Here is a 112076-nt window from a genome sequence, read left to right on the forward strand (position 1 = left end):
GCGCGCGCAACGTGGTGCCGGCAGCGCTGGGCCCCTTTCCGAAGCTGAACCCGGAGTTCGTCGTGCGCGCCGACCCGGACGTGATCCTGGTCAGCAGCCGCGCCGCCGAGGCGCTGGCGCAGCGGCCCGGCTGGGCGCGGCTGCGCGCGGTGCGGCAGGGGCGGGTGTGCGCGTTCGACGCCGCGCAGTCGGACGTGCTGGTGCGCCCGGGGCCGCGCATGGCCGAGGCGGCGCGGCTGATGGCCGATTGCCTGGCGCGCGCCGCCGCCCCGGCGCGCCCGGCGGCAGGCGCGACCTCTGCGGCGGGAGGACGCCCGTGAACGCGCGCCGCGCCGCCGGGGTGTTGCTCGCGCTGCTCGCGGCGGCGGCGGGGCTGCTGGCGCTGGCGGTCAGCGTCGGCAGCCAGGGGCTGGAGCCGGTGTGGACGTTGCTCGCATCGCCGCCGAACGAGGGGCAGGCGGCGCTGGCCGCGCAGATCGTGTGGGAGATTCGGCTGCCGCGCGCGCTGGGCGCCTGGGCCGCCGGGGCGCTGCTCGGGGTGGCGGGCGCGGTGGCGCAGGGGCTGTTCCGCAACCCGCTGGCCGACCCGTTCCTGCTCGGCAGCGCGGCGGGGGCGTCGCTGGCAGTGGCACTCGCCTTGGTGGCCTTGGGCGGTTCGGCCGGCATGCTTGGAGGGGCGGGCGCCCCTGGCTGGAGCGTGCTGTCGTCGAGCCTGTGGGTGCGGCTGGGCCTGACCGGGGCGGCGTTCGTCGGGGCGCTGGCGGCGGTGCTGCTGACGCTGGCGCTGGCGCGCGGCGTGCAGCACACGCTGCGGCTGCTGCTGGCGGGGGTGGTGGTCGGCGTGGTGCTGGGGGCCGGCACGCAGGCCGTGCTGCTGCTGGCGCCGGATGCGCTGCAGGCGATGCAGGCGTTTCTGCTCGGCTCCACGGCGTTCGTCGGCTGGCCCTCGGCGGGGCTGATGCTGGCGGCCGCCGCGCTGTGCACCGCGGCGGCGACGCTGCTGGCGCGCGCACTGGACGCGCTGGCGCTCGGCGAGGCCACCGCCGCGAGCCTCGGCATGCCGCTGGCGACGCTGCGTCTGGCGCTGGTGGCGGTGCTGGCGCTGGCCACCGCCAGCGCCGTGGCGCAGACCGGGCTGATCGCCTTCGTGGGACTCGCGGCGCCGCACCTGGTGCGCGCGCTGGTGCCGACGACGCACGGCTGGCTGATGGCGCTGGCCGCCGCGATGGGCGGCGCGCTGCTGCTGGCGGCCGACACGCTGGCGCGTGGATGGCTGGCGCCGCAGGAGCTGCCGGTGGGCGTGCTGACCGCGGTGCTGGGCGGCGGCTACCTGCTGTGGCTGATGCACCGCGGGCGGCTGCGGGGGCAGGGGGCATGAGGGGCGACGTGGTCAATCCATCCCACCCCGTGGCGCTGGCTGCGCAGGGGGTCAGCGTCCGGCTGGGCCGCCACCCCGTGTTGCACGGCGTGACGGCGGCGCTGCCGCGCGGGCGCTGGACCTGCCTCGTGGGCCCCAACGGCGCCGGCAAGTCCACGCTGCTGAAGGCGCTGGCGGGCCTGCTGCCGCTGCACGGTGGGCGCGTCGAGCTGCTGGGGCGGGCGCTGCAGGACTGGCCGCGCCGGGCGCGCGCCCGCACGGTGGCGTGGCTCGGGCAGGCCGAGCCGGGCGGCGACGACCTGACCGCCTGGGACGTGGCGATGCTGGGCCGCCTGCCGCACCAGCCGTGGCTGGCCGCCGCGAGCGCGGCCGACCGCGCGGCGGTGGAGCAGGCGCTGCGCCAGACGCAGGCGTGGGACTGGCGCGCGCGGCCCTTGGCGCAGCTTTCCGGCGGGCAGCGCCAGCGCGTGCTGCTGGCGCGGCTGCTGGCGGTGCAGGCGCCGATCCTGCTGATGGACGAGCCGCTGGCGCACCTGGATCCGCCGCACCAGGCCGACTGGCTGGCGCTGGTGCGCGCGCTCACGCGCCAGGGGCAGACGGTGGTGACCGTGTTGCATGAGCTCAACATGGCGCTGCACGCCGACGAGCTGCTGATCCTGGACGCCGGCCGCGTGCGCCATCAAGGGCCGGCGGACGATCCGGCCACGCACCGCGCGCTGGAGCAGGTGTTCGGGCAGCGCATCGCGGTGCGGCCGCTGGACGCCGGCGCCGCCGGCGCGGATGGCGTGTCGGCGCGTTGGGTGGTGCTGCCCAAGGAGCCCGTTTTTGCCGAAGGCGGTGAGGTCGCCTCGGCCCCCCGCGCCCGCCCGGGCGCATTCATCTGTGAGGAGGTCTGTCATGCACATCGAACCCGGAGTTGTTGAAGGCAGCAAAGCGTTACTCGGTTACGCCACCGGCACCGCTGCGGTGGCTTGGGCTGGCAAGCTGGCTTGGGACATGCTGCGACAGGAGGGGGCGCAGGCTTTGCTGCTGCGCTCGCTGTTGACCACCGCCCTGGTGTTTTGCTTTTTCGAGGTGCTGCCGCGCCATCCGGTCGGCGTCTCGGAGGTGCACCTGATCCTGGGCACCACGTTGCTGCTGCTGTTCGGGGTGGCGCCAGCTGCCTTGGGGCTGGCCGGCGGGCTGCTGATTCAAGGGCTGTTTTTTGCGCCGGCGGATTTGCCGCAATACGGGATGAACGTCACCACGCTGTTGGTGCCGCTGTATGCCACCGCGGCGCTGGCGCAGCGGGTCATCCCGCAGCAGGTGGCCTACGTCGATCTGCGCTACGCGCAGGCGCTCAAGCTGTCCGTGGCCTATCAGGGCGGCATCGTGGCTTGGGTGGCGTTCTGGGCGCTGTATGGTCATGGCCTCGAGGCGGACAACCTGGCCAACATCGGCGCGTTTGGCGCGGCGTATGTGGCGGTGATCGTGGCGGAGCCGCTGATCGACCTGGCGGTGCTGGCGGCAGCCAAAGGCCTGCACGCGTTGAAGCACAGCGCGGCGGTGCAGCGCCGGCTCTACCATGCTGCTTGAGGCTGCGGTGCCGATGGCACCGGGGTGGGTGTCGATCGTCGGCGCCGGCCCCGGGCCATTGGATTTGCTGACCCTGCGTGCCCTGGATCGGCTGCGGCGCGCCGAAGTGGTCATCCACGACCGCCTGATCGGCGCCGACATCCTGGCCGAAATCCCGGCGCGGGCGCTGCGCTACGACGTCGGCAAGGCGCGCGGCCGGCACACGCTGCCGCAGTCCGACATCCACGCGCTGATGGTGGCGCACGCCCGCGCAGGCCGCCGCGTCGTGCGGTTAAAGGGCGGCGATCCGTTCATTTTTGGTCGCGGCGGCGAGGAGATGCAGGCGCTGTGCGCCGCGGCGGTGCCGTTTGAGATCGTGCCTGGGGTCAGCGCGGCGCAGGGCTGCGGGGCCGCCGCGGGTATCCCGCTGACGCAGCGAGGGCTGGCCAGCCTGTGCGTCTTCTTGCCGGGGCACGGTGACAGCGGCGACGTCGGCTATGACTGGGCGGCGCTGGCTCGTCCCGCCCAGACTTTGGTGTTTTACATGGGAGTGGCGCGGCTGGCGCGCATCGCCGAGCGCCTCATGGCGCATGGACTGCCGCCGGATACGCCAGCGGCACTGGTGCTGGACGGCACGCGTCCGACCCAAACCGTGCTGGCTTGTCCGCTGCAGGTGTTGGCCAGCCAGGCCCCGCCATATGGGCCGCGGCCTGGGCTGTTGATCATCGGCCCGACGGTGGCCTTGAGCCCGCACTACCGGGCGCAGGCAGCAGCCCCGTGGGAGGAGCTGGCGCGATGAGCGAACTTGATGCGGGCCAAAACCGAGAGGCGCTGCGCCGCGGCTGGTGCCCGGGAGCCTGGCGTCCGATGCCATCGGGCGATGGTTGGATCCTGCGCATCCGCGTGCCGATGGGGCGGCTGTCGCGGCGGCAGGCCGAGGGGCTGGCGGCCCTGATGCAGGCGCAGCGGCTCGATGTCATCGAGTTGACCCAGCGCTCCCATTTGCAATGGCGCGGCGTGCAGCCGGCTCAGCACACTGCGCTGCTGAGTGGCCTGCGGGCGCTGGGCCTGCTTGACGGGGACGCCATGCAAGAAGCGCGGCGCAACGTGCTGGTGCAGCCGTGCTGGCAACCGGGCGATGCCACGCACCGGGTGGCGCGGGGGTTGCTCAAGCGGCTGCGCCAGCCCGATGCCCCGCGGCTGCCAGCCAAGTTCGGCTTTGCCGTCGATCTGGGCAAGCGCCCCTACCTGCGCGCCGCCAGCGCCGACGTGCGCATCGAGCCCCTGCAAGACGGCTGGGCGCTCGTGCGACCCGACGGCAGCCCGTATGGCATGGCGGTGCCGCTGGAGCGTGCGGCCGAGGAAGCCATGGCGCTGGCGACATGGTTTGCCCAGCGCGCTCAGGGTCCTGGTGCTCCGCGTCGCATGGCCGCTTGGATGGCGCAGCGGCGCCGGCCCGCGAGTGAGCCTCTGTCTCCAGCCCCGATCAATGCCAACTCACAAGCGCTTGAGCCTTGGTGGGCCACGCTGCCGCCGGGTATGGCCTGGGTGGCTGCGCCGTTTGGGCGACTCAGCGCCGCGGCGTGGGCGCGGCTGGCGCAGCTGGCACCGTTGCGGCTGACGCCGTGGCGCGCCGTGTTGCTGGAACGCCACGCCCTGGCCCCGCCGGACGAAGCGTGGATCACCGATGCGACAGACCCGCGTCTGCGCGTGGCCGCTTGCGTCGGCGCCCCCGGCTGCGTGCAGGCTTCGGGTGGCACGCTGCCGTTGGCCGGGCTGTTGGCCGCGTACTTGCCAAACGAGGGCTGGTTACACGTCAGCGGTTGCGCCAAAGGTTGCGCGCATCCCTATCCAGCGCCCACGGTACGCGTGCGTCCCGACGGCTGGGATTGGATCGGATGGGGGCGGGCCGATGCCGCGGCCGATGCGCACTGGGGTGCACTTGCGCCGCTTATCGACGCGGTGCGCCGAAGCGCCGGGCGGCATGTCGGTCATGGGCAGGCAGAAGGGTGGCTTGTACGATGACACAAGAGCTGTTTGACGATTACGAACGCGATGGCGCGGCGATCTACCGACGCTCGTTTGCCATCATCCGCACGGAGGCCGACCTGGCCCGCTTCGATGCCCGGCAAGAGCCGGTGGTGGTGCGCATGATCCACGCCTGCGGCCTGGTGGAGCTGGCCAAGGACGTGGCTTTCACGCCCGATCTGGTGCCGGCGGCCCGCGCCGCGCTGTGCAGCGGTGCGCCGATTCTGTGCGACGCGCAGATGGTGGCCGCCGGCATCACGCGCCGCCGTCTGCCAGCTGACAACCCGGTGCTGTGCACGCTGCACGATCCGCAGGTCGGTACCCTGGCGCAGCGGCTGGGCACCACGCGCAGCGCGGCGGCGCTGGAGCTGTGGCGGCCCCATCTGGCCGGCGCGGTGGTGGTTATCGGCAACGCGCCTACGGCCCTGTTTCGGCTGCTGGAAATGCTGCGCGAGCCCGACTGCCCGCGCCCCGCGGCCATTTTGGGCTGTCCGGTGGGGTTCGTCGGGGCGGCAGAATCCAAAGCGGCGTTGATGGCGCAGCCGCCCGCACCGGCGCTGACGGTGCACGGGCGTCTGGGCGGCTCGGCCATTGTCGCGGCGGCGATCAATGCACTGGCCAGCGAGGAGGAGCACTGATGGGGCGCATCGTTGGCGTCGGTTTGGGGCCGGGCGACCCGCAGTTGGTGACGGTGCGTGCCCAGCGTTGGCTCTCCCAGGCTCGTCAGGTGGCCTATTTCCGCAAGTCTGGCCGCCCCGGACGCGCGCGGCGCATCGCCCTGACCTGGCTGGCGCCGCAGGCGGTGGAGCATGCGATGGAGTACCCCGTCACCACCGAGCTGCCGTTCGACAGCCCGGCCTACATCGATCTGCTGGCCCGCTTTTATGGCCACTGGGTTGAGCGTCTGGAGGCGCTGGCCGCGCAGAACGACGTGGTGGTGCTGTGCGAGGGCGATCCGTTTTTCTACGGCTCATTCATGCACCTCTATGAGCGACTGCGCCGCCGTGGCCACGTGCCGGTGGAGGTGGTGCCGGGGTTGCCGGGTATGGTCGGTTGCTGGTCGGTCTGCGGCCAGCCGATGACCTGGGGCGATGACGTGTTGACCATCCTGATGGGCACGCTGCCCGAGGATGATTTGGTGCGGCACATGCAGCAGGCCGACGCGCTGGTGGTGATGAAAGTGGGCCGGCATCTCGGGCGGGTGCGGCGGGCGCTGCAGCGCGCGGGTCTGCTGGCACGAGCTTGGCTGGTGCAGGAAGGCACGATGAACGGGCAGCAGGTGCAGCCGCTGGCCAGCGTGGATGAGCAAGCGTCTTGCCCCTATTTCGCCCTGGTGCTGGTGCCGGGTCAGGGCCGCCGGCCGGAGGTGGAAGGATGAGCGGCGGTTGGCTGTGCGTGGCTGGCCTCGGGCCGGGGGATGCGGCGCTGGTCACCCCTCAGGTGCAGCAGGCGTTGCAGGAAGCCACCGACGTGCTGGGGTATGGCCCTTACTTGGCGCGTGTGCCGCGGCGTGCGGATCAAGCGTATCACGCCAGCGACAACCGCGAGGAGCTCGAACGCGCGCGCCACGGGTTGCGGCTCGCGCAGGCGGGGCGGCGGGCGGTGATCGTCTCCTCTGGCGATCCGGGGGTGTTTGCCATGGCTGCGGCTGTGTTCGAAGTCATGGAGTCTGAGCCGGCTTGGCAGCAGCTGGATGTGCGCGTGCTGCCCGGGGTGACGGCGATGCTGGCGGCAGCTGCCAGGCTGGGCGCGCCACTCGGGCATGACTTTTGCGCCATCAATTTAAGCGACAACCTCAAGCCGTGGTCGGTGATCGAGCGGCGGCTCGTGCTGGCGGTGCAAGCCGACCTGGTGCTGGCCCTCTACAATCCGCGTTCGCGCGGCCGGCCTGAAGGTTTTGCCCGCGCCTTGGCGGTGCTGCGCCAGCACTGCGAGCCGCAGCGCTGGGTGGGGTTGGCGCGCGCGGTCTTCACACCACAGGAATCGATTCGGCACCTGCCGCTGGCGCACGTGCAGCCGGACATGGCCGACATGCGCACGCTGGTCATCGTTGGCAACCGCGCCACGCGCACGGTGGGGCGCTACATCTACACCCCGCGGAGGGGCGGCTGATGGCGCCGGGCCGGGGGCGTCAGCCGTCGCATCGGCGCGGCTCAGGCTGCAGGGGCATGGGCGGACGGTCCTGTGTTGAGGTTGGCGTGACCCTCTTGTGCCGGCAGCCCAAGCCATTGCAACGCTTCGGCGACGGTCTCTACAAGGGGGCGCGGCGGCAGCGTCGGACGCTCGATCAGCAGCACCGGCAGGCCCAGGACGCGTGCGGCTTCGAGCTTGGCTTGGCCCCCTTCGCCGCCCGAGTTTTTGGCCACTATCCACTCGATGCGATGGGCGCGCAGGAGCGCCAGATCGTCCTCAAGCGTGTAAGGGCCGCGCTGCACCACTACCGTGCCGCGTTGCGGCGCCACCTCAAGCCCCGGCTCCACGACGCGCAGCAAATACCAGTGCGGCGTGTGCTGCAAGAAAGGCTGCACCTGCTGGCGCCCAATGGCCAAAAAGACGCGGCTTGGCGCAGTCGGCAGGGCACGCACCGCGGCGTCGAAATCGGGCACGCTGTGCCAGCGGTCGCCGGGGCCGGGACGCCAAGGCGGGCGCTGCAACGCCAGCAGCGGCACGCCAAGCCGAGCGCAAGCCTCAATGGCGTGGCGGCTCATCTGTGCGGCAAAAGGGTGCGTGGCATCGATCACGTGCGTGATGCGCTGCTGGCGCAAGAAGGCCGCCAGCCCATCGGGGCCGCCGAAGCCGCCCACGCGAGTTGGCAGCGGCTGCGCAATAGGCTGCGCAGTGCGCCCGGCGTAGGAAAAAGTCGCGGGCACGCCAGCGCGGGCGAGTGCCTGCGCCAGCTGCGAGGCTTCGGTGGTGCCCCCGAGCAGGAGGACATGCATGGCGGCTGAAGCGTGGTTGTCGATTATCGGCATCGGCGAAGACGGTTTAGAGGATTGCAGCGAGTCTACCCGCCGTTTGTTGGCGCAAGCGCGGCGCGTGTTTGGCGGGCCGCGCCATCTGGCACTGGCGGGCATCGAGCCCGAGCGCGCCGAGCCGTGGCCGGTGCCGTTCGACATTGGCCCGCTGCTGGCCTGGCGCGGCCAGCCGGTAGTCGCTCTGGTCTCGGGCGATCCGTTTTGGTTTGGCGCCGGCAGCGTGCTGGCGCGCGCGTTGCCACGCCAGGAGTGGCAAGCTATCCCCGCGCCCTCAACATTTGCGTGGGCCGCTAGCGCCTTGGGCTGGCCTTTGGAGGAGGTGCGCTGCCTTGGGTTGCACGCGCAACCGCTGCGCGCGCTTTGGCCGCACCTGGGGCGGGGGCGGCGTCTGCTGTGCCTGCTGCGCGACGAGGCGGCGTTGCAGGCAGCGGTGGTGCTGCTGCGCGAAGAAGGCTTTGGCGCCAGCACCGCCTGGGCATTGCAACGGCTGGGCGGGCCGCGGCAGCGCATCGAGCGTTTCTCGATCCGGGACGGCGCGCCAGCTGGCCTGCAAGCGCCGCTGGCGCTGGCGCTGGACTTGCACGATGGCCCGGAAGGCTTGCCCGCCTGCGTCGGTTTGCCCGATGCGCTGTTCGAGCACGACGGCCAGCTCACCAAAGCGCCGATGCGGGCGTTGACGCTGCAGGCGCTGGCGCCGCGCCCTGGGCAGCGGTTGTGGGACTTGGGTGCCGGCAGCGGCTCAATCAGCATCGAGTGGTGCCTGGCTGGCGGTGTGGCCGAGGCGGTGGAGCGCGACGCGGTGCGTGCCGAGCGCGTGCAGCGCAACGCCGAGCGCTTCGGCCTAACCCCACGCCTGCGCGTCTGGTCGAGCGAGACCTTGGCGACGCTGGCGCAGCTGCCCGAGCCGCAGGCGGTGTTCATCGGCGGCGGCATGGACGCAGCACTGTGGCATGCACTGCGGCCTCGGCTGCCTGCGGGCTGCCGGGTGGTTGTCAACGCCGTGACCACCGCCACCCAAGCCTTGTTGGCGCAGTTGCATGAGCGCCACGGTGGCCAGCTGCGCCAGATCGTCCTGGCCGAGGCGCAACCCCTTGGGGCGCAACAGGGCTGGGTGCCGTGGCGGCCACAGTGGCAGTGGGCGTGGCAGGCATCAGCTGTCGAACTTGGAGGAGATGTGACATGACCGTGCATTTCATCGGTGCCGGGCCGGGCGCGCCCGATCTGCTGACGCTGCGCGCGCGCGAGTTGATCGCCCGCTGTCCGGTGTGCCTGTATGCCGGCTCGTTGGTGCCGCCGCAGGTACTGGCGTACTGCCCGCCGCAGGCGCGCTTGATCGACACCGCGCCGCTGTCGCTGGAGCAAATCCTGGAGGAAATCCGCGCCTCCCATGCCTGCGGGCAGGACGTGGCTCGGTTGCACTCGGGCGACTTGTCGGTGTGGTCGGCGATGGCAGAGCAGTTGCGCGCGCTGCGGGCCGAAGGCATTCCGTACACGATCACGCCTGGAGTGCCGTCCTTTGCTGCCGCGGCGGCGGCCTTGGGCTGCGAGTTGACCTTGCCCGGCGGCAGCCAAACGGTCGTGCTGACCCGCGCCCACGGGCGCGCCACCCCGGTGCCAGATGGCGAGCGTTTGGAGGTCTTGGCCGCCACCGGGGCCACGCTGGCGATCCACCTGAGCATCCACGTGCTGGAGCCAGTGGTGCAGACACTGCTGCCGCACTACGGCGGCGACTGCCCGGCAGCAGTGGTCTGGCGCGCCAGTTGGCCGGATGAGCGGATCGTGCGCGCGCCGCTGGGCGAGCTGGTGCAGGCCGCGCAGGGTGGGCTGGAGCGCACCGCGCTGATCCTGGTCGGGCGCAATCTGGCCCAAGACGGCTTTGGCCGCAGCCGCCTGTATGCGCCGGATTACGAGCGCCGCTATCGCCGGGCCACGTCCGCTGAGGATGCTGCATGAGTCCGCGCTGGCGGTTGAGCCTCATTGGCATGGGCATGGGTAGCCCTGCGCACCTGACGCTCCAGGGCGAGCAGGCGCTGCGCCGCGTCGATCTGTTGTTGCTGCCGGACAAAGGCGAAGATAAGGCCGAGCTGGCCGCGGCGCGGCTGCGCCTGCTGCAGACGGTGCGCCCCGACTTCGACGCCGAGGCGGGTGGCGGTCCGCGCGTGGCGCGCTACGCCGTGCCCTCGCGTGAAGGCGCCGATGCCGCCGACACACCGCGCTATCTCGACGCTGTGCGGCGCTGGCACGACGCACTGGCCCGAGCCTGGACGCAAGCGCTGCGTGAGCACCTGCCTCAAGGCGGGCAAGCAGGTGTGCTGATCTGGGGCGATCCGGCCTTATTCGACAGCTCGATGCGCATCGCCCAGCGTGTGGCGCGCGAGCTGCCGCTTGAATGGGAGGTGGTGCCCGGCATCAGCGCCCTGCAGGCGCTTGCCGCCGCGCATGCCGTGCCGCTCAATGAGCTGGCTAGCCCGGTGTTGATCACTTCAGGACGGTGGCTGCGCCAGCACGGCTGCCCTGCGGACGTGCCGGCGCTGGCCGTCATGCTTGATGGCGGCACGGCTTTTGAGGCGCTGCCCGACCCGTACGCATGGCACATCTGGTGGGGCGCTTACCTCGGGCTGCCGCAGCAAACCTTGGACAGCGGCCCGCTGCCGCAAGCCGGTCCGCGCATCGCGCGCGCCCGCGCGGCCTTGCGGCAGGCGCACGGCTGGATGCTGGATATCTACCTGCTCAAGCGTCGTGGCGCCGACGACTGCTGACCTCCGCAACCTCTGGAGATGGAACCGATGGAACTGCAGACCCCCCCGCTGCTGCGCACCACCCCCAAGCCGCAAGGTCCGCGCCGCGGCCTCATCATCGTGCACACCGGCCATGGCAAAGGCAAAAGCACCGCGGCCTTCGGCCTGGCGCTGCGTGCGCACGGACGCGGCAAGGCCGTCAAGATTTTTCAATTCATGAAAGTGCCCAGCGCCCGCTTCGGTGAGCACCGCGTTTTCGAGCAACTCGGCATTCCGATCGAAGGGCTGGGGGATGGATTTAGCTGGAAAAGCCGTGACCTTGAGCACTCCGCCGAGCTGGCGCGCCAAGGATGGGCGCGCGCCGAGGCGGTGATCCGCGCAGGCGCGCATTTCATGGTGGTGCTCGACGAAATCATGTACCCGCTGCGCTACGGCTGGATCCCACTGGAGGCGGTACTGGACGCGCTGCGTCAGCGCCCGACCGAGATGACGGTGGTGCTCACTGGGCGCCACGCGCCCCAGGAGCTCATCGACTTGGCCGACACCGTCACCGAAATGGTCAAGCACAAGCACCACTTCGATGCCGGCGTGCCAGCGCAGCGTGGCATTGAAGATTGACCTCTTTGGCATTTTTCTTTACGACATTTCAAGTCATGAATCTTGACAAAACCCCTGCCACCATCATCACCGGCTTTCTTGGCGCCGGCAAGACCACGCTGCTGCGCCATCTGCTGACCCACGCGCAGGGGCGGCGCATCGCCGTCATCGTCAACGAGTTTGGCGAGCTCGGCATCGACGGTGAATTGCTCAAAGGCTGTGGCATCGGCTGCGACGAGACCGGCGCGGAAAACGGCCAGGTCATCGAGCTGGCCAACGGCTGCCTGTGTTGCACGGTGCAAGAAGAATTTGCTCCGGTGATGGAACTGCTCGCCCAGCGCCGCGACCTGATTGATCACGTGGTGATTGAAACCTCCGGCCTGGCGCTGCCCAAACCGCTGGTGCAGGCGTTTCAGTGGCCCACTATCCGGCACGCTTTCACCGTCGATGCGGTGGTCACCGTGGTTGATGTGCCGGCGGTGGCGCAGGGTTGTTTTGCGTCTGACCCACAGGCGGTCGAAGCGCAGCGTCGCGCCGACCCGGAGCTTGACCACGACACGCCGTTGGCCGAGCTCTTTGAGGATCAGCTGGCCACCGCCGACCTAGTCGTGCTCAACAAAGTCGAACGGGTCGATGCCGATACCCTGCAGCGCGTGCGCGCGATGGTGGCGGCGCGCTCGCCGGCGGCGGTGCAGACCGTGGTGGCGCGGCACGGCCAAGTGCCGCCCGAGGTGCTGCTGGGCTTGGGCCGCGCTGTGGAAGAAGTGATCGAAAGCCGCCTCACCCACCACGACGATGAGGACGACGACCACGACCACGACGCCTTTCAATCCGTGGTGCTGGCGCTGGACGTGCGCGACAGGCAACACCTGCTGCAGACGCTTTCGACGCTGGTGGCGCGTCACGGCCTGCTGCGCATTAAGGGGTTCGTGGCGCTGCCGCAGGCGGCGCTGCGGCTGGTGGTGCAGGGTGTGGGTCCGCGGCTGGACAGCCACTTCGACCGCCCGTGGCGCGTGGGCGAGCCGCGCTGCAGCGTCCTGGTTTGCATCGGGCTAGGGCTCGACGAGGCCGCGCTGCGCGCCGATCTGCGCCAGGCTGGGTTGCTGGCGGAGTCATCCACGTCGGCCGGAGTGTGACCCATGCACTTGTTGGCCACCCGTGCCGGCGGCTTTATCGACGACACCAGCGGCGCGGTCGTGCGGCTGGCGCAAACCCCTGCGCCCGTGGTGGTGCTCAGCGCCGCCGATACCACGCTGTCGCTGCTGGCTTCGGTGCTGCCGAAAGACTACCCCGAAGTGCGGCTGGCCAATCTGATGGCGCTGCGCCAGCCGGCGACGGTGGATCTCTACGTGGAGGACGTGCTGCAGCACGCGCGCGCGGTGATCATCGATCACCTGGGGGCTTACCACGACTGGGCTTATCTGGTGGAGCGCTGCGCGGCGCTGGCGCGTCAGCGCGGGCAGTGGCTAGCGGTGTTTTCCGGCGACGGACAGGACGATCCGCAGCTGCTGGCGCAAGGTACCGTGGACTGGGATGACGCGCGCACGCTTTGGCGCGCGCTGCGCTACGGTGGACAAGCCAACGCCGCGCGCTTTTGGGCCCTGATCGGACAGCGCGCCCTAGGGTTGAAGGAACAACCCTACACGCCGCCGCAGCCGCTGCCGTCTATCGTGGAGCACCAAGTCGCGGACTTGCCGCCGGTGGCTCCCGACGCGCCGCAGGCGCTGCTGCTGTTTTACCGCGCCCATGTCCAGGCCAGCAACACAGGGCCTTTCGATGCCTTGCTGCGTGCGCTGCACGCGCGGGGGCTGCGTGCGCGCGCTTGGGCCGTGGACAGCCTGAAAAACCCCCAGGTGCGCCAACGCCTGCATGACCTGGCGGAGGGTGGCGGTGTGGATTTGGTGCTAAACGCCACGGCTTTCGCCCTTGGTTTGGAGGATGGCCAGACACTGGCGGGCGACGCTCCGGTGCTGCAGCTTATCACCGCGGGCGTGACGCGCCAGCACTGGAACGACGACCCGCACGGTCTGCCGCCGCGCGACATGGCCATGCAAGTGGTGCTGCCAGAGCTCGACGGTCGCATCGCCACCCGCGCCATCAGCTTCAAAGCGGTGCAGTGCCACGACCCACGCACCCAGATCGATTTGATCCGCTATGCCGCCGACACTGAGGCCATCGATTGGGTCGCCGAGCTAGCTTGGCGCTGGTGTCGGCTGCGCCGATTAGAGCGCTCCCAGGTGCGGCTGGCCGTGGTGCTGACTGACTACCCGAGCGACGACGCCCGCATCGGCATGGCGCTGGGGCTGGACGTACCGGCCTCGGTCGTGCGCATGTTGCAGGCGTTGCACCGCAATGGCTATGACCTGGGCGATGGTCCCGCGTTGCCGCGTGACGGTGACGAGCTGATGCGCTGGCTGCGCAGCGGCGTCACGCACGCTATCGACGACAACGATGCACGCCCGGCTTGGCAAAGCCTGGCGCTGACCGACTACAGGCGAATGCTGGAGGCGTGGCCGGCACCGCTGGTCGAAGCGCTACAGCAGCGGTGGGGGGCACCCGAGCGCGATCCGATGGCGCGCGCTGGCCGGCTGATGATTCCCGGTATTCGGTTGGGTCAGGTGTTCATCGGCCTGCAGCCCCCACGCGACCCGAGGCAGCGTCGCGCTGCCTACCATGATGCCGAGCAGGTGCCGCCGCACGCCCACGTGGGGTTTTACCTCTGGTTGCGCGAGGTTTGGCAAGTGGATGCCGTCGTGCAAGTCGGCACGCACGGCAACCTGGAGTGGCTGCCGGGCAAAAGCGTGGCACTGGGTCCGATGTGCTGGCCGCAGCGGCTGCTGGGACCGCTGCCGCACCTCTACCTTTACATCGTGAACGATCCGGGCGAAGGTGTGCAGGCCAAGCGGCGCACGCAGGCGGTGATCATCGACCACCTGATGCCGCCGCTGGCCGACGCGCAGGACAGCGGCACCCTGCTCCCGCTGGAGCGCATGGTGGAGGAGTATTACGATGCGCTGACGATGGATCCCCCACGCGCGCGGCGGCTGCGTCAAGCGATCGTGGACGAAACGTTGCGGCTGGGCGTGCACGAGGAGCTGGGTTTGCAGGGCGATCCGCGGGATGCGGCGGTGCTGGCGCAGTGGCTGCAACGTCTAGATGCCTACCTCTGCGAAATCAAGGAAAGCCAACTTCGTGCTGGCTTGCACGTATGGGGCACTTCGCCCCAAGGCTTGACGCGTGCGCAAACCCTGCTGGCCTTCCTGCGCCAGCCGCGCGGCAACCGCGCGCAGGACGACAGCCTGCTGCGTGCCATGGCGCAAGATTTGGGGCTGGACGGCTTCGACCCGCTGCAAGCAGACCCCGCCGAGCCCTGGCGCGGGCCGCGCCCGGCGCTGCTGCGGGCCATCGACCCCGGCGGACCATGGCGCCACGCCGGCCACACGCGCCAGCGGCTGCACCAGCTGGCGCTGGCGTGGCTGCAAGATCCAGCGCTGGCCGAGCGGCAGGCCGGCCCGCGCGCTCAGCAGGTGCTGCGCTGGGTCTGGCAGTATCTCGCGCCGCGGCTGGATGCTTGCGGATCCAATGAGACAACACAACTGCTACGCGGACTGCATGGCCGGTTTGTGCCGCCAGGCCCCAGCGGGGCGCCGTCACGCGGACGCATCGATGCGCTTCCCACAGGGCGCAATTTTTATGCTAGCGACCCGCGCAGCCTACCAACCCCAGCGGCGTGGGACAGCGGTCAGCGCATCGCGGCGCGACTCATTGAGCGCTACGCCCAAGATCACGGAGTGTTTCCCAGCGCCATCGGCTTGTCGCTGTGGGGCACCACCACCTTGCGCACAGGCGGCGAGGACGTGGCCACGGCGCTGGCCCTGTTGGGTGTGCGGCCACGCTGGGATGAAGGCAGTGGCCGCGTGATCGAGGTGGAGGTTCTGCCGGCGTCGCTGCGGCCCTATCCGCGGGTGGACGTGACGCTGCGGGTCTCCGGCTTGTTCCGCGACGCGTTTGCGCACCTGATCGATTTGCTCGACACCGCCGTGCAGGCGGTGGCCGCCATCGATCCAGCGGACGAGCCAGACGAACTCAACCCCGTGCGCGTGCACGTGCAGCGGGAGGCACAAGCGCTGCTCGCGCAAGGCCTGGACCCCGCGCAAGCGCAGCGCCAGGCCAGCTGGCGCTTGTTTGGTCCGCGCCCGGGCTCGTATGGCGCCGGCATCGGCGAGGTGGCGCAAACAGACGCGGCGTTTGACCGGAACGCGCTGGTTCGCGCCTACCTGGGCAGCGGTGCTTACGCCTACGGCCGGGGAGCCCATGGGGTGGCGGCGCCGGCGGCGTGGGAGCGGCGGTTGGCGCGCCTGGATCTGGCCGCGCACATCCAGGACCACCGTGAGCACGATGCGCTGGACATCGATGGCTTTGTCGAATACCTTGGCGGCATGGCTGCCGCCGCGCAAGTCCTGCGCGGGCAAGCGCCCGCGGTCTATCACGCCGACAGCAGTACGACCGCGGTGCGGGTGCGCCCGTTGCGGGAAGAGCTGGCGCGCATCGTGCGCGCGCGCGTGACGCACCCGCGCTGGCTGCAAGCCATGCAGGCGCACGGCTACGCGGGCGCAGCCGAGATGGCCGCCACGCTGGAACATCTGCTGGGTTGGGCGGCGCTTGGTCAGGGGGTGTCGGCGCACCAGCTTGATCTGGTTGCGGAGACGCTGCTGTTCAACGAGTCCAACCAGAGCTTTTTACGGCAGCACAACCTGCCGGCCTTGCGCCGTATGGCGCAGCGCTTATGGCAAGCCATCGAACAGGGGCTTTGGACGCCTCCGGTGGCGCTGCAGCAGCGCCTGCGGCAATTACAGCTGGAGCTGGAAGAGTCATGGGAACATCCGTCAATCTGACCACCACGGACGCGTGCTCAACGACGGCTGCGCCACCTGATACGACGCCAGAGACACCGCGCTATCCCTTTGCAGCGCTGGTGGGGGTACCGGATTTGCAGCTGGCGCTGTTGTTGGTGGCCATCGACCCTACGCTCGGTGGGGTACTTATCCGCGGCCCACGCGGCACGGCCAAGTCGACCGCGGCGCGCGCGCTGGCCGACTTGCTACCGGGCGCCCCGTTTGTGCAGTTACCACTGGGGGCTACGCTGGAGCAGATCGTCGGCACGCTGGAACTTCAAGATGCGCTGCGCCATGGACGCATTACATGGCGGCCCGGGCTGCTGGCGCGCGCACACGGCGGGGTGCTTTACGTGGACGAGGTCAACCTGTTGCCCGATGCGCTGGCCGATGTGCTGTTGGATGCCGCCGCCAGCGGCGTGCACACCGTGGAACGCGACGGCATTTCGCAGCGCCACGCCGCGCGCTTTGCGCTGATCGGCACGATGAACCCGGAGGAGGGGGAGTTGCGCCCGCAGCTTCTGGATCGCTTTGGCCTGTGCGTCGAGCTGAGCAATCCGGACGCTGCGGCGGTGCGCGCCGCTATCGTGCGAGCGCGGCTGGCGTTCGAAGCCGACCCGGCGGCCTTCGTCGCCTGCCACCATTTGCAGCAGCAGACCTTGCAGCAGCGCTTGCAGCGCGCGCGGCAGGCGCTGGGCACGCTGACCTGGTCGGACGAACTCATTGTGCAAGCCTGTGCGCAGGCGCTCCAAAGCGGCGCTGACGGTTTGCGCGGTGACTTAACGCTGCTGAAAGCGGCACGCGCCCACGCGGCCTGGCACGGCAAGACCGCCATTGACCTGGCCGACTTGCGGGCGGTGGCCCCGTGGGTGTTGGCGCACCGGCGCAGTGGCACGGCGGCAGCCGCTGCCGAGGGAGCAGCCAGCGCCATCACACCCCCTTGGCAGTCAGCGGCGCCGCAGCGCACGTCTGCCGCGCCGTACGATGGGTCTGCGCCGCAAGACGGCAAGCTGCAGGGAGAGAGTCCCCCGCGCCACGCAGCGGCGGGCGAGGCTGACTGGGGTGCGTTGCCGCCGCAACCGGTCGGCATGGCGCCGCCGCTGGCCCAGATGCCCGGAGGCTGGCCTGTCCCAAAGCCTTAGGCCCCGCCGGCGCGCGTAAGCCGCCTGCCGGGATGGGGCTGCGATCGCCTGACCATGCCGCCGCGTCCGCCCGGCGCGACGGCGCCACGCCGGTGATGTTGGACTGGCCTGCCACCCTCGCGCGCAAAGGGCCCCGTCCGCTCAGGCCCGCCGACCTGGTCTGGCGCGCGGTCCCGCCCGAGCCGGCGTGCCTGCACGTGATCGTGCTGGACGCATCCGGCTCGATGCTGCGCCGCGGGCGTCTGGCGCGCGCCAAGACCGTGGCGCTGCTGCTGGTTCAGCGCGCCGCGCGCCGCGACCAGCATGTCGCGCTACTGCTGGCCAGCGGTTACGGCGCGCAGGTGCTGCAGCCGCCCGCGCCGGCGCGGCGCGCCTTGGGGGTGACCGTGCGCGCGGTGAGGGGGGGCGGCGGCACGCCGCTGACGGTAGCCCTGCAGCGCGCCGAGACGCTGGCGCAGGCGTGGACTCGGCGCTTCGGCGGGCGCGCGCGGCGGGTCCTGTGGCTGCTCACCGACGGGCAGGTGCGACAGGAGCCGCCGCGCCCCGCTTTTGAGGTTTGTGTGGTGGTGGACGCCGACGACGACCAACCCGCGCTCGGCCAAGCTCGCCAGTGGGCGCACCATTGGCAGGCCCATCATGTGGCGTTGAACGATTGGAACTGAAGCTCGCCATGTCTCTTCTCTCATCCCGTTCGCAACCCGAGACCGCTGCGCACGCGTTCGACCCCGCCTCGCGCGCTGCGGTCTATCGCGCCATCGAACTGCGGCGCGACATGCGTCACTTTGCCGGTGGTCACGTGCAGCCCGAAGTGCTGGTGCGGCTGCTGCGCGCTGCGCACTGGGCACCCAGCGTCGGCTTCATGCAGCCGTGGCGTTGGATCCGCATCACGCACCCTGTGCAACGTCAACGCTTGCATGAGCTGGTGCAGCAGGAGCGGGTACGCACGGCCCAGGCGCTCGGTGAGCGCGGTGAGGCGTTTGCGCGTCTGAAGGTGGAAGGCATTCTGGAGTCCGCAGAGCTGTGGGCCGTGGTGCTGATGCCCGAGCGTGAACGGCATGTCTTTGGCCGGCGCACCTTGCCTGAGATGGATGTAGCCTCCGCTGCCTGTGCCATCCAAAATCTGTGGCTCGCCGCGCGCGCCGAGGGGCTCGGCGTGGGGTGGGTGTCGATCTTCGACCCGCAGCAGGTTGCCGATCTGCTGGGCTGTCCGCCAGGGTCGCGTCCGCTGGCGCTGCTGTGCTTAGGCCCGGTGTACTTGTTCTATGATGAGCCGATGTTGCAGCGCGAGCGCTGGGCGAAGCGCCTGTCGCTGCGCGATGTGGTGTTTGAAAATCGCTGGGAGCAGCCCAGCACGTTGCCGCTGCGTGACGATGCGCCCGCCGCATGAGCGTGGGACGCAGCGGTGGCTCAAGGTCGCCGCCGCATCGAACGGATGCGGGTCGGTGGCGTTTGCATGAAGGAGTTCAAAGGCATGACTGAGGCACAACCGGCTGCGTCGATTGAGGCTTGCGAATCCGCCTCCAGACCTGCACGCGTTGCCCCATCGCCAGCGTCGGAGCGCTGGACGGTGGCCGACGTGCAGGCACTGCTGGAGCTGCCGCTGCCCGAGCTGATCTTTCGCGCGCAGCAGGTGCACCGTCAGCACCACGATCCGGCGGAAATCGAACTGGCCACGCTGCTGTCGGTCAAGACCGGCGGCTGCCCCGAAGACTGCGCCTACTGCCCGCAGTCGGTTCACCACGAAACCGGCGTGAAGGCCACCAAGCTGATGTCGCCCGAGGACGTGCGGGCCGCCGTGCGTGCGGCCCGGCAGGCCGGGTCGCAGCGTTTCTGCATGGGGGCGGCGTGGCGCGCGCCGACTGACCGCGATCTGGACAAGGTCGCCGAGCTGGTGCGCGTCGTCAAGGAAGAAGGCCTGGAGGCGTGCTGCACGCTGGGCATGCTCACCGCCGAGCAGGCCCAGACGCTGAGGGAGGCGGGCCTGGACTACTACAACCACAACCTCGACACGGCGCCGGAGTTCTACGGTGCCATCATCCACACGCGCGACTATGAGGATCGGCTGCGCACGCTCGAGCACGTGCGCCAGGCCGGCATCCGCGTCTGCTGCGGCGGCATCGTCGGCATGGGCGAGTCGCGGCTGCAGCGTGCCGGTTTGATCGCGCAGTTGGCCAACCTCGACCCCTACCCGGAGTCGGTGCCGATCAACCATCTGGTCAAGGTGGCCGGCACGCCGCTGGCGGACCAGCCCGACCTCGACCCGCTGGAGTTCGTTCGCACGGTGGCCGTGGCGCGCATCACGATGCCGCGGGCCAAGGTGCGGCTGTCGGCCGGCCGGCGCGACATGGACGAATCGACGCAGGTGCTGTGCTTCCTGGCCGGGGCCAACTCGATCTTCTACGGCGACAAGCTGCTGGTCACCGGCAATCCCGACGTGGAGGCCGACCGCGCGCTGCTGGCGCGGCTGGGCCTGCACACGCGAGCAGTGCCGGTGACAGGTTGAGAGGCACTCCCGGCGATGGAGCAGGCAGCGCTCGCATGGCCGCCGGCGGGCGCGCTGGCGTTGGCGGTTGCGGTCGCCCTGGCGTGGGACGCGCGCTTCGGCGAGCCGCCGGCGCGGCTGCACCCGGTCGTCGGCATGGGCTGGGTGCTGGAGAGGCTGGGGCGACGCGTGGCGCCGATGCCGGGCGCGCCGGTGCCGCCGGCGCGCGTGTTTGCCGCCGGGATGCTGGCGTGGACGCTCGGGGCTGCTGGGGTGGTGGCGCTGGCGTGGGTGCCGCAGGCGTTGCTGAGCCATGCGCCGTGGTGGGTGCAGGGGCTGGCGCTTGGGCTGCTGCTCAAACCGCTGCTGGCCTGGCGCATGCTCCGCGAGGAGGTGGCCGCGGTCGAAGCGGCGCTGGCGCGGGGGCTCCAGGCCGGTCGCACGCAGGTGGCGCGGCTGGTCAGCCGTGACGTGCAGGCGCTGGACGAGGCCGGCGTGCGGCAGGCGGCGCTGTCCACCCTGGCGGAAAACCTCAACGACTCGGTGGTGGCGCCGCTGTTCTGGTTCGCGCTCGCGGGCCTGCCCGGCGCGGCGCTGTACCGCTGGGCCAACACCGCCGATGCGATGTGGGGATACCGCGGCGTGCGCGGCGGGCGCGACTGGACCTTTGCCGGGCGCTGGGCCGCGCGGGCCGACGATGCGCTGTCGTGGCTGCCGGCACGGCTGACCGCTGTGCTGCTGCTGGCCGCCTCCGGCCGAAGCGTGCCGTGGCGCGCGCTGCGCGCGCAGGCGCGGCGCACGCCGTCGCCCAACGGCGGCTGGCCGATGGGCGCGCTGGCGCTGCGGCTGGGGGTGCGGCTCACCAAGCCCGGGGTGTATGCACTCAACGAAGCCGGGCGGCTGCCGCAGCCTGCGGACACCGCGCGTGCCTTGGCATGGTGCGACCGCGCGGTGGCCGGGTGGGGCGCGCTGCTGGTGGCGGGTCTGGCGGGCGTGGCGATGCTCGGGAGGCCGTCATGAAAGAGCGGCTGGAACACTTGGCCGCCGAAGCCGGCGTGACCGAACCGGCTCCGGGGACGACGCAGTCGCCTGCGGGGCCGCCGCCGCGCACGCACGGCGGCCCCGACGCCGACGGCGTGCCGCCGTGGGACTTCTCCGCCAACGCCAACGCCTGCGGGCCGTGCCCGCAGGCGTTGGCGCGCGTGCAGGCGGCGGCGCGGCGCCACTATCCTGACCCCGCGTACGCGGAGCTGCGCCGTCGGCTGGCGGACGGGCACGGCGTGGCGCCGCACCGAGTGCTGCTGGCCGCCAGCGGCAGCGAGTGGATCCTGCGCTTCGCCGCCTGGTGCGCGCGGCGTGGGTACGGTCCCCTCTGGTGGCCGGTGCCCGGCTACGGCGACTACGCGCACGCCGCCCGGGTCTGGGGTCTGGCGCACGCGTCTGGCCCGGCGCTGGCGTGCGCCGGCTGGCTGTGCGACCCCGGCAGCCCGCTCGGCCAGCCGGAGGATGCCGCCGCGGCCCAGGCCCTGCTGGCCGCCGGGGCGCCGGTGACGCTGGATCTGGCCTACGCACCGCTGCGGCTGCAGGGCGAGCCGGCGCTGACCGAGCGGCAGCGCGCGCGCTGCTGGCAGCTTTACAGCCCCAACAAGGCGCTGGGCCTGACCGGCGTGCGCGCGGCCTACGTGATCGCGCCGGAGGACGCCGGGCCGGGCGAGCTCGCCGAGCTGCAGGCGCTGGCGCCGTCGTGGCCGATCGGGGCGGACGGCGTGGCGCTGCTGGCCGCCTGGATCGAGCCTTCGACGCAGCGCTGGTTGCAGGCGACCCTGGGGACGCTGGCGCAGTGGAAGGCGGCGCTCGTGCAGACGCTGCAGGCGCGCGGCTGGGAAGTCGCTGCAAGTGTCACGCCCTTCGCCTGCGCCCGCCCGCCGCAGCCGCTCGACGCGGCGGCGCTGCGCGCGCGCGGCGTCAAGCTGCGCGATGCGGCCTCGTTCGGCCTGCCGGGCTGGTGGCGCCTGTCGGCGCAGCCACCGCAGGCGCTGCAGGCGCTCGCGGAAGCGCTGGACGCGCTCGCAGCGAACGCCCCCACGGCCACCCGGCGGAGGCCGCCGCGATGACCGCGCGCTGCCTGATGGTCTGGGGCACCAGCAGCGGCGCCGGCAAGAGCTGGCTCGTCACCGCGCTGTGCCGCTGGTATGCGCGCCAGGGCCTGCGCGTGGCGCCGTTCAAGGCGCAAAACATGAGCAACAATGCCCGCGTGGTGGCCGGGGGCGAGATGGGGGCGGCGCAGTATTTTCAAGCGCTGGCGGCGGGGGTCGAGCCCGACGTGCGCATGAACCCGGTGCTGCTCAAGCCCGAGGCCGACACGCGCAGCCAGGTGGTGGTGTGGGGCCAGGTCGATGCCGCGCTGAGCGCCATGCCATGGCGGCAGCGCAGCGCTGCCCTATGGCCGCGGGTGCAGGCGGCGCTGGATGAGCTGCGCGCGCGCCATCAGGTCGTCGTCATCGAAGGCGCAGGGTCCCCGGCCGAGATCAACCTGCAGCCCAGCGACATCGTCAACCTGCGGGTGGCCGCGCATGCCGATGCGCGTTGCCTCTTGGTCAGCGACATCGACCGTGGCGGTGCTTTCGCCCACTTGTACGGCACCTGGGCCTTGCTGCCGCCGGATCAGCGCGCGCGCTTGCGTGGGTTCGTGCTCAACAAATTTCGCGGCGACCCCGCGCTGCTGGCCCCGGCGCCCGAGCAACTGCACGCACTGACCGGGGTGCCTACGCTGGGGGTGCTGCCGTTGTGGCGCGACCACGGCCTGCCGGAAGAGGACGGCGTTTTCGACGACCGCGCGCGGGGCGACGGGTCGGCACGGCAGACGGTCGCCATCGTGGCCTACCCGCGCATCAGCAACCTGGATGAGTTTCAGCCCCTGACCCGCGTGCCGGGCCTGCGCGTGGTGTGGGCGCGCACGCCCGCCGACTGCACCGGTGCGGACTGGATCATTCTGCCGGGTTCCAAGGCCACGGCGGCCGACCTGGCTTGGCTGCGCGCGCAGGGGCTCGATCACGCCGTCGTCGCGCACGCACGCGCGGGACGCGCGGTGTTGGGCATCTGCGGCGGTCTGCAGATGCTGGGTGAGGCGCTCATCGACCCGCATGGCATCGACGGCAACGCGGCCGGGCTGGGGCTGCTGCCGCTGGTGACCGTCTTTGCCCTGGACAAGACGGTGCAGCGCGCCGAGGTCACTTTCGGCACGTTGGGCGCGCCGTGGTCGGCGCTGTCGGGTGTGGCCGTGCGCGGTTATGAAATCCACCACGGTCAGACCGCGATCCACCCCGCCCTGGCAGGGCAGGGTCGCGAGGTGCTGCCCGGGCTGGTCTGGCAGAGCGCCGACGGGTGCGTGCTCGGTTGCTACCTGCACGGCCTGTTCGAAAATGACACCGTCCTGCGCGCCCTGTGGGGCACCGGGGTGCCGTCGCTGGCATCGGTTTTCGACGCGTTGGCCGACACGGTGCAAGCGCACCTCGGCGCCGACACGCTGGATCGTTTGTTGACTTGAAGGAAAGCCCATGAGCCTGTCATTGCCCACCATCGACGACATCGACGACACGGCCCTTGCGGCGCGCCTGCAGCGCGCGCTGGACGACAAGACCAAGCCCCAGGGGTCGCTGGGACGGTTGGAGGCGCTGGCCCTGCGCATCGGACTGATTTTGGGCACCGGCGCACCCACGCTGCAGGCGCCGCAGTTGGTGGTATGCGCCGCCGATCACGGGCTGGCGGCGCACGGCGTGTCGGCCTATCCCAGCGATGTGACGTGGCAGATGGTGGAAAACTTTCTGGCCGGGGGCGCGGCGGTGAGCGTGCTGGCGCGCCAACACGGGTTGGCGCTGACCGTCGTGGACTGCGGCGTGCGGCACGACTTCGCGCTGCGGCCGGGATTGCGGCACGCCAAGATCGCCCCTGGCAGCGCCGACGCGCTGCACGGCCCGGCCATGAGCATGGCCCAGTGCGAGGCGGCGCTTGCCAACGGCATGGCGCTGGTGCGTGATTTGCCCGGCAATGTGGTACTGCTGGGCGAGATGGGCATCGGCAACACCTCGGCGGCCTCACTGTTGATGAGCCGCTTGACGGGGCTCGACATCGCCGACTGCACCGGCGCGGGCACGGGCCTGGACGCAGCGGGGGTGCAGCGCAAGATCGCGCTGCTGCGCCAGGTGCTGGCGCGCCACGCGACGGCGCACGAGCCGCTGGCAGCGCTGGCGGCCCTGGGGGGCTTCGAGATCGCGACCCTGGTGGGGGTGGTGTTGCAGGCTGCGGCCGAGCGGCGCGTGATCGTGGTCGATGGTTTCATCACCACTGCGGCGGTGCTGGTGGCCGCGCGACTGGCCCCCGCGGTGCTGCAGCGCTGCGTCTTTGCGCACCGCTCGGGCGAGCGCGGGCACGCGCTGCTGCTGGCGCACCTGAAGGCCGAACCGCTGCTCGACCTCGGGCTGCGCCTGGGTGAGGGGTCTGGGGCGGCGCTGGCCTGGCCGCTGTTGGTGTCGGCGTGCGCGATCCTGCGCGAGATGGCCAGCTTCGATGCGGCCGGTGTGGCGCGCCGTGCCGACACGGCCCCCGCGCACTGAGAGGGACGGCCGATGCTCGCGCGCGCCGTGCGGCACTGGTTGTTGGCGCTGCAGTTCTTCACCCGCATTCCGGTGACGGGGCGATTGGCGCAGTGGGTGGGCTACTCGCCCGCCATGCTGCGCGCGAGCGCGGCCCATTTCCCGGGCGTGGGCTGGGTGGTGGGCGCGTGGTGCGCGCTGGTGTTGGTGATTTCCGCGTGGGCGTTGCCAGCGCAGCCCGCGTCGGCCTGGGTGGCGGCGGCCCTGAGTACGGCGGCCGGCGTGTGGCTGACAGGGGCGTTTCACGAAGATGGGCTGGCCGACACCGCCGATGCGCTGGGTGGGATGGTCGAGCGTGAGCGCGCCCTGGTCATCATGAAGGATTCGCGCATCGGCAGTTACGGGGCGGTGGCGCTGGTGCTGGCGCTGCTGACCAAAGTGGGGCTGCTCGCGCTGCTGGAGCAGTCGGGCCTGGTCTGGGCGGCGGCGGGCGTGCTGGGGGCGCATGTCACCTCGCGTTGGGCACCGCTGTGGATCATCCACGCCCTGCCTTACGTCGGCGATGCCGACGGCTCCAAATCCAAGCCGCTGGCGGACGCGCTGGACGCGGGCGCGCTGTGGGTGGGGACGGGTTGGTGGCTGGCGGCCATCGGCGTGACCCTGGCGCTGCAACCGTCGTGGCGCTGGCTGGGTCCGGTGCTGGCCGCACTGCTCGCGCTGGCGCTGATGCGGCGCTGGTTGGCTCGGCGGCTGCAGGGCTTCACCGGCGACACCCTCGGCGCCACCCAGCAGGTGACCGAGTTGGCGTTCTACCTGGGATTGGCGGTCGCGCTGGGCGTGTCCGTCACTGTCGGGGGGTGAGGACATGCGCCTGTGGCTCGTTCGGCACGCGCGCACCGGACTGGCCTCCGACGTCTGCTGTGGCCGCACGGATGCGCCGGCCGACCCGGAAGCGACGGCGCAGGCCGCCCAGCGGCTGCATGCGGTGCTGCCGCCAGCGTTCGTGTGGTGGGTGTCCCCGCTGATCCGGGCACGGCAGCTCGCGCAAGCCCTGCATGCCCTGCGCCCCGCGCTGCCCGCGCCGCTGGCGGATGCGCGCTTGGCCGAGTTCGATTTCGGTGCATGGGAGGGGCGCCGTTGGGACGACGTGCCGCGAGCCGAGCTCGATGCCTGGGCGGGCGATTTTGCGCACGCGTGCCCGGGTGGGGGCGAGTCGGTGGCGGCGCTGCTGGCGCGCGTGCGGCAGGCGCTGCATCGAGTGATGGCGACGCGCGCCAGCGATGGTGTCTGGATCACCCATGCCGGGGTGATCCGCGCCGTGCGCTACACCCTGTGTGCAGGCGAGCAGGCGCTGCCGTGCAGCGCGCACGAATGGCCCGTTGATGCGCCCGCCTGTGGCGAGTGGACCTGCGTCACGCTGCCAGAAGGCACGCACAGCCCAGCTCGACCCTAGGACTTTCCCTAGGTTTGGGCGATGGCGGGCGGTTTTTCAGTTCGCCGTAAGGCTGGCTCAGGATAGTCCGCCAGGAAACATTGCGAATGTCCAGCGATGTTCCGGCCGGCGGTCCGTACCGCCGATTCGAAACGTGTATCCGAGGAGAACGTACCCATGTCCAACGACAGCAACGCGCGGGCTTATTGGTCTGCGACGCTGGGACTGCTGACCAAAGTGCTGGTCATCTGGTTCCTGGTGTCCTACGGCGCTGGCATTTTGTTTGCCGATGCGCTCAACGCCATCAAACTGGGTGGCTATCCGCTCGGTTTCTGGTTTGCCCAGCAGGGCTCGATTTATGTCTTCATCGCTTTGATCTTCTGGTACGCGGCGCAGATGCGCAAGATCGATCAGAAGTTCGGCATGTCCGAAGACTGATGCGGAGGCACCGAACATGAGTCTGCAACTTTGGACCTATCTCGTCGTCGGCGCCACGTTTGCGCTCTACATCGGCATTGCCGTGTGGTCGCGCGCTGGCAGCACGTCCGACTTCTACGTGGCTGGCGGCGGCGTGCACCCCGTCACCAACGGCATGGCAACTGCCGCCGACTGGATGTCGGCGGCGTCGTTCATCTCGATGGCTGGCTTGATTTCCAACATGGGCTACGGCGGTGCCGTGTTCCTCATGGGTTGGACCGGCGGCTACGTGCTGCTGGCGTGCCTGCTCGCGCCGTATCTGCGCAAGTTTGGCAAGTTCACCGTGCCCGAGTTCATCGGTGATCGCTACTACTCGAAGACCGCGCGCAACGTGGGCGTGATCTGCCTGTTGGTGGCCTCCATCACCTACATCATCGGCCAGATGACCGGGGTCGGCGTGACCTTCTCGCGCTTCCTGGGCGTGTCCAGCGACATGGGCATCTACATCGGCATGGCGATCGTGTTTGCCTACGCGGTGTTCGGCGGCATGAAGGGCATCACCTACACCCAGGTGGCCCAGTACATCGTGCTGATCGTGGCCTACCTGGTGCCGGCGTTCTTCATCTCGCTGGCACTGACCGGCAACGTGCTGCCGCAACTGGGGCTGGGTTCGGATCTCAAGGGCACCGATGTGTCGCTGTTGGCCAAACTGGACCAAGTGGTCAAGGACCTGGGCTTCGGCGAGTACACCACGAGTGTGGCGGGCAGCAAGCTCAACATGTTCTTCTACACCGTGTCGTTGATGATCGGTACGGCCGGCCTGCCGCACGTGATCGTGCGTTTCTTCACGGTGCCGAAGGTGGCCGACGCGCGCGCGTCGGCGGGTTGGGCGCTGGTCTTCATTGCGCTGCTGTACACGACCGCGCCGGCGGTGGGTGCCATGGCGCGCTTGAACCTGATCGGCACCGTCAACACCGCGGTGGGCGTGGAGCCCGACCCGGCGGGTGGCATCCGCGTCAATCCGGAGAAGGTCAAGGCTCAGGCCGATCTGCTCGCCCCGGAAGCTGCGCTGCCCTACGAGCAACGTCCGGACTGGTTCAAGCGCTGGGAAAAGACCGGTCTGCTCAAGTTCGAGGACAAGAACGGTGACGGCCGCATCCAGTTCTACAACGACAAGACCAAGAGCGAGGCCGTCAAGGCCAAGGCCGAAGCGGCCGGCCTCAAGGGCAACGAGCTGACCGTCAACGCCGACATCATCGTGCTGGCCAACCCCGAGATCGCGCTGCTGCCGAACTGGGTGATCGCGCTGGTCGCCGCCGGTGGTCTGGCCGCGGCCCTGTCCACTGCGGCGGGTCTGCTGATGGCGATTTCGTCGGCCATCTCGCACGACCTGATCAAGGGCGCCATCAACCCCAACATCAGCGAGAAGAACGAGCTGCTGGCCGGCAAGATCGCCATGGCGGGCGCGATCATCGTGTCCGGCTACCTGGGCCTGAATCCGCCGGGCTTCGCCGCGGGCACCGTGGCGTTGGCCTTCGGTATCGCCGCCTCGACGATCTTCCCGGCGCTGATGATGGGCATCTTCAGCAAGAAGGTGACCGGCTCCGGCGCCGTGGCGGGCATGCTCGCCGGCCTGTTCGTGACGCTGTTCTATGTGTTCGCGCACAAGGGCATCTTCTTCGTCAAGGGCACCGAGTACCTGGACCTGATCGGCGGCGCCAACAGCTTCTTCGGCATCACGCCGGAAGCCTTCGGTACCGTCGGTGCGATCGTCAACTTCGTGGTGGCGTTCGCGGTCAGCGCGGTGTCCAAGCCGGTGCCGGCGCACATTCAGGACCTGGTCGAGTCGGTCCGCGTGCCCAAGGGCGCGGGTTCCGCGGTGGCTCACTAAACGGGTCGTATCTGGGTTGCCAGCGGCGGCCCAGACCCGCGACAATCAGCCCCGTCGGCGCCGCCGGCGGGGCTTTTTTCTGGTGACACCATGGTGAGCATCTACCCAATCAAAATTTTGTTTTTTCTGGCGCTCTTTCCCGTGGCATTCTTTTGGCTGCGGCGGGCGTGGCGCATCGCGTTTCGGCGCGACTTTTCGGAAGTCGCGCTCAAGAAAGGGGAGCCGCCAGCGGATGCCGAGCGCTGGGCCCCCTACGAGCTGGCGATCAACTTGGTGGGGGGGGCGGTGCTCGTGGGCGTGATTCTGTCGGTCCTGATGGGCTGGCTGGAGTATCAGACTTGGGTGGCCATTGCCGGGACGACGCTGTGGATGAAGATTTTTCTGTCGTTTGCCCTCGGGCGGCACGCGCACGGGATCGGTCAGCCGCGCTCGCGCGTGCGCTGAGGCGCGTCGCACTGGCGCTCGGGTTGCTGTCATCGGCTGTGGCGTTCGCGTCCGCGTTGCCGACATCGCCGCCAGCGTGGACCGATGAGCCGCCCCAACTGTCGCGCTGGATCGAAGCGGGCTGGCAGTCCGAGCAAGCGCACGACCCGGCCTTGGCGGCCGCGTGGTACTGCCGCGCCGCCCGCCATGGCAGCGCGCAGGCATACCACCGGCTCGGCATGCTGTTGGGGGCATTCTCGCTCGACGAGGTGGGGCAGGCCGCGGGCGTGGCGTCGCTGCGTCAGGCGGCCCAACTCGGATACGCCGACGCGCTGGCCGATCTGGAGCGCGCCCTGGCGCAGCGGCCCGATGCCCGCGGTGGCGATCCGGGTGACCTGCCCGAGTGCCTGCGCGGGGGGGAGCCACCGTCCCTGACCATCGCCACGGCGGCGCCCGCGGTGGCGGTGCCGTCGGTGGTGCCGCACGAGGTGGTGGCACACTACGTGGCCAATTTGCCGGCCGACAAACGGCGCCACGCCCTGATGATCCAGCGCCTGGCCCCGCAGTTTTCCGTCGATGGGCGCTTGGCGCTGGCTATCGCGCGTGCCGAGTCCAATTTCGAGCCGCGCGCCGTCTCACCGCGCAATGCGCAGGGCCTGATGCAACTGATTCCCAGCACGGCCGAGCGCTTTGGCGTGCGCAATGCGTTCGACCCCGAGCAAAACGTGCGTGGGGGACTGTCGTACCTGCGCTGGTTGCTCGAGCGCTTCGACGGTGACGTGGCGCTGGTGTCGGCGGCGTACAACGCCGGTGAAGGGGTGGTCGACCGCTTTGGCGGTGTGCCGCCTTACGCCGAGACGCGAGCCTACGTGCAGCGCATCCTGAATTTTTATCGCGCCAGCCGCCACGCCGCGCCCGGGCGCGACTGATACGGGCTCGGGCGCCGGTTCAGTGTGCCTCGCGCTCCTCCAGGCTTTGGCGGATGAGGGTGGCGATCTCCTCGATCGACTTGTGCGTGGTCGACAGCACCGGAATCCCCGCGCGGCGCATCAGCGCTTCGGCCTCGCGCACCTCGTAGCGGCAGTTCTCCAGGCTCGCGTAACGGGAGTGGGGCCGGCGTTCGTGCCGAATCTCGCTCAGCCGCTGGGGGTCGATGGTCAGGCCGAACAGTTTTTTCTTGTGTGGCAGCAGCGCCGGCGGCAGTTGGCGGCGCTCGAAATCCTCGGGGATCAAGGGGTAGTTCGACGCCTTGAGCCCGAACTGCATCGCCAGGTATAACGAGGTTGGCGTCTTGCCGCTGCGGCTCACTCCCACCAGGATGACGTCGGACTTTTCCAGGTTGGCGTTGGTTTGGCCATCGTCGTGCTCCAAGGTGAAATTGATGGCCTCGATGCGGTCGTGGTACTCCTGACTCCTGGCCACGTCCGAGAAGCGCCCGACGCGGTGGTTGGACTTCATGCCCAGCTCGTGCTCCAGCGGGGCGATGAAGGTACCAAACATGTCGATCAACATACCCTGGCAGTGACGCTGCAGCACGTCGAGCACTTCCATGTTGACCACGGTGGTGAACACCAGCGGGCGCTTGCCATCGACGGCGGCGGCGTGGTTGATCTGGCGCACGGCCTGATGCGCCTTGTCCGCGTCGTCCACGAAAGGCAGGCGCACCATCTTGGGCGATATCTCGAATTGTTTGAGTATGGCGCGCGCGAACGTCTCGGCCGTGATGCCGGTGCCGTCGGAGACGAAGAAGGCGGTGCGGTTGGGCATGGTGGTGGTGGGAAATTACAATCGGCGCATTATCGCGGCCTGGGGCAGGCGCCTCCAACGATGCGCCTGTCCGGCTTGCCGCCCGCGGCCCAGAATGACAACGACATGGCCGCCCGTGCGGACCGCGGACCGGTTTTTCAACATCGTGGAGTCTTCAACCATGTCCGATCGCTTCCCCCCTGACGCGCTGGTGGTGCCGTTCGAGCAACTGCGCATGGCCGACGTCGAGATCGTCGGCGGCAAGAATGCCAGCCTGGGCGAGATGATCTCGCAACTGCCGCAGGGCGTGCGCGTACCCACCGGCTTTGCCACGACGGCACATGCGTACCGCTTGTTCCTGCGCCATGACGGGCTCGACGAGCGCATCCAGGCCAAACTGGCCGCGCTCGACGCCGATGACGTCAAGGCGCTGGCTGCCACCGGTGCCGAAATCCGCGCCATGGTCGAGGCGCAGCCGTTCCCGCCTGAGCTGGAAGCGGCCATCCGTGCCGCGTTCGAGCGCCTCGACGGCGGCGCTAACGCCAGCTATGCGGTGCGCTCCTCGGCCACGGCCGAGGATTTGCCCGATGCGTCGTTCGCCGGGCAGCAGGAGACGTTTCTCAACGTCTCGGGTATCGACGACATCCTGCACAAAATCAAAGAGGTGTTCGCGTCGCTCTACAACGACCGCGCGATCAGCTACCGCGTGCACAAGGGCTTTGCGCACAGCGACGTGGCGCTGTCCGCGGGCGTGCAGCGCATGGTGCGCTCGGACCTGGGCGCCAGCGGCGTGATGTTTACCATCGACACCGAAAGCGGCTTCGAGGACGTGGTGTTCATCACCGCCAGCTATGGGCTGGGCGAGACGGTGGTGCAAGGTGCCGTCAACCCGGACGAGTTCTATGTGCACAAGCCCATGTTGCGCGCGGGCAAACACGCCATCATCCGGCGCAACCTGGGCAGCAAACTCATCCAGATGGTGTTTGCCACACCCGAGGAAAAGGCCGCCGGGGGGCGGCTGGTCAAGACGGTGGACGTGCCGGTGGAGCAGCGCAACCGCTACGCCTTGAGCGATGCGGACGTGCTGGAGCTGGCGCAGTACGCCCTGGTCATCGAGCAGCACTACGGCCGGCCGATGGACATCGAATGGGGCAAGGACGGGGTGGACGGCCAGATCTACATCCTGCAGGCCCGGCCCGAGACGGTCAAAAGCCAGGCCGCCGGCCAGGTCGAGTTGCGCTATCAGCTCAAGGCCAAGGGGCCCGTGCTGGCGCAGGGGCGCGCCATCGGCCAGAAGATCGGCACGGGCAAGGTGCGCATCGTGCACTCGATCGCCGAGATGGACAAGGTGCAGCCTGGCGACGTGCTGGTCACCGACATGACCGACCCCAACTGGGAGCCGATCATGAAGCGCGCCAGTGCCATCGTCACCAACCGTGGCGGGCGCACCTGCCACGCGGCCATCATCGCGCGCGAGTTGGGCATTCCCGCCGTGGTGGGCTGCGGCAACGCCACCGAAACGCTCAAGGATGGCCAGCTCGTCACCGTCAGCTGCGCCGAGGGTGATACCGGCCACATCTACGAAGGGCTGCTCGAGACCGAGGTCACCGAGGTCAAGCGCGGCGCCATGCCCGAGCTGCCGGTCAAGATCATGATGAACGTGGGCAACCCGCAGCTGGCGTTCGACTTCGCCCAGATCCCCAACGCGGGGGTGGGGCTGGCGCGGCTGGAGTTCATCATCAACAACAACATCGGCGTGCACCCGAAGGCGATTCTGGACTACCCCAATATCGACACCGATCTCAAGCGTGCCGTGGAGTCGGCCGCGCGCGGCCATGCGAGCCCGCGTGCCTTCTACGTGGACAAGGTGGCCGAGGGGGTGGCCACGATCGCGGCGGCGTTCTGGCCCAAGCCCGTGATCGTGCGCCTGTCGGACTTCAAGAGCAACGAATACCGCAAGCTGGTCGGTGGCAGCCGCTACGAGCCCGACGAGGAAAACCCGATGCTGGGCTTCCGTGGCGCGGCGCGCTACATCAGCGACGATTTCGCCGAGGCGTTCGCGATGGAGGTCGAGGCCATCAAGCGCGTGCGCTCGGAGATGGGCCTGACGAACGTGCAGGTGATGGTGCCGTTCGTGCGCACGCTGGCGCAGGCCCGGCGCGTCACCGAGCTGCTAGCGGCCATGGGGCTCAAGCGCGGTGAGCACGATCTCAAGCTCATCATGATGTGCGAGATCCCCAGCAACGCGCTGCTGGCCGAGCAGTTTCTCGAGTATTTCGACGGCTTTTCGATCGGCTCCAACGACCTGACCCAACTGACGCTGGGGCTGGACCGCGATTCGGGCCTGGAGCTGCTCGCGCACGACTTCGACGAACGCGACCCGGCCGTGCTGGCCCTGATCGAGCGCGCCATCACAGCCTGTCGCGCGCAGGGCAAGTACATCGGCATTTGTGGCCAGGGGCCCAGCGACCACCCGGACTTTGCCCACTGGCTGATGGAGCGCGGCATCAGCTCCATCTCGCTCAACCCGGATACCGTGGTCGACACCTGGCACCGCCTGGCTGGCGGAGCTTGACCGGCGGCAGCACGACGCGGCACTCCAGCCATGCGGCATTGGCAGGCATCCCGGGAAGCGCCACGACTGTGGGCGCTGTTCGTCGCGGGGGTGTTGGCGCTCAATTTTCCGCTGTTGGGCGTGTGGGCATACTGGAGTGAGCGCCTAGGTGGCTGGGGGGCGCCGCTGGCGGTGGCGGCCTTCGTCGCCTGGGGTACGCTCATCGGCGTGCTCGCGTGGTTCATGGAGCGCGCGCCGGACTGACGGCGAGGCGGAGGTGATCCGTGGCGCCCACACTGGTCATCGCCGCTGCGTTCGCATATCTGGGGCTGCTGTTCGCCTTGGCGCACTGGGCGGACCGTCGCGGGCGGCAGGGGCGCCCGGTCATCGACAGTGCCTGGGTGTATGCACTGTCGATGGCGGTGTACTGCACCGCGTGGACGTATTTCGGCAGCGTCGGGCGTGCCGCCAGCACAGGGCTGTGGTTTTTGCCCATCTATCTGGGGCCGACGCTGGCCATGGTGCTGGGTTGGGTGGTGTTGCGCAAGATGGTGCGCATCGCCCACACCCATCGCATCACCACCATCGCCGACTTCATCGGCAGTCGGTACGGTAAAAGTCCGGTGCTGGCCGGGTTGGTCACCGTCATCACGGTGGTGGGCATCGTGCCCTACATCGCGCTGCAGCTCAAGGGCATTGCGGTGGCGTACGCGGTGGTCGTGGACGGCAGCGTCTCCTCCGCGGCCGATACACCGTGGTGGCGTGAGAGTACGTTTTATCTCGCGCTGGGGCTGGCGGTGTTCACCATCGTCTTTGGCGTGCGGCACTGGGACAGCACCGAGCGGCACGAGGGCATGGTGGCGGCGGTGGCGTTCGAGTCATTGGTCAAACTGGTCGCGTTCATGGCCGTCGGGGTCTACGTGACGTGGGGGATGTTCGATGGCTGGGGCGACATCGTGGCGCGGGCGCAGGCCGACCCGTCCCTGTCGCGACTGTTGACGATGGGGGACATGGGGGCGTTCGCCTGGTCGAGCTGGCTCACGCTGACGGTGCTGGCCGGGCTGTCGGTGCTGCTGTTGCCACGCCAGTTTCAAGTCATGGTGGTGGAGGCGGTCGACGAGCGCCACATCCGGCGCGCCGCGTGGGTCTTTCCGCTGTACCTGTGGCTGATCAACCTGTTCGTGCTGCCGATCGCACTGGCGGGCCTGCTGTGGTTGGGGCCAGATGCGGCGGCGCAAGCCGAGATCTTCGTGCTGCGCCTGCCCCAGGCCGCGGGGGCCGATGCGTTGCTGCTGCTGGCGTTCATCGGAGGGTTGTCGGCCGCCACCGGCATGGTGATCGTGGAGACGATTGCGGTGTCCACCATGGTCTGCAACGACTTGGTGCTGCCGTGGTGGCTGCGGCGCGCGTCGGGGCAGCGGGCGTCTCGCGATCTGACGCGCTCGATCCTGCGCATCCGGCGCGGGGCGATTCTGCTGCTGCTGTTGTTGGGCTTCGGGTACTACCGGGTTGCGGGGGATGCGTATGCGCTGGTCAGCATCGGCCTGATCAGTTTCGCCGCCGTGGCGCAGTTCGCCCCGGCGTTGCTGGGCGGCATGTTCTGGAAAGGGGCCAGTCACGCGGGGGCGATGGCCGGTCTGCTGGGTGGCTTTGGCGTCTGGGCCTACACGCTGATGCTGCCATCGCTGGCCAAGTCGGGCTGGCTGCCGGCCTCGTTCGTCACCCATGGGCCGGGAGGCATCGACTGGCTGCGGCCCGAGGCGCTGCTCGGCTTGCACGGGTTCGACCCCCTGACGCACGCGATGTTCTGGAGCTTGTTGGTCAACCTCGGGTTGTATGTGGGGGTATCGCTCGCGCGTCCGCCCGGGGTGGGAGAGACGGGCCAGGCGGTGCTGTTCGTGGATGTGTTCGAGCGCTCGGCGTCCGACCAGCGCCCGGTCTTTTGGCGCGGCCAAGCCTCGGTGCCGGCGCTGCAGGCGCTGCTGGCGCGCGTGCTGGGGCCCGAGCGCGCCCAGGAGCTGTTGGCGCAACAGGCGCGCGCGCGCGGCGTCGCGCTGCCGGCGTTGCCGGCCGACGCCGCGCTGGTGCAATGGGTGGAGACGCAACTGGCGGGTACCGTGGGCACCGCCTCGGCGCGGCGTCTGGTGGCGTCGGTGGTCGAGGAGCAGCCCATGCGGATCGAAGATGTGCTGGACATGCTGCGCGAGACCGGGCGCCTGCGGGCGCTGTCGCAAGCGTTGGAGGAGAAGTCGCGCTCGCTGGAGCAAGCGACGCGGGAGCTACGCGCCGCCAATGAACGGCTGCAGGAGCTCGATCGCCTCAAGGATGACTTCGTGTCGTCGGTGACGCACGAATTGCGCACGCCTTTGACCTCGATCAGGGCGCTGGCGGAGATCATGCGCGACGATCTTCAGATGGATGCCGCACAGCGCGCGCAGTTTCTGGACATCGTCGTCGCCGAAACCGAGCGGCTGACGCGCTTGGTCAACCAGGTGCTCGATCTGGCCAAGATCGAGTCGGGCCATGCGACCTGGAGCGACACCGACGTCGACGTGGTGGCCGTGGCACGCCAGGCCGCGCGCGCGGCCGAGCCCGTGTTGCGCGAGCGCGGCGCGCGGCTGGACGTCGAGCTGCCCGACGCGCCGCTATGGGTGCGGGCCGACGCTGACCGCCTGCAACAGGTGTTGATGAATTTGCTGTCCAACGCGGCCAAGTTCGTGCCGGCCGAAAGGGGTCGGGTGGTGCTGCGCGTCGTGACCCACGTCGGCAGCGGCGGCGAGCCGCTGGTCACGGTCGAAGTGCAGGACAATGGCCCAGGGGTGCCGCTGGAGCAGCAGTCGGTCATTTTCGAGAAATTTCGCCAGGGGGGCGACGCGCTCGAGCGGCCGCCCGGCACGGGGCTGGGGTTGCCGATCAGTCGTCGCATCATCGAGCATTTCGGTGGCCGGTTGTGGTTACGATCGGCACCGGGCCAGGGTGCGTGTTTCGGTTTCGACTTGCCGCGACGCCGCCACGCCCCCACCGAGGCGCCCGATCCGCCCCACCCACCCGCACAGGAGACCCACCCGTGAGCAAGCGTGTGCTGATCGTCGACGATGAGCCCAACATCCTGATCTCGCTGGAATTTCTGATGAAGCGCGAGGGCTACGAGGTACAGGTGGCGCGCGATGGCGAGGCAGGATGGGAGGCGGCGTGCACCTGGCGCCCGGATCTGGTGTTGCTCGACGTGATGATGCCGCGCAAGAGCGGCTTCGACGTCTGCCAGGCCATCCGTGCCGACGAGCGGCTGGCGGGCATGCGCATCGTCATGCTGACCGCCAAGGGCCGTGACACCGATGTGGCCAAGGGGCTGGCGCTGGGGGCAGATGCGTACCTGACCAAGCCGTTTTCCACGCACGAGCTGGTGCAGCGCGTGCGTGAGTTGCTGGAGGACGCGCGGTGAGGCGCCGCATCGACCCGCGCTTGTGGTGGCTGTTGGCGGGGGCGGCGGGCGTATCGCTCGCCTGGCTGGGGGTGACGATCGGCTTGATCGCCGTCACGCTCGAGCCCGAGGCACGCGCCCGCATGCTCGACTTGCTGGGCGATCGTTGGGGCTTCGTGGGGCTGATGTGGCTGCTCGGCATGATGGCGGTCGCCTGGGGGCTGCAGCGCGCGTTCGACGTCGGGGTGGTCCCGTGGCGGCGCCTGGCCGAGGAGGCGCGGGTGCTGCTCACGGCCCAGGGGGCGCCGGCGTTGCGCGAGCGTGGGCCGGCCGAGGTGCGGCAGGTGGCACGCCTGTTCAATCAACTCGTCCAGCAGCGCGAGGCGCTGCGGGCACAGGTGGACGAGCGCGTGCGCGAAGCGGCGCGCGGCATCGAGCAGGAAAAATCCCGCTTGGCCGCGCTGATGTCGGAGCTGACTCAGAGCGTGGTGGTGTGCAACCTGGACGGACGTATCCTGCTTTACAACAACCGGGCGCGGCTGCAGTTTCGGGCGCTGTCGCAGGCCCCGATGTTGGCCGGCGGGGCCGAGTTGATCGGCCTGGGGCGCTCGATCTACACCGTGTTCGAGCCGGCGTTGATCGCGCACGCGCTTGAGCGCATTCGGCAGCGGATGCGCCGCGGTGCGGCGCATCCGAGCGCCCAGTTCGTCACCGCGACGCGCGGGGGGCAGTTGTTGCGCGTGCAGGTCGCGCCGGTGCGTCAAGGCGAAGGCTCGGCCAACGGTGCCGACGAGCTGGCGGGCTTCGTGCTCGTGCTCGACAACATTACCCGCGAGCACGAGCAGGCCGCGGCGCGCGAGCGGCTGTGGCTGGACTTGACCGAGGGCAGCCGTCGCTCGCTGGCCAATGTGCAGGCCGCGCTGGAGGTGCTGGAGCTGCCGGACGCCGACCCGGCGCTGCGTGAGCGGTTGTCGCAGGTGGTGCGCGAAGAAGTGCAGGCACTGGGCGAGCGCGTGCAGCGTTTGGTCGCCGAGGGGGTCAACACCTGGGGTAGCCAGTGGCCGATGGAGGACATGTTGGCCGCGGACTGGGTCGCGGCGATCGCGCGCCGGCTGGCCGATGTGCCTGGGCTGCAGGTGACGGTCGGGGCGGTCGATGGCGACGCGTGGCTGCGCATCGAGAGCTACTCGCTGATCCAGGCCGTGGTGTATTTGGCGCGGCGGCTGCACACCGAGGCGGGCGTGACGGCGCTCATGCTGCGGCTGCAGCGGGCACCGTCGGCAGGCCAGCGGCCAGGCCCTCAGGTACATCTGGACTTGGTCTGGCGGCCGTCGGGCGACGCCGCCGTCACTGGCTTGCTGGGGTGGGAGATCGATCCCATGCGCGTGGGCGACGGGGGGGGTACGGCCAGCGTGCGCGACGTCATGGAGCGGCACAGCGGCGCGTTGTGGGTCGAGACCGACACGGCGGCCGGCGAGGCGTTTTTTCGCCTGTTGCTGCCCGCGATCGAGTCTGCGGACAGCGCCGACGCGGCTGCGCTCGTGCGCACCGAGAGCCGGCCCGAGTACTACGATTTCGACCTGTTTCGCTCGTCCGCGGCAACGCAGGCGCTCGACGACGTGCCGCTGAGCGCCTTGGCGTACACGGTGTTCGACACCGAGACCACCGGGCTCAACCCCACCGAAGGGGACGAAATCATCCAGATCGGCGCCACCCGCATCGTCAACGGCAAGCTGCTGCGGCACGAGAGCTTCGAGCAATTGGTCAACCCGCGCCGCTCGATCCCGCGCGAAGGCATTCCCATCCACGGCATCACGCCCGAGATGGTGGCCGATCAGCCCGACATCACTCAGGTGCTGCCGGCCTTTCATGCCTTTGCCCGCGACACGGTGCTCGTCGCGCACAACGCGGCGTTCGATATGCGATTTTTGCAGCTCAAGGAGCGGGCCACGGGCGTGGTGTTCGACCATCCCGTGCTGGACACGCTGCTGCTGTCGGCGGTGGTGCACCCGGCCCAGCCCTCGCACCGGCTGGAGGAAATCGCTGCCCGCTTCGGTATCCCCGTCATTGGGCGCCATACCGCGCTGGGCGATGCACTGGTCACGGCCGAGGTGTTCTTGCGCCTCATCCCCCTGCTGGCCGAGCAGGGCATTCACACGCTGGGGCAAGCGCGCCGCGCGTCCGAACGCACCTACTACGCGCGGCTGACGTATTGAGGCGCGCGCAGTGCCGTCGGCTCCGGCATCCCGTCAGAAGCGGCCGGCCAGGTAGCGCTTCTCCAACACGCCCTGCAGGTCTTTGACGACGCCGAAGGCGTCCTTGAGGTGACGGCGTTCCAACTCGGAGAGCTCGTCGAGCCGCAGGTAGTTGTCCGCCGGCTGGCCAGCGGCCATCAGACGCGCCTGGTGCTGGATGCGCAGGCCGCTCAAGAAGTCCAGGGCGTCGATCAAATCGCGCGTGCGCTCGGCCGTGATTTCGCCGCTACTGGCAGCGGCCTGCAGGCGCTCGCGGGTGCTGACGGCGGTGATGCCGCCTGCGAGCGCGTAGATGCGCGCCAGGTCGATGATGGGCACGATGCCGCTGTGTTTGAGGTCGATCGTGCCCTCATGTTCACCGTGGCGAATGGTGTGGATGCCGCCCAGCCAGCCCAGCGGGGGTTGGTGCGTGAGGGCGTTGCCCACCATGTGCGCCAGGAAGATGCGCTGGCCTGGCGTGCGCTGCAACACCTCGGCCCTCAGGGTATCGAGTAGCTCGCGCGCGCCGTGCACGAAGCGCTGGTCGAAAAAGACGCAGGTCAGCATCAGCGCCTTGGGCTCTGGTCGCTCGATCCAGGTGTGGAAGTACTCGCGCCAGCGCGCCAGCGGCTGCCGCCAGGTGGCGGTCATGGCCATCATCTCGCCGGGGCAATAGACATAGCCACAGGCGTCGAGCCCGTCGCACACGAAGCGCGCCAGTGCCTCGAAGTACGCGCCATGCTGGGTGGCGTCGACGTCATCGGCCAGGATCAGACAGTTGTCTTGGTCGGACTTGGCGGTTTGCTCGTTGCGCCCCTGCGAACCCGCCGCCACCCAGGCATAGCGGACGGGGGCAGGGCCCAGCCGCGCCTCGGCCAGTTGCAGCAGCCGCGAGGTCAGCGCATCCGTCATGGCCGACACCATGCGTCCGATGGCGTGCGCACTGACGTTGGCAGCCACCAGCTGGCGTTGCAGCTGCCCGATGCGCGCGGCCGTCTCCACCAACCCCTCGACGCTGTCCTGCCGGTAGATGGCGCCGGCCAGGTTGACCGCCGAGTTGCTTTGCTGCTGCTGCAAGTCGGTACTGGAGATGAGCCCGACCACGGTGCGGCCATCCATCACGGGCACGTGGTGGATGTTCAGGCGCGCCATGAGCAGCAGCGCGTCGAAGGCGGGCGCGCCGATGTCGATGGTCTGCGGGTCGAGCGTCGCGATCTCGATCACGGGTCGATCGGGGGATAGCCCGACGGCCAGCACGCGGTTGCGCAAGTCGCGGTCGGTGACGATGCCGAGCAGCTCGCCGTCGCGCACGACGAGTACCGAGGAGGCGTGCCGCTCGCGCATCGAGGCGGCGGCGGCGTGGATCGTCGTCTCGGGGGGCACCGTCAGCGGCGGCTGGCGCAACAAGTTGCGCACGGGTACCGAGGCCAGGTGGATCGAGTCGTCGGGGGCGCGTGGCGCAAGGGCGGTGTCCATGGGGCAGGGCCGAGTCGCGATCATGGGATACTACACCCGCCGAGGCCGAGTCCCCAGGGCGTCGGTGCCAGTCGCCTTGCGCTGTGTCAAGCCACCCGCAGGTGCTTTCATGATGTCCACGCTGCCGCCCGACCCCCAGTTCCGCCGCACGCTCGATCGGCTCTACGGTCGCTTCACGCTTGGATTCGTGGGTTTCGTGCTCGTGCTCGGCTGGCTGGAGTATCTGGGCTGGTCGCGCACGGCGATCGGTCTGACGTTTTTGCTGGCCACGCTGGCGGTCTACGCCACCATCGGCTTTCTGACGCGCACCATCGACCCCGTCGAGTACTATGTGGCGGGGCGGCGCGTGCCGGCGTTCTACAACGGCATGGCGATCGCCGCCGACTGGCTGTCGGCGGCCTCGTTTTTGGGGCTGGCTGGCACGCTGTACTTGCAGGGCTTTGGCGGGCTGGCCTTCGTGCTGGGCTGGACCGGTGGCTTCGTGTTGGTGGCGCTGCTGCTGGCGCCGTACCTGCGGCGCTTCGGGCAGTTCACGATTCCCGACTTTCTGGCCGAGCGCTACGGCGGCCGTGTGCCGCGGCTGTTGGGCGTGGTGGCGCTGCTGCTGTGCTCATTCATCTATGTCGTGGCCCAGATCTATGGCGTGGGGCTGATCACATCGCGCCTGACCGGGTTGGCGTTCGAGGTGGGGGTTTTCCTGGGTTTGGGCGGCATCCTGGTGTGTTCGTTTCTAGGCGGCATGCGTGCCATCACCTGGACGCAGGTGGCGCAGTACATCGTGCTGCTCATCGCCTTTTTCGTCCCGGTGGTGTGGCTGTCGGCCAAGCAAACCGGTTGGCCGTTGCCGCCCATGATCACCGGCCAACAGTTGCAGAAGGTGACCGAGCGGGAGCAGGCATTGGCCGTCGACCCCCAGGAAGCGCACGTGCGGCGTATCTGGGAGCATCAGGTCCATGTGTTGACGGATCGTCTGCGCGATCCGGCGGCGGCGCTCGAGCGTGAGCGCACCCTCTTGGTCAATCATATCGAGGCGTTGCGGCGCTTAGGTGCCGAGCCCGCTGAGATCACGGAAGCCGAGCGTGTGCTGTCGCGCTTGCCGCGTGACGAGGACACGGCGCGGGCGCTGTGGACACGGCAGCTCCAGCAGGCCCAGGCCAAGGTCGCCGCGCTGGGAGGAATGCCGCCACATGCCGAGCCCTTCGTCGGACTGGACGGCAGCGGTCCAGACGCGGTCGAGCGCTCGCGCCGCAATTTTCTGGCGCTGGTGTTTTGCTTGACCGTGGGCACTGCAGCGCTGCCGCACCTGCTGGTGCGCTTCTACACCGTCCCCACCGTACGGCAGGCGCGCGAGTCCGTGGCGTGGGCGGTGGGCTTCATCGCGCTGCTGTACCTGACCGCGCCCGCGTTGGCGGTCTTGGTCAAGGTCGAGGTGCTCGACGGCCTGGTCGGCACCTCGTTCGAGGCGCTGCCTTCGTGGGTGCAGGCGTGGAGTCGGGTCGATCCGGGCTTGTTGTCGGTGCGCGACGTCAACCGCGATGGCGTGCTGCAGCTGGGGGAGATTACGATCGGGGGCGATATCATCGTGCTGGCCTCGGCCGAGATCGCCGGACTGCCCTATGTGGTGGCGGGGCTGGTCGCGGCGGGTGGACTGGCCGCGGCCTTGTCGACGGCCGATGGGCTGCTGCTCGTCATCACCAGCGCGCTCAGCCATGATCTGTATTACAAGACCCTCGATCCCAATGCCGACACGGCGCGGCGGGTGACGCTGTCGAAAGTGCTGTTGTTGATCGTCGCGCTGCTGGCCGCCTATATCGCGGCCCAGCGGCCAGCCGACATTTTGTTTTTGGTCTCGGCCGCGTTTTCGCTGGCGGCCGCGGCGTTCTTTCCGGCGCTGGTCATGGGAATCTTCTGGTCACGCGCCAATGGGCCGGGCGCGGTGGCGGGGATGATCGCCGGCCTTGGGGTGACGGGGTATTACATGGCGACGCGCCAGCCGTGGCTGCGCTCGGTGCTGGGGCTGCAGGGGGAGGCACCCTTGTGGTGGGACATCCAGCCGATCGCTGCCGGGGTGTTCGGCGTGCCGGTCGGCCTGGCCGTGCTGGTGCTGGTCAGCTTGCTCACCCCGGGGCCGTCGGCACAACGGCGCGCTTGGGTGCGGCGTTTGCGCGCGCCTTTTTGACAGCTATAATTGCAGGTTTCCTTGCCACACCTTCAGTCGACGCGGGGGGTGGCAGTCGTTCCATAAGGAGAGTCCATGCGTCACTACGAAATCGTCATGCTGATCCACCCGGATCAGAGCGAGCAGGTGCCAGCCATGCTGGAGCGGTACAAAGGCATGATCACGGCCGGCGGTGGGATCATTCACCGTGTCGAGGACTGGGGTCGTCGCCAACTCGCGTACCAGATCAACAAGCTGTCCAAGGCCCACTACCTGTGTCTCAACATCGAGGCCGGGCAGGACGTCATGAACGAGCTCGAGCATGCCTTCCGCTTCAACGACGCCGTGCTGCGCCACTTGGTGGTCCAGAAGAAGAAGGCCGAGACCGGCCCGTCGGCCATGATGAAGGCCGTCGAGCGCGAGGAGGCCCGCAAGGCGCAACAGGAAGCCGCTGCTTGATCCCAGCAGCGGCGACCGCGTCTCCCGTCAACCGCCTGGAGCTGGTGGCCACGCTCGCCGAAGCCGCGGGCATGCGCTACACACCCGCCGGTATCGCTGCATTGGACGTGTTGCTGGAGCATGCGTCCACGCAAGTCGAAGCCGGTCAGCCCAGACACGTGGCGCTGCGGCTGAAGGCGGTGGCGTTCGGTGACGATGCCGAACGCTTGGCCCGCCAGACGCTGGGGTCCACGCTGTGGTGTGCCGGGTTTTTGACCAGTGCGCGCCGCGGCAACGGGGTCGTGTTTCACATTCAAGCATTCAAGCCGATTTAGGACGAATCATCATGGCTGCACCGCAACGCAATCAGGGCAACAACCGCCCCAAGCGCGCCAGCAACAACCTGCTGTTCAAGCGCAAGAAGTTCTGCCGCTTCACCGTCACCGGCGTGGAAGAGGTCGACTACAAAGACATCGACACGCTCAAGGATTTCATTGCCGAAAACGGCAAGATCATCCCGGCCCGTTTGACCGGCACCCGCGCGATCTTCCAGCGCCAGGTGGCCACCGCGATCAAGCGTGCCCGTTTCCTGGCGCTGCTGCCGTACACCGACCAGCACCGCGTCTGAAGGAGCCCGATACCATGCAAGTGATCCTGCTCGACAAGGTCGTCAACCTGGGCAACCTCGGCGACATCGTCAAGGTCAAAGACGGCTACGCCCGCAACTACCTCATCCCGACCGGCCGTGCCCGCCGGGCCACCCAGGCCGCCATCGACGAATTCAATGCTCGTCGCGCCGAACTCGAGCGCGTGGCCGCTGCCAAGTTGGCCGAAGCGAAGGCCCTGGGCGAGAAGCTCCATGGCACCACGCTCAAGATTTCGCAGAAGGCGGGGGTCGATGGTCGCCTGTTCGGTTCCGTGACCAACCACGATATCGCGACCGAATTGACCAAGGCCGGTTTCCCGGTCGCCAAGGCCCAGGTCCGCATGCCCAACGGCGTGCTGAAGATGGTGGGCGACTACACCGTCCAGGTCGCGCTGCACACCGACGTGGTCGTGGACGTCAACGTCCAGGTGCTGGGCGAGACGGTCTGACCGAGGTGACCCCAGCAAACGAAGGCCGCCTCTCGGGGCGGCCTTCGCGTTCATGGGTGACTGGGGCAACGACGGACGGGGCCGCTGGCGTTCACCACAGTTTCCACCACGGGCCGCTGTCGCGGCGCAGGCCGTGGGTGAGCAAGGCACTGTTGGGGAAGTTGGCCTCCAACACGCGGCGCGCGTCGCGGGCTTGCTCGTCCATCCCGAGCGCCTCGTAGGACTTCATCAGCAGGTACAGGGCCTCTTCGGCGGCGGGCACGTTCTGGTAGTCGCGCAGCGCGGTCTGGGCCCGGTTGATCGCTGCCACGTAGGCGCCGCGCCGGTAGTAGTAGCGCGCGACGTGTACCTCGTACTGCGCCAAGGCGTTGACGATGTACGTCATGCGCTGGCGCGCGTCCGGTGCGTAGCGTGAGTCAGGGAAGCGCTCCACGAGCTCCTTGAACGCCTCGAACGAGTCCTTGGCGGCCTTCTGGTCGCGCTCGGACAGGTCTTGCTGCGAAATGAAGCCGAACAGCCCGAGGTTATCGTTGAAGTTGACCAGGCCCTTGAGGTAGAGCGCGTAGTCCAGCGCGGGGCTGGCGGGGTGCAGCTTGATGAATCGATCCAGCGTCGCCAACGCTTGCGCCGGTTCGCCGTTTTTGTAGTGGGCGTAGGCTTTTTCGAGCTGGGCCTGCTGCGCCAGCGGGGTGCCGGCGGCGCGACCTTCGAGTTTTTCGAACAGCTGGATCGCACGCTCGTAGTTACCCGAATTGCGCTCGTCCATCGCCTCGGCGTAGAGCTTGTTGGGGCTCCAGCCGGCGGTGACGTCTTTGTCGGGCTGGCTGGCGCAGCCCGCCAGCAGGGCGACGCTCAAGGCGACGGTGGACAGGATGGGCGCGCGCAGATGATCGACGGATAATCGTTGGGTTTTCATGGAGCGCCCCTCAGGCGCGCTGCCGCAGCAGCAAACAGGATGTCAAAAATTATAGAGGTCCAGGGCGACGTCGCGGCGCCGCCCGATGTCATCGATGACGGCGCGGACGAGGTCGGCGCCGAATCCGAGTGGCGCCGCTTCGTCGTCGACCGCGAGGGCCACGGCGAGCGGCTCGACCGTTGGCTGGCGGCGCGCGTGCCCGAGGTCTCGCGCAGCTACCTGCAGCAGCTCATCGCCGACGGCGCCGTCCGTGTGGGTGCCGAGCCGCTGACCAAGGCGGCGCGGCGGCTGCGTGTGGGCGAGTCGGTATCCGTCGAGCTGCGCGCGACGGCGCAAGCGCAGGCGTTCGTGCCGCAGCCGATGGCGCTGGCCGTGGTGTACGAGGACGAACACCTGCTGGTCATCGACAAGCCGGCGGGGCTGGTGGTGCACCCGGCGGCGGGGCATTGGTCGGGTACGCTGCTCAATGGGTTGCTCGCGCACCACGCGGGTGCGGCGCAGTTGCCGCGCGCAGGCATTGTGCACCGCCTGGATAAAGATACCAGTGGCCTGATGGTCGTGGCCAAGACGTCCCGCGCGTTCGATGCACTGGTGGCGATGATCGCGCAGCGCGCCGTCCAGCGCATTTATGTGGCGCTGGCAGCAGGGCCGTGGCGCCACGCGGACGAGCTAACCATCGACCAGCCCATCGGCCGCGATCCGCGGCAGCGGCTGCGCATGGCGGTGCACCCCACGGCCAGCACCAGCGCCAAGCCAGCGCGCACGGACGTACGCCGCCTGGCGGGCGGCTCTGGGGGCGATGCCCGCTGGGTGTTGGTGGGGTGTAAGCTGCACACGGGGCGCACGCACCAGATTCGCGTGCACCTGGCGTGGTTGGGGCACCCGTTGGTGGGCGACACGCTCTATGGCGGGGCGTCCGTGCTGGGTCTGGAGCGCCAAGCGCTGCACGCAGTGCGGCTGGGTTTGGCGCACCCCGTGCACGGGCATTGGCTGGCGTTCGAGCGCGCGCTGCCGCCCGATCTCGCCGCGGCGCTGGTCCAGGCGGGGCTGCACTACAATCCCGCCCTCTTGTGGCCCGTGCAGCCCACTGGCCCGGCCGAGGCAGCCCAACGCCAAATATGAACACCCACGACGCGCGCCGTATCTTGGAAGCTGCGTTGCTGTGTGCGACGCAGCCGCTGTCCCTGCGCGAGCTGGGCGCGTTGTTCGATGGCGCCGTGGCTCCCGACACGCTGCGCCGTCTGCTGGGCGAGCTGCAGCGCGCCTGGGCCGATCGCGGGCTGGAACTGGTCTGCGTGGCCAGTGGCTGGCGTTTCCAGAGCCGTCCCGAGGTGCGCCCGTTCCTGGAACGGCTGCACCCCGAAAAGCCGCCGCGTTACAGTCGGGCGGTGCTGGAGACGCTGGCCATCATTGCCTACCGGCAGCCCGTCACCCGGGGTGACATGGAGGCCATCCGCGGCGTGACGATCGGCAGCCAGATCCTCAAGCAGCTCGAAGACCGCGGCTGGATCGAAGTCATCGGCCATCGCGAGACGGTGGGCCGTCCCGCGCTGTACGCCACCACGCGCCAGTTTTTGGATGACCTGGGGCTGCGCGCGCTCGATGAGTTGCCGCCACTCGAGCCGCACGAGTCGCCATCGGCCAGCCAACTGGGCCTCGAGACCGGGCCCGATTCCGACGGGCAGCGTGAGCTGCCCATTCCATCCCCCGAAGCGGCATCGCTGGCCGCGCAACCCGAAGGACGATCATGAAACCCTCCCGTTCCGACCCTCACACCGGCGAGCGCCCGCGGCGCAAGGCGACGCCTTCGGGCGGCAGCGCGTCGGCGGCAGCCAGCCCCGATGCCTCGGTCAAGTTGCACAAAGTGCTGGCGCAGGCCGGCTTGGGCTCGCGCGCCGACATGGAGCAGGCCATCGCCGCCGGGCGCGTCACGGTCAACGGCGCGCCGGCGCACGTCGGCCAGCGCATCGCGGCCGGGGATGTGGTCAAACTCGACGGCCGGCTGGTGCGCTGGAGCGCCACACCCACCCGCTTGCCGCGCGTGCTGGCCTACCACAAGCCGACAGGGGAGGTGGTGACCCTGGACGACCCGGAAAACCGGCCGACGGTCTTTCGGCAGCTGCCACGCCTGCGCAGCGGCAAATGGATGGCGGTCGGGCGGCTCGATATCAATACCGAAGGGTTGCTGCTGTTCACCGATTCGGGGGAGTTGGCCAACCGCCTGATGCACCCGCGCTTCGGGCTCGAGCGCGAATACGCGGTGCGGGTATTGGGCGCGCTGTCGCAGGAAGAGCGCCAACGGCTGCTCGACGGTGTGGTGCTCGAGGATGGGCCCGCGCGCTTTTTGTCGCTGGAGGACGGCGGCGGTGACGGTGCCAACCGCTGGTACCGCGTGACCATCGCCGAGGGGCGCAACCGCGAGGTGCGGCGGCTGTTCGAGGCCGTGGGTCACGCGGTCAGTCGCCTGATTCGCGTGCGCTACGGGGCGATCGCGCTGCCGCGCGGGCTGCGCCGTGGCGCGTTCATGGAACTGGAGCCACGGGTCGTCGAGCAGTTGATGCAAGTCGCCGGCGTGCCGCTGCCGCAGCGGGCCACGGCACCTCGGCGCCGATCGGGCCCGCCTCGCGGCGCGGGGCCCCGCCCCAGCCGCCCCGCCGCGCCGCCGTCGCCGGAGCGCGCACGGCGGTCCGCGCTTCCTGCTGGCGCGGCGCAGCGGCGCAACGGGTAAAATCACAGGTTTCTTTTCATATCCTCACTAACCTCGACCAACATCATGGCCATCGAACGCACCCTCTCCATCATCAAACCCGACGCCGTCGCCAAGAACGTGATCGGCCAGATCTACAGCCGCTTCGAGGCCGCGGGTCTCAAGATCGTCGCGGCCAAGATGGTGCATCTGTCGCGCCGCGAGGCCGAGCAGTTCTACGCGGTGCACAAAGAGCGCCCGTTCTTCAAGGATCTGGTGGACTTCATGGTCTCCGGGCCGGTGATGGTGCAAGTGCTCGAAGGCGAAAACGGCATCGCCAAGAACCGCGAGCTGATGGGTGCGACCGACCCCAAGAAGGCCGCGCCGGGCACCATCCGCGCCGACTTTGCCGACAGCATCGACGCCAACGCGGTGCACGGCTCCGACGCGCCCGAGACCGCCGCCGTCGAGGTCGCGTTCTTCTTCCCGGGCATGGCCATTTACTCGCGCTGATCATGCCATGACGGCCAATTTGCTCGATTTCGACCTCGAGGGGTTGGCCGCTTTTTGCGAGCGGCTCGGACACCAGCGTTTCCGAGCCGTGCAGCTCTTTCGGTGGATCCACCAACGAGGGGTGGCGCGCTTCGAGGAGATGACCGACCTCGCGCGCGACTTGCGCGAGCGGCTGCCCTCGGTGGCGCGGGTGCAGGGCTTGCCCGTGCTGGCCGAGCAGGCATCGGCCGACGGCACCATCAAGTGGCTCTTCGACGTCGGCGATGGCAACGCGGTGGAGGCGGTCTATATCCCCGAAGACGACCGCGCGACGCTGTGTATATCCAGCCAAGCGGGCTGCGCGGTGGGGTGTCGCTTCTGCTCCACCGGACACCAAGGATTCAGCCGCAATCTGACGACGGGCGAGATCCTGGCGCAATTGTGGTACGCCGAGCACGAGTTGCGTCGGCGCTTGCAGACCCGCGAGCGCGTCATCTCCAACGTGGTGATGATGGGCATGGGCGAGCCGCTGCAAAACTATGCTGCGCTCATCCCGGCGCTGCGCGTGATGCTCGACGACCATGGCTACGGCCTGTCGCGGCGGCGCGTGACGGTCTCGACCTCGGGCGTGGTGCCGATGATGGAGCGCCTGGCGCAAGACTGCCCGGTGGCGCTGGCGGTGTCGCTGCACGCGCCCGACGACGCGCTGCGCGACCGCTTGGTGCCGCTCAATCGCAAATACCCGCTGCACGAGCTGATGCAGGCGTGTCGCCGCTACCTGCCTGCGGCGCCGCGCGATTTCGTCACGTTCGAATACTGCATGCTCGACGGCATCAACGACACGCTCACGCATGCCGACGCGCTGGTCGCGCTGGTGCGCGAGCACGGGGTGCCGTGCAAGATCAACCTGATACCGTTCAATCCGTTTCCCGCGTCGGGTCTGAGGCGCTCGCCGCGTCTTGCCGTCAAGGCGTTCGCGGATCGCCTCAACGCCGCCGGCATCGTGACCACCATCCGCAAGACGCGGGGCGACGACATCGATGCCGCGTGTGGACAGCTCGCCGGGGATGTGCAGGATCGCACCCGTGTCGTGCAACGCCTGGCGCGCCGTGGTGAGGATCTGGCCGTGGTGCGGGTCCAGCGCCCGCAAGGGGCGCGGGAGGTGGCGCCATGAGGGCGGCGGGGAGCGTCGCAGTGCGAGGGCGCGTGCTGTGGCTGGTATGCGGCCTCGGGGTGCTGCTAGGCGCGCTGGCGGGCTGCGCCGGCGCGGGGGGGGGTGTGGCGGTGAATGCGGGGCGCGATTGGATCACGGAGTCAGACGAGCCGCCGGCGCGCAAACGCGCCCGCACGCGCCTGGAGTTGGCGACGGGTTATTTCGAGCAGGGCCAGTGGGTCATCGCGCTCGACGAGGTCAAGCAGGCCATCGCGGCCGATCCGACCTATGCGGCGGCGTTCAACCTGCGCGGGCTGATCTATACCCAGCTGCGGGATTGGCGGCTGGCCGAAGAAAGCTTTCAGCAGGCGCTGCGGCTCGACCCGCGGGATGGCGACGCGTGGCACAACCTGGGCTGGATGTATTGCCAGGATGGCCGCTGGGCGCCGTCGTTCGACGCATTTCGGCGTGCGCTGGACACGCCCGGCTATCGATCTGCCGCGCGCTCCTGGATGGCGCTGGGTGTCTGTCAGGCACGCGCAGGGCAGGCCGACGCGGCCGAGCGCAGCCTGCAACGCGCGTTCGAGCTGGAGCCCGGCAACCCCGTCGTGCTGTACAACCTGGCGCTGCTGCTGCATCAGCGGGGTGACGCCGAGCGGGCACGGTTCTACATTCGACGGCTGAACAATTCCGAGCTGGCCAATGCCGAGTCGTTGTGGCTGGGCATCAAGATCGAAAACCGGCTGGGCCAGCGCGACATCGCCCAGCAGCTTGGCGAGCAGCTCAAACGTCGTTTCCCGGCCTCGCGCGAGGCCGATGCCTACGAGCGAGGGGCGTTTCATGAGTGACGTGCCGCCGTCCCAGTCGCAGACCTCTGCCCACGCCGCCGGTGAAATGCTTCGGCAGGCGCGCGAGCGTGCGGGAGTGCACATCGCCGCGCTGGCGGCCACGCTGAAAGTGCCGGTGCAACGGCTGGAGGCACTGGAGCAGGGCAGGACCGATGCCTTGCCCGACGCGACGTTTGCGCGCGCGCTGGCCTTGAGTGTGTGTCGGGTGCTCAAGATCGATCCGGCGCCCGTGCTGGCGGCGTTGCCGGCGGGTGCGCCGGCCCAGCTTGCCCGGCCGACGGACGCGCTGGACACACCGATGCCGCGCGATGGCGCGTCACCGTTTGGCGATGGTGTGCGCGCCGCTCGGCGGCTGCCGCTGTGGGTGGCGCTGGCACTGCTGGTCTTGGCGGCGGTGTTGTGGTTCGTGCTGCCGTCCGGCGACGGCGCGCCGGGGGCCGAGACGACGCAGTCGGGCCCGGCTGCGCCGAGTGCGGCAGTGCCGACCGCCCCAGCGACGGCCGTTGACGCGGTGGGCGCTCCACCAGTGCCGTCGAGTGCCGCGGTCGGGCCCTCGACCGTGGTCGCCGCCCCTGTGGTGATCGGGGAGACGCCCCCGCCAGCCCCCCAGCCAGCGGCAACGGATCGGCCGCAGCCATCCGCGACCGCCAACGGGCCCGACGCAGCGGCGCGGATCGAGGTGCGGGCGGCGAGTTGGGTCCAGGTCATCGGGGCCTCCGGCCGTGTCTTGCTGCAGCGCACCATACAGCCGGGTGAGGTGATTCGTATCGACGAGGATTTGCCGCTGGCGGTCACCATTGGCCGTGCCGATGTCACCGACGTCGTCGTTCGGGGGCGTCCCTTCGACCTGGGTCCGGTGACCCGCAACAATGTCGCCCGATTCGAGATTCGCTGACCGCCCATGACCGCCATCGAACCCCCGCGTGCCGCGGGCGTACCCACTGTGAACACTGAGCGGCCGATCCCGTTGGGCGCGCCTGCGCCGCGGCGTACACGCCAGGGCGTCGTCGCCTGGGGTGACCACCGCGTCACGGTCGGTGGCAGTGCGCCGATCCGCGTGCAGTCCATGACCAACACCGACACCGCCGACGTGATCGCTACCGCGATCCAGGTCAAGGAGCTGGCGCAGGCGGGATCCGAGTTGGTGCGCATCACGGTCAACAACGACGAGGCCGCCCGGGCGGTGCCCCACATCCGCGAGCAGCTCGACCGCATGGGCGTGTCGGTGCCACTGATCGGTGACTTCCATTTCAACGGGCACCGCTTGTTGGCCGAATACCCGGCCATGGCGCAGGCGCTGTCCAAGTACCGCATCAACCCCGGCAACGTCGGCCGCGGCGAAAAGAAAGACCGTCAATTTGCGCAGATGGTCGAAGCCGCGCTGCGGTGGGGGCGGCCGATCCGCATTGGCGTCAACTGGGGCAGTCTCGACCCGGAACTGCTCGGCCAGCTGATGGATGACAACGCCCGTCGGCCCCAGCCCTGGGATGCGCGCCAGGTGATGTACGAAGCACTCATCACCTCCGCGCTGGCCTCGGCTGAGCGTGCCATCGAGATCGGCATGGCACCGGAAAATATCGTGCTGTCGTGCAAGGTTAGCAACGCGCAGGATCTGATTGCCGTATACCAAGAGCTGGCACGGCGCTGCGATTACCCGCTGCACCTGGGGCTGACCGAGGCCGGCATGGGCACCAAGGGCACGGTCGCCTCGGCAGCGGCGTTGGCGGTGCTGCTGCAGCAGGGCATTGGCGACACGATTCGCGTCAGCCTCACGCCACAGCCGGGCGAGCCGCGCACGCAGGAGGTGGTGGTGGCGCTCGAGATCCTGCAGGCGCTGGGGTTGCGCGCCTTCGTGCCCAGCGTGACCGCGTGTCCCGGGTGCGGGCGCACCACGAGCACGGTGTTTCAGGAACTGGCCAAGCAGATCGACGACCACCTGCGCGCGGCCATGCCGGTCTGGCGCAGCCGCTACCCTGGTGTCGAAAACCTCAGGGTCGCCGTCATGGGCTGCATCGTCAACGGGCCGGGTGAGAGCAAGCATGCCGACATCGGTATCAGCTTGCCAGGTACCGGTGAGGCCCCCGCAGCACCGGTGTACGTCGATGGTCAAAAGGTCGCCACGCTGCGCGGTGAGCGCATCGCCGAGGAGTTTCGCCAAATCGTCGAAGACTACGTTGCCCGCCGTTTCGGGAGCGGGGCGGGCTGAGCGTGGGGCCTGCTGGCAGGACCTTCCCCGTTTTTCTTCCGATCGCCGCTGCGTTGGTGGCAGCGGCGCCGTTGTGAATCGATATGACCGACAAAATCACCGCCGTCAAAGGCATGAACGACATCGTTGCGCCCGACTCCGCGCACTGGGAGTGGCTGGAGGCGCGCGTGCGCGAATGGTTCGCGCGCTATGGCTACCGCAACATCCGTACCCCCATCGTCGAGCCGCTGGCGCTGTTCGTGCGCGGCCTGGGAGAAGTCACCGACATCGTCGAAAAAGAGATGTACGCTTTCGAGGACCGGCTCAACGGCGAGCAGCTTGCGCTGCGCCCCGAGGGCACGGCCGGTGTGGTGCGCGCGGTGGTGGAGCATTCGCTGCTGTACGACGGCCCCAAGCGCCTGTACTACATGGGGCCGATGTTTCGGCATGAACGACCCCAGCGTGGCCGTTACCGCCAGTTTCATCAGATCGGCGTCGAGGCGCTGGGGCTGGCCGGCCCGGAGGCCGATGCCGAGCTGATCGCCATGGCCGCCGACCTGTGGCGCGAACTGGGGCTGCAGGACGTGACGCTCGAGATCAACACGCTGGGCCAGCCGCCCGAGCGGCAGGCGCACCGGCAGGCGCTCATCACGTATTTCGAGCAGCATCGGGACCAGCTCGACGCCGATGCCCAGCGACGCCTCTACACCAACCCGCTGCGCATTCTGGACACCAAAAACCCCGCCATGCAGGCGCTGGTGGAGGCCGCGCCGCGCCTGCTCGATCACCTCGGCTCCGGGTCGCTCGCGCATTTCGATACCGTGCGCCGCTTGCTCGACGCCATGGGCATCGCCTATCGCGTCAATCCACGCCTGGTACGCGGGTTGGACTACTACCACCACACGGTGTTCGAGTTCGTCACCCAGTCCCTGGGCGCGAAGGGCACGGTCTGCGCCGGCGGGCGCTACGACGGGCTGACGGCCGAGGTGGGCGGCAAGTCCGCACCCGGCGTGGGCTGGGCCATGGGCGTCGAACGGGTCTTGGAGCTGCTCAAAACCCAGCAGCGCCTGCCGTCGGTGCCGGTGCCGGACGCCTACGCCATCGTGCCCGACGCAGCCGCATGGCCGCAGGTCATGCCCGTGCTGCGCGTTTTGCGTGCCGCGGGCGTGTCCGTGCTCATGCACGCGAGCGGCCCGGACGGGCTGGGGAGCATGAAGTCGCAGTTCAAAAAAGCCGACGCCAGTGGGGCGCGCTTCGCGCTCATCTTCGGGGGCGACGAACTCGCGGCGGGGCAGGTGGCGATCAAGCCCTTGCGGGCCGGTGCCGACGGCACCGTGGGCGCCCAGACCACGCGGCCGTTGGCGCGCGTGGCCGATTGGGCGTCCGAGCTGCGTGCCCCGAGCACCCCGCGCACGGCGGCCTGAGCGCGCCCTCTACAATCCTCGCTACATTCATTTTTCTACGGCTCACGCATGGCGTCGCATTACGACCTCGAAGAACAGGAACAGATCGCGCAACTCAAGGCGTTCTGGGCCCGGTATGGCAACGCGATCACCTGGCTGCTGATCGTCGTGCTGGGTAGTTATGCTGCCTACCACGGCTGGCAGTTTTGGCAGCAGCGCCAAGCGGTGCAGGCGGCGGGGTTGTTCGATGAGTTGGAGCAAGCGGCGCGAGCGGCCGACATCGAGCGCGTGCGCCGCGCCTGGGCCGATTTGCAGGCGCAGGTGCCCCGCACCACCCAGGCCCAGCACGGGGCGTTGCTCGCGGCGCGCGTGCTGGCCGAAGCCGATCAGGCCAACGACGCCCGCGCCGCGCTGCAGTTCGTCATCGACCGCGGGCGCGACGAGGCGCTGGTCGCCGTGGCGCGCCTGCATCTCGCGGGGCTGGAGATCGACGCGGGCAACCTGGAGTCGGCGCAGCGGGTGCTCGACGCTCGCGTGCCCGAGGCGATGCGTCCCTGGTGGGCCGACCGGCGTGGGGACCTGCTGCAGCGACAGGGGCAGACCGATGCTGCGCGCAGTGCGTACCTGGAGGCGTGGCGCGGCATGGACGGCGCGCTCGGCTACCGGGCCATCGTCGAGGCCAAGCTCAACGCACTGGGTGTCGATCCGACCGCCGAACCGGAGGCCAAGCCGTGAACTTCTTTGACCGCCCATTTTTCGCCCCCACGCGCCGCCTCGCGTTGGGGCTGACCGGGGTGCTGCTGGCGCTGACCGTGGCCGGGTGCGCCTCGGGCTCGCGCAAGCCGCAACCCACCCCGCTGGAGCCTGTCGTCGCGCTGGTGCCCGCGCGGCAAGTCTGGACGCAGGCGATCGGCCCCGTCGATCCCCTGCTGGTGCCCGCCGTGCACGGGGGTGCGGTGGCGCTGGCCAATGCCGCCGGTACGGTCACGGTGCTCGAGGGCGAGACCGGGCGCGTGCGCTGGCGTGCCGAAGCCGGCGCGCCGATGGGCGCGGGCGTCGGCTTCGACGGGCGCCGCGTGGCGCTGGTGACGCGCGCCAATGACCTCGTCGTGCTCACCGAACGGGGCGTGGCATGGCGCCAGCGCCTGCCGTCGCGAACCTTCACGCCGCCGTTCGTGGCGGGAGAGCGGGTGTTCGTGCTCGGCGGTGACCGTTCCGTCGCCGCCTTTGACGCGCAGTCGGGCGCGCGCTTGTGGTCGCAGGCGCCACGCGGCACCGAGCCCCTGGTGCTGCAGCAAGCGGGGGTGATCGGCGCCGTCGGCAACACGCTGGTCGTGGGCATCGGTGGCCGCTTGGTGGGGCTCGATCCCGACGATGGGCGCGTGCGCTGGGAGGCTCCCGTGGGCCGCTCGCGCGGCGCCAACGAGATCGAACGGCTGGTCGATCTGGTGGGCCGCGTGGGACGCGACGGCGACGTGCTGTGCGTGCGGGCCTTTCAGTCCGCCGTCGGCTGTGTGGACGCTGCCAGCGGGCGCACGCTGTGGACCCAGCCGGCCGACGGCGCCACCGGCGTGCAAGCCGACGCCGAGCGTGTCTACGCCGTCGAGGCCAACGGGCGCGTGATGGCGCTGCGCCGCAGCGACGGCGCGCGCGTGTGGACCAACGAGCGGCTGCTGCACCGGGGGGTGTCGGCGCCGCTGGCGCTCGGGCGTTCGCTGGCGGTGGGTGACGCGCAGGGCTTCGTGCACCTGCTGTCGCGCGCGGACGGTTCCTTCCTCAACCGCCTGCCGACCGATGGGTCGGCCATCGTCGAGGGGCCGGTGCTCGTGGGCAACACCTTGGTGGCCGTCACCCGCAACGGCGGGGTTTTTGCGTGGCGTCCCGAATGACCGGATTCAAGCCCGTCGTCGCCCTCGTCGGACGGCCCAACGTGGGCAAGTCCACGCTGTTCAACCGCATCACCAAGAGCCGCGACGCGATCGTGGCCGACATGCCGGGCCTCACGCGCGACCGGCATTACGGCAATGCGCGGCTGGGGCGGCGCGAATTCATCGTCATCGACACCGGTGGCTTCGAGCCCGACGCGGAAAGCGGCATCTACCGCGAGATGGCCAAGCAAACCCGGCAGGCGGTGGCGGAGGCCGACGTGGTCATCTTCGTCGTCGATGCGCGCGCCGGTTTGAGTGCGCAGGATCACGATATCGCGGACTATTTGCGTCGGCTGGCCAAGCCCTGCTTGCTGGTGGCCAACAAGGCCGAGGGCATGCGCGAAGGCGCGCAACTAGCCGAGTTCTACGAACTGGGCTTGGGCGAGGTGATCCCGGTGTCGGCAGCGCACGGGCAGGGCGTGCGTTCGATGATCGAGGCCGCACTCGACCGGCTGCATTGGCCCGACGAGACACAGGAGGCGCTGCCCCCCGCCGAGCAGGATGCGGTCATTCGGCTGGCGGTCGCGGGTCGCCCAAACGTGGGCAAATCCACGCTCATCAACGCTTGGCTCGGCGAAGAGCGCTTGGTCGCGTTCGATCTGCCGGGGACCACGCGTGACGCGATCCGTGTTCCGTTCGAGCGCGACGGGCACCGCTTCGAGCTCATCGACACGGCCGGTCTGCGCCGCAAGGGGCGCGTATTCGAGGCGGTCGAGAAGTTTTCCGTCGTCAAGACACTGCAGGCGATCGAAAACGCGCACGTCGTGCTGCTGCTGCTCGACGCCACGCAGGGCGTCACGGAGCAAGACGCCCACATCGCCGGCTATATCCTGGACAGCGGTCGCTCCGTGGTGCTGGCAGTCAACAAGTGGGACGCGGTGGATGACTACCAGCGCCAGCTGCTGCAGCGCTCGATCGAGGCGAGGCTCGCGTTTCTGAAGTTTGCTCCGCTGCACACGATCTCGGCGCGCAAGCGGCAGGGCATCCAGGCGCTGTGGAAGTCGATCGCGCGCGCCTACGAGTCGGCGATGGTCAAGATGCCAACCCCAGTGCTGACCCGGCTGCTGCAGGAAGCGGTGGCGTTTCAGGCGCCGCCCAAGAGTGGAATGTTTCGGCCCAAGCTGCGCTACGCGCATCAGGGGGGGCAAAACCCGCCGGTCATCGTCATCCACGGCAACTCGCTCGAACACGTGGGCGATGCCTATCGGCGCTACCTGGAGGCGCGCTTTCGCAAGGCGTTCGACCTCGTCGGTACACCGTTGCGCATCGAGTTCAAGACGCAGGACAATCCCTACCGCTGACGCGCCGATCCCAGGCGCACGGCGGGCTGGGCGCTTTTGTGGTAACTTCGGCGTCCCCCATTTTTTCCTTGAACGGAACACGGAAGATATCGTGAGCAACAACAAAGGCCAACTCCTGCAGGACCCGTTTCTGAACCAACTGCGGCGCGAGCACGTGCCGGTGTCGATCTACCTGGTCAACGGCATCAAGTTGCAGGGACAGATCGAATCCTTCGACCAGTACGTGGTGCTGCTGCGCAACACCGTCACGCAGATGGTGTACAAGCACGCCATCTCCACCATCGTGCCGGGTCGCCCGGTGCAATTCACGGTGGGGCAGCCCGCTGAGGCGTCTTCGGCGTCGTGACGAGCGCCCCGCCGGTCACCCCATCGAACGTGGCCCCGGGCGTCATCCTGGTTGGCGTCGACATCGGGCAGCCGTCGTTCGACGCCACTCTCGACGAGCTGGCCCAGTTGGCCGAGTCGGCCGGCTACCGGGTTTGTGACAAAGTCGTCTGCCGCCGGCGCGCGCCCGATGCGGCGCTGTACGTCGGCTCCGGCAAAGCGGACGAGATCGGGGCGCTGGCGGCGGCCCACGGTGCCAGTGAAGTCCTGTTCGACCAAGCGCTCAGCCCGGCGCAGCAGCGCAACCTCGAGCGCCACTTGAAGATGCCGGTCAACGACCGCGTGTTGTTGATTCTGGACATCTTCGCCCAGCGCGCGCGCAGCCACGAGGGCAAGCTGCAGGTCGAGCTGGCCCGGCTGCAATACCTGTCGACGCGGCTCGTGCGGCGCTGGTCGCACCTGGAGCGGCAAAGCGGCGGCATCGGGCTGCGCGGCGGCCCCGGCGAGACGCAGATCGAACTCGACCGGCGCATGATCGCCGAGGCCATCGCCCGCACGCGCGAGCGGCTCGAGCGCGTCAAGCGCCAGCGCCGCACGCAGCGGCGCCTGCGTGAGCGGCGCGGCGCGTTCAATGTTTCGCTGGTGGGCTACACCAACGCCGGCAAGTCCACGCTGTTCAACGCGCTGGTCAAGGCGCGCGCCTATGCGGCCGACCAACTGTTCGCCACGCTCGACACCACCACCCGCCAGCTCTACCTGGGCGAGGTCGGCTGCAGCGTGTCACTGTCGGATACCGTGGGCTTCATCCGTGATCTGCCACACACGCTGGTCGAAGCGTTTGCCGCCACCCTGCAAGAGGCGCGCGACGCCGACCTGTTGCTGCACGTGGTCGATGCGTCCAATCCGCAGCATCCCGAGCAGATCGACAACGTCATGCAGGTGCTGCACGAGATCGGCGCTGCCGAGATCCCGCAGATCCTGGTGTTCAACAAGATCGACGCCCTGCCACCCGAGCGGCGGCCGCAGCATCCGCGTGATGTCACGGAACTCGAGGGGCGTGCGGTGACTCGGGTGTTTGTGAGCGCCCACACGGGCGAGGGCTTGGGACTTCTGCGCCAAGCCGTGGCCGAGGCGGTCGCCGCCCGGCTGACGGTGCCGACCCATGACGAGGGTGACTCACAATTCGGCACAATAACACTGCCCATCAACGATCCCATCATCCATCCATGAGCGACTTTCCCTCGGACGCCGCGCCCCTCGGACGCGAGCGCACCCCGCATAGGTCGGCGATGCAGCCACGCTGGTGGCATCGTTTGCGTGCGGTGTTCAACCTCAACGACCCCCGCTGGGGGCGTGGTGACGGCGATGGTGAGGGGCGCGGCAGCGACGGCCAGCGCCGGCCTGGCGGCGGTCAGACCCCGCCGGACCTCGACGAGCTGTGGCGCGACTTCAATCGCAAGCTCGGTGGCTTATTTGGTGGCCGTGGCGGTGGCGGCCGTCCGCCTGGTGACGACCGCGGTGGCTGGGGCCGTGGCGACGGCGGCGGGCCGATGCGGCCCGACCCCAAGGGCGCCGGGATCGGCGCCGGCCTGATCGTCGGCGTGGCGGTCTTGATCTGGCTGGGATCGGGCTTTTTCATCGTGCAGGAAGGCCAACAGGCCGTCATCACCCAGTTTGGCCGCTACCACAGCACCGTGGGCGCGGGTTTCAATTGGCGGCTGCCATACCCCATCCAGCGCCACGAAACGGTATTTGTCACCCAGATCCGCTCGGTCGACATCGGGCGCGACGCCATCGTGCGCGCCACCGGCCTGCGCGAGTCGGCCATGCTGACCGAGGACGAAAATATCGTCGAGATCAAGTTCGCCGTGCAGTACCGGCTGAGTGACGCGCGTGCCTACTTGTTCAACAGCCGCGACCCGGACGCAGCCGTGGTCAAGGCCGCCGAGACGGCGGTGCGCGAAGTCGTGGGCAAAATGAAGATGGACGCGGCGCTGGCCGAGGAGCGCGAGCAGATCGCTCCGCGCGTGCGCACGCTCATGCAAAACCTTCTCGATCGCTACAACGTCGGCATCGAGGTCGTGGGTATCAACCTGCAGTCCGGGGGCGTGCGCCCGCCCGAGCAGGTGCAGGCCGCGTTCGACGACGTGCTCAAAGCGGGCCAAGAGCGAGAGCGCGCGAAGAACGAAGCCCAGGCGTATGCCAACGACGTGGTGCCGCGCGCCCGTGGTGCGGCGGCCCGCCTGCTGGAGGAAGCTCAGGGCTACAAAGCGCGTATCGTCGCGCAAGCCCAGGGTGACGCGCAACGCTTCTCGCTCGTGCAGGCCGAGTACGCCAAGGCACCGCAAGTCACCCGCGAACGCATGTACCTCGAGACGATGCAGCAAATCTACGCCAACGTGACCAAGGTGCTGATCGACACGCGCCAGCAGTCCAATCTGCTGTACCTGCCGCTGGACAAGATCATGCAACAGGTTAGCCAGGGGGCATCCGCGTCGGCCGGCGCGGCAGCGGCGACCACCCCCGCGGCAGCCGCAGCGGGTGCGTCGGGTGCCGATGCGCGCAGCCGCGACGACCTGCGCAGCCGCGACCGTGAAGGGCGTTGACCGGAGTCCTACCATGATCAACCGCATCGGATTCATCGCTTCTTCGCTGCTCGTGTTGCTGGCGATTGCCAGCTCCACCCTGTTCGTGGTCGATCAGCGCCAGTTCGGCGTCGTGTTTCAGTTCGGCCAGATTCGCAAGGTGGTCACCGAACCCGGGCTGAACGTCAAACTGCCGCCACCGTTTCAAAACGTGTCGTACATCGACAAACGGCTGCTGACGCTGGAGAGCACCGACACCGAGCCGACGCTCACCGCCGAGAAGCAGCGCGTCGTCATCGACTGGTACGTGCGCTGGCGCATCTCCGACCCCTCGGCCTACATCCGCAACGTGGGGCTCGACGAGCGGGCCGGCGCGGCGCAGCTCAACCGCGTGGTGCGCAACGCCTTCCAACAAGAGGTCAACAAGCGCACGCTGCGCGAGTTGCTGTCCGTCAAGCGCGAGGAGTTGATGGCGGCCGTGCAGCGCGAGGTGCTGGCTGCCGTGCGGGGGGCCGAGAAGCCCTGGGGGATGGACGTGGTGGACGTGCGCATCTCGCGCATCGATTACGCCGAGTCGATCACTCGCTCTGTCTACGACCGCATGGAGGCGGAGCGCAAGCGCGTGGCCAATGAACTGCGCTCGACCGGTTTTGCTGAAGGCGAAAAAATCCGTGCCGAAGCCGACCGCGAACGCGAGGTGCTGCTGGCCGAAGCCTACCGCACGGCACAAAAGATCAAGGGTGAAGGTGATGCCGAGGCGGCGCGCATTTACAGCCAGGCTTTTGGCAAAGACCCGGCGTTCGCTCAGTTCTACCGCAGCCTGGAGGCGTACAAGGCCACCTTCGCCGGCAAGGGCGACGTGCTGATCGTCGACCCGTCGTCCGAGTTTTTCAAGGCGTTCAAGGGAACGGCGGCCGCCGGTGGCCGCTGATTCGGTGCCGCGCGCGGCTGCGCGTCATACGGGGCGGGGCCAGGGTAGAATCCGGCCTTTGCCCGACGTCGAACCACCCATGTCTGCCTGGCTGTTGCCGGACCACATCGCCGATGTGCTGCCCTCCGAGGCGCGCCACATCGAAGATTTGCGCCGTTGCCTGCTCGAAGCCGCCCGCGGCTATGGCTACGAGCTGGTCATTCCCCCGTTGCTCGAGCACCTGGAGTCGCTGCTGACCGGCACTGGCGAGGCGCTCGATCTGCAGACCTTCAAGCTGGTGGATCAACTCTCGGGGCGCATGCTCGGCCTGCGCGCCGACACCACACCGCAGGTGGCCCGCATCGACGCCCACCTACTCAACCGGCAGGGGGTCACCCGGCTGTGCTACTGCGGTCCCGTGTTGCACACGCGGGTGGATGCCGCGCATGGCAGCCGCGAGCCGCTGCAGTTCGGCGCGGAGATTTACGGCCACGCGGGGCTCCAGGCCGACCTGGAAGTGCTGGAACTGGCGCTGGATGCGCTGCGTGTCGCGGGCGTGCGGCGTTTGGTTGTCGATCTGGGCGACGTGCGCGTCGTCGATGCGGTGCTCGACGGCTGTGGCGCCACCCCAGTGACGGTGGCGCGTATCCATGCCGCGTTGGCAACCAAGGACGCCGCCACGCTGGCCCGGCTCGCGGCTGGCTTGCCCACGCCCGTCGCGCAAGGGGTGTTGGCCCTGCCCGAGCTGTACGGCGATGCGGCTGTGTTGCTCGCCGCACGGCAGCGACTGCCGGGCGGCGAGCGTTTACAGCGCGCCCTCGACGATCTGGCCTGGCTGGCGGCGCGCTTGCGCGAGCACGCCCCGGACGTCGAAGTCACATTCGACCTGGCGGACCTGCGCGGCTACGCCTACTACACCGGCGTGCGGTTTTCGCTGCTGGGGGCGGGCGAGGGCAGGGCGCCCGAGGAGATCGCCCGGGGGGGGCGCTACGACGAGGTGGGTGCCATCTTTGGGCGTCGGCGCCCGGCGGCGGGTTTTAGCCTCGACATCAAGCAGCTCGTGCGGCTGGTGGCCGCGGCCCCGCTGCGACCGGCGATTCGGGCCCCTTGGCGCCACGACGCCGCGCTGCGGGCCGCGATCGCGCGGCTACGCGCGGCGGGCGAGACGGTCGTGTGCGTGCTGCCGGGTCACGAGCACGAAGTCGATGAATTTGCCTGCGACCGTGAACTGGTGGAGCGCGACGGCGAGTGGCGGGTGCAACCGCTCGCTCCGGCGGGGTGAGCTGGCCGCACGGGGATGGGACCTTCTTTCCAGCAAAACCGATCGAGCGACCGTTTGCGATGAACGACAAGGCTTTTCAGCCCCAGCCGGGGCGCAACGTGGTGGTGGTGGGGACCCAGTGGGGGGACGAGGGCAAGGGCAAGCTGGTCGACTGGCTGACCGAGACCGCGCAGGGGGTGGTGCGCTTTCAAGGCGGGCACAATGCCGGACACACCCTGGTCATCGGTGGCGTCAAGACGGCGCTGCACCTCATCCCCAGCGGCATCATGCGCCCGGGGGTGACGTGCTACATCGGCAACGGGGTGGTGTTGTCGGTGGCCAAGCTGCTGGAGGAAATCGAGGGCCTGGAGCGCGCCGGTGTCGAGGTGCGCTCGCGCCTGCGCATCAGCGAAGCGTGTCCGCTGATCTTGCCGTTTCACGCCGCGGTCGACGTCGCGCGCGAGGTGGCCAAGGAACGGTCAGGCGCGGCCAAGATCGGCACCACCGGTCGCGGCATCGGCCCGGCCTACGAGGACAAAGTCGCGCGGCGCGCGCTGCGGGTGCAAGATCTGCAATACCCAGAGCGCTTCGCGGCCAAGCTGCGCGAGCTGCTCGACTGGCACAACCACGTGCTGACCACGTACTTGGGGTCGGCATCGATCGAGTGGGCGCCGGCGCTGCAGCCCTACCTGGAGGCGGGCCGGGTGCGCTTTGAGCCGGTGTTCGAGGAAGCGATGCGCCATGCCGAGCAGCTGCGCCCCATGATTGCCGACGTGTCGCGTGAGCTCAACGAGGCCCACCGGCAAGGTGCCAACCTATTGTTTGAAGGCGCGCAGGGCACCTTGCTCGACATCGACCACGGCACCTACCCGTTCGTGACCTCCAGCAACTGCGTCGCGGGCAACGCGGCGGCGGGCGCGGGGGTCGGGCCGGGCTTGCTGCACTACGTGCTGGGCATCACCAAAGCATACTGTACGCGCGTGGGCGGCGGCCCGTTCCCGACGGAACTGGACTGGCAAACCGAAGGCACGCCCGGCTGGCACATGGCCACCGTGGGTGCCGAGAAGGGCACCACGACCGGCCGGGCCCGGCGCTGCGGCTGGTTCGACGCCGCGCTGCTCAAGCGCTCGGCGCAGGTCAACGGCCTGTCGGGCCTGTGCATCACCAAGCTGGACGTGCTCGACGGCCTGCCCGAGCTCAAGCTGTGCGTGGGCTACCGGCTCGACGGCCGCGAAATCGATCTGCTGCCGCTGGGGGCCGACGAGATCGAGCGCTGCGAGCCGATCTACGAAACGCTGCCCGGCTGGAGCGAGGCGTCCGCGGGCGTGACGCGCTACGAGGATCTGCCGCTCAACGCACGCCGCTATCTGGAGCGCATCGAAGCCGTGACGGGCGTGCCCATCCACGTCATCTCGACCAGTCCCGATCGGGATCACACGATCCTGGTGCGTCATCCGTTTGCGGCCTAACCCGCCGCTGAGGCTTTTTCATCCGGGGGCTCCCATGCTGACCGAAGACGGCAAGCACCTCTACGTCTCGTACGACGAGTATCACAACCTGATCGAAAAACTCGCGATCCAGATTTATCAGTCGGGTTGGGAGTTCGACACCATTCTGTGCCTGGCCCGCGGTGGCATGCGTCCGGGCGACATCCTCAGCCGCATCTTCGACAAGCCGCTGGCCATCATGTCCACCAGTTCGTACCGCGCCGAAGGCGGCACGGTGCGCGGCCAGCTCGACATCGCGCGCTACATCACGACGCCCAAAGGGGAGATCGCGGGCCGCGTGCTGCTCGTCGATGACCTGGCCGATTCGGGGCACACGCTCAAGGCGGTCATCGAAATGCTGCGCAGCAACTATCCGCCGATTACCGAGCTGCGCAGCGCCGTCCTCTGGACCAAGGCGGTTTCGGTCTTCACACCCGACTATTCGGTCGAATTCCTGCCGACCAACCCCTGGATCCATCAGCCGTTCGAGTGCTACGACAACCTGCGTCCGCAGCAGCTGCTGGCCAAGTGGAAAGTCTGAACCCCTCCGCAGGGATGGGTGAGGCCACCCGGCTGATCCATCACCCCTACCGTGCGCCCTCAGGGTTCGATGCCGTACCCGTGGCGGTGCACAAAGCCTCCACGGTGTTTTTTCCCAACGTGGCGGCCATGCGCGAGCGCCGCTGGCAGGACAAGTCCGGCTACACCTATGGATTGCATGGCACGCCCACCACCTTCGTGCTCGAGGAGCGCCTGGCCACGCTGGAAGGGGGTCGGCACTGCGTATTGACGCCGAGCGGGCTGGCGGCCATCGCCCTGGTGGACTTGGCGCTGCTGCGCAGCGGCGACGAGGTGCTGCTGCCCGACAACGCCTACGGGCCCAACAAAGCGTTGGCCGCGCACGAGCTGGCCCAGTGGGGCATCGGGCATCGCATCTACGACCCGATGGACCCCGCCGACCTGGCGGCGGCGATCACCCCGCGCACACGCCTGGTGTGGCTGGAGGCAGCGGGTTCCGTGACGCTCGAATTTCCCGATCTGCCCGCGCTGCTGGCCGTGGTGCGCGCCGCCAACGCAGGGCGCGAGCGCCCCATCGTGACCGCGCTGGATGACACCTGGGGGGCGGGCGTGGCGCTGCGGCCGTTCGAGCTGGGGGTCGACGCGGCCATGCAGGCCCTGACCAAATACCCCAGCGGTGGCGCCGACGTGCTCATGGGCGCCGTCGTCACGCGCGACGACGCCCTACACCAGATGCTGCTGATGACGCACATGCGCTTAGGGCTGGGCGTGGGCGCCAACGATGTGGAAACCGTGCTGCGCGGTCTGCCCAGCCTGCCGCTGCGCTACCGCGCGCAAGACGCTGCTGCCCGCACGCTGGCAGCCTGGATGCGCGAGCAGCCGCGCGTGGCGCGCGTCTTGCACCCGGCACTGCCCGACTCCCCGGGGCACGCGGCCTGGCAGCGCGACGCGCGCGGGGCCGCCGCGCTCTTTAGCGTCGTGTTCGACGCCGCCGTGAGCCCACCGCAGGTGGATGCGTTTTGCGACGCGCTGCGGCTGTTCCGCCTGGGCTACAGCTGGGCTGGTCCGGTCAGTTTGTGTGTCCCCTATGACGTGCCGACGCTGCGCCAGCGCCCGTGGCCATACGGGCCGCGGCTGGTGCGCTTGGCCGTCGGCCTGGAGGACGTGGACGATTTGCGTGCGGATCTCGCACAGGCGCTTCGAGTGTTACTGTGATGCCGTGAACGGGAGAGTGTGCGAGGCTGGCCCGCTCGGCCTATCGGCGCTTATCCCCGTGGTAGCAGTGGCTGCAACGCCGGCCAGACGTTGTCCAGCAGGATGGGTTGCGCGCGCTCGTTGGGGTGGATGCGGTCGTCCTGAAACAGCGTGGGCGCGTGGGCGACGTCGGCAACGCCGGCCAGGAAGAACGGAACCAGCGCTACTTTCTCCTCGCGCGCCAAGTCGGTGTAGAGGGCGCGAAAGTCGGCGCGGAAGCGCTCGCCGTAGTTGGGGGGCATGTCCATGCCCAGCAGCAACACGCGGGCACCGGCGGCGCGGCTGGCGCGGATCATGGCGCGCAGGTTGTCGCGCGTGCTCTGCAGCGGCAGGCCACGCAGCGCATCGTTGCCACCCAGCTCGATGATGACGACGGCGGGCCGGTGCTGCGCCAGCAGCGCCGGCAGGCGCGAGCGGCCGCCCGCGGTGGTGTCGCCGCTGACGCTGGCGTTGACCACGCGCACGCGCCGCCCCGCCTGCGCCAGCCGCCGCTCCAGCAGCGCCACCCAGCCGCTGCCGCGTGCCAGGCCATACTCGGCACTCAGTGAGTCGCCTACCACCAGCACCACGGGTGTGGAACCTGCGGCCTGGGCGTGCGCTCTGACTGGCAAGCACGCCAGCGCCAGCGCGCCCAGCAGCAGCGCGTTACAGTCTCGTCGATTCACTCCAAACCGCCTTTCATGTCCACATCCATCATCACGGTGCAGCGCCTGTCCAAATCGGTCACGGACGCCACGGGCACGCTGCACATCTTGCACGAGGTCGATTTCTCCGTTGCCGCCGGTCAGACGCTGGCCATTGTGGGTGCGTCTGGCTCGGGCAAGAGCACATTGCTGTCGCTCATCGCGGGGTTGGATACGCCCACAACGGGCACGGTTCACCTCGGCGGTGTCGACATTTTCGCGCTGGACGAAGACGCCCGCGCGGCGCTGCGCGCGCGCCAGGTCGGCTTCGTGTTCCAGAGCTTTCAGTTGCTGGCCAACCTGACCGCACTGGAAAATGTCATGCTGCCGTTGGAGCTGGCCGGGCGGCGTGATGCGCGCGCGGCGGCGCGCCGCATGCTCGAGCGCGTGGGCCTGGGCGAGCGGCTGGGGCACTACCCCCGGGTGCTCTCCGGCGGGGAGCAGCAGCGTGTGGCGCTGGCGCGCGCGTTCGTCGTCGAGCCGGCCGTGCTGCTGGCCGACGAACCGACTGGCAGCCTGGACCACGCCACGGGTGAGCGCGTGATGCAGCTGATGTTCGACCTCAACCGCGAGCACGGCACGACGCTGGTGTTGGTGACGCACGACCCGGCGATCGCCGCACGCTGCGAGCGGCGCATCGCGATCGAAGCCGGGCGCGCCCGCGAATGGGTGCCGGGCGCATAATCGCGCCCCATGGCTTCCGAACCCAAAATCCTGTTTGGCTTTCACGCCGTGGGCGTGCGGCTCAAGATCGCACCGACCACCGTGTTGGAGGTCTATGTCGACCCTGCCCGACGCGACGCGCGCATGCGCCAATTCCTGCAGCGTGCGCAAGAGGCGGGCGTGCGCGTCATCGAGGCCGACGGGGCGCGGCTGGCCCGGCTGGCGGGCGGTGGGCATCACCAGGGCGTGGTGGCGCGTGTGCATCCGGTCGAACAGGCCCGCACGTTGGACGATTGGCTGGACCAGCTGGAGGCCCGCTCCGAGGCCGAGCGCCGGGCCGATCCGCCCCTGCTACTGGTGCTCGACGGCGTGACGGACCCCCACAACCTGGGGGCTTGCCTGCGCGTGGCCGACGGGGCAGGGGCACACGCCGTCATCGCGCCCAAGGACCAGTCCTGTGGCCTGAACGCCACGGTGGCCAAGGTGGCCAGCGGGGCGGCCGAGACGGTACCGTTTTTTCTGGTGACCAACCTCGCGCGCGCCTTGGAGGGACTCAAAGAGCGGGGCATCTGGGTGGTCGGCACCAGCGACGATGCGCCGCGCACGCTGTATCAGTACGACTGGCGCGGGCCCGCTGCGGTGGTGATGGGGGCCGAGGGCAAGGGCATGCGCGCACTGGTGCGCCGCACGTGCGACGAGCTCGTGGCCATCCCCATGCGCGGGGCGGTGGAGAGCCTCAACGTCTCGGTGGCCAGCGCCGTCTGTCTGTACGAGGCCGTGCGCCAGCGCCTGGGCTTGGATGCGTCGCACGGTCGTTGAGCGGGCGGGCGCCATCGGCCGCCCGTGCCGAGGCCGGGAAATCCCCGCTGGGCGTGCCGGCTCGAGCGCTCTACAATGCCCCGCGGGGTGTCGTGCAGTCGCGCGGCAGCAGGTGCAGCCATCGTCTCAGGAGTCCGTGACGTGCAGTCCACGAAGGCCAACCGGGCCGAACCATCCGATGCCGAGTCGCCGTCGGCCGGCACGCCGACGGTGCGTGTCATCAAGAAGTATCCCAATCGCCGCTTGTATGACACCGATTCGTCGTCCTACATCACGCTCAGTGACGTGAAGGCGCTGGTGATGCAGGGCGAGCCGTTCGTCGTGCGCGATGCCAAGACCGGTGAGGACCTCACGCGCGCCATCCTGCTGCAGATCATTCTGGAGGAGGAGACGGCCGGTGTGCCCCTATTCTCGGAGAAGATGCTCGCCAACATCATCCGTTTCTACGGCCATGCGATGCAGGACTTCATGGGCTCGTACCTGGAGCGCAACTTGCAGATCTTCATGGAGCTGCAGCAGAAGATGGCCGAGCAGGCCAAGGAGCTGACGCCCGAGCTGTGGCAGCAGTTCATGGCCGCGCAACCGCCGTTGGCCATGAGCCATTTTTTTGCCCAGCAACAAAAGGCCTTTGTCCAAATGCAGGAGCAGATGCTCAGCGCGTTCGGCATCAAGCGTCCGCATTGACCATCCGGGCGCAGTCATCGGGGGCGGTGCAAACCCGTATCGACCTGAGACAATACGGGGATGTCCACCCCGACCTCCGAACCCACGATTGGCGAGCGGCCCGCCGCGGCTGCACCCACCATCGGTTTTGTCAGCCTGGGTTGTCCCAAGGCATTGACGGACTCCGAGCTCATCCTCACGCGTCTGAGCGCCGAGGGCTACCGCACCAGCAAGACCTATCAGGACGCCGATCTCGTCATCGTCAACACTTGCGGCTTCATCGACGACGCCGTCAAGGAGAGCCTGGACGCCATCGGCGAGGCGCTGCGCGACAACGGCAAGGTCATCGTCACCGGCTGCCTGGGCGCACGTGCCAACGAGCATGGTGACAACCTGGTGCGGTCGCTGCACCCGGCCGTGCTGGCGGTCACCGGCCCGCACGCCACCGACGAGGTGTTGGCGGCGGTGCACGCGCACGTGCCCAAGCCGCACGATCCCTTCGTGGACTTGGTGCCCCCGCCGCGCAACGCCATCGATGGTGTCGGAGTCAAGCTCACCCCGCGCCACTACGCCTACCTCAAGATCAGCGAGGGTTGCAACCACCGCTGCACGTTTTGCATCATCCCGTCCATGCGGGGTGATCTGGTCAGCCGGCCCATCGGCGACGTGCTGACCGAGGCGCGGCGCTTGTTCGAAGGCGGCGTCAAAGAGCTGCTCGTCATCAGCCAGGATACGTCCGCCTACGGGGTGGACGTGCAGTACCGCACGGGTTTTTGGGAGGGCCGCCCGATTCGCACCCGCATGCTCGATCTGGTGCGCGAGCTGGGGATGCTGGCGCGTGCGCATGGCGCCTGGGTGCGGCTGCACTACGTCTACCCCTACCCGCACGTGGACGAGGTGGTGCCGCTGATGGCCGAGGGGTTGGTGCTGCCGTATCTGGATGTGCCGTTCCAGCACAGCCACCCGGACGTGTTGCGGCGCATGAAGCGCCCGGCCAGCGGCGAGCGCAACCTGGAGCGCATCCGCCGTTGGCGCGAGATCTGTCCCGAGCTGGTGGTGCGTAGCACCTTTATCGGCGGCTTTCCGGGCGAGACGGAGGAGGAGTTTGCCCATCTGCTCGACTTCGTGCGCGAGGCGCAGATCGACCGGGCGGGCTGTTTTGCCTACTCGCCGGTGCAGGGGGCGGCGGCCAATGCGCTCCCGGGGGCTTTGCCCGATGCGGTGCGTGAGGAGCGCCGGGCCCGATTCATGGCGGTGGCGGAGGCCGTGGCGATCGAACGCCTGCAGCGCCGCGTGGGCGCGACCATGCAGGTGTTGGTGGACCAGGCGGTTGGGCTGGGCAAGAAGGGCGGGGTGGGCCGCAGCTACGCCGATGCGCCGGAGATCGACGGCACGGTGCAATTGCTGCCGCCGGAGAAGCTGAGCAAAACGTACCGCGCGGGGGAGTTCATCCGGGCCCGGATCGTGGCTGCCCAAGGGCACGACTTGGTGGGTATCCCGGTCTGATGGGGCGGCCTGCCGTTGGTGGCGGGCCGCGGGCACAAAAAAACCGGCTGTCACACGAGCCGGTTTTTCGTTCGTCTGTCACTGGTGCCCAGGAGAGGACTCGAACCTCCACGCCTCTCGGCGCTAGTACCTGAAACTAGTGCGTCTACCAATTCCGCCACCTGGGCGCACCGGACAGCCCGAAATTATAACAACTTTTTACCGTTGACCGCCCGTCACGGCGAGCCTGGCTCGCGGTATGATCAGGGCCTTGTCAGGCGCGACTGATGCACTTCACCACGTGTGATGTGTCAGCACTGACAAGCCGACGGTTTGCCTTTGGTGCCCAGGAGAGGACTCGAACCTCCACGCCTCTCGGCGCTAGTACCTGAAACTAGTGCGTCTACCAATTCCGCCACCTGGGCTTAAGGAAAGAGCCAAAATTATACACATGACGCGGGCCGCGCCCGCAGGAAACCCATTTGTCCGTGAAAGAAAAGAACCCAGTTGTCCTGACCGAAATCGAAGGGGTGGTCGTTGGCCACCGCGATGGCCACGGCTTCGTCGTGCGCGACGACGGTCAGCCTGACATTTATCTGCCGCCCAACGAGATGCGCGCAGTGCTGCACAAAGACCGCGTGCGCGTGCGCATCGTGCGCCAGGACCGCCGCGGCCGCCCCGAGGGTCGGGTGACGGAGATTCTGGCGCGCGCCGACACCCCCATCATCGGGCGGCTGTTGCACGAAGGCGGTGTCTGGCTGGTGGCGCCGGAAGACAAGCGCTATGGCCAAGATGTGCTCATCCCCAAGGGCGCAACCGGTTCGGCCCAGCCCGGGCAGGTGGTCGTGGTCGAGCTCACCGAGCCACCCGCCCTGTATGGACAGCCTGTGGGACGGGTCAAGGAAGTGCTTGGCGACATCGACGATCCGGGCATGGAAATCGAAATCGCGGTGCGCAAGTACGGAGTGCCGCATATGTTTTCCGAGGCCACGGTGGCCGAGGCGCGCGCCTTGCCGGATCGGGTGCGCGCCACCGACCGGCGCGGCCGTGTCGATCTGACCGACGTGCCGCTGGTCACGATCGATGGCGAGGATGCGCGCGATTTCGACGATGCGGTGTATTGCGAACCGGCGCGCGTCGGTCGCGGCAAGGGCTGGCGGCTGCTGGTGGCGATCGCCGACGTCAGCCACTATGTGCGCAACGGCTCGGCGCTGGATATCGATGCCTATGACCGAGCCACCAGCGTGTATTTCCCGCGCCGCGTCATTCCGATGCTGCCGGAGAAGCTCTCCAACGGGTTGTGCTCGCTCAACCCAGGCGTGGACCGCTTGTGCATGGTGTGTGACATGCTCATCGATGCCAAGGGGCAGGTCCAGGCCTACCAGTTCTACCCCGCGGTGATGCACAGCCACCAGCGCTTCACGTACACCGAGGTGGCGGCCATTCTGCAAAACACGCGGGGACCAGAGGCACAGCGGCATGCAGCCTTGGTGCCTCACCTGCTGAATCTGCACGACGTCTATCGCGCGTTGCTCGCGGCGCGGCAGGCACGGGGCGCGGTGGATTTGGAAACGGTGGAGACGCAGATCGTCTGTGACGAGGCGGGACGCATCGAGCGCATCGAGCCGCGCACGCGCAACGACGCGCATCGGCTGATCGAGGAGGCGATGCTGGCTGCCAACGTGTGCGCTGCCGAGTTCATCGCCACCCACCAGCACCCCTGCCTGTACCGCGTGCACGAGCGTCCGTCGCCGGACAAGGTGGAGATCCTGCGCGAATACCTCAAGGCGTTGGGGGTGCCCTATACCGTGCCGGATTTGCCGACCCCACGCGATTTTCAGGCCATCTCGCAGGCCACGGCGGACCGGCCCGATGCGCCGCAGATCCACCAGATGTTGCTGCGCTCGATGCAGCAGGCCATGTACTCCCCGCACAACGTCGGGCACTTCGGGCTCGCGTTCGAGGCGTACACGCACTTCACCAGCCCCATCCGGCGCTACCCGGACCTGTTGGTGCACCGCGTCATCAAAGCCATCTTGAAAGGCGAGCGCTACCATTTGCCCGAGTTGCCGCTACCGGGCGAGGCGCAGGCCAAGCTGGCCAAGCGGCTGGAGGAGCGCGGCGCGTCCGAGGCGATGAAACGCTCGCGCGGCCGACCGTCGAACGAGGTGCTGGGTTGGGAAGCCGCGGGGCTGCACTGTAGCGCCAACGAGCGCCGGGCCGACGAGGCCAGCCGCGACGTCGAGGCCTGGCTCAAGTGCAAGTACATGCGCGAGCGCCTGGGCGAAGAGTTCACCGGCACCGTCACCGCTGTCACCAGCTTCGGCCTGTTCGTCACGCTCGATACCCTCTATGTCGAGGGGCTGGTGCATATCACGGAACTGGGCGGTGAGTATTTCCGCTACGACGAGCGTCGCCAAGAACTGCGCGGTGAACGCACCGGTGTGCGCTACACGCTCGGCTCCAAGGTCGCGGTACAGGTCAGCCGGGTCGATCTGGATGGCCGTCGCATCGACTTTCGCCTGGTTCGAGACGACGAGATGGCGCCAGAGGCACGCACGGCGCGTGCGGCCATGGGCGGACCAGAGCGCGAGGGGGGCGAGGGCAGCGCCGAGCCGACCCACGGGCGCCGCACGCGCGCCAAGGGGCAGCAGAGCAAATCGGCGCGCGGCGGCGCCAAGCCTGCGGCACAATCGCCAGCGCCACGCCGTGCGCGACACCCGCGCAGCGGGCGTGGTTGAGACTGTCCCGAGTCCCTGCATTCGAGTGTCATGGCCATGCGCATCGTCGTTTTCCTGCTCGATACCGTGTTTTTCTTCCTGGTGGGCGCGGCGCTGCTGCGGGGTTGGATGAATACGCGCCGACTGCGCATGACGGCCCAGCCCGGGCCATTCATCATGGCGCTGACCGACTGGATCGTGCAACCCCTGCGGCGCACGCTGCCACGCGCTTGGCCGCAGTCCACCGTGGACTGGGGCAGTTTTCTGGCGGCGGTGGTGTTGGCGCTGGCGCATGCGGGTCTGCTGCACCTGCTTTGGGGGGGAGCTCTGCCCGGGGTGCAAACCTTGGGCTTTGCGGTCACCGTCCCCGTGCTGGCACTGCAGCTGCTGCTGCGCACGGCTCTGCAGGGTTTGATGGTGTTGCTGCTGGTGTACGCGGTGTTGACGTGGGTGCAGCCGTTTTCGCCGCTCATCGGCACCCTGGGGCGGCTGCTCGATCCGTTGCTCGCCCCGGTGCGCCGGCTGCTGCCCACGATCGGCGGGGTCGATCTGTCGGTGCTGGTGCTGCTGATCCTGCTGCAGATCGGCCTGATGTTGCTGGGCTGATCGGGTTGCGGCGGCAAACGTCCACTCGGGCGAGTTGCACCGCAGGCGTCAGAGGATCCCCTCGAACAACAACACGTCCACCTCGTCACCGACGGCGACCGTGCCCTGGTCGTGGCCCAGCACGATCAGCGCATTGGCTTCGACCATCGAGCGCAGCACGCCCGATCCCTGATTGCCCGTGGTGCGCACGTGCACGCTGCCATCGGCCGCGCGCCAGACGATGCCCCGTTGGTATTCGGTGCGGCCGGGTTTTTTACGCATGACCTCGGCGGCGCGGGCCCGCATCGGCATCGGCAGCGTTGCGCGTGCACCCATCAGGCGCAGCAGCGCCGGCCGTACGAAAGCCAAAAACGTCACCATCACCGCGACGGGGTTGCCGGGCAGGCCGAACAACAGCGTGGGCGGGCGATCATCGCTCTGGCGCAGCCGCCCGACCGCCATCGGTCGCCCCGGGCGCATCGCGATGCGCCAAAACACCACCTCGCCCAAGCGGCGCATCATCGCCTTGGTGTAGTCGGCCTCGCCCATGCTGACGCCGCCGCTGGTGATGACGGCGTCGGCCTGCGCGGCTGCGTGCCGAAATGCCGCTTCCAGCGCGTCGGGCGCGTCGCGCACCACGCCCAAGTCGATCACCTCGACCCCGAGGCGGCGCAACATCGTCCCTACCGTGTAGCGGTTGCTGTCGTAGATGCTCCCCTCGCGCAGCGGCTCACCCAGCGACAGGATTTCGTCACCGGTCGAAAAATATGCCACCCGCACCCGCCGCCACACCGGCACCTGCGCGATACCCAGGCTGGCGATGAGCCCCACCGCAGCGGGCCCGAGCCGCTCACCCGCACGCAACGCCGGCCTACCCGCCGCCAAGTCCTCACCGCGCAGGCGCCGGTGCTCTCCGGGCCGAACCGCACCGGCGGGCACCACGACGCTCCCGTCGGGTCGCACGCGGGCGAACTCGACCGGCACGACGGTATCCAGCCCCTCGGGCATCACCGCCCCGGTCATGATGCGCACGCAGGCATCGTCGGGCACGGGTTGCGTCCAGCGCGGACCGCCCGCGACCACCGTCCCCAAAACGCGCAGCGCGGTGTCGCGGTCGGATGACAGCGCCGCACCGCGGACCGCAAAGCCGTCCATGGCCGCGTTGTCGTGCGGCGGCACGTCGATGGGCGAGAGGATATCTCGCGCCAGCACGCGATCCAGCGCGTCGACCACGGCGACGGTTTCGAGCTCCGCCACCGGCTCGACCATGCGGTGTAGAAAATCGACGACGAGGGGGGCGGGCAGGGCGGCCGGGTCGTAGCCCTGCAGCTCGGCAGCAATCTGTTCCAGGCTTTTCATGAGAAGCAGTGGGATCGTGGCGACGCGCCCGGCGGCGCGTCACGGGTGTTGTGCAGGGGTGGCCGTGGTCTCCAGCGCGTGCAAATCGGCCAGCGTGTTGACATTGGCAAAGGCGAGGGGGTCGTCATTCGGTCGGTCGAACGCCACCGGCACGCAGCGGTGGCGTGCCGTCCAGGCGTCGATCTTGCGTCCCCCTTCGCTCAGAAAGCGGTCCAAATCTTCCAGCAAGTGGGTGCCCAGCAACAAAAAGACGGGTTGCGTGCGTACCCGCCCGTCAGCCTCTGGGCCAGCGGCCATGGCCAAGTCGGCCTGGTGTTCGATCAGGGTCTGGCACATCCGGTCGGCCAGGTCGAGCGGAAAGCGCGGCGCGTCGCACGGCACGGTCAGCACGAATGGCGTTTGCGCATGGGTGAGCGCGGTCAGCATTCCCGCCAGCGGCCCGGCAAAGCCGCCAACGGTGTCGGGCCAGACGGGAACGCCGAACCCCTCGTACGCCCCCAGATGGCGGTTGGCGTTGATCATGACGTCGCCGATCCAGTCGCCGCGCTGCTGGCGCAGGCGCAGCAGTGCGTTCAGGGCCAGCGGCACGCCGCGGTAGGTTTGCAGCCCCTTGTCGATGCCGCCCATGCGGCTGCCCTGACCGCCTGCCAGCACAACGCCGGTGACGCTGCCCGGTACAGGTGATTCCCCCGCGGTCATGCGCTTCATCCCCCGATGTAGCTCATTTCGATGCGGCGTGCAGCGCTGCGCTGTTCCGCCGGCAGCAGGGCGCGCAGTTCGGAGTAACGGTCGTTGCGTCCCTGCCAGATGGCGGCCAGCGACGACGCGATGTCTTCGTCGCTGGCCCCACCGCGCAGCAGGCTGCGCAAGTCATAGCCGCGGTCGGCAAACAGGCACAGATAGACCTTGCCCTCGGTCGACAGACGGATGCGGTTGCAGTCGCGGCAAAAAGCCTGTGTGACGCTGCTGATGAGGCCGATTTCGCCCAATTGGGGATCGTGCCGCCCATCGGGTCCGGCATAGCCCCAGCGTTGGGCGGTCTCGCCCGGCGCGCTCGGCTCCAGCGGCACCAGGGCAAACTCGCGCTGCAGCCGTGCCAGCACGTCGGCACTAGGCAGCACTTCATCCATGCGCCAGCCATTGGTGGCGCCCACGTCCATGTACTCGATGAAGCGCAGCACAATACCACTGCCGCGAAAATGCCGCGCCATGGGGGTGATCTGGTCGTCGTTCGTGCCGCGCTTGACGACCATGTTGACCTTGATCGGCCCCAGCCCAACCGCCTGCGCGGCGGCGATGCCATCGAGTACCTCGCCCACGGGAAAATCGACGTCGTTCATGCGGCGAAAGACGGCGTCGTCCAGTCCGTCGAGGCTGACCGTGACGCGCTGCAGCCCGGCGTCGCGCAGCGCCCGCGCCTTGCGGCGCAGCAGGCTGCCATTGGTGGTCAGTGTCAGGTCCAGCGGCTCGCCCTCGGGCGTGCGCAGGGCAGCCAACTGCTCGATCAGGATCTCCAAGTTTTTGCGCAACAGCGGCTCGCCCCCGGTCAGGCGTAGCTTGCGCACGCCGTGCGCCACGAACAGCCGTGCCAGCCGCGTGATTTCCTCGAACGTCAGCAGCGCCGCGTGTGGCAGATAAGGGTAGTCCTTGGTGAAGACATCCTTGGGCATGCAGTAGCTGCAGCGAAAGTTGCAGCGATCCGTCACGCTGATGCGCAGATCCCGCAGCGGGCGACCCAGTCGGTCCGCGACATGGCCACGTGGCACGATGGGTACGATGGGGCGCGGTGCGCTCAGCGCCGCGATGCGCTGATCGACCAAGGGAATGACACGCTCGGACATGTGCGCTAGATTAGCAGCATTGCGGTGAATGTCCACCGAGACTTACCCGGATCCCGCGTACTCGGCGCGGATGCTGTCACAGGAAATGGGGTTGTGTGATGTGGCGACGCAGACACTGGTTGGTACACATGGCAGGGAGCGTACTGGCAGGCTGGAGTGGCCAGCGGGCCTGGGCCCAACCGGCCGATGTGGCGGCGGCCGAGGCGCGCGCGCCTGCCCTGCCAGCACTGGGCGCGCCATGGCGCGTGCCGTCGATGGAGCGCCTAGACGGCACGCGGTTCGAGCCCGCCGATGCCGAGGGGCGCGTGCTGGTGCTGTACTGGTGGGCCAGCACCTGTCCGTTTTGTGCGGTGACGTCGCCGCACATCGAGCGCTTCTGGCGCACTCACGCCACACAGCCCGGCTGGCTGTTGCTGGGCTTGTCCATCGACCGCACGGCCGACGCCGCGCGGCGCTACCTGCAACAGCGCGGCTACACCTTTCCGAGCGCCTGGGTGACGCCGGAGGTCCAGCGTGCCATGCCCAAGCCCAAGGGGCTGCCCATCACGCTGGTGCGTGGGCGTGACGGCCGCATCGTCATGGCCGAGCGTGGACAGCTCTTCCCCGAGGATGTGGAGGGCATCGCGCGCTTTTTGACCTGATGGGGCGTCAGTTTGGTGCCAGTAAAATAAACCACAATCGCCAGTCGTTCTGCTATCTACCCCTTCGCTTGTCATGGCTTTCAATCAAGTTACCCCAGGCAACAAAGTCCCCGACGCCTTCAACGTCATCATCGAAATCTCGATGCATGGCGAGCCGATCAAGTACGAAGTCGATAAGGCCTCGGGCGCGATCTTCGTCGATCGCTTCATGAACACCGCGATGCACTACCCGGCCAATTATGGGTACGTGCCCCAAACCATCGCCGGCGATGGCGACCCGGTGGACGTGCTCGTGTTGACGCCTGTGCCGCTGCCGCCGGGCGTGGTGGTGCCGTGTCGGGCGCTGGGCATCCTGAAGATGGAGGACGAGGGTGGCGTGGACGGCAAGGTATTGGCCGTGCCGACAGACAAAATCTTGCCCCTGTACTCGAACCTGCAATCGGTCGAGGATCTCCACCCCTTGCAGCGCAAGACCATCGAGCACTTCTTTGAGCACTACAAAGATCTCGACCCTGGCAAATGGGTCAAAGTGCTGGGTTGGGGTACGGTCGAAGAAGCCCGGCAGGAGATTTTGGCGGGCGTCGAGGCCTACCGCGCGCAGTCTGCCTGACGGTAGGGTGCGTGCGCTTGCAAGGCCGCCTGATAGGCGGCCGTTGCCGAGCGCTCCCGGGCCAAGTAGTTATCTACGGCGTGCGCAAACGCCGGATGAGCCAGCCAGTGGCGGCTGTGCACCGTCGTGGGCAGCAGGCCTCGGGCCATTTTGTGCTCGCCTTGCGCGCCACCTTCGAAGCGCGCCACCCCGTGGTGGATGCACCACTGCAGCGGCTGGTAGTAGCACAGCTCGAAGTGCAGACAGTCCACGCGCGCCAACGCGCCCCAGTAGCGCCCAAAGGCCGCCCGTGGTTGCGGAGTGGCGTCACCAAGCGCGACCAGGCTGGCGGCCATGGGCTGGTCAGCCCCATCACGCGCGATGAACATCAGCCAGTGATCCGGCAGCGCCCTGGCGACCGATTGGAAGAAGGCGGCGTTCAGGTAGGGCGGGTTGCCATGCTCCCAATAGGTCTGCGCATAGCAGCGAAAGAAAAAGTCCCAGTCGGCGGGTGAAATGGCGTCGCCTCGCCGCGCCTCGATCGTCACCCCGGCGTCGGCGACCTTGCGGCGCTCCTGACGGATTTTTTTACGCTTGTCGTGGCTCAAGCTGGCCAGAAAGTCGTCCCAATCCGTAAACGGTCCGCCACGCTCGGGATGCTGGTTGTGCCAGTGGAATTGCACCGTCTCGCGCGCCATCAGGCCGTGGGCATCGGCGGCGTGACTGTCGTCGGGTGTGCCCAGCAGCACGTGCAGGGAAGACCAGCCGCTGGCGTGCGCGTGCGCCAACAGCGCTTGCACGAGGGCCGCACGCGCCGCCGCATCGCGCGCCAGCAGGCGCGGCCCCGCCACGGGGGTGAATGGGACGGCGACCACGCCCTTGGGGTAGTAGGCGATCCCGTGCCGGTGGTGCGCGTCGGCCCAAGCCCAGTCGAACACGTACTCGCCGTAGGAGTGGGCCTTGGCATACGCGGGTGCGGCGGCCACCAAGCGGCCATCGTCGCGCGACCACAACGTGACCCAGTGCGGTGCCCAGCCGGTGGCGGCCGTGGCGCAGCCCGTCTCGTGCAGCGCGCACAGGTATTCGTGACGCATGAACGGGCCGCAAGCCTTGCCACCGGGCTGCGCCCATAGCAGCGCGTTCCAAGTGGGCGCGTCGATCTCGCGCGGGTCGCGCACGATGCGGGTGAGATAATCGAACCCCTTGTCGCAGGTTGAGGCATCCATGGCAATCCGGATCGCAGTCGCGCAGTGCAATTTCATGGTGGGTGACTTGGCCGGCAACGCGCGTCGCATCATCGAGGCCGCGCACACCGCGCACGCGCAGGGTGCCCAGGTGCTGCTGACGCCTGAACTCGCGATTTGCGGCTATGCGGCCGAAGACCTGTATTTGCGGCCTGCATTCGTCGATGCCTGCGATGATGCCGTGCAAACCGTCGCGGCGCAGACGGCGCACCTTTTGGGCCTGCACATTGTGGTGGGACAGCCGCTGCCCGCCCCGGGGGCGACGGCCCGCGCGGGGCGCAGTGTGGGGTGCGCGCCGTGCCTCAACGCCGCCAGCGTCGTGGTCGAGGGGCGCATCGTGCACCGCTATGCCAAGCGCGAACTGCCCAACTACCAGGTCTTCGACGAGCGGCGCTATTTCGTGCCGGGCGACACCCCCGGCGTGTTCGATGTGACGGTCGATGGCCGTCGCCACCGCATCGGACTGCTGATCTGCGAGGATGCGTGGTACGAGCAGCCGGCGACAGAGACGAAGGCGGCTGGCGCCGAGGTGCTGTGCGTCATCAATGCGTCGCCGTTTCACATCGGCAAAGGCGACGAGCGCGAGCGTGCCATGCGCGAGCGCGTGCGGCAGACGGGGCTGCCGCTCGTGTATGCGCACCTGGTGGGTGGGCAGGACGAAATCGTGTTCGAAGGGCGCAGCTTCGCCCTCGACACGCAGGGTGACGTGGCCGCGCGTGCCCCTAGTTTTGCCGAGGATGTGCTGCGGGTCGATCTGCACCCGTGTGCCGATGGTGGCTGGACGGTGCAGGGCCCGGTGGCGCCACAGCCCACCACCGAGGAAGACTTGTGGCACGCGCTGGTGCTGGGCACGCGCGACTACGTCGAGAAGAACGGCTTTCCCGGCGCGATCATCGGTTTGTCGGGCGGCATCGACTCGGCGCTGGTGCTGGCGATCGCGGTGGATGCGCTGGGGCCCCAGCGCGTGCGCGCGGTCATGATGCCGTCGCCCTACACCGCCGACATCTCTTGGCTGGACGCGCGCGACATGGCAGCACGGCTCGGGGTGCGCTACGACGAAATCGCGATCGGCCCGATCTTCGATGGGTTTCGAGCGGCGCTGCAGCCGCTGTTCGAGGGGGGGCCCGCCGACACCACCGAAGAAAACCTCCAGGCGCGCATTCGCGGCACGCTGCTGATGGCGCTGTCCAACAAGTTCGGCGACATCGTGCTGACCACTGGCAACAAAAGCGAGATGGCCACCGGCTACTGCACCCTCTACGGGGACATGGCCGGCGGCTTTGCCGTCATCAAGGACGTGACCAAGACCTGGGTGTGGCGGCTGGCACGCTGGCGCAACGCGCACGACCCCTACGGCCGCGGCCCCGATCCGATTCCGCAGCGCATCATCACCCGGGCGCCCAGCGCCGAGTTGCGCCCCGATCAAACCGACCAGGACACGTTGCCGCCCTACGACGTGCTCGATGCGATCATCGAGCGCTACATGGAAAACGATCGCAGCCCCGCCGAGATCGTGGCCGAGGGTTATCCCGCGCAGGCGGTCGAGCAAGTGGTGCGGCTGATTCGGATCAACGAGTACAAACGCCGCCAGGCCCCCGTGGGGATTCGCGTGACGCACCGCAGCTTTGGCAAGGACTGGCGCTACCCCAACACCAACCGCTGGCGCGGCTGACGCGCGGCCTGCGCGCGAGTACTGGCTCGTGCATCCGGTGGACCCATCGTCACCATCTATTTGTTGGTGAAGGGGGCCTACGGCAAGCCCGAGGTGCAAGCGCTGCACGGCACGACTGCGGCGCACAGTGTACCCGGTGTCGTCATCGACTGGGCGCGGGTCATGCGCGAAGATTGACACCCCGCGCCGTCATTCCGTTGGGGGGTGTGGTAGATTTCGCGCTGCGGGCGCTCGGGGCCGCACCGAGACGCTCGCGTCACCCCTTTCCCCACCAACCGATCCGGAGTCGCCGCGCATGAAGCAGATCACCGCCGTCATCAAACCGTTCAAGCTCGAAGAGGTCCGCGAGGCCCTGGCCGAGCAGGGCGTGACGGGGCTGACGGTGACCGAGGTCAAGGGTTTCGGGCGCCAAAAAGGGCACACCGAGCTTTACCGCGGCGCTGAATACGTGGTCGATTTTCTGCCCAAGGTGCGCATCGACGTCGTGGTGCGTGACGGCGACGTGGAGCGCTGCATCGAGGCCATCGTGCGCGCGGCGCGCACCGGCAAGATCGGCGACGGCAAGATTTTCGTGACGCCGGTGGAAAAGGTCATCCGCATCCGCACCGGCGAAGAAGACGACGAAGCGGTCTGATCCGGCGTCGCTGGCCAGCGCCGTCAGATGCGCCGCAGGTCGGCCGTGGGTGCCCAGCCCGCCGCCTCGACCAGACGTGGCAGCAGCGCTTCGGGTGTGCGCTCGACGGTGACCAGGTCGAGTTGCCAGTCACCCACGAAGCCCGCGCGCACGGTCTGGGTCAAAAACGCCAGCAGGCCATCGTAGTAGCCGTCGGCGTTCAACAGGCCGATGGGTTTGTCGTGGTAGCCCAGCTGGCGCCACGTCCACACTTCGAACAGCTCTTCGAACGTGCCCAGCCCCCCGGGCAGCGCGAGGAACGCGTCGGCCCGCTCGGCCATCATGTGTTTGCGCTGGTGCATCGTTTGCACGATGTGCAGCTCGGTGCAGTCGCGCTTGGCAAACTCGCGCTCCACCAGGCTTTCCGGCATCACTCCGATGACGATGCCGCCTGCGGCCAACGTCGCGTCGGCCAGCCGGCCCATCAATCCGCCGTTGCCTCCACCGTAGACCAGTCGCCCGCCGTGGCGGCCGATCCAGGTGCCGACTTGCTCGGCCAATGCCAGAAAGCGCCCGTCCACACCTGGGCGCGAGCCACAATAGACGCACAGCGAAAAGGCCGCCGAGGGAGACGAGGGCAGGTCCGGGGTCATGACGCGACGTTCGTGGGATGGGTGCGGCTGTCCACCAGCCGGGTGCCGGCCCAGGCGTCGTGCCAGAACTGGCGTTCGGGGTGAAAGCGCGCGAGCAGCGCCCAGACCGCGATCCAGCCGCCCAGCAACACCAGCACCTCCAGCGCGGGCAGTTGCAGCCATTCACGCAGCACCAGCGGTGGCAGGAACCAGGACCACGACAGCACGTAGCGCCACAGTGCGCGTGTCTGCGTCAGCGGCCGTCCCCAGCGGTCGACGACACGGATGTGCCAGGTCTTCATGGCCAGCGTCTGGCCTTTGTGCCAGAACCAAGTGAAATAAATGCCCAGCACCACGAACAAAAATGCCTGTTGCGCGTGTCGGTTGTCCAGCGCATGGCGCGTCTGCGTCAGCGCCGAAAACAAATAACCAGCGATGAACACCACACCGAACAGCAGCATGCCCTCGTACAGCCAGCACGCCATGCGCCGGGGCAGCGACGGGGCGATCAGGCGGAGGGGCGGGGGGGTGGCGTCGACGGGCAGGGGCTGCATGCGCAACGGTCAGCGGGAAACGGGGGGCGATGGGCGGTCAGGAACCGTTATCGACCGCATTGTCTCATGGGTGAGTCGGTGCCCTGCTGGTCAGGGCGGTGGGGCCGCGCAAAACAAAAAAGCGGTGTCCCGCAGTGCCAAAAGCGCGCTGCAGTGCCATAATGCGAGCTGGTATCAACCCATTGCCACACCGAAACGGGTCAAGGTAGCGGATCGACCGCCATGGCCTTGGCCTCAAGTCCCAAAGCCGCCTCACAAGGGCGTGACCCAGGGGCACCGGAGGTTTTTCGTCAGAGAAATACTGAAAGGTTGTCAGTCATGGAAATCAACAAGGCCGAAGTCGCGTCTGCCGCCGCCGCAGCGGGTCAGGCGTGCGCTGAGGAGCTGATGGGCGCCGAGATTCTCGTGCGCTGCCTGCAGGCAGAAGGCGTTCAATACATCTGGGGCTACCCCGGTGGCGCCGTCCTCTACATCTACGACGCGCTGTACAAGCAAGATACCATCCAGCACGTGCTGGTGCGGCACGAGCAAGCCGCTGTGCATGCCGCCGACGGCTACGCCCGCGCGACGGGCGAAGTGGGTGTGGCGCTGGTGACCAGCGGGCCGGGGGTGACCAACGCCATCACGGGCATCGCCACCGCCTACATGGACTCCATCCCGATGGTGATCATCACCGGGCAGGTGCCCACGGCCGCCATCGGTCTGGACGCGTTCCAGGAATGCGACACCGTCGGCATCACGCGCCCGATCGTCAAGCACAACTTCCTGGTCAAGGACGTGCGCGATCTCGCCGTCACCATCAAAAAGGCGTTTCACATCGCGCGCACCGGCCGCCCCGGACCGGTCGTGATCGACATCCCCAAGGACGTTTCGTTCAAAAAGACCACGTTTACCGGGTACCCAGAGAGCATCGCCCTGCGCTCGTACAACCCGGTGCGCAAGGGGCACGGCGGGCAAATCCGCAAGGCGCTGCAACTGCTGCTGACGGCGAAGCGGCCCTACATTTATACGGGTGGTGGCGTCATTTTGGGCAATGCGGTGGCGGAGCTGCGTCAGCTCGTGGACCTGCTGAACTACCCGGTCACCAACACACTGATGGGGCTGGGGGCGTTTCCGGCCACCGATCGGCGCTTCCTGGGCATGCTGGGCATGCACGGTACGTTCGAAGCCAACAACGCCATGCAAAACTGCGACGTGCTGTTGGCGGTGGGGGCGCGCTTCGACGACCGCGTCATTGGCAACCCCAAGCACTTCGCGCAAAACGAGCGCAAGATCATCCACATCGACATCGACCCGTCGAGCATCTCCAAGCGCGTCAAGGTGGACGTGCCGATCGTGGGCGACGTCAAGGACGTGCTCACCGAGCTGATCGCCATGATCCGCGAAAGCCCCCTGCGCCCGGACGAGCAGGCACTCGCGGATTGGTGGAAGACGATCGAAGGCTGGCGTGCGCGCGACTGCCTGAAGTACGACCGCCACAACACCGAGGTCATCAAGCCGCAGATGGTCATCGAAACCCTGTGGAACATGACCAAAGACGTCGAGGCCTACATCACCTCCGACGTTGGCCAGCACCAGATGTGGGCGGCACAGTTCTACAAGTTCGACCAGCCGCGGCGCTGGATCAACTCGGGTGGCCTGGGTACCATGGGCGTGGGCATCCCTTATGCCATGGGCATCAAGCTGGCCAAGCCCGAGGCCGAGGTGTTCTGCGTGACGGGGGAAGGCTCGGTGCAGATGTGCATCCAGGAGCTGTCCACCTGCCTGCAGTACAACACGCCGATCAAGATCCTGTCGCTGAACAACCGCTACCTGGGCATGGTGCGCCAGTGGCAGGAGATCGAGTACTCCGGCCGCTACAGCCACTCCTACATGGACGCGCTGCCCAACTTCGTCAAGCTGGCCGAGGCCTACGGGCATGTCGGCCTGCTGGTGGAGCGGCCGCAGGACGTCGAGCCCGCGCTGCGCGAGGCGCGCAAGCTCAAGGATCGCACGGTGTTCATCGACTTCCGCACCGACCCGACCGAAAACGTCTGGCCCATGGTGCAGGCGGGCAAGGGCATCACCGAGATGCTGCTCGGCAGCGAGGACCTGTGACGCCATCGCGGCGGGCGGCCCCCGGTGTGGGGATGGCCCGCTGGCGACGAATCCGAGGAATCTATTGACCGCCAAGCCCGCCCCTTACCGGGGGCGGGGGAGGGCGGCCGAAAAGAGGAATCTCACCCATGAAACACATCATCGCCGTTTTGCTGGAAAACGAGGCCGGGGCCCTGTCGCGCGTCGTCGGGCTGTTCTCGGCGCGGGGCTACAACATCGAGTCGCTCACCGTCGCCCCGACCGAGGACCCGTCGCTGTCGCGCATGACGATCCAGACGACGGGCTCGGACGACGTCATCGAGCAGATCACCAAGCACCTCAACCGCCTGATCGAGGTCGTCAAGGTCGTCGACCTGACCGAGGGCGCCTACACCGAGCGCGAGCTGATGCTGGTCAAGGTGCGCGCGGTCGGCAAGGAGCGCGAGGAGATGAAGCGCATGGCCGACATTTTCCGCGGCCGCATCATCGACGTCACCGAAAAAAGCTACACCATCGAGCTCACCGGTGACCAGGCAAAGAACGACGCCTTCCTACAGGCGATCGACCGCAGCGCGATTCTGGAGACGGTGCGCACCGGCGCCTGTGGCATTGGCCGCGGCGAGCGCATCCTCCGGGTCTGACCCCACCCTGCCCCGTATCTCACTGGAGCCCAAGCAATGAAAGTTTTTTACGACAAGGATTGTGACCTCAGCCTCATCAAGGGCAAGACCGTGGCCATCATCGGTTACGGCAGCCAGGGCCATGCGCACGCGCAAAACCTCAACGACAGCGGTGTGCGTGTCGTCGTCGGCCTGCGCAAAGGGGGCGCCTCGTGGGCCAAAGCCGAAAAAGCCGGCCTGACCGTCATGGAGGTCGACGATGCGGTCAAGGCCGCCGACGTGGTCATGATGCTGCTGCCGGACGAGCAAATCGCCGATGTGTACAAGGCCAACGTCGAGCCCCACATCCGCCAGGGGGCGTCGCTGGCGTTCGCGCACGGCTTCAACGTGCACTACAACCAAGTGGTGCCGCGCGCCGACTTGGACGTGTGGATGGTGGCGCCCAAGGCGCCCGGTCACACCGTGCGCTCCACTTACCTGCAAGGCGGCGGTGTGCCACACCTGGTGGCCGTGCACCAGGACAAGAGCGGCAAGGCGCGTGACCTGGCGCTGAGCTACGCCATGGCCAACGGCGGTGGTAAGGCGGGCATCATCGAGACCACGTTCAAGGAAGAAACCGAGACCGACCTGTTTGGCGAGCAGGCGGTGCTGTGTGGCGGCGCGGTGGAGCTGGTCAAGATGGGCTTCGAGACGCTGGTCGAGGCTGGCTACGCGCCCGAGATGGCCTATTTCGAGTGCCTGCACGAGCTCAAGCTGATCGTCGACCTGATGTACGAGGGCGGCATCGCCAACATGAACTACTCGATCTCCAACAACGCGGAGTTCGGTGAGTATGTGACCGGCCCCGAGGTGATCAACGAGGAATCGCGCAAAGCCATGCGCCGCGCGCTGGAGCGCATCCAAAACGGCGACTACGCCAAAATGTTTATCCAGGAAGGGCGGCTGAACTACCCCAGCATGACGGCGCGTCGCCGCAACCTGGCCGCGCACCCGATCGAGGTCGTCGGCGCTCAGTTGCGCGCCATGATGCCCTGGATCGCCAAGAACAAGCTGGTCGACCAGAGCCGCAACTGAGCCCGCGCGGGCGTACACTTGCGCACCCGGCAGAGTCTGCCATCAGAGTCTCGGCCGGGGTGCATGTTTGGCCTGCTGCTTGCTCATGATCGAAGAATCCGAACATTCCCTCGAGGCGCCCACGCCTCGCCGCTCCAAGGGCATCTACCTGTTGCCCAACCTGGTCACGCTGGCTGCGCTGTTTGGCGGGTTCTACGCCATCGTCATGGCCATGAACGGCCGCTACGACTTGGCCACGACTGCGATCTTCGTGGCCATGGTGCTCGATAGCCTGGACGGGCGCATCGCGCGCCTGACGCACACCCAGAGTGCCTTTGGCGAGCAGATGGACTCGCTGTCGGACATGGTGTCGTTCGGCGCCGCCCCCGCCCTGGTGGCGTACGAGTGGGCGTTGCGCGATCTGGGGCGCTGGGGCTGGATCGCGGCCTTCGTGTACTGCGCCTGCGCAGCGCTGCGGCTGGCGCGGTTCAACGTCAACACCCACGTGGTGGACAAGCGCTATTTCCAAGGGCTGCCATCGCCCGCCGCCGCGGCGCTGGTGGCCGGCTTCATCTGGTTGGCCACCGATGCGGGGCACACGGGCGATGGGCTGCAGTGGGGGCTGTTCGCCCTGACGCTGTACGCGGGGCTGACCATGGTCACCAACGTGCCCTTCTACAGCTTCAAGGACCTGAGCCTGAAAAAGAGCGTGCCATTTGCGACGTTGGTCCTCATCGCCCTGGGCATCGCCATCATCAACATCCACCCGCCAGTGGTCCTGTTCGTGCTGTTCGTGCTCTATGGACTGTCGGGCTATGTCGTCTATGCGGTGCGCAAGGCCAAGGGGCGTCCGGTGAGCGTGGTCAGCACGTCCACCGATGAGCCTGACGAGCGCGGCCTGCACGAGTAACCCATGGGTTTGACCTATCGCGGCGATGGAAGGTGTTCATGGGCTGGGAGTCCCGGCTTGTGATACATTGCGCCCATGGACCGTTTGCTGAATCGCCTACTGCGCCTACCCCATGGCGGGCAGGCGGTTTAGCGCGCGCAACCTAACCCCCACGGCCCGCATGCCATCCCGCTGCGGGCCGTTTGTTTTGCCGACCGCGCAGCCGGGATGGGGGCCGCAGCCATCCCTGTAGGAGTTTCCGCCATGACCGACAAGCTCATCATTTTCGACACCACGTTGCGCGACGGCGAGCAATCGCCCGGCGCCTCCATGACCAAAGAGGAAAAGCTGCGCATCGCGCGCCAGCTCGAGCGGCTGCGCGTCGACGTGATCGAAGCCGGGTTTGCCGCCAGCTCCAATGGCGATTTCGAGGCGGTCAAGGCGATCGCCGACACCATCAAGGACTCCACGGTCTGTTCGCTGGCGCGCGCCAACGACCGTGACATCTCGCGTGCAGCCGAGGCGTTGCGCGGTGCGAATCGGGCGCGCATCCACACCTTCATCGCCACCAGTCCGCTGCACATGGAAAAAAAGCTGCGCATGACGCCCGATCAGGTGTACGAGCAGGCGCGGCTGGCGGTGCGGTTTGCGCGCAACCTGTGTCCGGACGTGGAGTTTTCTCCCGAGGACGGCTACCGCTCCGAGCTTGACTTCCTCTGCCGTGTGCTGGAAGCGGTGATCGACGAGGGCGCCACCACCATCAACATCCCCGACACGGTCGGCTACGCGGTGCCGGAGCTGTACGGCCAGTTCATCAAGACGCTGCGCGAGCGCATCCCCAATTCGGACAAGGCGATTTGGAGTGTGCATTGCCACAACGACTTAGGGATGGCGGTGGCCAACTCGCTGGCCGGGGTCAAGATCGGCGGCGCGCGCCAGGTGGAGTGCACCATCAACGGCTTGGGCGAGCGTGCCGGCAACTGCGCGCTGGAAGAAGTGGTCATGGCAGTCAAGACGCGGCGCGACTACTTCGGGCTCGAGGTGGGCATCGACACCACGCAAATCGTTCCCGCCAGCCGACTGGTGAGCCAAACCACCGGCTTCGTGGTGCAACCCAACAAGGCCGTGGTCGGTGCCAACGCATTCGCGCACGCCAGCGGCATTCACCAAGACGGGGTGCTCAAGGCGCGCGACACCTACGAGATCATGCGTGCCGAGGACGTGGGCTGGTCAACCAACAAGATCGTGCTCGGCAAGCTCTCGGGCCGCAACGCGTTCAAACAACGTCTGCAAGAGCTCGGCATCGAGATGGAGTCCGAGACCGAGCTCAACGCGGCGTTTGCCAAATTCAAGGAGCTCGCGGATCGCAAGGCGGAGATTTTCGATGAGGACATCATCGCCTTGGTCAGCGATGAGAGCGTGACGCCCGAAAAAGAGCAATACGGCCTGGTGTCGCTGTCGCAGCACTCCGAGACGGGAGAGCGACCGCACGCGCGCGTGGTCTTCACCATCGACGGCAAGGAATACGTGGGTGAAGCGGACGGCAACGGCCCGGTGGATGCCAGCATCAAGGCGATCGAATCGCACGTCAAGAGCGGGGCGGAGCTGCTGCTGTACTCGGTCAACGCCATCACCAGCGGCTCCACCGAGTCGCAGGGCGAGGTCACCATTCGCTTGCAGCATGGCGGGCGCGTCGTCAATGGCGTAGGGGCCGATCCGGATATCGTCGTGGCCTCGGCCAAGGCCTACCTCTCGGCCCTGACCAAGTTGCACAGCAAGGTCGATCGGGTGGCGGCGCAGGGCTGAGTAGGCGAGTTGCGCGCCGGGCCGATGGGGCGGTCGGCCCGGTGTTGCATCGAACCCTCAAAAAATTTGTCTAACGCGCTGTCGAGAAGCACGTTTTCGCCGGGGCGTGGCCTATACTGATGCCATTGTCGTCAACCAATGGGGCCGACACCATGAGCATCATCCCGACCGCGGGGTTGCGTACGCTGGCCACCGTGCTGGTGGCGTTGGGGTTGACACTACCCCCAGCCATGTGCGAGGCGGCGCCGCGCAAGCCCGCGAAGGTAGCCAAGGCGGATCGCGCCGAGGCGCCGGCCAAACCGCGTGCCAAGGCAACCGCCCGCGCCAAGGCCAAGAAAACAAACCAGCAGAAGCTCCAAGCCCGCAAGGCGGACGTGCCCAGGCGCGCCCCGGCCGTGACCGACCGTGTCGCGCGCGACTCGAATGCATTGGCATCCCGTCCATCTGCGCTGGTGCCTGCGGCGGCAGTCGCGGGACTCGCGACGGCATCTTTCGACGCCGCTTCGACCCCAGCGCCCGCGGCGCAGGCGCTCGATCCCGCCTATCTGCATTCTCAAGCCGTCTTGGTGATCGACCGTGACACCAATGCCGTGCTGGTCGGCAAGAACGATGCCGCTGTGCTGCCGATTGCCTCGCTGACCAAGCTGATGACGGGCTTGGTCATCGCCGATGCTAACCTGCCGATGGATGAGGTACTCACTATTACAGAGGATGATGTCGACCGCATCAAGGGCAGCGGCTCGCGGCTGGCGGTCGGCACCCGGCTGACCCGGGGTGAGGCCCTGCATTTGGCGCTGATGTCCAGCGAGAACCGCGCCGCCCATGCGTTGGGGCGGACTTATCCGGGCGGTGTCGGGGCGTTCGTCGCGGCAATGAACCGCAAGGCAGCCGAGATCGGCATGACCCAGACGCGTTTCGTCGAGCCCACAGGGCTGTCGCCTGACAACCGCTCCAGCCCGCGCGACTTGGCGCGGCTGGTGGCAGCGGCGGCAGAGCGGCCCATGTTGCGCGAGCTCAGCACCGCGCCGTCCTACGAGCTGGCCAGCGGCCGGCGCGTCGTTCAGTACCGCAACAGCAACAAGCTGGTGCGTGAGAGTAGCTGGGATATTCTGCTGCAAAAGACTGGCTACATTCGCGAAGCGGGGCGCTGTGTCGCGATGCAGGTGCGGCTGGCGGGGCGAAACTTGATCATGGTGTTGATGGATGCGGCGGATTCGTCGGCCCGCTGGACCGACGCCGAGCGGCTGCTGCACTGGCTCGAACAGTCGCTGCCTCAGGGTCAAGGGCGCGTCGGCGTATAACCCAATGCGGCGCTGATGCGCGCCGCGGTGGCTTGCAATTTGGGCAGCCAGCTCTCATCGATGCGATTGGCGGGGGCTGAAATCGACAGTCCCGCGACCAGCCTGCCTTGGTCGTCGTAGATGCCAGCGGCCATGCAGCGCACGCCGGGTTCGAGTTCTTCATTGTCGCGTGCCACGCCCAGTCGGCGGCACAGCGCCAGCTCTTTTTCCAGCGCGGGCAATTGGGTGATGCTGTTCGGGGTGTTGCCAGCCAGGCCCGTGCGCGTCGCATAGGCGCGCAGCCGCTGCGGGTCTTCCTGCGCCAAAAACAGCTTGCCCACCGACGTCAGGTGCAGCGGGGCGCGCCCGCCGATCGCGCGCACCACCTGCATTCCGGAACGCTCGCTGTAGGCGCGCTCGATGTAGACGATCTCGTCACCCTGGCGCACGCTCAGATTGACGGGTTGCTGGATCTGGCGGTGCAGCTCGCGCATGGGGCCCAGCGCCACCTCGCGCACGTCGAGTCGGGCCTTGACCAGGTTGCCCAATTCCAGCAGTCGCAGGCCAAGCCGGTACATGCCCGGTTGGGGGCGGTCCACGAATCGCCCTATGGCCAGGTCATTCAGGATGCGATGGGCGGTGGATGGGTGCAGCCCAGTCTCTTCGCCCAATGTCTTGAGCGAGACGGGGTCCTCGTGGCGGGCCAGCACATCGAGCAGCGCAAACATACGCTCGAGTACCTGCACGCTGGGTTGAGGGTAGGACGTATCGGTCGAAGGGCGCATGGTCGCTCGGATGATGTGCATCCATTTTACGAGATGAAATCCCGGCGCGACCTCAAAGACTCAAACGCCAGCGCCCCTCCTGGTACAGCTCATGCGGCCGAAAGCGCGCCTTGTAGGTCATCTTCGGGCTTTCGGCGATCCAATAGCCCAGATAGACGTAGGGCAGATTCAGCCGGCGTGCTTGCTCGATCTGCCACAGCACGCCGTAGGTGCCCAGTGACCCCGGCCAGTCTGGATCGTAGAACGTGTACACCGCCGACAGGCCATCGTCGATCAGGTCGATGAGTGCCACCATCAGCAGCCGTTCGGGGTGATCGCTCGCTGCGGGCAGCACGAACTCGACCAGGCGCGAGTTGACGTGGCTTTGCAGCAAAAACTGGGTGTACTGCTCGACGTCATCCTGGTCCATGCCGCCGCCGGGGTGGCGGCTGCGTTGGTAGCGCAGGTACAGCTCGTAGTGCTGCGGCGAGTAGCCCAGCCGGATGACGCGCGCCTGCAGGTGCGCGTGCTGGCGCCAGGTACGGCGCTGGGCTCGGTTGGGCGTAAATTCGGCCGCGCGCACCCGTAGGGGCACGCAGGCTTGGCAGCCATCACAGCGCGGGCGGTAGGTAAACAGGCCGCTGCGGCGAAAGCCGCTGGCCACCAGTTGGGAGTACGTTTCGCCAACGATCAGATGGCTGGGGGTGGCGACCTGCGAGCGCGCCAGGCGATCCGGCAGGTAACTGCAGGGATAAGGTGCCGTGGCGTAGAACTGCACGGCGGTCAGGGGCAGCTCTTGCAGTCGGGTCACGGCAGGGGCGTCCGTCGGTCAGGGGGTAGAGCAGGGTGGCAGCGGTGCATCGGGCCACAATGCGTCCCAGTATAGGCAATCCCAACGCCACTCGGGCGCGGGTGCGTCGATGGCCCGAGCGACCGCACGGACGAAGGCGTCGCGTGCTTCGGGCGCAGCCCCCAACGAGGCGAGGTGGCGCGTGGCCTGCTGGCAGTCGATGAGGGGAACCCCCCACGTGCGACAAGCCGCCACCAACGCCGCCAGCGCCATCTTCGAGGCATCCGTGCGCAGGCTGAACATGGACTCACCAAACACCGCGCGGCCGATGTTGACCAGGTACAGGCCGCCCACCAAGCGCCCGTCCCACCAAGTCTCGACGCTGTGCGCATGGCCCGCGCGATGTAGGGCGCTGTAGGCATCGATCATCGCTGGCACGATCCACGTGCCGTCTTGCCCCGGGCGTGGGGTGTGGGCGCAGGCTTGGATCACGGCATCGAACGCGCTGTCGAACCGGATCTGCAACCGGCCCTGGCGTAGCCCGCTGCGCAGCGACTTGCGCAGTGAATGGCTCAAGTGAAAACGCTCGGGACGCAGCACCATGCGCGGGTCGGGGCTCCACCACAAAATGGGCTGATCCGCGCTGAACCACGGGAATATCCCCTGCCGGTACGCCGCCAGCAGGGTGGGCGTATCCAGCGCTCCTCCAGCGGCCAGCAGCCCCGGTATGGGGTCGCGCGGCCCCCATGCCTGCTCCACGGGCGGGAAGGGATCGCCCGGATCCAGCCAGGGCAGGGTCGGCGTGTGCGCCATCACCCCCCCTTGCGCGGGCGACGGCTGGCCGCCTTGGCGTGGTCGCACCACGCCGCCACCGAACATTGGGCGCAGCGGGGGGTACGCGCTTGGCACACGTAGCGGCCGTGCAAGATGAGCCAATGATGCGCGTCTTCTCGGTAGCGCGGCGGCACCCGTCGCAGCAGGGCCTGCTCTACCTGCAGTGGGGTCTTGCCCGGCGCCAGCCCAGTGCGGTTGGCCACACGAAAAATATGGGTGTCGACCGCGATCGTCGGTTCGCCAAAAGCAACGTTGAGCACCACGTTGGCCGTTTTGCGCCCAACGCCGGGTAATGCCTCTAGTGCGGCGCGATCACGGGGCACCTCGCCGCCGTGGCGCTCCAGCAGCAGCTGGCAGGTGGCCAGCAGGTGGCGGGCTTTGCTGCGGTACAGGCCAATGGTGCGGATGTACGATTCCAGCCCCTCCTGCCCCAAGGCCAGGATGGCCCGTGGCGTGTTGGCCACGGGAAACAGCCGTCGCGTGGCCGCATTGACACTGCGGTCGGTGGCCTGGGCGCTGAGCATCACCGCCACGAGCAGCTCGAACACACTCGTATACTCCAGCTCGGTCTGCGGATAGGGGCGCTCGGCCTGCAGGGTCGCAAAAAAAGCCTCGATGTCGCGGGGTTTCATGTCAAAAAAGGGGCGGCATCAGCGCCGCTGCCCCTCGATGGAGAGTCAATGATGTCGAATTGTGCCGCGAGCGAGTCCGCGCCGACCAATCCCATTCGCTTGGCCACACGCCTTGACCATGTCGAGACTTCGGCCATCCGTGAGTTGTTCAAGCTGCTGGGCAAGCCCGGCATCATCAGCTTTGCGGGTGGATTTCCGGATTCGGCGCTGTTCGATGTGGACGGCATCCGCGAGGCGGCGCTGGCCGCGCTCTCGGCCCACCCCGGTGCCGCGCTGCAGTATGGGGCGACCGAGGGGTTTGACCCGCTGCGCGAGCAACTGGCCGCCTACATGGCCGCCAAAGGGGCGACCGGCGTTGCGCCCGCGGATTTGATCGTCACCACCGGCAGCCAGCAGGCGCTCGACCTGATCGGTAAAACGCTGATCTCGCCCGGTGACAAGGTGATTGTGGAGGCGCCCACGTTTTTGGCCAGCATCCAGTGCTTCAAACTCTACGGGGCCGAACTGATCACCGTGCCGGTGGACGGGCAGGGGGCCGATGTCGATCTCCTCGAGCGACTGATCGAGGAGCACCGGCCGAAGTTCGTCTACCTGATCCCGACCTTTGGCAACCCGAGCGGTGCCACGATGACGCTGGAGCGCCGCCGACGCGTGCTGGAGCTGGCGGTGCGCACGCGCACCCTGGTCGTGGAGGACGATCCCTATGGCGACCTGTACTTCGACGCGCCGCCGCCGCCCAGCCTGTTGGCGCTGAGCAACGAAGTGCCCGGTGCCCGCGATTGTCTGGCCCACTGTGGCAGCCTGAGCAAGGTACTGGCGCCTGGCTTGCGCGTGGGCTGGTTGATTGCCCCGCCGCTGCTGCTGGCCAAGGCGACGATGTGCAAACAGTTCAGCGATGCGCACACCAGTACCTTTGCCCAGGCCACCGCGGCGCAGTATTTGGCTGCGGGCCGCATGCCTGCGACCCTGGCGCGGGTGCGCGCCATCTACGCCCAGCGCGCGGCGGCCATGGTGCAAGCCCTGCGGCAGGAGCTGGGGGATGCCATCACTTTCGTGGCACCCAGCGGTGGCCTGTTCGTCTGGGCGCGGCTGACGGGGGCGAATGGGGGCTGTGCCGATGGTGCGCTGCTGGCCCAGCGCGCCATCGAGCAAGGGGTGGCGTTCGTGCCCGGGGCGCCGTTCTATGCGGCCAACCCCGACCGCGCGACGCTGCGCCTGAGTTTTGCGACGGTGGACGAGGAACGCATTCGCGAAGGGGTGCGCCGGCTGGCGGTGGCGACTCAGATGCGCGCCAATTGAACCTTGGCGGGGGCCGCGCTGGCGGCGTCCAGCCGGTCCAGCAAGGGCAGCAACCCGCTGCTCTCGGCCGCGAAGCGGCGCTCCAGCCACGTCAAAAACTCGTTGGCCTCCTTGAGGAACAACGATGCCTGGGCACGGATCGCCTCTGCCGATGACCAGCGCCGATTGAACTCGGCCAGCCTTGGCAGCACCTGTTTGAACTCGGCTGAAAAGCGTGCCGCCTCGGCCCGCGCTGCAGGGTCTGGCGCTTCGGCCAACGCGGGGTAGAGGTCCTTCCCCGTGGCCTGCAGATACTGCGCCAGTTCGCCAAACAACTGCGTCAACTGCAGCCTCACTTCCTTGGCGTTGGCGGGCAGCAGCAAGGGGTTGAAATGCTTGCGCATCGCTTCGATGCACTTGCGCATGGACTGGTGCTGTTGGCGAAAGGGGGCGGATCTGAGCGTTGACATGTCGAGAAAAAAACTCACCAGCAGCACGCCGGTGCTGCATCGCCCAGCGGAAAGCAAGCTGCTATTGTGGGGGGGATGCCCGGTAGGCGTCAACCCCGGCTAGGCGTGCTGTCTGGTCGCGCCTCGCCCCAACCCGGCGCATGCGACCTCACTGGCACCGGGCACGGCGGGTGCCCGTGCCAGTTCGTGCAAGATACCGCAGGACGACGCGGGACCGCCGCCGCTGCACTGCTCCCGCAGCGCTTCCAGCTGCTTTTTCAGGGCGCGCCACTCGCGAATACGCGTGGCGATGTGCTCGATGTGCTCGTCGAGCAGGGCGTTGACGGCATCGCAATCCATCTGGGGATCGTCTTGTACTCGCAACAGGGCGCGAATCTCGTCGAGCGACATGCCCAACGTGCGGCAGTGTCGAATGAGGGTCAGCCGTTGCTGATGCACTGGCCCATAAGAGCGGTAGTTGTTGGCGCTGCGCGCGACGCGGGGCAGCAGGCCTTCTCGCTCGTAGAAGCGGATCGTCTCGACCGGGGTTTGGGTGGCGGCTGCCAGTTCACCGATTTTCATCATGATGACTTGACCCTGAAGTGGCTACAAGGTTTCCAATCGGATCGTCCAAACTTTTGGGGGGCTATCGAAATGAGTCATTCGTGCTGTGAAACCGGATGCGCCGCGCCAGCGGCGACGGCCAATCCTCGCTATCGCCGTATCCTCTGGGCGGCATTGTGGATCAACGCGGCGATGTTCGTCGTCGAGTTGGTCAGTGGCTGGCGCGCGGGGTCGGTGTCGCTGCTGGCGGACGCGATCGACTTCTTTGGCGATGCGGCCAACTACGGCGTGTCACTGGCGGTGCTGGGCCTGTCGCTGGCGTGGCGGGCGCGGGCGGCGGCGCTCAAGGGCCTGACCATGGGCGCATTTGGGGTGTTCGTCCTGGCCCGGGCGGCGTGGACGATCGCCACCGGCGGGGTGCCCGAGCCGTTGACGATGGGCGTCGTGGGCGCCTTGGCGCTGCTGGCCAACGTGTCGGTGGCGGTGATGCTCTATGCTTGGCGCGAGGGCGACGCCAATATGCGCTCGGTGTGGCTGTGTAGCCGCAACGATGCCATCGGCAACGTGGCCGTGATGGCGGCGGCGCTGGGTGTCTTTGGCACCGGCCAGGGCTGGCCCGACGTGGCGGTGGCCTCGATCATGGGCGCTTTGGCGCTCAGCGCCGCTTGGAGCGTTCTGCGGCAAGCGCGTGTCGAGTTGCAAGCCGTTGCCGCATCTCGATGAGCGGCGCGGTGTGCCCCTGCCGATGACACCGATCGACGATAGCTGTCCCGTCCCGGATGATGATTGACCGTCAGCGGTGGCCTTTGAAATCTTCATTCGAGCAACCGCTGTGGCCATATCCATTCATGGGTGACCGCCGATCCCGCGCCCCTTCGTGCGTCATGCCAGCGTTTCCACCTCCAACCCCACCACGCGGCGGCTGTCCCGGCTGAACTCGATGCCCACCAAGTGGATGGGCACGCCCGCGGCGCGGTATTTGGCGGCGTAGTCTTTGGTTTTCAGTTGCGCGAGGGCCTTGCCTTCCGGTTCGAGCTCGACCACTTTGAACTCGAACAGGTAGATGCGCTCCGGGAGCTTCACCGTCAGATCGATGCGGCCCTGGCTCGTCACGTCTTCGGCGATCAAATCCAGCCCGAGTGCTGCGATGTGGCTGTAGAAGACGCTGGCCCAGTAGCCCTCGTACTGCGCGATGGGGTTGTTGCGGTACCAGTCGTGCGGGATGGCGGCGTAGAGGCTGTCGATGTGCCGGTGCAGCTCATCGAGCGCCCCCTCTTGCAACACCGCATAGAGACGGCTCGTCACCGCTTCGGCCTGCGATTCATCGCCCATCAGCCCCTTGAGCAGCGCATCGTTGAGACTGGCTTCCACCTCCAGGTTCGGGTAGCTCAGTTGGTATTCGATCCGCGCCCCGACCTGCCGCTGCCCATGAAAGGTGAGATAACCCGTCTGCCACAGCAGCGCCTCCGGCGCCAGGCGCTCCACGTCGAAGGCCGACAGCAGCGCTTCGGAGGCGAAGACCTTTTCCAGGCGTGGGGTGAAGAAGCGCCGCTGCGTCAACACGTCAATGAGAAACGTGGGCGTGCCCGTCTCGAACCAGTAGGGGCGAAAGACGCGTTCCTGGAAGAACAGCAATAGATCGAAGGGGTTGTAGACCGAATCCCCCAACCAGTTGTAGCCGTTGTACCAGTCGCGGATGGCCTGGCGGTCGAGTCCTTCCAGTTCCGGCGAGAAGACGGTATCGACGTCTGCTTCCGTATAGCCACAGATGGCCGAGTATTCCGCCGAGACGGTGATGTCGCGCAGGTTGTTCAGCCCCGAGAAGATCGAGACCTTGCTGAACTTGGACACACCGGTCAGGAAGGCGAACTGGATGTGCGCGTCTTGCCCCTTGATGACCGAGTAGAGGTTGCGCAAGCCCTCGCGCATGGCGCGGGCCACTTCCGGGTCGGTGAGGTTGTCGAGGATGGGCTTGTCGTATTCATCGACCAGGACGACGGCGCGTTGGCCGTATTTTTGCGTGGCCCGCTCGATGAGCTCGCCGAAGCAGCCCGGGATGGAGCGGTGCTCGCAGTGGATTCCAAGGGAGCGCTGGTGGTTGTCGAGCAGTTCGCGGATGCGCTCATCCAGTTGCTCTCGGCTCTCCAGCCGCCCTTCGGCGAAGCTGATGCGAATGACCGGGTGTTTCTTCGCCCAATCCCACTTGTCGTGGCAGTACAGCCCGCGAAAGAGGGGTTCGTTGCCCGCGAAGAGTTCAGCGAGCGTATCCAGAAAGAGCGACTTGCCGAAGCGCCGCGGGCGCGAGAGGAAGTAGTACTTGCCTGTGGTGGCCAGCCGGTGCGCAAACGCGGTCTTGTCGACGTAGTAGTAGCCCCCTTCGCGGATGTCGCGGAAGGTCTGGATGCCGATGGGCAGCTTCTTGCGCTTCATGGCGTGGATTATCGGTTGCCGTCGGCCTTTGGCATCGAGATGGTCGCCCCCCTCACGACCCCGCGCGCCAGCCCTCGGGGGTTTGCACAGCCAGGCCCAGATCGGCCAGCGCGGCCAGTACCGCTTCGACCGCTGGCAGTGGGCGGCGCACGAAGCGCGCCGCCAGGGTGGCTGCGGGTTGCGGGGTGGGACCCAGCGCGGCCCGCACCGCGGCGATTTGCTCGCGCAGTGCCTGGGGCCAGGGCAGCGGCCCGGTGGCGCTGGGGCCTGCGGCTGGCGCGGCTTCGTCGGTGCCGTCCAGCGCCACCGTGGTTTGCACGGCGGCTTGGCCGTGTGGGTGTTGGTAGGCGGGGCGCAACCAGCGCACGTGGCCTTGCGCCTCTTCGGCGGCGCGGCGCGCATTGCAGGCGACAAGCCGCGCCAGGAGCTCCTCCTCGGCGGCGGCCTGTTCGGGCGGCTTGTCCGGCAGCGGCGTGGTGGCACCGGGGCGGCCCACCAGGGGCGCGGCCAGATCGCTCCAGCCGTAGGCGGCCAGCACCGCCTCGTCCAGCTCGTCGTGCAAGGAGGCCAGCACCGACACCAGCCCGGCCTGATGCACCGCTTGCTCCTTGGGGGTCAGGGGCTGGCCCGCGCGCAGCGCTTCCAGCACGTTGTAGAGGCCGGTGAGGGTGAGCTCGGCATGCGCGGCGAGCACGCGCTTGCGGTGCGCGTCGATGGCCTCGGCGTGGTGACGGATGCGCGCGCGCAGCGCGTCGGTCAGGCCGGTGTCGGCATCGGGGAAGGGGAAGGTTTCGAAGCAGCGGGTTTTGTTGTAGCGTGGCCGATCTTCCAAGGTGCCGCCCGTCGCCAGCGCCCAGGCGGCGTGCACCCGCGAGGAGAGCACGCCCAGGTGGAAGGCGTCGTCGCTGGCGATGTTGACCAGCATGTTGTCCGGCAAGATGGCGGCGTCGAGGAATTGAAAGAAGCGGTGCTTGGCGGTTTCGACGGTGGCGATGTAGCGGGGCAGAGGGGCCGACATGGCACGCCACTCGCGCCGCGGCTCGCCAAAAATCCACCAGTTCTGGCGGTAGCTGGCGCGGTTGTTCTGGTCGCGCTCGGGCTTGACCCGCTCGAATACCCACTGGTAGATCGCCGGGTGGCGTTCCCGCACCTCGTCAGCGGTGAGGCCGAATAGGTCGATGACCATGACGCCGCGCGGCTTGTCGGTCAGGTCGCGGCCATTGCGGTAGGGGCGGATCACACGATCGAGTCCCGTCTCCCGGCCCAGCCCCAAGCCTGCGGCCTGCTCGGGGGTGACGATGAAGCCTGCGCCTATCAACTGAACGCCACGCGAAGCGATGTTTGCGTTCGCTCGCAACGGCACCGCCCCCGCCACATCCGCGCCAATGGTGAGGTCGGCATGGATGCGGCCTTCGCGGGCGGCGAGGGTGACGTCGAGCGCATCCTCGCCGGTTTCGCGCTCGGCGATCACGGTCTGCAACAGGCCCTCCCCCGCATCGCGGCTGCCCACGGTCATGGCAATGCGCACGGCGGCACCGTCGGCGGCATCCACCCAGGGGTGGTCGGGGATGGCAAAGGCCAATTGCAGCGGGTTTGGCGCCGCCTTCAGATGGGCTTCGACGACGCGGCGGTTGAAGGTCTGGCGCAGGCTGTTGGTGGTGATGAAGCCAAAGCGCCGCGCGCGGCCCTCGCGCACGGCGAGCGCGGCGATGTGCCACCAGTACATGACGAAGTCGGCGGATTCGGGCACGTCGGGCCAGGTGCGGCGCAGTGCCTCCACATAGCCATCACCAAGGGCGCGGCGCAGGTTGGCCGCGCCGATGAACGGCGGGTTGCCGAGGATAAAGTCAGCCTCAGGCCAGGTAGCCGGACGCGGGTTGACATAGCGCTCGATGGGCACGCGGGCGGTCTCATCGGGCACCGGCTCGCCGGTGACGGGGTGGGGTTTGGTGGTGCGGCCGTCCCAGCGCGTCAGTGGCCGGCCCGCCTCGTCGGTTTCGAGCTCCACCCGGTCGTAGGCCAGCAGCGCGTCGCGGTGTTCGATGTTGTGAAAGTCGCGCAGCACCGGGTCGGGCAGGCTGTCCAGGCTCTTGTGGATGCGGTAGTGCCATTGCAGGTAGCCGATCCAGAGCACCATCTCGGCAATGGCGGCGGCGCGTGGGTTGACCTCCAGCCCCAAGAATTGGTGCGGATCCACGGTGAGGCCGGCCATCTCCAGCCGCCCTTGGGTGTCGCCCAGGTCGGCCAACAGGTTGAGCACTTCGCCCTCCAGGCGCTTCATGTGCTCCAGCGCCACGTAGAGGAAGTTGCCGCTGCCGCAGGCGGGGTCGAGCACGCGCGTGTGGCACAGGCGGTGGTGAAAGGCGCGCACTTCGGCGATGGCCTGCTGCGGCTTGCCTTGCTGCAAGGCGGCGCTGGCGACCACTTGCACGGTCTGCCACTCGGCGCGCAGGGGGTCGATGAGGGTGGGCAACACCAGCCGCTCGACGTAGGCGCGCGGGGTGTAGTGCGCCCCCAGCGCGTGACGCTCGGCGGGGTCGAGCGCGCGCTCGAGCAAGGTGCCGAAGATGGCGGGTTCGACCTGGCGCCAGTCGGCGCGCGCGGCTTGCAGCAGCAGGTCGATTTGTTCGGGTGTCAGCGCGATGACGTCCGGGTGGGCAAAGAGGCCGCCGTTGAAGCGCCGGATGGGGGCGAGCAGCCGGCCATCGAACCCGCCGTGGTTCATGGTTTGCCAGAACAGTTGCAGGGCGGGGACGAAGGCGTCGGGTCGATCGCGCACGCTGTGCAGCAGCCCGGTGAAGGCGCCCACGCCGTCTTGCTGGGGGAGCAGGCCGACGTCTTCGGCAAACATGCAAAAAAGCGCCCGCATGAGGAAGTGCGCCACGCGCTGCGGGGCGTGGCCCTGGGCTTCCAGGGACTTGGCCAGGCGAGCGAGTTGGTCGGCAATGGCGCGGGTGACGCGGGCGGCTTCGCGGCTGGGGTCGAGTTTGAGCGGCTCCAGCCAGAGCAGCCGCAGGCGCTGGCGGATGGCGTCGTGGTGCAGGTCGGCCAGCCGGATGCGGTGGTGCGCCGGGTCGGGGTAGGGAACATAGGTGGCGCCGCTGCGCGAAAAATCGGCGTACAGCTCGATGGAGCGGCCCACGTCCACCACCACGATGAAGGGTGGGCGGCCCTCGTCGGCCGGCAGCGCGCGGGCGTAGGCGTCGGCTTGGGCGTGCGCGCGCAGCATGGCACGGTCCCAGCCGCCGCTGTCCAAGTCCAGCCCGGTTTGCTTGGCCTCCAGCACGAAGCAGCCGCGCCGGTATAGGTCGATGAAGCCGTGCGTCACGCTGCCATCGGCGTGCGCGATGTCCACCCGGCGCTCGAACACGTAGGCATCGTCGCGCGCCTGGCCGGTGGCCGGCTGTGGTCGGGGCAGGTCGAGCGCTTCGGTCAGTTCCGTGAGGAAAAGTTGGTAGTTGGCGCGCTCGCTGCCGCTGGCATCACGCCAGCGGGCGATGAAGGCGACGATGGGGTCGGTGGCGGGGGCGTTCATCTGCCGTCGGTCGGGGGCGGTACTGCAGCGACATGGCGTGGCAGTGTAGCGCCGCTCGACACCATGCCGGTGGTGGCTGTAGGCGCAGTGGCGACGTTGGTCAAGCTGTTGTCGGCGAAGCGTTACACGCGCCCCGCCCACCACAGGCGCAGCCGCATGCCCCAGCCGGTGGTGTAGCCCACGGTGGTGTGGCGCAGCGTGCCGTCGGGGGCGAGCACGCTGAACACGGGCACGGCGCGCCAGCCGTGCTGGGCGGCGATGCGGCCATCGGGGTCGAGCACTGCCACCCACGGCAAGCCGCGCTGGCGCAGATAGGCCTGCACGGTGGCGGCGTCCCCCGATCGCGTGGCCAGGGTGACGACGGGGTGGTCTCGCGACAGGTCGGTGATGGTGCCTTCTTCGGCCCGGCAGATGCTGCACCACGTGGCCCAGACGTGCAGTGCCAGCGGGGCGTCGGGTGCGATGCCAGTCTGTGCCCGCAGGTCCTGCCAAGTGCCGCTGCCGCGGGTGCCGTCCGGTTGTACCCAGCTCAGCAGGCCGTCGTGCTGCCAGCGCTCGGGCGTGTCGCGTGTTTGCCACGCTTGCGCGCCCAGAAAAACGGCCAGTGCGATGACCACGGTCAGCGCCAGTTCGCGTAAGGTTTTGAGGGTACGACGCATGCTACATTGTGAGGGCATCCGAGGAGACCCCATGACCACGCCCACCAAGTATTTGCTCGACGAGGCCCAGTTGCCGAAGTTCTGGTACAACATTGCGGCCGATCTGCCCAAGGCACCGCCGCCCGTGCTGCACCCGGGCACGCTGCAACCCGTCGGCCCGGATGATCTGGCACCGCTGTTTCCGATGGAGCTGATTCTGCAAGAGGTCAGCACCGAGCGCGAGATCGAAATCCCCGAGCCGGTACGCGAGATTTACCGTCTGTGGCGCCCAGCCCCGCTGTACCGGGCACACCGGCTGGAAAAGGCGCTCGGCACGCCCGCCAAGATTTTCTACAAGTACGAGGGCGTCAGCCCCGCGGGCAGCCACAAGCCCAACACTGCCGTGCCGCAGGCGTTCTATAACGCGCAGGCGGGCACCAAGCGGCTGACCACCGAGACCGGCGCGGGCCAGTGGGGTACGTCGCTGTCGTTTGCGGGGCAGCTCTTCGGGCTGGAGGTGCTGGTATTCCAAGTCCGGGTTAGCTACGACCAAAAGCCGTATCGCCGCGCGGTGATGGAGACCTACGGCGCGCGCTGCTTGCCGTCGCCGTCGACCGAGACCGAGTACGGCCGGCGCGTGCTGGCGCAGCGGCCCGACCACCCGGGCAGCCTGGGCATCGCCATCTCCGAAGCGGTGGAGCTGGCCGCGCAGCGCGACGACACCAAGTACGCGCTGGGGTCGGTACTCAACCACGTGCTGCTGCACCAAACCGTGATCGGGCTGGAGGCGATGGAGCAGCTGCAAATGGCCGATGCCTGGCCGGACGTGATCGTCGGCGCGACCGGTGGCGGCAGCAATTTTGCGGGCATTGCATTCCCGTTCATTGGTCACGGCCTGCGCGGTGGGGCCAAGCCGCGCGTGGTGGCGGTGGAGCCGGCGGCGTGTCCGTCACTGACACGCGGCAAGTACGCCTATGACTTTGGCGACACTGCGCACCTGACGCCGCTGACCAAAATGCACACGCTCGGCTCGACTTTCACGCCGCCGCCGTTTCATGCGGGCGGGCTACGCTACCACGGTATGGCACCGCTGGTGTCACACCTCAAGGAGCTGGGCTTGATCGAGGCCGTGGCCTACACCCAGACCCAGTGTTTCGAGGCGGGCGTGCTGTTTGCACGCGCTGAAGGGATCGTGCCGGCACCGGAGGCCAACCACGCCGTCAAGGGTGCGATCGAGGAAGCGTTGCGCTGTAAGCGCGAGGGGCGCAGCGAAACGATTCTGTTCAACCTATGCGGGCATGGTCACTTCGATATGGCGGCGTACCAGAAATATTTCGCGGGTGAGCTGAAGGACGAAACCTACGACGAGCGCGAGCTGGCGATGGCGTTGTCGGGGCTGCCCAGTGTGCCTGAGCCGGTCTGAAGGCGTGTGCGGGCGGCTGGATCAAGCTCGAACGACCTCTAGCAAGCGATCCAGCCCGCCCATGTCGATGGCCACATGGGCGAGCTCGCGCACCTTGGGCTTGGCGCGGTAGGCCACTGACAGGCCAGCGGCGGCCATCATTTCCAGGTCGTTGGCGCCATCGCCCATGGCGATGGCCTGTTGCGGTGTGCAGCCGATCAGGTCGCACGCCTGCAGCAGGGTGTGGCGCTTCTGTGCGCCGTCGCAGATGTCACCCCAGTGTTGATCGAGCAGCCGCCCGGTGAGGCGGCCATCGACGATTTCGAGCCGGTTGCTGCGCGCAAAGTCCAGCGCCAGCCGCTCACGCAGCCGGTCGGTGAAGAAGGTAAAGCCCCCGCTGACGAGCAGCACTTTCAACCCTGCGCCTTTGCAAGCGAGCACGAGGTCGGCCGCGCCGGGGTTGAGTTTGAGGCGTTGGCGGTAGACGTGCTCCAGATGCTCGACCGACACGCCCGCGAGCAGCGCCACGCGGCGGCGCAGGCTTTCCTTGTAGTCGGAGATTTCGCCGCGCATGGCCGCCTCGGTAATGGCGGCGACTTCGGCCTTGCGCCCCGCGGCATCGGCGATTTCGTCCACGCACTCGATGTTGATGAGCGTGGAGTCCATGTCGAAGGCAATGAGCTTGAAGTCGCGCAGACGCAGGGGCGGGGTGATGCCCCGCACGCTCAGGCCGGGGGCAATTTCGGTGCGGTCGGTCATGGTGGGGTGTCAGGATACAGGGTTCAAAAGGCGACGTAGCGCCCGGGGCGGTGGTTGATGGCGAGCGTCACGTTCATCAGCGCCGCGGCCAGCACCGACAGTGCCAGGCGCGGGGCGTCGAGCAGTGGCCAAGAGGCAAGCAAAATGGCCCCATCGATGCCCAGTTGCACCACGCCCGCGCGCCAGCCAAAGCGCTCTTGCAGCCACAGCACCAGGGTATTGAAGCCACCCAGGCTGGCGCGGTGGCGAAACAGAATGATGAAGCCCACGCCCACCAGCAGGCCGCCCGCCACCGCGGCAAACACTGGGTGCACATGTCGCAGCCCGATCCAGTGCGGCATGGCCTCGGTCAGCGCCCCCAGCAGGGCGACAGCCAGTACGGTCTTGAGCGTGAACGCGGTGCCCATGCGTACCCAGGCCAGCGCGTAGAACGGCAGGTTGATGGCAAACACCAGCGGGCCAAACGGCAGCCCGCTGGCGTAGTGCGCCAGAAAAGCTAGCCCTACCGTGCCGCCAGTGACCAAGCCGGCGTGGCGAAACAGCACCAGACCGAGGGCCACGAGCAGGGTGCCGGTGAGCAGAGCTTGTGCGTCATCCAGCCAGGTGTGGCGCTGCACCGGAAAGGGCAGGCCGTGGGTTGCATCAGAGGGTGGTGGCGCGGTGGGCTTCATGCCGTGGTCGCCTCCAGCGGCTGGCCCAGCGAACGCAGCACGTCACGCGCCAGCTGCGCGCGCGCCGCCGGGTCGGGCAGGGCGCGTTCGATCTTGAGCCGCTCGTTGCCCGCCAGCTTGATGTGGCGGTTCTTCTGGATCAGCTCGATGATGCGCATCGGGTCGATGGGGGGCTGAGGCCGGAAGGTGATGAGGATGTGCGTGGGCGCAGCGTCGATCTTGAGCACGCCATAGCGCTCGGCCAGCACGCGCAGCCGGTGCACCTCGATCAGGTTTTGTGCGGCCGGGGGCAGCTTGCCAAAACGGTCGACGATTTCCTCCACCAGGCGTTCGAGCTGGTCGGCGTTTTTGGCCGACGCCAGCTTTTTGTAAAAGCTCAGCCGCAGGTGCACGTCGCCGCAGTAGTCTTGCGGCAGCAACGCGGGGGCGTGCAGGTTGATATCGGTGGCGACGGCCAGGGGTTTGAGCAGGTCGGGCTCCTTGCCCTCGCGCAGGCTGCGCACCGCCTCGGCCAGCATCTCGTTGTAGAGCTGAAAGCCGATTTCGGTGATATTGCCGCTTTGCGCATCGCCCAGCACTTCCCCCGCACCACGGATTTCCAGGTCGTGCATGGCCAAATAGAAGCCGCTGCCCAGCTCCTCCATCTGTTGGATGGCTTCCAGCCGTTGCGCGGCCTGCTTGGTCAGGGCCTCGATGTCGGGCACCAGCAGGTAGGCGTAGGCCTGGTGGTGGCTGCGTCCGACCCGGCCGCGCAGTTGGTGCAACTGTGCCAAGCCAAATTTGTCGGCGCGCGCGATGATGATGGTGTTGGCCGTGGGCACGTCGATGCCCGTTTCGATGATGGTCGAGCACAGCAGCAGGTTGAAGCGCTGCGCCACGAAGTCACGCATGACGCGCTCGAGTTCGCGCTCGGGCATCTGGCCGTGGGCGATGGCGATGCGCGCCTGCGGCAGCAGTTGCTCCAGCTTGGCGCGGCGGTTTTCGATCGTCTCCACCTCGTTGTGCAGGAAGTACACCTGCCCGCCGCGCTTGAACTCGCGCAGCACCGCCTCGCGGATGACGCCGGGGTTTTCTTCGCGCACGAAGGTCTTGATGGCCAGCCGCCGCTGCGGCGCGGTGGCAATCACGGACAAGTCGCGCAGGCCCTCCAGCGCCATGCCCAGCGTGCGCGGGATGGGGGTGGCGGTCAGCGTGAGTACGTCCACCTCGGCGCGCAGAGCCTTGATCGCTTCTTTGTGCCGCACGCCAAAGCGGTGCTCCTCGTCGATGATGAGCAGGCCCAGGTTTTTGAACTTCGTTTTCTCACTCAGCAGCTTGTGCGTGCCCACCACGATGTCGATGCTGCCGTTTTCCAGTCCTTGGAGGGCAGCAGTGATTTCTTTGGCCGTGCGAAAGCGGCTCATCTCGGCGATGCGTACCGGCCACTTGGCAAAGCGCTCCACCAGCGTTTGATAGTGCTGCTCGGCCAACAGCGTGGTGGGGGCCAGCATGGCCACCTGTTTGCCGCCCATGACGGCGACGAACGCCGCGCGCAGCGCCACCTCGGTCTTGCCAAACCCCACGTCCCCACACACCAGCCGGTCCATCGGGCGCGGGCTGATCATGTCTTGGATGACCGCATGGATGGCTGCGCGCTGATCGGGCGTTTCCTCGAAGCCGAAGTCGTTGGCGAATGCCTCATACGCTTGTGCGTCGAAGCGAAAGGCGTATCCCTGCCGGGCCGCGCGTCGGGCGTAGACGTCCAGCAGCTCGGCGGCAGTGTCGCGCACTTGCTCGGCCGCCTTGCGCCGGGCTTTGTCCCACTGGCCGCTGCCCAGGCGGTGCAGCGGGGCCTCGTCGGCGCTGACGCCCGTGTAGCGGCTAATCAGGTGCAGTTGCGACACCGGCACGTACAGCGTGGCTTGCTGCGCGTACTCCAGGTGCAAAAATTCTTGCAGCGCGGGGCTGCCGTCGGGGTTCTTCTCGCCCAGATCCAGATTGACCAGTCCCCGATAGCGGCCAATGCCATGCTGCGCGTGCACCACGGGGTCACCGATTTGCAGCTCGCTCAGGTCTTTGATGAGCGCCTCGACGTCGCTGGCTTGCTCCTGCTTGCGGCGTCGGCGCACGCTGGGGCTGGCGGCGAACAGCTCGGTCTCCGTGACCAGCTCGATGCCCGCTTCTGTCCAGGCAAACCCTGCCGCCAGCGGCCCGGTCGTGATGCCGAAGCGCTCGCCGCTGGCACGAAACGCGGCCAGATCGTCGAACACGGGCGGGCTCAAGCGGCTGGCGCGCAGCAGGTCGAGCAGGCTCTCGCGCCGTCCGTCACTGTCGGCTAGGATGAGCACACGCGCCGGGGTGCGCTGCAGGTGGGCGTGCAGCCGCTGCAGCGGGTCGTCGGCGCCGCGCTGGGCCGTCAAATCCGGCAGCGCCCCGATCACGCCCGACCACGCGCTGAGCGCCTCCTCGGCCGCAGCCGGACGAAGCGCCCATTGCGCGTAGGGTTTGGCGCGGGCGTAGAAGCCCTCGGCGTCCAGAAACAGCGCCTCGGGCGGCAGCACGGGCCGCTCGGGGTCGCCCTGCACCAGGCGGTAGCGCTCGCGCGTGTCCTGCCAAAAGCGCTGGAATGCGTCTTCCAGGTCGCCGTGCAGCACCAGCGTTGCATCGGGCCCCAGGTAGTCGAAGACGGTGGCCGTCTCCTCGAAAAAAAGCGGCAGGTAGTACTCGATGCCCGCGCTGGCGACGCCGTTGCCGATGTCTTTGTAGAGCCGGCTCTTGGTCGGGTCGCCGTCGAGCAGCTCGCGCCAGCGGGCGCGAAAGCGGGCGCGCGCCGCCTCGTCCATCGGAAACTCGCGCCCAGGCAGCAGCCGCACCTCCGGCACGGGGTACAGGCTGCGCTGGCTGTCGGGGTCGAAGGTGCGGATCGAGTCGATCTCGTCGTCGAACAGATCGACCCGGTACGGCATGGGCGAGCCCATGGGAAAAAGGTCGATCAGGCCACCGCGCACCGCGTATTCGCCCGGACTGACCACCTGGGCCACGTGCTGGTAGCCCGCCAGTGTGAGTTGCGCGCGCAGCCGCGCCTCGTCGAGCTTTTGGCCCGTTTTGAAATGAAAGGTGTAGGCGGCCAGAAACGACGGCGGCGCCAGTCGGTACAGCGCCGTGGTGGCCGGGATGAGGATGACATCGGCGCCGTCGTCGGCGCGGCGCTGCTGAATGCGCCACAGCGTGGCCAGCCGCTCCGAGATCAAGTCCTGGTGCGGCGAGAAGGTGTCGTAGGGCAGCGTTTCCCAGTCGGGAAAGAGCGCGCAGCGCAGCGATGGCTCGAAAAACGGCAGCTCGGCCAGCAGGCGCTGGGCGTCGCTCGCGTCGGCGGTGACGATGGCCGTCGGCCGGCCCGCCGCTTGGTCGCGGGCGGCCTGCGCGGCCAGCAGCAGCGCGTCGGCCGACGGGGCCGGGCGCGGCGACTGAAAGCGTTTTCCGGGGGTCAGGCGGGGCAGATCCATGAGGGGCCCGATTCTAGGGCGGCTGCGGCCGCCACGCGCGCCCGATGGGCGGCCTGTCCGCGGGTCGGATACGCGGATCGGATAATCGCACGCATGAATCTCACCGAACATACCCCGGCGGCGGTTTGGGCAGTCGAGCGCGCCGATGCCCCAGCGCGCTGTTTCGCCCTGGTGCCCGCAGCGGGCAGTGGCAGCCGCGCCGGCTTGGGCGCGCCCAAGCAGCATCACCGCTTGGCGGGGCGCCGGGTGTTGGACCACACGCTGGCGGCGCTGGCGGCGGTGCCCGCGATCGCGGGCATTGCCGTGGTGCTGGCGCCGGACGACGACAGCACGGTGGGCGACGGGCAGCGCGTGCGTGCATGGCGTGTGGGCGGTGCCTCGCGCGCCGAGAGCGTGGCCAATGGCCTGGCGGCGTTGGCCGAAGCCGGGGTGCGCGACCACGACTGGGTGCTGGTGCACGATGCGGCGCGCTGCCTGCTGCGCGCAGCGGACGTCGAGCGCTTGATCGCCGCTTGTGGTGACGACCCCGTCGGTGGTCTGCTGGCGGTGCCGCTGTCCGACACGCTCAAGCAGGCCGACGACGAGGGCTGGGTGCGCGCGACGCTGCCGCGCGAGGACAAGTGGCTAGCGCAGACGCCACAGATGTTTCGGTTGGGGCTGCTGCGCCGGGCGCTGGAGGCGCACCGCGCCCAGGGGTTCGCCGGTATCACTGACGAATCCAGCGCGGTCGAGGCGCTGGGCCACCGCCCATTGCTGGTGCGCGGCCACACGCACAATGTCAAGATCACTTATCCGGAGGACGTGACGATGGCGCAGTCGCTGCTAGGGCAGCCGCCCGCGCCCGACTGGCGCGTGGGTGAGGGGTGGGACGTGCACGCGCTGGTGCCAGGCCGCCCCCTGGTGTTGGGGGGCGTGACGATTCCGTATGACAAGGGGCTGCTGGGGCATTCGGACGCCGACGCGCTGCTGCATGCCATCACCGATGCCTTGCTCGGCGCGGCGGGTTTGGGCGATATCGGTACCTGGTTTCCCGACACCGATGTTCGCTTCGCGGGAGCGGATTCGGCGGCCTTGCTGCGGCACGCGTGCGACGCGGTGCGGGCGCGCGGCTGGCAGCCGGTCAACGTGGATGCGACCGTGATCGCGCAGGCACCGCGCCTCGCGCCGCACCGCAGTGCCATGCAGGCCCACATCGCGCGCTGCTTGGGCTTGCCGCTCGATGCGGTCAACGTCAAGGCCAAGACGGCCGAACGGCTGGGGCCGGTGGGGCAGGGGTTGAGCATCGAAGCGCGCGCCGTCGTGTTGGTGCAACGCAGCGGCGAGCGCTGAGGTCAGGGAGCCGTTGGCAGCCGCACGGTCACGGCCAGCCCGCCGCCGTCGGCGTTGCGCAGCTCGCACGTGCCACCCATGCGTTCGGCGCTGCGGCGCACGATCGCCAGCCCCAATCCACTGCCGGGCGTGGTGCGGGCGCTCTCGCCGCGAAAAAACGGCTCGGTCAGCCGCGGCAGCAGCGCCTCGTCCACGCCAGGCCCGTGGTCGCGCACCGTCAGCGCGATGTCGCGCTCGGTCGCGGTGGCCTCGATGTCGATCACCGCGCATCCGTCGGCACTGCGGCCGTGACGCACGGCGTTTTCCAGCAGGTTGCTCAGTATCCGCTGCAGGCCCGCGGCGTCGGCCAGCGGCTGCAACCCCTCGGGCACGTGGATGTGCAGTTGCACGTCGTCGCGCGGTCGGTAGGGGGCCACGGCGCGCTCCACGGTGGCGGCCAGCGGCACGGGTGCCAGCACGGTCGGTCGCTCGCGCGCGTAGTCCAGAAATTGCCCGATGATGGTGTCCACGTCGGCGATGTCGCTGGCCATGCGTTCGCGCGTGGGCGCGTCCGGCACGCCCATCTCGACCTCCAGTCGCAGCCGTGCCAGCGGCGTGCGCAAGTCGTGCGAGATGCCAGCCAGCATCAGGCGCCGATCGGCGTCGGCGCGGGCGAGTTGCTCGGCCATACGGTTGAAGGCGCGGTTGACACCCGCGATTTCACGCGTGGGCAGTGTCTCGTCCAAGCGCGCGCCGTCGAAGTCCCCCTCGCGCACGCGCGCGGCGGCCTGCGCCAGCCGTTGCAGAGGCTGGTTGATCAACCTCGTGATGATCACCGCTCCCACCAACGACAGCGCCAGCGCCGTGGCCAGCCACGCCAGCCACGTGCGCCCGCCCACGGCCTCCAGCCGCGAAGGGTCGGCCAGCAGCCAATAGTTTTGGCCTTCGATGGTAAATCCGATCCACAGGCCGTCGAAGCCGTTGACCTCGCGCGCGACGATGGTGCCAGGCCCCAGACGTTCGATGAGTGCCTGCGCCACCCGATGGCCCGAGGTGTTGGGCTCGAAAGGCCTGTGGATGTCTTCGGGTTCGCGCACGGCGATGCGCACGTTTTCCTCGTCCACCAGGGTTTTGACCAGCGCCACCCGGGCGATGGGGTCGGTATACAGGAGCGCCGCGCGCGTGAGGTTCACCAGCGACGCCAGCCCCTGCGCGCTTTGCAGCGCGCGCGGTTCTTGCTCCAGGGTACGGAACACCTGGAACCACGCCAACACGCTGAGCAGCAGCAGCCCCGCGAGCAGCAGAAAGTTGCGCCAGAACAGGCTCATTCAGTCATCCGGCACGAACATGTAGCCCACCCCCCAGACGGTTTGGATGTAGCGCGGGTTGGCCGGGTCGGGCTCGATGAGCTTGCGCAGGCGCGATACCTGCACGTCCAGGCTGCGGTCGAAGGGTTCGAACTCGCGCCCGCGGGCCAGTTGCGCCAGTTTGTCGCGTGACATGGGCTGGCGCGGATGCCGCACCAGTGCCTTGAGCATGGCGTATTCGCCGCTCGTCAGCGTGACTTCCTCGCCGTTGCGCGTGAGGCTGCGACGGCCCAGGTCGAACGTGTAGGGGCCAAAACGCACCACGGCCTTGTCCACGGCGGCGCCAGGCGGCTCCGGGGGTGGGCGCCGACGCAAAACGGCGTGGATGCGCGCCAGCAGCTCGCGCGGGTTGAAGGGCTTGGGCAGATAGTCATCTGCCCCCAACTCCAGTCCCACAATGCGGTCCACGTCCTCGCCCTTGGCCGTGAGCATGATGATGGGCGTGGCATCGCCCGCGGTGCGCAGGCGTCGACAGATCGACAGGCCATCCTCGCCAGGTAGCATCAGGTCGAGCACGATCAGGTCGGGCGTTTCGCGCTGCAGCAGGCGATCGAGCCGCTCGCCGTTTTCGGCCAGCAGCACCTCGAAGCCTTCCTGCTGCAGGTAGCGCTGCAACAGCTCGCGGATGCGCGCATCGTCGTCGACGATGATGAGACGGTGGGGGCGGCGCAAATTCATCGGCGTGGGTTCGATCGGCGAGGGACAACGAGACGGTAGCATAGCGGCTGTCGCCTTTGTGGGGCCGTCGTGCGGACCACAAGACGCCATTGCACCGATCCCATGCTCGACACCGCCTCACTCGCCACGGTCGTTGCGGCCCTCCCGACCCTCGCGCCCAGTGTTGCGCTGGGGGCGGCCGTCGGCTTGGTCATGGCGCTCACAGGGGCCGGTGGGGGCATTTTGGCCGTGCCGCTGCTGGTGTTCGGGCTGCACCTGCCGCTGCCGCAGGCGGCCCCGACGGGCCTGATCGCGGTTGGCGCGGCCGCAGCGCTGGCTGCGGTGCTGGGGTTGCGCGAGGGGATCGTGCGTTACCGCGCGGCCGGGTTCATGGGTGCCTTTGGCGTGGCGCTGGCCCCCGTGGGGGTCTGGCTGGCGGCGCGGCTGCCGGCGACGCCGCTGCTGTTGGGCTTTGCCGCGCTGCTCATGTGGGTGTCGTGGCGGAGTTGGCGGCCCGCCAATGGCGCAGCGGCGGACGCGCCGGGCGGCATTTCCTGCCGACTCGACCCCGACGAGGGGCGCCTGCGCTGGACCGGACGTTGTGCCCAGGCGCTGGCAGCCACCGGGGCAACAGCGGGGCTGCTCAGTGGTCTGTTCGGTGTCGGTGGTGGCTTCGTCATTATTCCGGCTCTGCAGCGGGTCTCTGATTTGGATCTGCGCAGTATTCAGGCCACCTCGCTGACGGTCATCGCCCTCGTGTCGACCAGCGGCGTGGCAGCGGCAGCGGCCAGCGGTGCCCTGGACTGGAGCGTGGCCTTGCCGTTTGGCGCGGGGGCAGTGGCGGCGTTGCTGGCTGGGCGCCAAATGGCGCAGCACCTGCCTGCCCCCCTGCTGCGCCGCGCGTTCGGCGCGCTCACTTTCGTTGTCGCACTCATGATGCTGGCCCGCGCCTTGGGCTGGCGCCTGGGTTGACCACCATCAGGAGATGGATATGCCACGGTGCTCATCGCTGATTCGCCACGGGCTCGTGCTGCTCGCCACGACCGCTTCCCTGGCCGTGACGGCTCAAGCGCAGCCCCAAGCCCAGCCCCAAAACCAGCCCCACGGG

105 protein-coding genes, 2 tRNA genes and 1 pseudogene (2 of these 108 only partly in view) are annotated in these 112076 nt (G+C 68.3%); 81 read left to right on the forward strand and 27 right to left on the reverse strand.

All coding sequences use genetic code 11. The features are described from left to right. The 9 genes in view from ACPP3B_RS11045 to cobJ are tightly spaced (at most 8 nt apart) and all read left to right on the forward strand, a layout consistent with a single transcriptional unit that may run on beyond the window. On the forward strand, window positions 1-320 hold the final stretch of the coding sequence (locus ACPP3B_RS11045; RefSeq protein ID WP_424859012.1) for an ABC transporter substrate-binding protein. The gene continues 619 nt to the left of window position 1, outside the view; 320 of the gene's 939 nt are visible here — the last part of the coding sequence; its start codon lies off the left edge, out of view; its stop codon occupies window positions 318-320. Next, on the forward strand, window positions 317-1378 hold the full coding sequence (locus ACPP3B_RS11050; protein WP_424859013.1) for an iron chelate uptake ABC transporter family permease subunit: 1062 nt from the start codon (window positions 317-319) through the stop codon (window positions 1376-1378). Before ACPP3B_RS11045 ends, ACPP3B_RS11050 begins: the two co-directional genes overlap by 4 nt. 8 nt (window positions 1379-1386) lie before the next feature. Next, window positions 1387-2301, forward strand: coding sequence for an ABC transporter ATP-binding protein (locus tag ACPP3B_RS11055; RefSeq protein WP_424859014.1), 915 nt, complete (start codon window positions 1387-1389; stop codon window positions 2299-2301). Then, complete coding sequence (locus ACPP3B_RS11060) at window positions 2276-2953, forward strand: energy-coupling factor ABC transporter permease (RefSeq protein ID WP_424859015.1); 678 nt, start codon at window positions 2276-2278, stop codon at window positions 2951-2953. The genes ACPP3B_RS11055 and ACPP3B_RS11060 overlap by 26 nt, the downstream gene beginning before the upstream one ends. After that, the gene (cobA, locus tag ACPP3B_RS11065; protein WP_424859016.1) at window positions 2943-3731 is read left to right on the forward strand and encodes a uroporphyrinogen-III C-methyltransferase; all 789 of its coding nucleotides are present in this window, start codon (window positions 2943-2945) and stop codon (window positions 3729-3731) included. The genes ACPP3B_RS11060 and cobA overlap by 11 nt, the downstream gene beginning before the upstream one ends. Continuing rightward, complete coding sequence (locus tag ACPP3B_RS11070) at window positions 3728-4957, forward strand: precorrin-3B synthase (RefSeq protein WP_424859017.1); 1230 nt, start codon at window positions 3728-3730, stop codon at window positions 4955-4957. The genes cobA and ACPP3B_RS11070 overlap by 4 nt, the downstream gene beginning before the upstream one ends. Beyond that, window positions 4954-5598: a precorrin-8X methylmutase gene (locus ACPP3B_RS11075; protein WP_221933920.1), complete on the forward strand. Its 645-nt coding sequence runs from the start codon at window positions 4954-4956 to the stop codon at window positions 5596-5598. Before ACPP3B_RS11070 ends, ACPP3B_RS11075 begins: the two co-directional genes overlap by 4 nt. Further along, complete coding sequence (gene cobI, locus ACPP3B_RS11080) at window positions 5598-6338, forward strand: precorrin-2 C(20)-methyltransferase (RefSeq protein WP_424859018.1); 741 nt, start codon at window positions 5598-5600, stop codon at window positions 6336-6338. Before ACPP3B_RS11075 ends, cobI begins: the two co-directional genes overlap by 1 nt. Beyond that, window positions 6335-7072, forward strand: a complete 738-nt coding sequence (gene cobJ / locus ACPP3B_RS11085; protein ID WP_068609311.1) for a precorrin-3B C(17)-methyltransferase — start codon at window positions 6335-6337, stop codon at window positions 7070-7072. Before cobI ends, cobJ begins: the two co-directional genes overlap by 4 nt. A gap of 41 nt (window positions 7073-7113) precedes the next feature. Here cobJ and ACPP3B_RS11090 read toward each other — a convergent pair whose 3' ends face one another. Continuing rightward, entirely contained in the window at window positions 7114-7899 is a 786-nt protein-coding gene (locus tag ACPP3B_RS11090) for a cobalt-precorrin-6A reductase (RefSeq protein WP_068609313.1), read from the reverse strand. Between ACPP3B_RS11090 and cbiE the strand changes: the two genes are divergently transcribed. The 20 genes from cbiE to ACPP3B_RS11190 all read left to right on the forward strand — a co-directional run bounded on the left by cbiE (window position 7898) and on the right by ACPP3B_RS11190 (window position 29473). Next, window positions 7898-9118, forward strand: a complete 1221-nt coding sequence (cbiE, locus tag ACPP3B_RS11095) for a precorrin-6y C5,15-methyltransferase (decarboxylating) subunit CbiE (protein WP_144325782.1) — start codon at window positions 7898-7900, stop codon at window positions 9116-9118. The two genes, ACPP3B_RS11090 and cbiE, sit on opposite strands and share 2 nt — an antisense overlap. Beyond that, window positions 9115-9888 carry a precorrin-4 C(11)-methyltransferase gene (gene cobM, locus ACPP3B_RS11100; protein WP_068609317.1) on the forward strand — a complete coding sequence of 258 codons (774 nt, stop codon included), beginning with the start codon at window positions 9115-9117 and terminating at the stop codon, window positions 9886-9888. The genes cbiE and cobM overlap by 4 nt, the downstream gene beginning before the upstream one ends. Further along, window positions 9885-10694 (forward strand): precorrin-6A synthase (deacetylating), encoded by an 810-nt coding sequence (gene cobF, locus ACPP3B_RS11105; protein WP_068609319.1) that lies wholly within the window; start codon window positions 9885-9887, stop codon window positions 10692-10694. Before cobM ends, cobF begins: the two co-directional genes overlap by 4 nt. A gap of 27 nt (window positions 10695-10721) precedes the next feature. After that, window positions 10722-11291, forward strand: coding sequence for a cob(I)yrinic acid a,c-diamide adenosyltransferase (gene cobO, locus ACPP3B_RS11110; protein ID WP_068609914.1), 570 nt, complete (start codon window positions 10722-10724; stop codon window positions 11289-11291). A 35-nt stretch (window positions 11292-11326) separates the two neighbouring features. Further along, window positions 11327-12406 (forward strand): cobalamin biosynthesis protein CobW, encoded by a 1080-nt coding sequence (gene cobW, locus ACPP3B_RS11115; RefSeq protein ID WP_068609321.1) that lies wholly within the window; start codon window positions 11327-11329, stop codon window positions 12404-12406. 3 nt (window positions 12407-12409) lie between these two features. Continuing rightward, window positions 12410-16165, forward strand: coding sequence for a cobaltochelatase subunit CobN (gene cobN / locus ACPP3B_RS11120; RefSeq protein ID WP_424859019.1), 3756 nt, complete (start codon window positions 12410-12412; stop codon window positions 16163-16165). Beyond that, entirely contained in the window at window positions 16144-17307 is a 1164-nt protein-coding gene (locus ACPP3B_RS11125; protein WP_082955462.1) for an ATP-binding protein, read from the forward strand. The genes cobN and ACPP3B_RS11125 overlap by 22 nt, the downstream gene beginning before the upstream one ends. A gap of 32 nt (window positions 17308-17339) precedes the next feature. Beyond that, a complete protein-coding gene (locus tag ACPP3B_RS11130; RefSeq protein WP_082955463.1) occupies window positions 17340-17969 on the forward strand; it encodes a vWA domain-containing protein in 630 nt (209 codons plus the stop codon). A gap of 8 nt (window positions 17970-17977) precedes the next feature. Next, window positions 17978-18694, forward strand: coding sequence for a 5,6-dimethylbenzimidazole synthase (bluB, locus tag ACPP3B_RS11135; RefSeq protein ID WP_068609918.1), 717 nt, complete (start codon window positions 17978-17980; stop codon window positions 18692-18694). Between the two features lie 84 nt (window positions 18695-18778). After that, on the forward strand, window positions 18779-19810 hold the full coding sequence (gene bioB, locus ACPP3B_RS11140; protein WP_424859020.1) for a biotin synthase BioB: 1032 nt from the start codon (window positions 18779-18781) through the stop codon (window positions 19808-19810). A 15-nt stretch (window positions 19811-19825) separates the two neighbouring features. Further along, complete coding sequence (gene cbiB, locus ACPP3B_RS11145) at window positions 19826-20809, forward strand: adenosylcobinamide-phosphate synthase CbiB (protein ID WP_424859021.1); 984 nt, start codon at window positions 19826-19828, stop codon at window positions 20807-20809. After that, window positions 20806-21903 carry an aminotransferase class I/II-fold pyridoxal phosphate-dependent enzyme gene (locus tag ACPP3B_RS11150; RefSeq protein WP_409784534.1) on the forward strand — a complete coding sequence of 366 codons (1098 nt, stop codon included), beginning with the start codon at window positions 20806-20808 and terminating at the stop codon, window positions 21901-21903. Before cbiB ends, ACPP3B_RS11150 begins: the two co-directional genes overlap by 4 nt. After that, window positions 21900-23336 carry a cobyric acid synthase gene (locus ACPP3B_RS11155; protein ID WP_424859022.1) on the forward strand — a complete coding sequence of 479 codons (1437 nt, stop codon included), beginning with the start codon at window positions 21900-21902 and terminating at the stop codon, window positions 23334-23336. The genes ACPP3B_RS11150 and ACPP3B_RS11155 overlap by 4 nt, the downstream gene beginning before the upstream one ends. A gap of 10 nt (window positions 23337-23346) precedes the next feature. Beyond that, window positions 23347-24402 carry a nicotinate-nucleotide--dimethylbenzimidazole phosphoribosyltransferase gene (cobT, locus tag ACPP3B_RS11160; RefSeq protein WP_424859023.1) on the forward strand — a complete coding sequence of 352 codons (1056 nt, stop codon included), beginning with the start codon at window positions 23347-23349 and terminating at the stop codon, window positions 24400-24402. 12 nt (window positions 24403-24414) lie between these two features. After that, window positions 24415-25242, forward strand: a complete 828-nt coding sequence (cobS, locus tag ACPP3B_RS11165) for an adenosylcobinamide-GDP ribazoletransferase (RefSeq protein ID WP_424859024.1) — start codon at window positions 24415-24417, stop codon at window positions 25240-25242. Between the two features lie 4 nt (window positions 25243-25246). Continuing rightward, window positions 25247-25834, forward strand: coding sequence for a histidine phosphatase family protein (locus ACPP3B_RS11170; protein WP_424859025.1), 588 nt, complete (start codon window positions 25247-25249; stop codon window positions 25832-25834). Between the two features lie 156 nt (window positions 25835-25990). Then, on the forward strand, window positions 25991-26251 hold the full coding sequence (locus ACPP3B_RS11175) for a DUF4212 domain-containing protein (protein ID WP_299021651.1): 261 nt from the start codon (window positions 25991-25993) through the stop codon (window positions 26249-26251). 16 nt (window positions 26252-26267) lie between these two features. Beyond that, entirely contained in the window at window positions 26268-28121 is a 1854-nt protein-coding gene (locus ACPP3B_RS11180) for a sodium:solute symporter family protein (protein ID WP_424859026.1), read from the forward strand. 90 nt (window positions 28122-28211) lie between these two features. Beyond that, window positions 28212-28565 carry a hypothetical protein gene (locus ACPP3B_RS11185; protein ID WP_299021647.1) on the forward strand — a complete coding sequence of 118 codons (354 nt, stop codon included), beginning with the start codon at window positions 28212-28214 and terminating at the stop codon, window positions 28563-28565. Window positions 28566-28588: 23 nt separating this feature from the next. After that, complete coding sequence (locus ACPP3B_RS11190) at window positions 28589-29473, forward strand: lytic transglycosylase domain-containing protein (RefSeq protein WP_424859027.1); 885 nt, start codon at window positions 28589-28591, stop codon at window positions 29471-29473. Window positions 29474-29492: 19 nt separating this feature from the next. Here ACPP3B_RS11190 and ppsR read toward each other — a convergent pair whose 3' ends face one another. Beyond that, window positions 29493-30311 carry a posphoenolpyruvate synthetase regulatory kinase/phosphorylase PpsR gene (gene ppsR, locus ACPP3B_RS11195; RefSeq protein WP_424859028.1) on the reverse strand — a complete coding sequence of 273 codons (819 nt, stop codon included), beginning with the start codon at window positions 30309-30311 and terminating at the stop codon, window positions 29493-29495. 160 nt (window positions 30312-30471) lie between these two features. Here ppsR and ppsA point away from each other — a divergent pair, with 160 nt between their 5' ends. The 5 genes from ppsA to ACPP3B_RS11220 are packed head-to-tail and all read left to right on the forward strand — an operon-like array spanning window position 30472 to window position 38481. After that, window positions 30472-32865, forward strand: coding sequence for a phosphoenolpyruvate synthase (ppsA, locus tag ACPP3B_RS11200; protein WP_424859029.1), 2394 nt, complete (start codon window positions 30472-30474; stop codon window positions 32863-32865). A gap of 30 nt (window positions 32866-32895) precedes the next feature. Next, the gene (locus tag ACPP3B_RS11205) at window positions 32896-33108 is read left to right on the forward strand and encodes a hypothetical protein (RefSeq protein ID WP_424859030.1); all 213 of its coding nucleotides are present in this window, start codon (window positions 32896-32898) and stop codon (window positions 33106-33108) included. 20 nt (window positions 33109-33128) lie between these two features. Further along, complete coding sequence (locus ACPP3B_RS11210; RefSeq protein ID WP_424859031.1) at window positions 33129-35915, forward strand: ATP-binding protein; 2787 nt, start codon at window positions 33129-33131, stop codon at window positions 35913-35915. Then, complete coding sequence (locus tag ACPP3B_RS11215) at window positions 35912-36286, forward strand: response regulator transcription factor (protein ID WP_424859032.1); 375 nt, start codon at window positions 35912-35914, stop codon at window positions 36284-36286. The genes ACPP3B_RS11210 and ACPP3B_RS11215 overlap by 4 nt, the downstream gene beginning before the upstream one ends. After that, window positions 36283-38481 carry a 3'-5' exonuclease gene (locus ACPP3B_RS11220; RefSeq protein WP_299018615.1) on the forward strand — a complete coding sequence of 733 codons (2199 nt, stop codon included), beginning with the start codon at window positions 36283-36285 and terminating at the stop codon, window positions 38479-38481. The genes ACPP3B_RS11215 and ACPP3B_RS11220 overlap by 4 nt, the downstream gene beginning before the upstream one ends. A gap of 33 nt (window positions 38482-38514) precedes the next feature. Here ACPP3B_RS11220 and ACPP3B_RS11225 read toward each other — a convergent pair whose 3' ends face one another. Then, window positions 38515-39975, reverse strand: coding sequence for a DUF294 nucleotidyltransferase-like domain-containing protein (locus ACPP3B_RS11225; RefSeq protein WP_424859033.1), 1461 nt, complete (start codon window positions 39973-39975; stop codon window positions 38515-38517). Window positions 39976-40084: 109 nt separating this feature from the next. On the opposite strand from ACPP3B_RS11225, the gene ACPP3B_RS11230 reads away from it, so the two are divergent. The 5 genes from ACPP3B_RS11230 (at window position 40085) to rplI (ending at window position 43666) form a co-directional block, all read left to right on the forward strand. Next, on the forward strand, window positions 40085-42154 hold the full coding sequence (locus ACPP3B_RS11230) for a sodium:solute symporter family protein (RefSeq protein ID WP_424859034.1): 2070 nt from the start codon (window positions 40085-40087) through the stop codon (window positions 42152-42154). Between the two features lie 75 nt (window positions 42155-42229). Continuing rightward, window positions 42230-42592 (forward strand): 30S ribosomal protein S6, encoded by a 363-nt coding sequence (rpsF, locus tag ACPP3B_RS11235; RefSeq protein WP_299022156.1) that lies wholly within the window; start codon window positions 42230-42232, stop codon window positions 42590-42592. Continuing rightward, entirely contained in the window at window positions 42589-42906 is a 318-nt protein-coding gene (gene priB / locus ACPP3B_RS11240) for a primosomal replication protein N (protein WP_299022155.1), read from the forward strand. Before rpsF ends, priB begins: the two co-directional genes overlap by 4 nt. Window positions 42907-42917: 11 nt before the next feature. Further along, window positions 42918-43199 (forward strand): 30S ribosomal protein S18, encoded by a 282-nt coding sequence (rpsR, locus tag ACPP3B_RS11245; protein ID WP_299022154.1) that lies wholly within the window; start codon window positions 42918-42920, stop codon window positions 43197-43199. Window positions 43200-43213: 14 nt separating this feature from the next. Then, window positions 43214-43666, forward strand: a complete 453-nt coding sequence (rplI, locus tag ACPP3B_RS11250; RefSeq protein ID WP_314226305.1) for a 50S ribosomal protein L9 — start codon at window positions 43214-43216, stop codon at window positions 43664-43666. A 91-nt stretch (window positions 43667-43757) separates the two neighbouring features. On the opposite strand, the gene ACPP3B_RS11255 is transcribed toward rplI, so the two are convergent. Then, window positions 43758-44582, reverse strand: a complete 825-nt coding sequence (locus ACPP3B_RS11255) for an outer membrane protein assembly factor BamD (RefSeq protein ID WP_424859035.1) — start codon at window positions 44580-44582, stop codon at window positions 43758-43760. A gap of 39 nt (window positions 44583-44621) precedes the next feature. Between ACPP3B_RS11255 and ACPP3B_RS11260 the strand changes: the two genes are divergently transcribed. The 20 genes and pseudogenes from ACPP3B_RS11260 to ACPP3B_RS11355 all read left to right on the forward strand — a co-directional run bounded on the left by ACPP3B_RS11260 (window position 44622) and on the right by ACPP3B_RS11355 (window position 64879). Further along, on the forward strand, window positions 44622-45704 hold the full coding sequence (locus tag ACPP3B_RS11260) for an RluA family pseudouridine synthase (RefSeq protein ID WP_424859036.1): 1083 nt from the start codon (window positions 44622-44624) through the stop codon (window positions 45702-45704). Further along, the gene (gene scpB, locus ACPP3B_RS11265) at window positions 45701-46333 is read left to right on the forward strand and encodes an SMC-Scp complex subunit ScpB (RefSeq protein ID WP_424859037.1); all 633 of its coding nucleotides are present in this window, start codon (window positions 45701-45703) and stop codon (window positions 46331-46333) included. Before ACPP3B_RS11260 ends, scpB begins: the two co-directional genes overlap by 4 nt. Before the next feature lie 101 nt (window positions 46334-46434). Then, window positions 46435-47310, forward strand: a pseudogene (rluB, locus tag ACPP3B_RS11270) (23S rRNA pseudouridine(2605) synthase RluB); the annotation flags it as partial. 45 nt (window positions 47311-47355) lie between these two features. Beyond that, entirely contained in the window at window positions 47356-47781 is a 426-nt protein-coding gene (gene ndk / locus ACPP3B_RS11275; RefSeq protein WP_424859038.1) for a nucleoside-diphosphate kinase, read from the forward strand. A gap of 7 nt (window positions 47782-47788) precedes the next feature. Beyond that, window positions 47789-48934, forward strand: a complete 1146-nt coding sequence (gene rlmN, locus ACPP3B_RS11280) for a 23S rRNA (adenine(2503)-C(2))-methyltransferase RlmN (RefSeq protein ID WP_424859039.1) — start codon at window positions 47789-47791, stop codon at window positions 48932-48934. 32 nt (window positions 48935-48966) lie between these two features. After that, window positions 48967-49761: a type IV pilus biogenesis/stability protein PilW gene (gene pilW / locus ACPP3B_RS11285; RefSeq protein ID WP_424859040.1), complete on the forward strand. Its 795-nt coding sequence runs from the start codon at window positions 48967-48969 to the stop codon at window positions 49759-49761. Next, entirely contained in the window at window positions 49754-50656 is a 903-nt protein-coding gene (locus ACPP3B_RS11290; RefSeq protein ID WP_424859041.1) for a helix-turn-helix domain-containing protein, read from the forward strand. The genes pilW and ACPP3B_RS11290 overlap by 8 nt, the downstream gene beginning before the upstream one ends. Before the next feature lie 6 nt (window positions 50657-50662). Then, window positions 50663-51967 carry a flavodoxin-dependent (E)-4-hydroxy-3-methylbut-2-enyl-diphosphate synthase gene (ispG, locus tag ACPP3B_RS11295; protein WP_424859042.1) on the forward strand — a complete coding sequence of 435 codons (1305 nt, stop codon included), beginning with the start codon at window positions 50663-50665 and terminating at the stop codon, window positions 51965-51967. Between the two features lie 83 nt (window positions 51968-52050). Continuing rightward, a complete protein-coding gene (gene hisS, locus ACPP3B_RS11300) occupies window positions 52051-53370 on the forward strand; it encodes a histidine--tRNA ligase (protein WP_424859043.1) in 1320 nt (439 codons plus the stop codon). Window positions 53371-53418: 48 nt separating this feature from the next. Further along, window positions 53419-54084: a YfgM family protein gene (locus tag ACPP3B_RS11305; protein ID WP_299022595.1), complete on the forward strand. Its 666-nt coding sequence runs from the start codon at window positions 53419-53421 to the stop codon at window positions 54082-54084. Further along, window positions 54081-55238 carry an outer membrane protein assembly factor BamB gene (gene bamB / locus ACPP3B_RS11310; protein ID WP_424859044.1) on the forward strand — a complete coding sequence of 386 codons (1158 nt, stop codon included), beginning with the start codon at window positions 54081-54083 and terminating at the stop codon, window positions 55236-55238. Before ACPP3B_RS11305 ends, bamB begins: the two co-directional genes overlap by 4 nt. Continuing rightward, entirely contained in the window at window positions 55235-56578 is a 1344-nt protein-coding gene (der, locus tag ACPP3B_RS11315) for a ribosome biogenesis GTPase Der (protein ID WP_299022600.1), read from the forward strand. Before bamB ends, der begins: the two co-directional genes overlap by 4 nt. 91 nt (window positions 56579-56669) lie before the next feature. Beyond that, window positions 56670-56924 carry an RNA chaperone Hfq gene (gene hfq, locus ACPP3B_RS11320; RefSeq protein ID WP_299022603.1) on the forward strand — a complete coding sequence of 85 codons (255 nt, stop codon included), beginning with the start codon at window positions 56670-56672 and terminating at the stop codon, window positions 56922-56924. Next, window positions 56921-58132, forward strand: a complete 1212-nt coding sequence (gene hflX / locus ACPP3B_RS11325) for a GTPase HflX (protein ID WP_424859045.1) — start codon at window positions 56921-56923, stop codon at window positions 58130-58132. The genes hfq and hflX overlap by 4 nt, the downstream gene beginning before the upstream one ends. Before the next feature lie 59 nt (window positions 58133-58191). Continuing rightward, the gene (gene hflK, locus ACPP3B_RS11330; protein ID WP_299022625.1) at window positions 58192-59508 is read left to right on the forward strand and encodes an FtsH protease activity modulator HflK; all 1317 of its coding nucleotides are present in this window, start codon (window positions 58192-58194) and stop codon (window positions 59506-59508) included. A gap of 16 nt (window positions 59509-59524) precedes the next feature. Then, entirely contained in the window at window positions 59525-60418 is an 894-nt protein-coding gene (gene hflC, locus ACPP3B_RS11335) for a protease modulator HflC (protein ID WP_299022626.1), read from the forward strand. A 79-nt stretch (window positions 60419-60497) separates the two neighbouring features. Further along, window positions 60498-61679 (forward strand): ATP phosphoribosyltransferase regulatory subunit, encoded by a 1182-nt coding sequence (locus tag ACPP3B_RS11340; protein WP_424859046.1) that lies wholly within the window; start codon window positions 60498-60500, stop codon window positions 61677-61679. A 59-nt stretch (window positions 61680-61738) separates the two neighbouring features. Beyond that, window positions 61739-63127, forward strand: a complete 1389-nt coding sequence (locus tag ACPP3B_RS11345; RefSeq protein ID WP_424859047.1) for an adenylosuccinate synthase — start codon at window positions 61739-61741, stop codon at window positions 63125-63127. Between the two features lie 34 nt (window positions 63128-63161). After that, window positions 63162-63686, forward strand: coding sequence for a phosphoribosyltransferase (locus ACPP3B_RS11350; RefSeq protein ID WP_299022613.1), 525 nt, complete (start codon window positions 63162-63164; stop codon window positions 63684-63686). A 14-nt stretch (window positions 63687-63700) separates the two neighbouring features. After that, window positions 63701-64879 carry a PLP-dependent transferase gene (locus tag ACPP3B_RS11355; protein ID WP_424859048.1) on the forward strand — a complete coding sequence of 393 codons (1179 nt, stop codon included), beginning with the start codon at window positions 63701-63703 and terminating at the stop codon, window positions 64877-64879. A gap of 50 nt (window positions 64880-64929) precedes the next feature. Here the strand turns inward: ACPP3B_RS11355 and ACPP3B_RS11360 are convergent, their stop codons facing one another. Then, complete coding sequence (locus ACPP3B_RS11360) at window positions 64930-65583, reverse strand: arylesterase (RefSeq protein ID WP_424859049.1); 654 nt, start codon at window positions 65581-65583, stop codon at window positions 64930-64932. A 15-nt stretch (window positions 65584-65598) separates the two neighbouring features. Here ACPP3B_RS11360 and ACPP3B_RS11365 point away from each other — a divergent pair, with 15 nt between their 5' ends. The 4 genes from ACPP3B_RS11365 to rimO all read left to right on the forward strand — a co-directional run bounded on the left by ACPP3B_RS11365 (window position 65599) and on the right by rimO (window position 69252). Further along, window positions 65599-66285, forward strand: coding sequence for an ABC transporter ATP-binding protein (locus ACPP3B_RS11365; RefSeq protein WP_299022618.1), 687 nt, complete (start codon window positions 65599-65601; stop codon window positions 66283-66285). A gap of 9 nt (window positions 66286-66294) precedes the next feature. Then, entirely contained in the window at window positions 66295-67083 is a 789-nt protein-coding gene (gene rlmB, locus ACPP3B_RS11370; protein ID WP_424859050.1) for a 23S rRNA (guanosine(2251)-2'-O)-methyltransferase RlmB, read from the forward strand. Window positions 67084-67224: 141 nt separating this feature from the next. Continuing rightward, window positions 67225-67767, forward strand: coding sequence for a polyhydroxyalkanoate synthesis repressor PhaR (gene phaR / locus ACPP3B_RS11375; RefSeq protein ID WP_424859051.1), 543 nt, complete (start codon window positions 67225-67227; stop codon window positions 67765-67767). A gap of 60 nt (window positions 67768-67827) precedes the next feature. Continuing rightward, window positions 67828-69252 (forward strand): 30S ribosomal protein S12 methylthiotransferase RimO, encoded by a 1425-nt coding sequence (rimO, locus tag ACPP3B_RS11380; RefSeq protein ID WP_424859052.1) that lies wholly within the window; start codon window positions 67828-67830, stop codon window positions 69250-69252. 82 nt (window positions 69253-69334) lie between these two features. Here the strand turns inward: rimO and ACPP3B_RS11385 are convergent. Continuing rightward, window positions 69335-69419, reverse strand: a tRNA-Leu gene (locus ACPP3B_RS11385). Between the two features lie 152 nt (window positions 69420-69571). Continuing rightward, window positions 69572-69656 (reverse strand) — tRNA-Leu (locus ACPP3B_RS11390). A 63-nt stretch (window positions 69657-69719) separates the two neighbouring features. On the opposite strand from ACPP3B_RS11390, the gene rnr reads away from it, so the two are divergent. Next, the gene (gene rnr / locus ACPP3B_RS11395) at window positions 69720-71972 is read left to right on the forward strand and encodes a ribonuclease R (protein WP_424860185.1); all 2253 of its coding nucleotides are present in this window, start codon (window positions 69720-69722) and stop codon (window positions 71970-71972) included. 36 nt (window positions 71973-72008) lie between these two features. Then, window positions 72009-72557 (forward strand): YggT family protein, encoded by a 549-nt coding sequence (locus ACPP3B_RS11400; protein ID WP_299019009.1) that lies wholly within the window; start codon window positions 72009-72011, stop codon window positions 72555-72557. Window positions 72558-72605: 48 nt separating this feature from the next. On the opposite strand, the gene glp is transcribed toward ACPP3B_RS11400, so the two are convergent. Genes glp through moaA form a run of 3 tightly spaced genes read right to left on the reverse strand, consistent with a single transcriptional unit; the run spans window position 72606 to window position 75736 of the window. Next, entirely contained in the window at window positions 72606-73895 is a 1290-nt protein-coding gene (gene glp / locus ACPP3B_RS11405) for a gephyrin-like molybdotransferase Glp (RefSeq protein WP_424859053.1), read from the reverse strand. 39 nt (window positions 73896-73934) lie between these two features. Beyond that, the gene (gene mobA / locus ACPP3B_RS11410) at window positions 73935-74603 is read right to left on the reverse strand and encodes a molybdenum cofactor guanylyltransferase MobA (protein WP_424859054.1); all 669 of its coding nucleotides are present in this window, start codon (window positions 74601-74603) and stop codon (window positions 73935-73937) included. After that, complete coding sequence (moaA, locus tag ACPP3B_RS11415) at window positions 74600-75736, reverse strand: GTP 3',8-cyclase MoaA (RefSeq protein WP_424859055.1); 1137 nt, start codon at window positions 75734-75736, stop codon at window positions 74600-74602. The genes mobA and moaA overlap by 4 nt, the downstream gene beginning before the upstream one ends. Window positions 75737-75864: 128 nt before the next feature. On the opposite strand from moaA, the gene ACPP3B_RS11420 reads away from it, so the two are divergent. Then, complete coding sequence (locus ACPP3B_RS11420; RefSeq protein WP_424859056.1) at window positions 75865-76377, forward strand: TlpA family protein disulfide reductase; 513 nt, start codon at window positions 75865-75867, stop codon at window positions 76375-76377. Between the two features lie 73 nt (window positions 76378-76450). Continuing rightward, window positions 76451-76987 (forward strand): inorganic diphosphatase, encoded by a 537-nt coding sequence (gene ppa / locus ACPP3B_RS11425; RefSeq protein ID WP_299018998.1) that lies wholly within the window; start codon window positions 76451-76453, stop codon window positions 76985-76987. Here the strand turns inward: ppa and ACPP3B_RS11430 are convergent. Then, the gene (locus ACPP3B_RS11430) at window positions 76966-78192 is read right to left on the reverse strand and encodes a GNAT family N-acetyltransferase (RefSeq protein ID WP_299018996.1); all 1227 of its coding nucleotides are present in this window, start codon (window positions 78190-78192) and stop codon (window positions 76966-76968) included. The two genes, ppa and ACPP3B_RS11430, sit on opposite strands and share 22 nt — an antisense overlap. Between ACPP3B_RS11430 and ACPP3B_RS11435 the strand changes: the two genes are divergently transcribed. Together ACPP3B_RS11435 and ACPP3B_RS11440 are read left to right on the forward strand one after the other, a co-directional pair. After that, entirely contained in the window at window positions 78191-79882 is a 1692-nt protein-coding gene (locus tag ACPP3B_RS11435; protein WP_424859057.1) for an NAD+ synthase, read from the forward strand. The genes ACPP3B_RS11430 and ACPP3B_RS11435 overlap by 2 nt on opposite strands. A 295-nt stretch (window positions 79883-80177) precedes the next feature. Then, window positions 80178-80516 carry a P-II family nitrogen regulator gene (locus ACPP3B_RS11440; RefSeq protein ID WP_299018433.1) on the forward strand — a complete coding sequence of 113 codons (339 nt, stop codon included), beginning with the start codon at window positions 80178-80180 and terminating at the stop codon, window positions 80514-80516. A 23-nt stretch (window positions 80517-80539) separates the two neighbouring features. Here the strand turns inward: ACPP3B_RS11440 and ACPP3B_RS11445 are convergent, their stop codons facing one another. Together ACPP3B_RS11445 and ACPP3B_RS11450 are read right to left on the reverse strand one after the other, a co-directional pair. Then, complete coding sequence (locus tag ACPP3B_RS11445) at window positions 80540-81148, reverse strand: TIGR00730 family Rossman fold protein (RefSeq protein ID WP_299018431.1); 609 nt, start codon at window positions 81146-81148, stop codon at window positions 80540-80542. Then, window positions 81145-81612, reverse strand: a complete 468-nt coding sequence (locus tag ACPP3B_RS11450) for an RDD family protein (RefSeq protein ID WP_366139699.1) — start codon at window positions 81610-81612, stop codon at window positions 81145-81147. The genes ACPP3B_RS11445 and ACPP3B_RS11450 overlap by 4 nt, the downstream gene beginning before the upstream one ends. Window positions 81613-81999: 387 nt before the next feature. Between ACPP3B_RS11450 and ACPP3B_RS11455 the strand changes: the two genes are divergently transcribed. The 6 genes from ACPP3B_RS11455 (at window position 82000) to ACPP3B_RS11480 (ending at window position 89426) form a co-directional block, all read left to right on the forward strand. Further along, entirely contained in the window at window positions 82000-83778 is a 1779-nt protein-coding gene (locus tag ACPP3B_RS11455; RefSeq protein WP_424859058.1) for an acetolactate synthase 3 catalytic subunit, read from the forward strand. A 128-nt stretch (window positions 83779-83906) separates the two neighbouring features. After that, window positions 83907-84398, forward strand: coding sequence for an acetolactate synthase small subunit (gene ilvN, locus ACPP3B_RS11460; protein WP_068609423.1), 492 nt, complete (start codon window positions 83907-83909; stop codon window positions 84396-84398). A gap of 36 nt (window positions 84399-84434) precedes the next feature. After that, a complete protein-coding gene (gene ilvC, locus ACPP3B_RS11465; RefSeq protein ID WP_299018422.1) occupies window positions 84435-85451 on the forward strand; it encodes a ketol-acid reductoisomerase in 1017 nt (338 codons plus the stop codon). Between the two features lie 85 nt (window positions 85452-85536). Next, window positions 85537-86340: a CDP-diacylglycerol--serine O-phosphatidyltransferase gene (gene pssA, locus ACPP3B_RS11470; protein ID WP_424859059.1), complete on the forward strand. Its 804-nt coding sequence runs from the start codon at window positions 85537-85539 to the stop codon at window positions 86338-86340. A 243-nt stretch (window positions 86341-86583) separates the two neighbouring features. Beyond that, window positions 86584-88125 carry a 2-isopropylmalate synthase gene (locus ACPP3B_RS11475; protein ID WP_299018418.1) on the forward strand — a complete coding sequence of 514 codons (1542 nt, stop codon included), beginning with the start codon at window positions 86584-86586 and terminating at the stop codon, window positions 88123-88125. 152 nt (window positions 88126-88277) lie between these two features. Continuing rightward, on the forward strand, window positions 88278-89426 hold the full coding sequence (locus tag ACPP3B_RS11480) for a D-alanyl-D-alanine carboxypeptidase family protein (protein ID WP_424859060.1): 1149 nt from the start codon (window positions 88278-88280) through the stop codon (window positions 89424-89426). Here ACPP3B_RS11480 and ACPP3B_RS11485 read toward each other — a convergent pair. Genes ACPP3B_RS11485 through nth form a run of 4 tightly spaced genes read right to left on the reverse strand, consistent with a single transcriptional unit; the run spans window position 89405 to window position 92425 of the window. Further along, window positions 89405-90190 carry an IclR family transcriptional regulator gene (locus ACPP3B_RS11485; RefSeq protein WP_424859061.1) on the reverse strand — a complete coding sequence of 262 codons (786 nt, stop codon included), beginning with the start codon at window positions 90188-90190 and terminating at the stop codon, window positions 89405-89407. The two genes, ACPP3B_RS11480 and ACPP3B_RS11485, sit on opposite strands and share 22 nt — an antisense overlap. Before the next feature lie 52 nt (window positions 90191-90242). After that, a complete protein-coding gene (locus ACPP3B_RS11490) occupies window positions 90243-90980 on the reverse strand; it encodes an arginyltransferase (RefSeq protein ID WP_424859062.1) in 738 nt (245 codons plus the stop codon). Window positions 90981-90998: 18 nt separating this feature from the next. Beyond that, window positions 90999-91772: a leucyl/phenylalanyl-tRNA--protein transferase gene (gene aat, locus ACPP3B_RS11495; protein WP_299018410.1), complete on the reverse strand. Its 774-nt coding sequence runs from the start codon at window positions 91770-91772 to the stop codon at window positions 90999-91001. Continuing rightward, a complete protein-coding gene (gene nth, locus ACPP3B_RS11500) occupies window positions 91772-92425 on the reverse strand; it encodes an endonuclease III (protein ID WP_424859063.1) in 654 nt (217 codons plus the stop codon). Before nth ends, aat begins: the two co-directional genes overlap by 1 nt. A 93-nt stretch (window positions 92426-92518) precedes the next feature. Between nth and ACPP3B_RS11505 the strand changes: the two genes are divergently transcribed. Further along, window positions 92519-93724, forward strand: a complete 1206-nt coding sequence (locus ACPP3B_RS11505) for a PLP-dependent aminotransferase family protein (RefSeq protein ID WP_424860186.1) — start codon at window positions 92519-92521, stop codon at window positions 93722-93724. Here the strand turns inward: ACPP3B_RS11505 and ACPP3B_RS11510 are convergent. Further along, complete coding sequence (locus tag ACPP3B_RS11510; protein WP_424859064.1) at window positions 93706-94173, reverse strand: hemerythrin domain-containing protein; 468 nt, start codon at window positions 94171-94173, stop codon at window positions 93706-93708. The two genes, ACPP3B_RS11505 and ACPP3B_RS11510, sit on opposite strands and share 19 nt — an antisense overlap. 99 nt (window positions 94174-94272) lie before the next feature. Continuing rightward, window positions 94273-94734: a Cd(II)/Pb(II)-responsive transcriptional regulator gene (cadR, locus tag ACPP3B_RS11515; protein WP_424860187.1), complete on the reverse strand. Its 462-nt coding sequence runs from the start codon at window positions 94732-94734 to the stop codon at window positions 94273-94275. 72 nt (window positions 94735-94806) lie between these two features. Here cadR and ACPP3B_RS11520 point away from each other — a divergent pair, with 72 nt between their 5' ends. Next, complete coding sequence (locus ACPP3B_RS11520) at window positions 94807-95439, forward strand: cation transporter (protein WP_299018404.1); 633 nt, start codon at window positions 94807-94809, stop codon at window positions 95437-95439. A gap of 159 nt (window positions 95440-95598) precedes the next feature. Here ACPP3B_RS11520 and ACPP3B_RS11525 read toward each other — a convergent pair whose 3' ends face one another. The 3 genes from ACPP3B_RS11525 to ACPP3B_RS11535 all read right to left on the reverse strand — a co-directional run bounded on the left by ACPP3B_RS11525 (window position 95599) and on the right by ACPP3B_RS11535 (window position 101340). Next, window positions 95599-97146 carry an AAA family ATPase gene (locus ACPP3B_RS11525; protein ID WP_424859065.1) on the reverse strand — a complete coding sequence of 516 codons (1548 nt, stop codon included), beginning with the start codon at window positions 97144-97146 and terminating at the stop codon, window positions 95599-95601. 52 nt (window positions 97147-97198) lie between these two features. Further along, on the reverse strand, window positions 97199-100681 hold the full coding sequence (locus tag ACPP3B_RS11530; protein WP_424859066.1) for a DNA methyltransferase: 3483 nt from the start codon (window positions 100679-100681) through the stop codon (window positions 97199-97201). 122 nt (window positions 100682-100803) lie between these two features. Continuing rightward, window positions 100804-101340: a redoxin family protein gene (locus tag ACPP3B_RS11535; protein ID WP_424859067.1), complete on the reverse strand. Its 537-nt coding sequence runs from the start codon at window positions 101338-101340 to the stop codon at window positions 100804-100806. Window positions 101341-101371: 31 nt separating this feature from the next. Here ACPP3B_RS11535 and ACPP3B_RS11540 point away from each other — a divergent pair, with 31 nt between their 5' ends. Further along, entirely contained in the window at window positions 101372-102742 is a 1371-nt protein-coding gene (locus ACPP3B_RS11540) for a TrpB-like pyridoxal phosphate-dependent enzyme (RefSeq protein ID WP_424859068.1), read from the forward strand. Window positions 102743-102763: 21 nt separating this feature from the next. On the opposite strand, the gene serB is transcribed toward ACPP3B_RS11540, so the two are convergent. The 3 genes from serB to mfd are packed head-to-tail and all read right to left on the reverse strand — an operon-like array spanning window position 102764 to window position 107636. After that, on the reverse strand, window positions 102764-103480 hold the full coding sequence (gene serB / locus ACPP3B_RS11545) for a phosphoserine phosphatase SerB (protein ID WP_424859069.1): 717 nt from the start codon (window positions 103478-103480) through the stop codon (window positions 102764-102766). 23 nt (window positions 103481-103503) lie between these two features. Then, complete coding sequence (locus ACPP3B_RS11550) at window positions 103504-104151, reverse strand: YitT family protein (protein WP_299021421.1); 648 nt, start codon at window positions 104149-104151, stop codon at window positions 103504-103506. Then, window positions 104148-107636 carry a transcription-repair coupling factor gene (mfd, locus tag ACPP3B_RS11555; protein ID WP_424859070.1) on the reverse strand — a complete coding sequence of 1163 codons (3489 nt, stop codon included), beginning with the start codon at window positions 107634-107636 and terminating at the stop codon, window positions 104148-104150. Before mfd ends, ACPP3B_RS11550 begins: the two co-directional genes overlap by 4 nt. Window positions 107637-107729: 93 nt before the next feature. Here mfd and ispD point away from each other — a divergent pair, with 93 nt between their 5' ends. After that, window positions 107730-108965, forward strand: a complete 1236-nt coding sequence (gene ispD / locus ACPP3B_RS11560) for a 2-C-methyl-D-erythritol 4-phosphate cytidylyltransferase (RefSeq protein WP_424859071.1) — start codon at window positions 107730-107732, stop codon at window positions 108963-108965. Window positions 108966-108967: 2 nt separating this feature from the next. Here ispD and ACPP3B_RS11565 read toward each other — a convergent pair whose 3' ends face one another. Together ACPP3B_RS11565 and ompR are read right to left on the reverse strand one after the other, a co-directional pair. Beyond that, complete coding sequence (locus tag ACPP3B_RS11565) at window positions 108968-110272, reverse strand: ATP-binding protein (protein ID WP_424859072.1); 1305 nt, start codon at window positions 110270-110272, stop codon at window positions 108968-108970. Then, entirely contained in the window at window positions 110273-110989 is a 717-nt protein-coding gene (ompR, locus tag ACPP3B_RS11570; RefSeq protein WP_424859073.1) for a two-component system response regulator OmpR, read from the reverse strand. Between the two features lie 102 nt (window positions 110990-111091). On the opposite strand from ompR, the gene ACPP3B_RS11575 reads away from it, so the two are divergent. Then, window positions 111092-111940 carry a sulfite exporter TauE/SafE family protein gene (locus tag ACPP3B_RS11575; protein WP_299021438.1) on the forward strand — a complete coding sequence of 283 codons (849 nt, stop codon included), beginning with the start codon at window positions 111092-111094 and terminating at the stop codon, window positions 111938-111940. Between the two features lie 19 nt (window positions 111941-111959). Beyond that, window positions 111960-112076 carry the start of an SIMPL domain-containing protein gene (locus tag ACPP3B_RS11580; protein ID WP_424859074.1) on the forward strand. The gene runs 633 nt beyond the window's last position, so the window shows 117 of its 750 coding nt (coding positions 1-117); the start codon lies at window positions 111960-111962; its stop codon lies off the right edge, out of view.

The organism is Tepidimonas sp. HKU77, from assembly GCF_049728535.1.
Lineage (GTDB): Bacteria > Pseudomonadota > Gammaproteobacteria > Burkholderiales > Burkholderiaceae_C > Tepidimonas.

What these genes read in the sequence shown, in the direction of transcription:
- ACPP3B_RS11060 (WP_424859015.1), top strand. Translation starts at nt 2,276, where the DNA reads ATGCACATCGAACCCGGAGTTGTTGAAGGCAGCAAAGCGTTACTCGGT.
- cobA (WP_424859016.1), top strand. Translation starts at nt 2,943, where the DNA reads ATGCTGCTTGAGGCTGCGGTGCCGATGGCACCGGGGTGGGTGTCGATC.
- ACPP3B_RS11070 (WP_424859017.1), top strand. Translation starts at nt 3,728, where the DNA reads ATGAGCGAACTTGATGCGGGCCAAAACCGAGAGGCGCTGCGCCGCGGC.
- ACPP3B_RS11075 (WP_221933920.1), top strand. Translation starts at nt 4,954, where the DNA reads ATGACACAAGAGCTGTTTGACGATTACGAACGCGATGGCGCGGCGATC.
- cobI (WP_424859018.1), top strand. Translation starts at nt 5,598, where the DNA reads ATGGGGCGCATCGTTGGCGTCGGTTTGGGGCCGGGCGACCCGCAGTTG.
- cobJ (WP_068609311.1), top strand. Translation starts at nt 6,335, where the DNA reads ATGAGCGGCGGTTGGCTGTGCGTGGCTGGCCTCGGGCCGGGGGATGCG.
- cbiE (WP_144325782.1), top strand. Translation starts at nt 7,898, where the DNA reads ATGGCGGCTGAAGCGTGGTTGTCGATTATCGGCATCGGCGAAGACGGT.
- ACPP3B_RS11090 (WP_068609313.1), bottom strand. Translation starts at nt 7,899, where the DNA reads ATGCATGTCCTCCTGCTCGGGGGCACCACCGAAGCCTCGCAGCTGGCG.
- cobM (WP_068609317.1), top strand. Translation starts at nt 9,115, where the DNA reads ATGACCGTGCATTTCATCGGTGCCGGGCCGGGCGCGCCCGATCTGCTG.
- cobF (WP_068609319.1), top strand. Translation starts at nt 9,885, where the DNA reads ATGAGTCCGCGCTGGCGGTTGAGCCTCATTGGCATGGGCATGGGTAGC.
- cobO (WP_068609914.1), top strand. Translation starts at nt 10,722, where the DNA reads ATGGAACTGCAGACCCCCCCGCTGCTGCGCACCACCCCCAAGCCGCAA.
- cobW (WP_068609321.1), top strand. Translation starts at nt 11,327, where the DNA reads ATGAATCTTGACAAAACCCCTGCCACCATCATCACCGGCTTTCTTGGC.
- cobN (WP_424859019.1), top strand. Translation starts at nt 12,410, where the DNA reads ATGCACTTGTTGGCCACCCGTGCCGGCGGCTTTATCGACGACACCAGC.
- ACPP3B_RS11125 (WP_082955462.1), top strand. Translation starts at nt 16,144, where the DNA reads ATGGGAACATCCGTCAATCTGACCACCACGGACGCGTGCTCAACGACG.
- ACPP3B_RS11130 (WP_082955463.1), top strand. Translation starts at nt 17,340, where the DNA reads ATGGGGCTGCGATCGCCTGACCATGCCGCCGCGTCCGCCCGGCGCGAC.
- bluB (WP_068609918.1), top strand. Translation starts at nt 17,978, where the DNA reads ATGTCTCTTCTCTCATCCCGTTCGCAACCCGAGACCGCTGCGCACGCG.
- bioB (WP_424859020.1), top strand. Translation starts at nt 18,779, where the DNA reads ATGACTGAGGCACAACCGGCTGCGTCGATTGAGGCTTGCGAATCCGCC.
- cbiB (WP_424859021.1), top strand. Translation starts at nt 19,826, where the DNA reads ATGGAGCAGGCAGCGCTCGCATGGCCGCCGGCGGGCGCGCTGGCGTTG.
- ACPP3B_RS11150 (WP_409784534.1), top strand. Translation starts at nt 20,806, where the DNA reads ATGAAAGAGCGGCTGGAACACTTGGCCGCCGAAGCCGGCGTGACCGAA.
- ACPP3B_RS11155 (WP_424859022.1), top strand. Translation starts at nt 21,900, where the DNA reads ATGACCGCGCGCTGCCTGATGGTCTGGGGCACCAGCAGCGGCGCCGGC.
- cobT (WP_424859023.1), top strand. Translation starts at nt 23,347, where the DNA reads ATGAGCCTGTCATTGCCCACCATCGACGACATCGACGACACGGCCCTT.
- cobS (WP_424859024.1), top strand. Translation starts at nt 24,415, where the DNA reads ATGCTCGCGCGCGCCGTGCGGCACTGGTTGTTGGCGCTGCAGTTCTTC.
- ACPP3B_RS11170 (WP_424859025.1), top strand. Translation starts at nt 25,247, where the DNA reads ATGCGCCTGTGGCTCGTTCGGCACGCGCGCACCGGACTGGCCTCCGAC.
- ACPP3B_RS11175 (WP_299021651.1), top strand. Translation starts at nt 25,991, where the DNA reads ATGTCCAACGACAGCAACGCGCGGGCTTATTGGTCTGCGACGCTGGGA.
- ACPP3B_RS11180 (WP_424859026.1), top strand. Translation starts at nt 26,268, where the DNA reads ATGAGTCTGCAACTTTGGACCTATCTCGTCGTCGGCGCCACGTTTGCG.
- ACPP3B_RS11185 (WP_299021647.1), top strand. Translation starts at nt 28,212, where the DNA reads ATGGTGAGCATCTACCCAATCAAAATTTTGTTTTTTCTGGCGCTCTTT.
- ppsR (WP_424859028.1), bottom strand. Translation starts at nt 30,311, where the DNA reads ATGCCCAACCGCACCGCCTTCTTCGTCTCCGACGGCACCGGCATCACG.
- ppsA (WP_424859029.1), top strand. Translation starts at nt 30,472, where the DNA reads ATGTCCGATCGCTTCCCCCCTGACGCGCTGGTGGTGCCGTTCGAGCAA.
- ACPP3B_RS11205 (WP_424859030.1), top strand. Translation starts at nt 32,896, where the DNA reads ATGCGGCATTGGCAGGCATCCCGGGAAGCGCCACGACTGTGGGCGCTG.
- ACPP3B_RS11225 (WP_424859033.1), bottom strand. Translation starts at nt 39,975, where the DNA reads ATGGACACCGCCCTTGCGCCACGCGCCCCCGACGACTCGATCCACCTG.
- ACPP3B_RS11230 (WP_424859034.1), top strand. Translation starts at nt 40,085, where the DNA reads ATGATGTCCACGCTGCCGCCCGACCCCCAGTTCCGCCGCACGCTCGAT.
- rpsF (WP_299022156.1), top strand. Translation starts at nt 42,230, where the DNA reads ATGCGTCACTACGAAATCGTCATGCTGATCCACCCGGATCAGAGCGAG.
- rpsR (WP_299022154.1), top strand. Translation starts at nt 42,918, where the DNA reads ATGGCTGCACCGCAACGCAATCAGGGCAACAACCGCCCCAAGCGCGCC.
- rplI (WP_314226305.1), top strand. Translation starts at nt 43,214, where the DNA reads ATGCAAGTGATCCTGCTCGACAAGGTCGTCAACCTGGGCAACCTCGGC.
- ACPP3B_RS11255 (WP_424859035.1), bottom strand. Translation starts at nt 44,582, where the DNA reads ATGAAAACCCAACGATTATCCGTCGATCATCTGCGCGCGCCCATCCTG.
- ACPP3B_RS11260 (WP_424859036.1), top strand. Translation starts at nt 44,622, where the DNA reads ATGTCAAAAATTATAGAGGTCCAGGGCGACGTCGCGGCGCCGCCCGAT.
- scpB (WP_424859037.1), top strand. Translation starts at nt 45,701, where the DNA reads ATGAACACCCACGACGCGCGCCGTATCTTGGAAGCTGCGTTGCTGTGT.
- ndk (WP_424859038.1), top strand. Translation starts at nt 47,356, where the DNA reads ATGGCCATCGAACGCACCCTCTCCATCATCAAACCCGACGCCGTCGCC.
- rlmN (WP_424859039.1), top strand. Translation starts at nt 47,789, where the DNA reads ATGACGGCCAATTTGCTCGATTTCGACCTCGAGGGGTTGGCCGCTTTT.
- ACPP3B_RS11290 (WP_424859041.1), top strand. Translation starts at nt 49,754, where the DNA reads ATGAGTGACGTGCCGCCGTCCCAGTCGCAGACCTCTGCCCACGCCGCC.
- ispG (WP_424859042.1), top strand. Translation starts at nt 50,663, where the DNA reads ATGACCGCCATCGAACCCCCGCGTGCCGCGGGCGTACCCACTGTGAAC.
- hisS (WP_424859043.1), top strand. Translation starts at nt 52,051, where the DNA reads ATGACCGACAAAATCACCGCCGTCAAAGGCATGAACGACATCGTTGCG.
- ACPP3B_RS11305 (WP_299022595.1), top strand. Translation starts at nt 53,419, where the DNA reads ATGGCGTCGCATTACGACCTCGAAGAACAGGAACAGATCGCGCAACTC.
- der (WP_299022600.1), top strand. Translation starts at nt 55,235, where the DNA reads ATGACCGGATTCAAGCCCGTCGTCGCCCTCGTCGGACGGCCCAACGTG.
- hflK (WP_299022625.1), top strand. Translation starts at nt 58,192, where the DNA reads ATGCAGCCACGCTGGTGGCATCGTTTGCGTGCGGTGTTCAACCTCAAC.
- ACPP3B_RS11340 (WP_424859046.1), top strand. Translation starts at nt 60,498, where the DNA reads ATGTCTGCCTGGCTGTTGCCGGACCACATCGCCGATGTGCTGCCCTCC.
- ACPP3B_RS11345 (WP_424859047.1), top strand. Translation starts at nt 61,739, where the DNA reads ATGAACGACAAGGCTTTTCAGCCCCAGCCGGGGCGCAACGTGGTGGTG.
- ACPP3B_RS11350 (WP_299022613.1), top strand. Translation starts at nt 63,162, where the DNA reads ATGCTGACCGAAGACGGCAAGCACCTCTACGTCTCGTACGACGAGTAT.
- ACPP3B_RS11355 (WP_424859048.1), top strand. Translation starts at nt 63,701, where the DNA reads ATGGGTGAGGCCACCCGGCTGATCCATCACCCCTACCGTGCGCCCTCA.
- ACPP3B_RS11365 (WP_299022618.1), top strand. Translation starts at nt 65,599, where the DNA reads ATGTCCACATCCATCATCACGGTGCAGCGCCTGTCCAAATCGGTCACG.
- rlmB (WP_424859050.1), top strand. Translation starts at nt 66,295, where the DNA reads ATGGCTTCCGAACCCAAAATCCTGTTTGGCTTTCACGCCGTGGGCGTG.
- rimO (WP_424859052.1), top strand. Translation starts at nt 67,828, where the DNA reads ATGTCCACCCCGACCTCCGAACCCACGATTGGCGAGCGGCCCGCCGCG.
- ACPP3B_RS11400 (WP_299019009.1), top strand. Translation starts at nt 72,009, where the DNA reads ATGCGCATCGTCGTTTTCCTGCTCGATACCGTGTTTTTCTTCCTGGTG.
- glp (WP_424859053.1), bottom strand. Translation starts at nt 73,895, where the DNA reads ATGAAAAGCCTGGAACAGATTGCTGCCGAGCTGCAGGGCTACGACCCG.
- mobA (WP_424859054.1), bottom strand. Translation starts at nt 74,603, where the DNA reads ATGAAGCGCATGACCGCGGGGGAATCACCTGTACCGGGCAGCGTCACC.
- moaA (WP_424859055.1), bottom strand. Translation starts at nt 75,736, where the DNA reads ATGTCCGAGCGTGTCATTCCCTTGGTCGATCAGCGCATCGCGGCGCTG.
- ACPP3B_RS11420 (WP_424859056.1), top strand. Translation starts at nt 75,865, where the DNA reads ATGGCAGGGAGCGTACTGGCAGGCTGGAGTGGCCAGCGGGCCTGGGCC.
- ppa (WP_299018998.1), top strand. Translation starts at nt 76,451, where the DNA reads ATGGCTTTCAATCAAGTTACCCCAGGCAACAAAGTCCCCGACGCCTTC.
- ACPP3B_RS11435 (WP_424859057.1), top strand. Translation starts at nt 78,191, where the DNA reads ATGGCAATCCGGATCGCAGTCGCGCAGTGCAATTTCATGGTGGGTGAC.
- ACPP3B_RS11430 (WP_299018996.1), bottom strand. Translation starts at nt 78,192, where the DNA reads ATGGATGCCTCAACCTGCGACAAGGGGTTCGATTATCTCACCCGCATC.
- ACPP3B_RS11440 (WP_299018433.1), top strand. Translation starts at nt 80,178, where the DNA reads ATGAAGCAGATCACCGCCGTCATCAAACCGTTCAAGCTCGAAGAGGTC.
- ACPP3B_RS11445 (WP_299018431.1), bottom strand. Translation starts at nt 81,148, where the DNA reads ATGACCCCGGACCTGCCCTCGTCTCCCTCGGCGGCCTTTTCGCTGTGC.
- ACPP3B_RS11450 (WP_366139699.1), bottom strand. Translation starts at nt 81,612, where the DNA reads ATGGCGTGCTGGCTGTACGAGGGCATGCTGCTGTTCGGTGTGGTGTTC.
- ACPP3B_RS11455 (WP_424859058.1), top strand. Translation starts at nt 82,000, where the DNA reads ATGGAAATCAACAAGGCCGAAGTCGCGTCTGCCGCCGCCGCAGCGGGT.
- ilvN (WP_068609423.1), top strand. Translation starts at nt 83,907, where the DNA reads ATGAAACACATCATCGCCGTTTTGCTGGAAAACGAGGCCGGGGCCCTG.
- ilvC (WP_299018422.1), top strand. Translation starts at nt 84,435, where the DNA reads ATGAAAGTTTTTTACGACAAGGATTGTGACCTCAGCCTCATCAAGGGC.
- pssA (WP_424859059.1), top strand. Translation starts at nt 85,537, where the DNA reads ATGATCGAAGAATCCGAACATTCCCTCGAGGCGCCCACGCCTCGCCGC.
- ACPP3B_RS11475 (WP_299018418.1), top strand. Translation starts at nt 86,584, where the DNA reads ATGACCGACAAGCTCATCATTTTCGACACCACGTTGCGCGACGGCGAG.
- ACPP3B_RS11480 (WP_424859060.1), top strand. Translation starts at nt 88,278, where the DNA reads ATGAGCATCATCCCGACCGCGGGGTTGCGTACGCTGGCCACCGTGCTG.
- ACPP3B_RS11485 (WP_424859061.1), bottom strand. Translation starts at nt 90,190, where the DNA reads ATGCGCCCTTCGACCGATACGTCCTACCCTCAACCCAGCGTGCAGGTA.
- aat (WP_299018410.1), bottom strand. Translation starts at nt 91,772, where the DNA reads ATGGCGCACACGCCGACCCTGCCCTGGCTGGATCCGGGCGATCCCTTC.
- nth (WP_424859063.1), bottom strand. Translation starts at nt 92,425, where the DNA reads ATGAAACCCCGCGACATCGAGGCTTTTTTTGCGACCCTGCAGGCCGAG.
- ACPP3B_RS11510 (WP_424859064.1), bottom strand. Translation starts at nt 94,173, where the DNA reads ATGTCAACGCTCAGATCCGCCCCCTTTCGCCAACAGCACCAGTCCATG.
- cadR (WP_424860187.1), bottom strand. Translation starts at nt 94,734, where the DNA reads ATGAAAATCGGTGAACTGGCAGCCGCCACCCAAACCCCGGTCGAGACG.
- ACPP3B_RS11520 (WP_299018404.1), top strand. Translation starts at nt 94,807, where the DNA reads ATGAGTCATTCGTGCTGTGAAACCGGATGCGCCGCGCCAGCGGCGACG.
- ACPP3B_RS11525 (WP_424859065.1), bottom strand. Translation starts at nt 97,146, where the DNA reads ATGAAGCGCAAGAAGCTGCCCATCGGCATCCAGACCTTCCGCGACATC.
- ACPP3B_RS11530 (WP_424859066.1), bottom strand. Translation starts at nt 100,681, where the DNA reads ATGAACGCCCCCGCCACCGACCCCATCGTCGCCTTCATCGCCCGCTGG.
- ACPP3B_RS11535 (WP_424859067.1), bottom strand. Translation starts at nt 101,340, where the DNA reads ATGCGTCGTACCCTCAAAACCTTACGCGAACTGGCGCTGACCGTGGTC.
- ACPP3B_RS11540 (WP_424859068.1), top strand. Translation starts at nt 101,372, where the DNA reads ATGACCACGCCCACCAAGTATTTGCTCGACGAGGCCCAGTTGCCGAAG.
- serB (WP_424859069.1), bottom strand. Translation starts at nt 103,480, where the DNA reads ATGACCGACCGCACCGAAATTGCCCCCGGCCTGAGCGTGCGGGGCATC.
- ACPP3B_RS11550 (WP_299021421.1), bottom strand. Translation starts at nt 104,151, where the DNA reads ATGAAGCCCACCGCGCCACCACCCTCTGATGCAACCCACGGCCTGCCC.
- mfd (WP_424859070.1), bottom strand. Translation starts at nt 107,636, where the DNA reads ATGGATCTGCCCCGCCTGACCCCCGGAAAACGCTTTCAGTCGCCGCGC.
- ispD (WP_424859071.1), top strand. Translation starts at nt 107,730, where the DNA reads ATGAATCTCACCGAACATACCCCGGCGGCGGTTTGGGCAGTCGAGCGC.
- ACPP3B_RS11565 (WP_424859072.1), bottom strand. Translation starts at nt 110,272, where the DNA reads ATGAGCCTGTTCTGGCGCAACTTTCTGCTGCTCGCGGGGCTGCTGCTG.
- ompR (WP_424859073.1), bottom strand. Translation starts at nt 110,989, where the DNA reads ATGAATTTGCGCCGCCCCCACCGTCTCATCATCGTCGACGACGATGCG.
- ACPP3B_RS11575 (WP_299021438.1), top strand. Translation starts at nt 111,092, where the DNA reads ATGCTCGACACCGCCTCACTCGCCACGGTCGTTGCGGCCCTCCCGACC.